Origin of the sequence: Mesosutterella faecium (assembly GCF_022809315.2) — a bacterium.
Taxonomy (GTDB): Bacteria; Pseudomonadota; Gammaproteobacteria; order Burkholderiales; family Burkholderiaceae_F; genus Mesosutterella; species Mesosutterella faecium.
The window spans coordinates 904779-1020121 of sequence record NZ_JAKZJU020000001.1; the positions used below are offsets into that span (position 1 = coordinate 904779).

A 115343-nucleotide genomic window follows, 5' to 3' on the forward strand; every position below is an offset into this window, starting at 1 on the left:
GCATGGTGATGACCGAGGAAGAAAGGCGCAACACGGCGTACCATGAATCCGGCCATGCCGTGGTCGCCCGCAGCCTGCCCAACGCGGATCCGGTTCACAAGGTCACCATTATTCCCCGCGGCCGCGCGCTGGGCCTGACCATGCAGCTGCCCACCGAGGACCGCTACTCCTATGACGACAAGTACATCCTCACGCAGATCGCCATCCTGTTCGGCGGGCGCATTGCTGAGGAAGTGTTCATGCATCACGCCACCACGGGCGCTTCCAACGACTTCGAACGAGCGACGTCTCTTGCCCGCGACATGGTGACGCGCTATGGCATGAGCCCCGATCTGGGGCCAATGGTGTACGCCGAAAAGGAGGGCGAAGTTTTCCTTGGCCGCTCCGTCACCAAGACCCAGCATATTTCTGAGGCGACCATGCAGCGGGTCGACAATGAGATCCGCCGCATTCTGGACCAGCAGTATGCGCTCGCCCGGAAGATCATCGAGAGCAACCGCGACAAGATGGAGGCCATGGCCGCCGCCCTTCTGGAGTGGGAGACCATCGACAGCGACCAGATCGATGACATTATGGCCGGACGTACGGTTCGTCCTCCTCACAAGGTGGAATCCGGCGAGCAGCCCAGGGTGGACGCGGAAAGGGCGGCCCACAGCGCTCCGGCCGCCACGGATGGCGGAGCGGAGGCGGCTAAGCCGGAGGCTCCGGCCTCCCGCCCGTCCGACTCCCCGGACCGCAGTGAGAGCCAGAACGGGGGCGAGGGCCGCTGAGGCCTGCCGGCGGTGTTGAAAAACCGGCGTGATCTGCCCCCCGTACTGGCAGACCGCAAGAAGGCCTGAGCGGCCGGTTTAAAACCGGCGCCGGGCCTTTTCCTTTAAGCGAGAGCCGGGAGGTTTGGGCCGGCATCCGCAGTTCCCGGAGCTGCGGCCTGGTGGAAGAAAATCGTTTTTGCAGCAAGGAGCACTCTTATGCCTATTGTTCGTCACTGGCAGTGCGGAGGCCGGAATTTCTCCCTGGACCGGCCTCTGGTGATGGGAATACTCAACGTCACGCCCGATTCGTTCTCGGACGGCGGTGAGCACAACTCTTTCCGGAGCGCTGTCGCCTGGGGCCGCATGATGGTGGCGCAGGGCGCGGATATCGTCGACGTCGGAGGCGAGTCCACGCGTCCCAACGCCGTGCCTGTGTCAGAGCAGGAGGAGCTCGACCGGGTGATTCCCGTGGTGGAGGCGCTGGCGGGGCAGGGCTGCGCGGTTTCCGTGGATACGAGCCGTGCCTCGGTGATGCTCGCGAGCGTGAAGGCCGGAGCCTGCATCCTGAACGACGTGATGGCCTTTACGGAGCCTGGAGCGCTGGATGCGGCGGCTTCGACAGATGCGGGGCTGATCATCATGCACGGCTGGAAGGCGGCCGAGGAGGACCGGCGCCAGGCCGGCGAGGGTTCGCTCATAGAATCCATCATCGGGTATTTGAAAGCCCGGCAAACGCTTTTAGAATCCAAGGGGGTTGACCCGGCGCGCATCTGCTGGGATCCTGGATTCGGTTTTGGCAAGACGGTGCAGCAGAATTTTGAAATACTGGCAGCAACGTCTCGCTTCGTGAAAGAGGGACAGCCCTTTTTGATGGCCCTGTCGCGTAAAAGCAGTCTGGGAGCCGTCACGGGAGTCGATGTGCCTGCCCGGAGGGTGGCCGCTTCGGTTGCAGGAGCTTTGATCGCGATCGAGCGGGGGGCGCATCTGGTGCGCGTGCATGATGTTGCGGAAACCCTCCAGGCGATCAGGGTGCTGCAGGCCGTTCGTTCTTCGTCTGACAACAAACAATAGGAAGCTGGATTATGGCCCGTCGTTATTTCGGTACGGATGGTGTAAGAGGGAGAGTGGGATCGTTTCCCATTGTTCCGGACTTCGTGGTCCGTCTTGGCCATGCAGCCGGCCTGGTTCTCGCGCGGCACAGCAAGGACGCCCATCCGACGGTGCTGATCGGAAAAGACACCCGTATCTCTGGCTATATGCTGGAAGCCTGCCTGCAGGCAGGCTTTTCAAGCGCCGGAGTCGACATCGTGCTCTGCGGCCCCATTCCCACCCCGGCAGTGGCTTATCTGACGCAGGCCCTGCGGCTCACGGCAGGAGTTGTCATCAGCGCCTCGCACAACCCCTATACGGACAACGGCATCAAATTCTTCTCCGCCGAGGGGCTGAAGCTGCCCGATGAGATCGAGCAGGAGATCGAGTCTGAGCTTGACCGGGGCATGCAGAGCATCGACAGCGACCGGCTGGGCAAGGCCGTGAGGCTGGACGACGCCCAGGGGCGCTACATCGAGTTCTGCAAATCGACAATCTCGGGGAAAGTGCACTTCAAAGGCATGAAGCTCTACCTCGATACGGCCAATGGAGCGGCATACAAGGTCGCCCCCGCGGTGTTCCACGAGCTCGGCGCCATCGTGACGGTTGAAAACAACCAACCGAACGGCCTCAACATCAACCTCAACTGCGGAGCCACGCATACGGAGACTTTGTCGGACCGGGTGCGCAAGGCCGGCTGCGATGTGGGGCTTTCGTTTGACGGCGATGCGGACCGTCTGATCATGGCGGACGCCGAGGGCAGGGTCTACAACGGCGACCAGCTGCTTTACATCATCGTCTGCGACCGGCTGCGCAAGCACCCGGTGAAGGGCGTGGCGGGAACCCTGATGTCCAACTACGGGCTGGAGAAAAGGTTGCGCGAGCTCTCCATTCCTTTCGAGCGCACCAAGGTTGGGGATCGCTACGTTGTGGAAAAGCTTTTGGAAAAAGGCTGGCTGTACGGCGGAGAGAGCTCCGGGCATGTGCTGTGCCTCGACCGGCAGACCACGGGCGACGGCATAGTCACGGCCATGCAGGTCCTCTCTGCCATGCGCAGGACCGGCCAGAGCCTGGCTGAGCTGACAGCGGATCTGCATATGCTCCCTCAGGTTCTCATCAACTGCAGGCTCGAGCCAGGATTTGACTGGATGCAGCAAAAGCCGCTGCTCGAGGCAAAGGCGAAGGTGGACAGCCTTTTGGAGGGCAGGGGGCGCGTCCTGATCCGCCCCTCGGGCACGGAACCGGTGCTGCGGATCATGGTCGAGGCTCCGGAGGAAGCTGAGGCGAGGAAGCTGGCCGAGGAAATTGCCTCGACGCTCAGGCAGCGGAAAAATTAAGCAAATGGAAAAAATTCTCATAGTTGAAGATGAACGCGCGATCAGCGAGCTGGTTGCGTTCTCGTGCAAGACAGCCGGCTTCAGCGCCGTTCAGACCGGCAGTGCGGAAGAGGCGGACCAGCAGCTGAGGAGCTCCGTGCCCGACCTCATCATCCTGGACTGGATGCTGCCGGGCTGCTCCGGCCTCGAATGGCTTGTGAGGCTTCGTTCTTCAGAGAACTATTCCAATGTGCCGGTCATTCTGCTGACGGCGCGCGGCAGCGAGTCCGACCGCGTGAGCGGCCTTGAGGCCGGCGCCGACGATTACGTCGTCAAGCCTTTTTCCCCCAGGGAGCTTGTGGCTAGGATCCGGGCGGTACTGCGCCGCCGTTCCTCCTCTGAGGGCGGGAAGTCCGCCGGCAAGGAGGTCTCGATCGGCCCGCTCGCAATGAATGAGGAAAGGTTCGAAGCCCTGGTGGACGGCACGCAGATCCGGCTGGGCGTAATTGAGTTCAAAATCCTCTTTCTCATGGCTTCCCACCCCGGCCGCGTTTTCAGCCGCGGGCAGTTGCTTTCGCTGATCTGGGATTCGGCCGACGAAATTGATGAGAGAACGGTGGACGTCCATATCCTGAGGCTTCGCAAGCAGCTCGCAAAAACCTCGGCCTGCAGCATGGTGGAAACCGTGAGAGGCCTGGGCTATCGAGTCGTGAATCCGCACTGACCGGCCAAAGGAAGAGCTGCGGCTATGAATGTGAGAGAGACTCTGTCGGAGATGCTTATCTTTCTCGGCATCGTATCCGCGATTTTCCTGACCGGACTCGTGTTCGCCCTGAGCTTCGATCTCATTTACGGTCTGGCCGCGGCCCTGGCCTGCGCACTGCTTTTTCTTTTCATCGATTTCCGCCGCATAGATTGGATCACGCGCTGGCTGGAAAAACCCTCGCTGGCCGAAATCCCCGAGGTGAGCCAGTACAACAGCTGGTACAGAGTTCTGGACCGCCTCCGCCAGAACAGGATCCAGTTTGAGAAAAACACGAAAAAAATGAAATCCCGCGAAACACGCTACCGCCGGACGCTTTCGACGCTTCCCGACGGAGTGGTGCTGATTAAGACGGGATGGCTTCTGGACTGGTGCAATGAGGCTGCGGAAAAGCAGCTTGGGATCGACCCTGAAACCGACCACGGGCGTTCAGCTCTTGATATTTTCAAGGACACCCCGCTCGCTTCTTATCTGGAGAAGGGGGATTTTTCCAAGGCCCTCATGCTGACATTTGCCGACCGTGCGGTATCGCTCGAGATCCGTGTGACAGTTCTGGGAAGGAAAAACATTGTGCTTTTGTCCCATGACGTCACGGAGCGGGAGCGGCTCGACTCGGTGAGGAAGGACTTCGTCGCAAATGTGAGCCATGAACTGCGGACGCCGCTCACTGTGATCAATGGGTTCCTGGAGCTTGCCGGGGCCGGTGCGGCGGACGGAAAAGTCTGCATGGACCGGGAGCATTTTGCCCTTATGCAGGATCAGGCTCACAGGATGAGCAACCTGGTGTCGGATCTTCTCACGCTCTCACGGCTCGAGCAGGGCATTGAGGAGCCCGCGGATGACGAGATTGATATGGACAGCCTGCTCAGGCAGGCCGTGGAAGAAGGCCGGGCTGTGTCAGGCGGGCACCATGAGATCACTTGGAGCGCGCAGCCCTGCCGGCTGAAGGGCAATGAGGCGGAGGTTCGCAGCGCCCTGGCCAACCTGGTGTCCAACGCGGTTCGCTACACGCCGCACAACGGGCACATTCATGTGGACTGGAAGGATGCCGGGGCGGGCAGAGGGCTTGTTCTTTCAGTGTCCGATGACGGCATAGGCATCGACCCGAAGGACATACCGAGGATTACCGAGAGGTTCTATCGGGTCGACAAGAGCCGCTCGAGGGACACCGGCGGCACGGGGCTCGGGCTGGCGATTGTGAAGCACATCATGATCAGGCACGGGGGGCGCCTGGAAATCAAGTCCACGCCGGGGAAGGGATCTGTTTTCTCCATGGTCTTTCCGGAGGACAGAAAAGTTTCTTAAAGTTGATTTTCGGTTGGTTTTATGTATAATTCAATTCTCTCGGGGTGTGGCGCAGTCTGGTAGCGCGCCTGCTTTGGGAGCAGGATGTCGGGAGTTCGAATCTCTTCACCCCGACCAGACCGAAGGTCTGCTGGTTGCGATCGATCCGCCCGTAGCTCAGCTGGATAGAGCATCTGCCTTCTAAGCAGAGGGTCGCTGGTTCGAATCCTGCCGGGCGGACCAGCAAATTTTATGGTGGGTGTAGCTCAGTTGGTAGAGTCCCGGATTGTGATTCCGGTTGTCGTCGGTTCGAGTCCGACCTCCCACCCCATATTTTAAAAGTCCGTGTCGGTTCAACCCGAGCGGACTTTTTTCGTTGCTGAGACAGATTCACCATGGCTGAAGAACAGGATGAGGATGAAGTAAGCCTTCCAGGGCTGCCTGCCCATGCGCCTAACTACATGACCCCTGAGTGCTACAGGCGCATGCTCGATGAAAGGGAAAACTTGGTGCGCGTCGAGCGTCCGTCCGTGGTGAACATTGTTTCCTGGGCTGCGTCCAACGGCGACAGATCGGAAAACGGGGACTATCAGTACGGGAAAAAACGCCTTCGCGAGATAGACCGGCGGATCCGCTTTTTAAACAAGCGCATTGAGTCGGCGCAGGTGGTTGATGTCCGGAACCGTCCCCCGACTGATCAGGTGTATTTCGGAGCAACGGTGACTTATGAGGAGAGCTCGACCGGGACGGAGCGCACGGTGCGCATTGTGGGAATCGATGAGATGGATCCGGACAAAGGCGACGTGTCCTGGATCAGTCCGATAGCCCGGGTGCTGCTGCGGGCGCACGAGGGAGACGAGGTCCGGCTGCCGACCCCCAGGGGCGTCGAGACCATCGAGATCCTCGAGGTCAAATACACCGGCGAGTCCCCCCGGAAATAATCGCCGGGGCCTCCGCGTCCTGCATTCCACGGCGTCAGTTGTTGCCGAAAATGTCCCGGGTGTAGACCTTGGAGCGGACGTCCTCCAGCTCGTCGTTCCAGCGGTTGGCGATGATGAGGCCGCACTCCTGCTTGAGCTTCTCCAGGCTGCGGGTGGCCGGGATTCCTTCGAACTGATCCGCCTTCAGCGCAGGCTCGTAGATGAGCAGTTCTGCGCCCTTGGCCTTGAGCCTTCGGATGACGCCCTGGATGCTCGATTCGCGGAAATTGTCTGATCCGGATTTCATGATGAGCCTGTAGACGCCGATTCTGCCGGCCTTCTTCTTCAGTATTTCATCGGCAATGAAGTCCTTGCGGATACTGTTGGTCTCCACGATGCTCCGGACGAGGCGCTCAGGAACCGCGTCGTCGGTATAGTTTGCGAGCAGCTGCTTGGTATCCTTCGGCAGACAGTATCCGCCGAAACCGAAAGAGGGGTTGCAGTAAAAATGGCCGATGCGGGGATCCAGGGTCACCCCGTCGATGATCTCCCGAGTGTTGAGTCCTTTGCGCACGGCGAAGGAGTCCAGTTCGTTGAAATATCCGACCCGCATGGCGAGATAGGTGTTCGAGAAAAGCTTGACAGCCTCGGCTTCAGTCGAGCCGGTGAAAAGAACGGGCGTGTCCTTCCTCCTGCCGCCCTCCAGCAGCAGCCTGGCGAACTCGTGCGCCTTGGGCGTCGAATCGCCGATGATGATTCTCGAAGGATACAGGTTGTCATAGAGCGCCTTGCCTTCGCGAAGGAACTCGGGCACGAAGATGATGTTGCTCACCCCAAGCCGCTCCTTGAGCGCTTTCGTGTATCCGATCGGAATGGTGGATTTGATAATAATGGTGGCCCTGGGGTTGATCCTGAGGACATCGCCGATCACGGATTCCACGGAGCGCGTGTTGAAATGGTTGGTCTCAGGGTCGTAATTGGTTGGCGTTGCGACAATGACGTAGGACGCCCCCTCATAAGCCGTGCGGGGATCCGTCGTAGCCGTGAGATTCAGGTCGGCCTGGGCCAGAAACCTGTCGATTTCCGGGTCGACGATGGGGCTTTTCCTTGCGTTAATGAGCTCCGCTTTCTCCGGGACCACGTCCAGGGCCACAACTTCGTTGTGCTGGGCCAGCAGCACTGCGTTGGAAAGGCCCACATAGCCGATGCCGGCGACTGCTATTTTCATAATCGACTCTTATCTGACTGAAGAACCTGTAACTGACTCATTATAGGGGGCCGCAGGGTGCGGCTCCTGCCCGATCAAAAACCTGCTGCCTCCATCTCTGGAAAATGCTCGGAGATTTCCTCCAGGAGCCGGCGCCAGTGCCGGCGTGCCCTGAGGGCGGCGCAGCAGTGGAAATAATAGGCTAGGGGGATGAGCCCGGGGCTGCCGATGTTGTCGATGATGCGCACGGAGGTGCGATCAGGGCTGACGCGCTGGACCAGGAAATTCACCGGTTCAACGTTGGAGGTCACGATGCATTCACTGAAATACTGCCGCTTGAAAAGCCTGAGCGTCTCCCTGACGGAGGGCCGCTTCTTCGGGTCTTTCTCCGCCTCTTCCAGCAGTTCCTGCAGAGTTCGGCTGATCCGCCCGTCATAATCCCGGATCAGCTCGAAAACGTACCCTGTGCCCAGGCTGGTGCGGCAGGTGCCGAAATACTGCGGAAGCATGGACGCGCTTCGATTGCCTTTGGCAGAGCGCAGCAGCGGGCATTCCCTGTACGCGAGCTCGCGCTCGATGTCTGTGTCGGGCAGAGAGAAGGGAACCTTGATGCAGCGCCCTGGGTTCCGGGGATCCTGGAAGACTTTTTTGTGCGCGCCCTTGCCGATGAAGGGCGCGTCGCTCAGATCGATGATCTCTGCAGGCATTGATGTGTCTAAATCGAACAGGCGGCATGAAGCAAAGGAAAATCTTAGCCCAGATCCTGGCTGCGCGCTCCGGGGACTGATCCCCGCGGACCTCAGTCCTCGAGCTCGAAGTACCTGCGCATCACCAGCAGGGCGGTCAGCAGCTCCCGGTCCGGATCGAGAAACTGCTGCACCCATTCATTGGCGTGGTGCGCGATCGCCTTCGCTTCCTGCGGGTGCGCAATGTAGTAGCGGAGCTTTTCCTCCAGGTCGCTGAAGTCGTCCCGGATTTCGATGTAATGGTAGTTCGGGATCAGCCGGCCTTCCATGAACCACGTCTCGTAATGCGGGCGGGGCATGACCGCCACCGAGTTCGAGGACATGGTCCATTTCAGGTTCGTGGCCACGTCGTTGCCCTCGATGCACAGGATGAACTTGTATTTCAGGTGGTCATAAAGCGTGATCAGGGGCTTGTGCCATTCGGGGTTCTCCGTCACCTTGTCTCTGCGGCGGGTGTCTCCGCAGTCGATGAACGGACGCCCGAAGTACATTTCCATAAAGCGCTTTCTCTGCGGCTGGAAGCACGCACCGCGGAAAATGGCGAGGTCGGACTTTTGCTCGAACGGAATATGGTCTTTTAGAAATACGAAATGCCGGATTTTGTTCAGGTTCAGCAGGACGCAGTTGGCGTTGTCGCCGGCAATGGGACGGGATTTGCAGATGGAAGGAACACCGGGCACGCGGGTGTTGTCGCCGAAGGCGGTGGCGATTTTTTCTTCAGGACTGAAGAAGCGCAGGATTTCGTAAGCATCCCGGTCGTAGTTGCTGCCTCCGTTTTTGATGCTGCCTGCCGCTGCGGCCTGCGCCGGCAGGCGGAAGTGTGAGCAAAGCTTGTTGTAGTAAGCGGCGCGCTCGAGGATTTCCCTGCGGTCGGGCCGGGTGGCGAGCGACTTGAAGAGCCGGTCTTTTTTTATTCTGAGAAGGAAGCGCGGGGTGAGGCTGCGAAGCGCGCAGCGCACGTAATAAAAAAGCTTGATGTGCTTGCCCCTCGGCTTGAGGATATAGCTCGGGCGTATTTTGTATAAATTGAAGTCTTTTCTCAGCATGGATTACTGCCCGGACCTGTCCGCGTAGAGATCCTCGGAGTTCAGCTGGGAGGTCAGGCTGGATTTCTGCCCCTCGGCTGCTTCTGCAGCCGGTCCCTTGAAATGCTCGGAGGTGCGGCGGCGAACCTCCTGGATGTCCTTGACGTGGGAGAGCCGTCTGATGACCCGAGCCAGGTGCAGCCGGTCGTGGACCATGACCATCAGGTGCAGATAGCAGGTGCTGCCGCTTCCCTGGTCGACGGTCAGCCCGACGATGGAGGAATTCTCCTCGGCGGCGGCGGTGATGCAGGCCGCCACTGTGGCGCGCTCGTTGACGGCGGTGATGTCCACCGGGACGCGGAATCGGGCGGAAGCCGGCACTGCGGCCCATTTGGCGGTCATCCAGCGCCCGGGGTCGGAGGCCTTCCCCTTCACGGTGTGGCTGCATTCCGTGCGATGGATCGAAAGCCCTTTGCCCGGCCTCATGAAGCCCCAGATTTCGTCGCCGGGAATGGGGTGGCAGCAGGAGGCGAGTGTGACGGCCATGCCTTCGTTGCCCGTCACTTCCACGGTCTTCTGCAGCACCGTGCTCTGCCCTTCCTCGAGGGATTCGCGGGTGTTCATGAGAACGGCAAGCCGGTTGACGACTGCTTCGGCCACGTATTTGCCCAGCCCCAGGTCGGCAAGGAATTCATCCCGGCTGGAGGCCCCCATTTCCTTTTGGATGGACTCCCAGATCGCGGGAGGAATCTGTTCAATATCCAGGGAAATGTCTTCTCCGGCTTTTTTGAGAAGATCAAAGCCGAGCTTCGCGGAATCCGCGAATTTCATGGTTCGCAGAAACTGGCGGATTTCCGCCCGGGCTTTGCCGCTGCCCACCGCCTTGACCCATTCGGGCCGCGGTGTAGCGGACGGATCGGTTGTGATTTCGACCATGTCCCCGTTGTGCAGCTCCTGAGTGAGCTCCGATTCGACGCCGTTGATCCGGCAGGCCGCAGCGTGGTTTCCCACATCGGTGTGAATCTGATAGGCGAAGTCGATCGGCGTCGAGCGCTTGGGCAGGGAAATAATCTTTGATTTCGGGGTGAAGACGTAGATGCGGTCGGGGAACAGGTCGATTTTGATGTTTTCGATGAACTCGGACGAATCCGTGCTCTGGCGCTGGATCTCGAGCAGGGACTGCAGCCAGGCGGTGGTCCTTGCCTGAATTTCGTTCGCGCTGGCCCCGTCGTCGTTGAACAGCCAGTGGGTGAGGATGCCGTACTCGGCGATCCGGTGCATTTCCTCGGTGCGGATCTGGTATTCGATCGGGGTGCCGTTCGGTCCGATCACTGTGGTGTGGATGCTCTGGTACCCGTTGGTTTTCGGAATGGCGATGAAGTCCTTGAACCGTCCGGGCACAGGCTTGTAGAGCGCGTGCAGGACGCCGAGCGTCAGGTAGCACTCCTCCCGGGTCTTCACGATGACCCTGAAACCGTAGATGTCCAGGGCTTCCCTGAACCCGATGTGCTTGTCGCGCATCGTGTTGTAGATCCCGTAAAGGGTTTTGTCGCGGCCGAGCACTCTGGCCCGGATCCCTGCCTTGGGGAGCGCCCTGCGGGTTTCCTGCAGTATCCGCTCCAGGATCTCCTTGCGCTTTTCTCTTGTTTTGAGGACGGCGTCGTGCAGCACGCGGTAGCGCACGGGGTGCATGTTGAGGAAGGCCAGTTCCTGCAGTTCCCTGAAGACGTGGTTCATGCCCAGGCGGTGGGCGATGGGGACGTAGATGTCAAGCGTCTCGCGCGAAATGCGGCACCGCTTCTCGAACCTCATGATTCCCAGCGTGCGCATGTTGTGCACGCGGTCAGCCAGCTTGACCAGAATGACCCTCACGTCCTTGGCCATGGCGAGCAGGAGCTTGCGGAAGGATTCCGCCGCAGCGGTTTGAACGCTCCGGAACTTGAGCTTGTCGAGTTTCGAGACTCCGTCGACGACGTTGGCCACTTCGATGCCGAAGAGTTCCGCCATCTCCTTTTTGGAAACGCCGGTGTCTTCCAGCACGTCGTGCATGAGGCCCGCCTGAATGGTCACACAGTCCATGTGCCAGCTCGCCAGGATGGAGGCGACGGCCAGAGGATGGGTGATGTAAGGCTCGCCGGATTTCCTGAACTGCCCGAGATGATGCTCGTCGGCGTATCGGTAGGCCCGCAGGATGGTCTGGCAGTCAGTTTCGGACAGATAAAGGCGGCAGCGGTTCAGAAGGTCATTTGCGGAAACGATCTTGACTTCAGCCGGCCTCATGTACAGGGGCAGGTCGTCCTGCTCCGGCTCCTGTTCTGTTTCCATGCTTCGGGAGCGGATGTCCGCCGCTTTTTGTTCTGTCAAAAAAAGGCTCCCTTGAAAAAATAAGGTCCTGAGCTATATCTTCGCACAGGACCTTTTTATTGTCAGGACGGACAAACGCTCAGCGGGGAACCTTGTCAAGCATTTCCTTGCCGGTGAGCCCGTCGGCGATTTCGCGCAGCGCAACCACCGTCGGTTTGTCCTTCGCATCGATCTTAGGGGCGTAGCCCTGAGCGATCTGCCTGGCGCGGTAGGAAGCGCAGAGCACTAGCTCAAAGCGGTTCGGAATCTTTTCCAGACAGTCTTCAACGGTAACACGAGCCATTATTCACAATCTCTAAAATAAAAAAACGCCGACCCCGATCAGCCGGGGACGCCGAGGCGGGAGAAAAGCTCCCGATTCCGCATCTTCTGCTGGGAGAAGCGCAGCCTTGCTGCCGCAACAATGGACTGCAGCTCACGGGCTGCCTGATCGAAATCGCGGTTTATTATAACGTAGTCGAACTGCGGGGCGTGAACTATTTCGGCCCCTGCTCCGCTGAGTCTTTTGGCAATGACTTCCGGAGCGTCCGTGCCCCGGCCGACCAGGCGCTGTTTCAGCGTCTCGATGGAGGGCGGGAGGATGAAGGTGGAGATCACGCCGGGGAATATTTTCTTCACCTGGAAGGCCCCCTGCCAGTCGATTTCGAGCATCACGTCGTGGCCCGCGGACAGTTCCTTTTCGATCCAGAGCTTGTTCGTCCCGTAGTAATTGCCGTGAACGAAGGCCCATTCCAGAAATTCGCCGCGCTGCTTGCGCTGCTCGAACTCCTCGAGGGAAATGAAGTTGTAGTCGCGGCCGTCGGCTTCTCCCGGGCGGATGCCGCGCGTCGTGAAGGAAATGGAAAGATGAACCCGGGGATCGCTTTCGATCAGCGCATGCACAAGGGAAGATTTGCCCGCTCCGGACGGAGCGGAAACAAGAAACAGAAGGCCAGTGTTTTGGGCGGTAGCCATGCCGTATCGGTCCAGTAAAGAATGACTGAGCCGCGCCAGGCGACAGCGGCTCAGCAATGGATGAATGACGGCATTTTACGCTGGCAAAAGCGCAGGGTAAACCGCGTCTTACTCAAGGTTCTGGATCTGCTCGCGCATTTTCTCGATGGTGGTCTTCAGGTCGAGCGACGCATTCGTCATTTCGATGGCGACCGCCTTGGAGCCCAGTGTGTTGGCCTCGCGGTTAAGCTCCTGCATCAGAAAATCCAGTCTCCTGCCGACAGGACCGCCCGCCGACAGCACCCGGCGAACCTCGTTGGTGTGCGTAATCAGCCTGTTGATCTCTTCGGCCACGTCCATCCGGAGCGCGTAAAGCGTCAGTTCGCTTTTGATGCGCTCGTTCACTTCCTCCTTGGTGAGGCTTGAGGCTTCGCTCAGGGACCGCCCGAGGGCTTCCTGCATCCGCTCCTCGAGCTTGTCGTTCATGTTTTTGAGGATGTCGGGCACCCGGGCCGCAATGCTGCGGGTGATTTTCTCCACTGTGTCGCAGTAGCCGAGCAGAACTTTGGCCAGGGCTGCTCCCTCGCGGACCCTTGAAGCGGTGAAGGACTCGAGCGCAGAGCCGACCGCGGAAAGGACATCCTGCGAAAGCTGCTCGGCGTTGATTTCCGGCACAGCGAGAACGCCCGGGTAATTGAGAATTTGGGAAACGGAGAGCTTCTCGGCCTCGGGAAATGATTCCAGGACGGAGTCCTGAAGCGCACGAAGCCTGGCCGCGGCAATGGAGTTCAGCCGGACGCTGTCCGCCGCCTCGCTGTTTTTCAAGGAAATGCGGCACTCCATTTTCCCGCGGTGCACGCGGGCGCCTATCGCCTCGCGGATCGGCCCCTCCAGCTGCCGGAGCTCATCGGGGAGCTTCAGCGCGAGGTCCAGAAAGCGAAAGTTGACGGACCGCAGCTCTATGGTGAGGAGGCCTGCGGGGGAAGGGGCCTGCACGGTGGCATAGCCCGTCATGCTCGAAACAGCGGCCATGGTAGTGTCCTTTTGATGGAAAATAGCCTCTGCCTGTCAGCAGGGAAGTGTTCAGCAGGCGGAAGGATGAACAGCATTGTATTCTGTTTGCCAGGCGCTTCCCCCCGAGGGGAAAATCACTCATCGTTTCGACAAAGGACGCAAGGGGTCATGGAAAACGCAAAAAGGCATGACGGACGCACGTTTGATGAAAAGAGGCAGACTCGCTTTACCAGGCACTTTACCTGCTATGCCGAGGGATCCGTTCTCATTGAGCAGGGCGGTACGCGGGTCTGCTGCACGGCTTCGGTGCTGCCGGGCGTTCCGGCCTGGCTGAAGGGCCAGGGCCGCGGCTGGGTCACCGCCGAGTACGGCCTTCTGCCCCGGGCGACGGGGACCCGCACAGAAAGGGAGGCCGCCAAGGGCCGCCAGAGCGGCAGGACGCAGGAGATTCAGCGGCTGATCGGCAGAAGCCTGAGGGCTGTTGTCGATCTTCAGAAGCTGGGAGAAAACACGATCAAAATCGACTGCGACGTTCTGCAGGCCGACGGCGGCACACGCTGCGCCTCCATTTCGGGAGCTTATGTCGCGCTGGTCGATGCGCTGCGGTGGATGCAGCAGCGGGGGATGGTGAGCGATAGCCCCCTGAAAGGCGCAGTTTCGGCGATTTCCGTCGGCATGAGCGAGGGCTGCCCCGTGCTGGATCTGGACTATGTCGAGGACTCGGGTAGCGACACCGACATGAACGTGGTGATGACGGAAACAGGCCGTTTTGTTGAAATTCAGGGAACGGCCGAGGGGGAGCCCTTTTCCCGCGAGGATTTGAACCGGCTGCTCGACCTGGCGCAGAAGGGAAACCGTGAAATACAGCAGGAACAGCAGAAAGCGCTCGCCCAGCCTTAAAGCTTTGTCACTCATTTGCAGGACAGACCCATGAATAAAATAGTTCTTGCCTCTGACAATCCCGGGAAAATCAGGGAATTCAATGAACTTCTGGCTCCGCGCGGCATTCAGGTCGTCGCCCAGGGCTCGCTTGGAGTTTCTCCTGCGGACGAGCCCTTCGGCACGTTTCTGGAGAACTGCCTGGCCAAGGCGAGAAATGCCGCCCGGCAGACCGGCCTGCCGGCCCTGGCCGATGACAGCGGAATCTGCGTTGACGCTTTGGACGGGGCGCCGGGAGTTCACTCCGCCAGGTTCGCGGGGGAGCCAAAAAGCGACAGGCGCAACAATGAGCTGCTGATCTCCAGGCTGGAGGGCCGCGGGAACCGCTCTGCTCACTACGTCTGCGTGCTGGTCGCGCTTAAAAAACCCGATGATCCGGATCCGCTGGTCGCCTCCGGATGCTGGGCGGGCGAAATCGTCGATGAGCCGCGCGGCAGCAACGGCTTTGGCTATGATCCTTACTTTTTCTTAAAGTCCGAGGGAAAAACCGCTGCTGAGCTGAGCGATGAAGAAAAAAATGCGCGAAGCCACCGCGGTCAGGCTATGCGGATGATGTCCGCCCTGATGAAAGAGCGCTGGGGATGGTAGAAAAGTCCTCGAGATTTCTGGACAGGCCGGTCCCCGTTCCGGAGCCGGAGTCGGTGCCTCTCTCGCTTTACGTCCACTGGCCCTGGTGCGTGCACAAATGCCCTTACTGCGACTTTAACTCCAGGGCCTGCCCCGGCGGGCTTCCCGAGCAGGACTACATTGACTGCCTGCTCAAGGATCTGGACGGAGAGCTGCAGTGGGTTCAGGGCCGCGAGGTCCGCACGGTTTATCTGGGAGGGGGAACACCCTCGCTGATGAAGCCGGAGTCAGTCTCGAGGCTCCTCTCGGGGATCAGAAGCAGGCTGCCCCTTGCGCCCGGCTGCGAGATTTCCATGGAGGCCAATCCGGGAGCCGTGGCCAGCGGCAGGCTCGGCGCCTTTGCGGAGGCCGGCATCAGCCGTCTTTCGGTGGGCGTCCAGAGTTTTCAGGATCCGCAGCTGCGCCTTCTTGGCAGAATCCATACCGCCGGTCAGGCCGAGGAGACCCTCGGGGAGGTCCGCAGGTGCTTTTCCAACTGGAATCTCGACCTGATGTTCGGGCTCCCGGGCGAGGATCTGGGACTGCTGAAAGAGGATTTGTCGCGGGCCGTGGGCGCCGGGAGCACGCACTTGTCGGTTTATCAGCTTACGATTGAACAGGGCACGGCTTTTGCCCGAAGGCCGCCCACGGGGCTGCCGGATCCTGACGAGCTCTGCGACATGGCCGACGCCGTGGTTTCCATCCTCGGCAGGGCAGGCTTCAGGCGCTATGAGGTCTCGGGTTACGCGCTGGAGGGCCGGCAGTGCCGGCATAATCTGAATTACTGGCAGTATGGCGACTACCTGGCCATTGGAGCGGGAGCCCATGGGAAGGTTTCGACCAAGAAAGGAGTCCTGCGCTTCGCCAAGCATTCATCGCCCGCCAGGTACATGGACGGCGTTCGCCGCGGCCAGGGTACGGCGCACTCCAGGTGGGTCGCCGACAGGCAGCTCCCGTTTGAGTTTATGCTCGATGCGCTGCGGCTCACAGACGGTGTGCCCCGAATCTATTTTGAGAGCAGGACGGGGCTTCGGGAGGAGGCTATCAGGCCCGAGCTCGACGAGGCGAGGCGCCGGGGGCTGCTGGCCGATGCGGGCGGCAGATTCCGGGCGACGGAAAAAGGAATGGACTTTCTTTCTGACCTGCAGGAGATTTTTTTAATTTGACCGCGCCTGGATGACTGGAGAAAAAAGTGCTGATCAGCGTCATCGTCACAACCTACAATCGGCCCAAAGCACTGGATCGGGTCCTTTCGGCCTTAAGCGAGCAGGAAGACAGGGACTTCGAGGTCATCGTCGGCGATGACGGAAGCCGCGAGGAGACGGGCCTGCTTGTCAGGCAGTGGGCCGGAAGGTTTCCAGTCGCGCTGAAGCATGCGTGGCAGGAAGACCGGGGGTTCAGGGCGGCGCGCGTCAGAAACCTGGCCGCCTCGGAAGCCTCGGGGGAGTATTTTCTGTTTCTGGACGGCGACTGCGTTCCGCAGAGACACTGGATTTCAAGGCACAGGGGCCTCGCCGAGCCCGGCTGGATGGTGGCCGGCAACCGGGTGCTGCTTTCCAAGTGCTTCACGGCCCGGGTTGAAGACGAAAAAATCAGCCTGCCGGATCTGGGAGCGCTGGAAATCGGCCGGCTGGTTATGAGAAAGGATCTCAACAGGCTGCTGCCGCTCGTAAGCATTCCAACCAGCCTCTGCCGCAAAATAGGAGCGGGGCGGTGGCAGAAAGTCCGCACCTGCAACCTCGGGGTCTGGCGAGAGGACTTTGAGCGGATCAACGGGTTTGACCAGGTTTTCTCCGGCTGGGGCTATGAGGACACGGATCTGGCCGTCCGGCTGCTCAATTCAGGCGTTCGGCATAAGAGCGGGGCCTTCGCGACCTGCGTTTTCCATCTCTACCACCCTGAGAACGACCGCTCGAACCGCGATGCGAATTTCATCCGCGTCATGGACCGCCTGAAAAGCGGGGTCACCCAGGCTGAGATCGGATTCAGGGAACTGAAGAAATGAAAAGCATCACGCGGGTGCATTTCACCGTTTAAATGCACTATTATGGGGCATGCAGGTTTGAATTGATGCCCCGAAAAGAGGCGCTGCGGCATCCTTCTTGTGCAGAAGCCCCGTCTTTCCGCGGTTTTAATTCTGGCACGCTTTGTGCTTATATCCAAGTAAATCCACTTTTCAGGCTGCGGCCTGTATCTGCAGATTCTTTAGGAGAAAGCGATGACGACGGCAAATGACGTCCTCCAGATGATAAAAGACAACGACGTAAAGTACGTTGGTCTCCGTTTCACTGACACTCGCGGCAAGGAGCAGAACCTGTCCATTCCGGCCGAAGAGCTCAATGAAGACACGTTTGACGTCGGCCAGCCTTTTGACGGATCTTCCATTGCGGGCTGGAAGGGCATTGAAGCCTCCGACATGCTTCTGCTTCCCGATCCTGAAACCGCGCGCATGGATCCTTTCCGCGAGCAGAACACGCTGCTGCTCACCTGCGACGTCCTCGAGCCGGACACCGGCAAGGGCTATGACCGCGATCCGAGGTCGCTCGCCAAGCGCGCGGAGGCTTACCTGAAGACAACGGGCATCGGCGATGCGGTTTACTTCGGACCGGAGCCTGAATTCTTCATTTTCGACAGCATCCGCTACGGTACGGATCCCTCGGGCAGCTTCTTCAAGATCGGCAGCGAAGAGGCTCCGTGGTCGAGCTCTCTCAAGTTCGAAGGCGGCAACCTGGGCCATCGCGCGCAGCCGAAGGGCGGCTATTTCCCGGTTCCCCCGATCGACACCCTGATGGACATCCGCGCCGAGATGTGCACGCTGCTCACCCAGCAGGGCGTTCCGGTTGAAATCCACCACCACGAAGTGGGCGCGGCCGGCCAGTGCGAGATCGGCACCCGGTTCAGCACTCTGGTGCAGAGGGCCGACTGGACGCAGATCCTGAAGTACACCGTCTGGAACGTGGCGGCCTCCTATGGCAAAACGGCCACCTTCATGCCGAAGCCCTATGCGTTCGACAACGGCTCGGGCATGCACGTCCACCAGTCCGTCTGGAAGGACGGCAAGAATCTGTTCGCGGGCAACGGCTACGCCGGCCTGTCCGAACTCGCGCTCTACTACATCGGCGGCATTATCAAGCACGCCCGTGCCCTGAATGCGATCACGAACCCGACGACCAACTCTTACAAGCGTCTGGTGCCGGGATTCGAGGCCCCGGTGAAGCTCGCCTATTCGGCCCGCAACCGCTCCGCCTCCATCCGCATTCCGAAGGTGTTCAGCGAAAAGGCCCGCCGCATCGAGGTGCGCTTCCCCGACCCGATGGCCAACTCCTACTTCGCCTTCTCCGCTCTGATGATGGCCGGTCTCGACGGCATCCAGAACAAGATCAACCCGGGTGATCCTGCCGACAAGAACCTTTACGATCTCCCTCCGGAGGAAAACGCCAAGATCCCGACGGTCTGCTGCGAGCTCGCCCAGGCTCTGGAGTATCTCGACAAGGACCGCGAGTTCCTCACCCGCGGCGGCGTGTTCAGCAACAGCATGATCGACGCCTACATCGCCCTGAAGGAACAGGAGGTTCAGTCCTACCGGGCGGCGGTTCATCCGATTGAGTACGACATGTACTACTCCGGCTGATATCCGGGGCGGATGACAGCAAGGGGGGCGCAAGCCCCCTTTTTTTCAACCATCGGAGGCTCAGGGCCATGGATTCCAGACATTCCTCGGCGGCCAAGGGCATTTTGGATCTTGATTCGATCACGACGGCGGTTTTCCTGACGGACAGCCGGGGGGCCGTTCTGTACGCGAACGCCTCAGCCGAAATCCTGACCGGGCTGTCAAAAAATACGATCTGCGGCCAGGATGCCTCGCTTTTTTTCCGCGGCCTTCCTCAGTGGCTGAAGAGATTCTGCCCTGGAGGAGCTGAACCGGAGCGGCAGGGCCAGGACTCGATCTCTGAAATTGTGAATCTTTATGTGCCGCAGTATTCAGAGGCCGGTCATCCCGTCCGGGCGGCGGTGAGCGCAGGGCCTCTGCTCCGCGGTCAGCCGACGCTGCTCATCGAGTTCACTGATTATGAGATGACGCTGCTGGCCGCGCGCCAGGAGCACCAGTTCGGGTTCTCTGAAGCCAACCGCCAGGTGCTCCGCAACCTGGCCCATGAGATCAAAAACCCTCTGGGGGGCATACGCGGCGCGGCCCAGCTGCTCGACAGCGAGCTCACCAACCCGGAGCTGAGGGAATACACCTCCGTCATCATCGGGGAGGCCGACCGCCTGCAGGGCCTTGTGGACAAACTGCTTGAGCCCTACCGCGCCAAGCGTCAGGTCACGTCCGTGAACATCCATGAGGTGCTTGAAAGAGTCCGGCAGCTTCTTCTGGCGGAATTTCCTCAGGGCCTCACTTTTGAGCGCGACTATGACGTTTCGGTTCCCGATGTCAGCGCGGATCGCGAACAGCTTATACAGGTGTTTCTGAATCTTGCCCGAAACGCAGCCGAAGCCCTGGAGGAAAAAATAAAAGACGGAACCGCACGGATCCGGCTCACGACCCGTGTCGTGCAGCAGGCCGTCATAGGGATGCGCAGGTACCGCCTGGCGCTTTCCGTGCACGTGATAGACAACGGGCCGGGCGTGCCTCCGGACATCAAGGACCGGATTTTCTTTCCTCTTGTGACGGGAAAGCCGCAGGGCAGCGGCCTGGGGCTGTCCCTCGCACAGAATTTCATCCAGCAGCAGGGCGGAACGATCGACGTGGACAGCGTGCCGGGGCGGACGGATTTTTCTGTCCTCATCCCTATTTCTGAGCCGTCGAAGTGATTTTGAACCCAGTTGAGGAGACCCGAAAAATGAGAGAGGTTTGGATTGTAGACGATGACAAATCCATCCGATGGGTTTTGGAAAAAGCCTTGACCAAAGCGGGCTTCGACTGCCGGACTTTTCAGGACGGCAGCATGGCTCTGGCCGCTCTGAAAACGGATCTTCCCGGGGTGCTTGTGTCAGATATCCGGATGCCGGGCATCAATGGCATTGACCTTCTGGGGAAAATCAAAAGCGAGTATCCGAAGCTGCCGGTCATCATCACGACGGCTTTCTCGGATCTGGACAGCGCGGTTTACGCGTTTCAGGGGGGAGCCTTTGAATACCTTCCCAAGCCTTTTGACATCAACAAGGCCGTTGAGCTTGTCAGGCGCGCCATGGACGAGTCGGAGGACCAGGAGCGGGGCGTCCCCGAGCCTGCCGCCGATCGGGCGGCTCCGGAGCCTGCGGGCATCCTGATAGGACAGGCGCCGGCCATGCAGGAGGTGTTTCGGGCCATCGGCCGGCTGTCTCAGTCAAGCATCACGGTCCTCATTACCGGACAGTCGGGCGCAGGCAAGGAAATTGTGGCCCGGGCGCTGCACAGGAGCAGTCCGAGAAGCCATGCCCCCTTCATAGCCCTCAACATGGCCGCCATCCCCCGTGAGCTGATGGAGTCGGAGCTCTTCGGGCATGAGAAAGGCGCCTTCACGGGAGCCACCTCCACGAGGCCGGGGCGCTTTGAGCAGGCCGACGGCGGCACGCTGTTTCTGGATGAAATCGGCGACATGCCCATGGATCTGCAGACCCGGCTTCTCAGAGTACTCTCAGACGGCTATTTCTACCGGGTCGGAGGGCACCAGCCCCTGCACGCCGATGTGCGCATCATTGCCGCGACCAACCAGAACCTGGAGAAGCGGGTTGCGGAAGGGCTGTTCCGCGAGGACTTGTATCACAGGCTCAACGTCATCCGGATTCGTCTGCCTGCTCTGAAGGACCGCGCGGAGGACATTCCGCTGCTGACGCGGCATTTTCTCGCCAAAACGGCCCGGGAGCTGAACACCGATGTCAAGCGCCTGACGCCTCAGGCGCAGGATGCGCTCAACCGCTTTCCTTTTCCCGGCAACGTGAGGCAGCTGGAAAATCTATGCAGGTGGATCACCGTGATGGCGCCGGCCCAGCTGGTCAAGGTCGAGGATCTTCCCGAGGAGATCACGAAGGGAATCAACGTGATTGCCGATCAGGCGGTCTCCGGAGCCGAGCCGGTTGCAGAAAAAGCCGAGTCCTGGGAAAAGGCGCTGGGGGACGAGGTGTCGCACTGCCTGGATGTCAATCAGCCGAACATCATGGATACGCTGCGGGTGCGCTTTGAGAGAGTAGTCATTCGCTGCGCTTTGGACAAAACCGGAGGGAGGCGGGTCGACGCAGCTGAGCGGCTGGGGCTCGGGCGCAACACGATTACCCGGAAAATTCGGGAGCTGAACCTGGATAAATAACGGGATACACTTGCCGTATCCTTCTCAGCCGGTACAGTGCACGTGCAGCAGAAAATCCCTTCGTTTGCCGATCTTGCAGAAATAAGCGCGTGGCTTCGGGAGCGCAGCGCCAAGCCTCAGCATGAAAGGCTTGTCTACAGGGCGTGGCTGCGCCGTGCGGCCTGGCCCGATCCCGGAGCCGGAAAGCTGCCGCGGACGCTGTGCGCCGGCCTGCCTTTCTTGCGCGAAGAGCTGGCCGCGCTGGCTGTTCCCGGTCTGCGGCGCGAAGGCGGGGACGGCGTTTCCAGCAAAATGCTTCTTCGTCTGTCCGACGGACGCACGGTGGAAAGCGTCGTGCTCCCTAAAAACGCTGTCTGCGTCTCCACTCAGGTTGGCTGCGCCGTGGGATGCGCATTCTGCATGACGGGCAGGGGAGGGCTGATCCGCCAGCTGGGCAGCGCAGAAATTGTGGCTCAGGTCGCGGCGGCCAGGGAGATCAATCCGGCAATTCGGAAAGTAGACTTTATGGGCATGGGCGAGCCGGCGCATAACCTGCGGGCCGTGATGGAAGCCGTCCAGTTTCTGGGAACTTACGGGGATTTCGGCCACAAGAGCCTGATGATCTCCAGCTCGGGCAGCCGCAGGCTTTTCCAGCATCTGATGGCTCTGTCGCGCCAGGCCGTCAAGCCCGCCCTGGCCTTATCCCTGCACTCGACCCGGGACGAGCTCAGGAGCGCCCTGATGCCGCATGCCGACAAAATGACGGTGCAGGATCTGGTGGCTGCGGCAGAGGCCTATTCCCGCATGGCCCGCACGCCCGTCCAGTACGAGTGGGTTCTGCTCCAGGGCGTCAACGACGGGGCGCTGGAGGCCGACGGGCTCATCGCGCTGCTGGCTGGACGCAACGCGATGGTCAACGTGATCCCTGTCAATGAGGTGAGCGGTTCGCCCTTCAAAAGGCCGCCGAAAGAAGCCTGCCTAGGTTTTGTGCGGAGGCTGCGGGAGGCGGGGATAGTCGCCACGATCAGGCAGAGTGCGGCGCAGGACGTTCTGGGCGGCTGCGGCCAGCTCCGCTCGAGGTTTATTGAGGGCGCTGCTGGTTCTGCAGCTCGTAGAGCTTCAGATACTTCAGCATGACGTAAAAGAAATGCGTGCAGCACACGTACGAGCCTATGGCACCGTCCAGAAAGCCCGCTCTTAGGCAGAACATCTTGAAGAAGCCGGCCATGCTGTGACCCAGAATTCCGCCCAGCGAGGTTCTGACCCCGTTTTTGTACGCTTCCTGGGCCCACAGCGTCGTGTAAAGGCCGAGCTTTCTTTCCCAGTCGTCCCAATTGGAATAGGTGTAATGCTCCATGAAGCCCCGGAGAGTCTGAACGGGCAGGGGGCAGCGCGGGTGCTCATGGACCTTGCGTTCCCATTTGACCGAGAGACGGGGGAAAAGCCGCATGACATGGTCGGGTTTGAGCACGCCGTGGCGGAAGACAATTCCGAAGGCGACGCTGCGCCTTTCGATCCTGCACTGGCAGGAGGCACCGGAGCGAATGACTTCGAGCACGGCGGAGGCGAGCTCGGGCGTGATCCGCTCATCGGCGTCGAGATAAAAGACCCAGTCGGCCTGCGTCTGCTGCAGAGCGAAGTTCCTTTGGGCGGAGAAGTCATCGTCCCAGGCCCGGAAAGCAGTGCGCGCGCCGTGCTCCCTGGCAATCCGGACGGTTGCGTCCGTGCTTCCGCTGTCAATCACGACGATTTCGTCGGTGATGAGCTTTGCGCTGTCGACTGCGGCCGCAATGTTTTTTTCTTCGTTCTTGGTGAGGATAAGGACGGCCAGGGAATTCATTTTGTTCTCTTTTGAACGGAGCTCTGAAGCATTATAGGGGCAGGGACAGCTCGCCCTCCTGCAGCGTGCAGATGACCGGCGCATGGTCGGAGGGTTGAGGCAGGGCCCTGAATGACCTGTCGATCACGACCTGCGACACCTCAGGAACCAGCGGCTGCGACACGAGTATGTGGTCTATCCTCAGCCCCTGGTTCTTGAGAAAGGCGCTGTGGCGGTAATCCCACCAGCTCCAGGATCCTTCTGGCTGCTGCGCCAGCCTGAAGGCATCCTTCAGACCCGTCGCAAGCAGGGAGGCGAAAGCGTCCCTTTCGCCCTCGGAGACGAGGATGTGGCCCTTCCAGCCCTCAGGGTCCCAGACGTCCCGGTCCTCTGGCGCGATGTTCATGTCGCCCGCAAGAACCAGGCGCGGATGGGACTTGAGCTCATCGGCGAGAAAATTCTGCAGGGCGGCGAGCCACTCTATCTTGTACAGGTATTTTTTGCTTCCGGGGGCCGTCCCGTTGGGAAAATAGGCGCTGAAGAACCTCACCGGCCCGCAGCCTTCCTTTGAAAGAGTGACGCCGATGAGGCGCTTTTGCTCGTCGGGGTATCCGGGAATCCCGCGCACCGGATCGCTGGCGCGGGTCGTGTCTCGGCGAACAAGGACAGCCACGCCGTTGTAGGTTTTCTGCCCTGAGAAAAAGCAGCCGTAGCCGGCCTTCTCAAAGGCCTCCTCGGGGAAAAAATCGTCCTGCAGCTTGGTCTCCTGCAGGCCGAGCGCGTCGCATTTCGTCTTCTCCAGGAAGGCGAGCACCTGTTCAAGGCGGACCTTGAGGGAGTTGACGTTCCAGGTCGCGATTTTCATTTGTCTGCCATCCCGCTTAAGCGCAGGAGCGCGTCGGGAGTCGGACGGCGGCCCCTGAAAGCGATGAAGCTTTCCATCGCGGGGCGCGAGCCTCCTCTTGAAAGGACCTCGTCAAGCCATCTGCGGCCGATCTCGGGCGAGACCACGCCATGCTCTTCAAACATGGAGAAGGCGTCGGCGGACAGAACCTCTGCCCACTTGTAGCTGTAGTAGCCGGCGGCATACCCGCCCGCGAAAATATGCGAGAAGCTCATCGGGAACCGGTTCTCGGGAATGACCGGAATCACGCACACCTCCCGGCGCACCTTCTCCAGCAGCTGCATGAAGTCGTCTTTCTCCGGGTCGAACTCGGAATGAAGCAGCATGTCAAACAGCGCGAACTCCAGCTGGCGCACCATCGCCATGCCCGATTCAAAATTCTTGGCGGCGATCATTTTGTCGAACAGCGCACGCGGCAGAGGCTGCCCGGTGACGTCATGCCGGGAAATGGACTGTATGACGGACCAGTCCCAGCAGAAGTTTTCCATGAACTGAGAGGGCATTTCCACCGCGTCCCACTCGACGCCGGAAATTCCGGAGACCGCCGCTTCGTCGACCCTCGTGAGCATGTGGTGCAGGCCGTGGCCGAATTCATGAAACAGCGTCTGGACTTCATCGTGAGTCATGGTGGCGGGGCGCCCTGCAGCGGGTTTGGTGAAGTTGCAGACCTGATAGGCGATCGGCGTTTCAAGTCTGCCCTTGTACAGGCGCCGGGTACGATCCCCGTCCATCCATGCGCCGCCGCGCTTTGAGGCGCGCGCATACAGATCGAAGTAAAACTGCGCGAGCAGCTGCCCCCTGGAGTCCTCGATTCGGAAGAAGCGGACGTCAGGATCCCAGACGCTCGCCTTGTCTTCCCGGATGTGTATCCCGTACAGCTTCTCGACCATCTTGAAGAGACCGGAGAAGACAGCGTCCTGCGTGAAGTAATGCTTCACTTCCTCGTCGGAGTAATCGTATTTGGCCTGGCGCAGCTTCTCCGAAGCATAGGCGATGTCCCAGGGCTCCAGATTCGCGATGCCGAGGCTTTCTTTTGCAAAGCTTCTCAGCTCTTCAATATCCCTCAGTGCGTAGGGGCGGCTCTTTTCATTCAGATCCCGCAGGAAGCGGATGACCTGCTGGGGAGTGTCGGCCATCTTTGTGGCGAGCGAGAGCTCGGCATAGTTGCCGAACCCGAGCAGCCCGGCTTCTTTCTTCCTCAGCTTCAGGATCTCGCGGATCACCGGAGTGTTGTCGAACTGCACAGGCCCCAGCTCTGAAGCGCGCGTCGTGAAGGCCCGGTAGACTTCCTCGCGCAGCCGGCGGTCCCTTGCGTACTGCATCAGGGGAAGGTAGGAGGGAAACTGCAGCGTGATCCGGTAGCCCGTCTTGCCCTTCTGGGCAGCTGAGGCCTGGTAAAGGGCGAGCGTATCGGAGGGAATGCCCTCCAGGCGGGTGGCGTCCGGGAGGACTTTTTCCCAGGCGTTGGTGGCGTCCAGGAGGTTTTCGGAAAACTTCTGGGACAGCGTGGACAGGCGCTCCTCGAGCGCTTTCACCTCGAGCCTTTTGCCGGGCGGCAGGGCAGCGCCGGCGAGCCGGAAGTCCCGCAGCTCGTCGTTCACGATTTTCCGGCGGACCGGGGGCATGGAGGCAAAGGCCTCGCTGTCCCTGATGGCCTTGAACTTCTCGAAAAGTTTTTCATTCTGGGAAAGGGAAACCCAGAAATTCGTGACAACGGGCAGCATCTCGTTGAAGACTTTTCTGAGGGCTTCGCTGTCGTTGACGGACATCAGGTGCCCCACGGCGCCCCACGCGCGCGACAGCCGCAGTGTGGAAGTGAGCAGCGTCTCTTCCACCGCGTCGAAGTCGGCGGGCGTGTCTTCGGAGGTGACCTGCGCCAGGGTGCCTTCGGCTTCATGAAGGAGCTGCGTGATCGCCGGTTTCACATGCTCGGGCGTAATGGCTTTCCAGTCGAGAAGTCCGTCGAGCTGAAGAAGGGGATTTTTTTCCATTGTTGTTCCTGTTTTTGAAATGCGGCTGCTGCGGCTGTAAATAAAAAAGGCTTCCAGCGGCGCTAGGCGGCGCATGGAAGCCTTTTGAGAGTAACCGCGCAAGGTGCTTTTATTTTAGCCGCGCGGCGAATCGGGCTGAGGCCGCCTCAACCGTATTCGCCAGAAGCATGGCGATCGTCATGGGGCCGACGCCTCCGGGGACCGGGGTGATGTAAGAGGCTTTATCAGCAGCCGATGCCGTGTCCACGTCGCCGCAGAGCCGGCCGTTCTCGTCGCGGTTCATGCCGACGTCGATCACGACGGCTCCCTCCTTGACATAGGAAGCATCGATTATTTTTGCCCGCCCGACCGCCGCGACCAGAATGTCAGCCTCCCGGCAGAGAGCCCTCAGATCAGCCGTGTGGCTGTGGGCGATGGAGACTGTGGCGTTTTTTTCCAAAAGCATCAGCGCCATCGGTTTGCCGACGATGTTGCTGCGGCCCACCACGACAGCCCGTTTTCCCTCGCAGGAAACGCCGCTTGCCTCAAGCATTTTCATAATGCCGAAGGGGGTGCAGGGGCGAAGGCCGGGGCGGCCCACAAGCAGCCGGCCGGCGTTAACCACATGGAAGCCGTCGACGTCCTTGTCGGCCGAGATGGCGTCTATCACTTTGAGGCTGGAAATATGCCGCGGCAGCGGCAGCTGCACGAGGATGCCGTCGACGTCCGGATCCTTGTTCAGGGCGTCGATGATGCCGAGCAGCTCCGCTTCGCTGGTGTTCTCCGGTAGCCTCTTCTCTATGGACCGGATGCCGGTATCTGCGCAGGCCCGCACCTTGTTTCTCACATAGACCTGGCTGGCCTGGTTGCTGCCCACGAGCACTACGGCCAGGCTGGGTTCATGCCCCTGTTGCTTTAAAGCTTCCACCCGGGGCTTGAGCTGGCTGCGGATTCGGGCGGCAATGGCCTTTCCATCGATAATTTGCGCTGTCATAGGAAGACGGGAATTCAATGCGAAAAATTATTTCTGTGTGCCGTCGAGAAACTTGGCAGGCTGAGAGGTATCCATGACCACCCGCATCAGATCGGCCACGGTTCCAGAGTTCGTTTTGTCCATGATGCTTGCGCGATGGGCTTCCACTGTTTTGATGGAGATGCCCAGATCATCGGCAATCTGCTTGTTGAGCCTGCCGGCCACGATGCGTTCGAGGACCTGCTGTTCGCGCGGCGTGAGCTTTGCCAGCAGGGCCTCGTTGAGGCTCTGGCGCTCGTTTTTCATGCGGCGCTCCCGTGCTTCGGCAAGCATGTGCTCCACCTGAGCCTTCAGCGCCGCCTGCTGGAAAGGCTTCTCAATGAAGTCCACGGCCCCTTTTTTCAGAGCCCGCACAGCCATGGGCACGTCGCCATGTCCGGTGATGAAGATGATGGGGAGATCGGCTTTCCGCGCCAGCAGATGCTCCTGGACTTCCAGGCCGCTCATGCCGGGCATCCGCACATCGAGCACCAGCACGGCGATGGCATTGGGATCGTATTTGGCGATGAACGATTCCCCGCTGTCGTAGAGCTCGACCTTGTAGTCATTCGCTTCCAGCAGCCAGCGAAGCGAGTCGCGGATCGCATCGTCATCATCCACGACATAAACGGTGCCTTTCGTGTCCTGGGTAGATGCGCTCGAAAAAACTGTCATCTTGCTGTCCTCAATGCTTCAGGCGAGGGGCCTGAAATTTATTCTTCAGTTTCTTCCGGGGTTGAGCCGGAAGAATTCAAATGCCTTTCCCCCGGTGCGGTGCGTAAGCCGCGCCCGTCCGGTGTGCTCCCCTGGACCGGCCGGTTTCCGATCGTCGGGCTGAAACGGCACATGGAAAATACTACTACAAGAAACCTCGTTTCACCTTTTGCCGGGAAGGGCTTGCCGCGCCAGGGGTGCGGCCGGTGCGCCTTCTGCAGGTTTATGAGCCGGAGTCGTTTTCAGGCTTCGTCGGAAGCGTGAACTTAAAGACTGCACCTCCGCCGGGATTGTCCTCTACCTTCAGGGTTCCCCCGTGCATTTCAGCGATTGAGCGGCAGATGTTCAGGCCGATCCCCATGCCTTCGGATTTGGTCGAGAAGAAGGGTTCGAAAAGCTTTTCCTTCGTCTCGGGCGAAATGCCGGGTCCGTGATCCGCTACTTCGAAAAGCACCTGCTGGGGCGAGGCCCTTGAAATGCGGAGCGTGATCGTATGGTCTTTGCAGGGTTCTGCGGCTTCCATGCCGTTTTTCAGAAGATTGAGCAGCACCTGCTCCACCATTACGGAGTCGCAGACGACGTCAGGAAGATGTTCCTCAATGTCCGTCCGGATGGTGGCGTGGCGCTTCTTCGCCTGAATCAGGGCAAGTTCCATGGTCTCCTCAACCAGCCTGGACACAGAGACGGCCTGCATTTCAGGCGCTGTCCGCTTGGCAAATGAGCGGATGCGCTTGATGATGGACGCGGCGCGCTCCGCCTGCCGGGAAATTTTGGCGAAAGCCTCGGTGCAGTTTTCCACGGTGAGTTTATTCATCTGCACCAGAGTGAGCGCAGCAGAGGCGTAGTTTGTGATCGCGCCCAGAGGCTGGTTCAGCTCATGGGCCAGGGAGCTCGCCATTTCTCCCATGGTCATCAGGCGAGAAGAAAGCTCAGCTTTCTTTTCCTGCTGGGCCATCAGCTCTTCGTTTTTCTTTTTCTCAGTGATGTCAGTCGCGATCTGGAGTTTGGCGGATTCGCCGTCCGTCCACAGGAGCTCCCTTTCCCTCACCTCGAACCACTGGCCGGTAGAGTCAAGCAGCACGGTTCCAAAGCGGGTTTCTCCCGGAGAAGACTGCGGCGGCAGGGCCTGAAGCAAAGCAAGATGCGGGCCGGGGTTCGTGCCCCAGAGCGCGCTGTAAGTCGGATTGGCGTAGAGAAGCTGGTCGGTGCCTGAGCGGTTCCCGAGCACGCTGACGGCAGAGTCGATGGAGTCGAGCACTTTGGTGATCCGCTCGCGGTTGCGCGCCAACTCATCGGCTATTTTTTTCGCCTCTGTGATGTCCGACACCATTTCTAGCCAGCCGATCTGCTGTCCCTTCTCGTCGATGAGAGAGGTGATGGTGATGGACGCGTCAAACTTCGTGCCGTCGCTTCTGCGCGCCGTCGTGTTGAAATGGAAACCGCTGGGGCTGTCGGCTTTCCCCGAGCCTAGTTTGAGCTTCAGCCATTCAGGCGCCTCGGGGCTCGTGCCGATTAAGTCTTTTTCAGGTGTCCTGAACAGCTGCGTATAGGCCTTGTTGACATAAAAGACCCTTCCCTCCCTGTCGGTCACCTTCAGGCCCGAGGCGATGCTCTCTGAAATGGCGCTTCGGATGGCGGACTCGGTAATCAGCCGGCGGGACGTGCGGCGCTGTCTCAGCTGAAAGGTGATCAGGCCGAGAAATGCCACCAGGAGCGCGGCGCCCAGTCCCAGGATGGCTACGGTCGAGGCGTCCCGCGTAAAGAGCAGGGGCCTGTTGTAAGGCGCAACCGACAGGGTGACGGCGGGCGGCAGAGGCGGCAGGTGCAGCGAAAAGGGCGCCGTCGTCCCCTGTTTTTCAGGAGCGGAGGCGAGGATGCTCTTGCCGTTCAAGTCGAGCGAGAGATAGGCGCTGTTTGCAAGTGAGCTTGGGACGAGCTGGTGCATCAGGGCCGGCAGTGAGATTCTCGCAATGATGATGTTTGACTTGACGGCGGCCGGGACCACAAGGTCGATATAGGAGGTCTTGCCGTTTTCTATGAAGTACGGCGTGGAAAAAAGCGCCGTTCCGCTGGCTCTGGCTTTTGCGAGGGTGTCAAGCGTGTCGGGATTGGAAAGCGTGAGCCCCGGCGGAAGGCTGAGAGCCTCGAAAGCGTAATTGGAGGCAAAGGACATCACGGAAAGCCCCTGGCCGTTCAGGATGCTCAGCTCAACGATTTCCGGCCTGGAGTTCAGCAGCCGCTTGGCGATGGCGGGGGTGTTGCTTGAATTGATCCAGTCCGATCTGTGCTGGAAGCCAAAAGAAAATCGGGATACGGCTTCCCGGGTTGTGGACAGGCGCGCGTCAACGGTCTCTGCCAGCAGCTCGGCGGACTGGACAACGGCGCGCCGCTCCGTCGTCTTGTACATCTGGGACACATACATGGCCGAGACGATAAAAACGGCCAGTATGATGCCGAGGGCGAGCCATGTGGCATAAAAGCTGAAGTTATTGGTTGAGATTTCACCGGGCTTGGACAGCCCTGTGTAAGTTTTTTTTCTGAAAGCCTGAAAAATTCTGAAGCTGCTTTTTTCCATTTTCGGGGGTAGTCCAAACAAGCCGGGCAGGGAAAGTGTAAGTCGAAAAAATGCCGGCATGGGGAAAGATAAATAAAATGAAGCTCGCCGGCAGCGCAAGGCCGGTCCGTTGCTTTTTTCGACGGAAGACCCACGTTAACAGCAGGGACAAATCCCATGAACCAGAATGAACAGAAAAAAGCGGCGGCGGAAAGAGCCGTCGCCTACGTAGAGGAAGGCCAGGTACTCGGGGTGGGTACGGGTTCGACGGTTGATTTCTTCATTGATGCCCTGGCCGGGGCGGGACTCCGGATACCAGCCTGCGTTTCCAGCTCCGAGCGTTCCTCGAAGCGTCTTCAGGAACGCGGGTTCCGGATCCTGGATCCCAATGAAATTGACGGCATAGGGGTCTATGTCGACGGCGCCGATGAGATTGATCCCGGCTTCAACATGATCAAAGGCGGCGGCGGAGCGCTCACCCGGGAGAAGATTCTCGCGTCCATGGCGAAAAAGTATGTCTGCATTGCCGACGGCAGCAAGGCGGTGCGGATCCTGGGGCACTTCCCCTTGCCGGTCGAAGTGATTCCGATGGCGGTGCATGCGGTGGCCCGCCGGCTTGAGGCAATGGGCGGCAGACCCGTTCTGAGGGACTTTACAACGGACAACGGCTGCAAAATTCTGGACGTGCACGGCCTGTTCATTCAGGATCCGGCAGGCCTCGAAAGGGAAATGAACCAGATCCCGGGCGTTGTCACGGTGGGTCTTTTCGCGCAAAGGAAAGCGGACGTTCTCCTGCTCGGGACGGATGAAGGAGTGGTGGAAAGCACCCGGGCTTCGGCCTGAGGAGAGGCCGCGGACAGCGCAGAAAAAACGGCCGGGCGGCGCGCGCTTTTTTATCCTCTGGCCTTTTGCACGGGCTGCGGCCGAGGAAGACGCCGTCCGGGCGGCCTGTTTATTTATCCTCTGTTTTGGGGACGTAGTTGGGAACTTCCGAGGGATCAATCCCATCCCCGAAAAAATACTTGTCGCACTGGTTCAGCAGGTGCTTCCTTACATTGGGATCGGCGAGATTCAGCTGATATTCGTTGACCATCATGGTCTGCAGCTGCTGCCAGTTCTTCCAGGCTTCCTTCGAAACGTTCAGCCAGATCTTTTTCCCCAGTTCGCCGGGGATCGGGGGGTAGTCCAGTCCTTCGGCCTCTTTTCCCAGCTTGATGCATTTCACCATATGGGTCATGACGAATTCCTCTCTGTGAGATGGCTGAAGCTCTCAGCCGTTTATGGTCAATCTAGCATTTATACCTTTTTTGTGAGCCGGCGGTGAGAAGACGAGCCTGAAGGGGCCGAGGCGGAAATCATTTTTTATAATGGCCGCAGCCAAAGTAACGTCACTCCCTCCCCTCTTTCTATGTCTTTGAAAAATTCAAGCAGCAGCCTTTCCGATCTGGGCAGGCTGCTCGGCAGCCTTCAGCAGGGAAAAAATACGGCTGGTTCCGGAGCTTCAGCGAATCAGCCCGTCGATCCCCTGCATCCGTTTACCGCCAGAAAAAAGCGCAGGGCGGCGCCAGCCGTCCCTTCGCAGGATTTTCAGGCGTTGCCGCGAAAGTCCCTGCAGGAGCCTGCCGCCCGAAAGACTGAAAAAAGCGGTTCCCGGCGTTTTGCGGTGCTTCCGGGAAGGGCCGTGCCTGCGGCAGCTAAAAAAACGCCGGAGCCGCGGCCTTCTGCCCGCGCAGTCCGCCAAACAGAAAGGAGCAAAAAAGACAGCGGCGGCCCCGCCGCGGCGGAGAGAAGACAGCCCGCGGAGGGCGGTGAGAAGCAAAGTGAGCAGCGCTCAGGCGAGCTCCTGGATTTGGCGCCGTCCCTGGCTCTTTTGAGCAGGGGAAAGCGGCAGGAAACCGGGAAAAGCGCGCCAGGAAAGGGAAAACGCCCCCCGGCTTCGGGCAGGCGTCCCGCTGCACCTGAAAAGAAGGACAGCCCTGGCGCCGAGATGGCCAGGACGCCGGTCGGCCCGGTAGAGCTGGCCCCGGGGCTGCCGGTTTCTCAGCGGGGAGAGGAAATCGTCCGCGCCATAAAGGAGAATCAGGTTCTTATTGTTGCGGGCGAAACCGGGTCGGGGAAAACAACCCAGCTGCCCAAGCTGTGCCTGATGGCCGGACGCGGGCGGACCGGCTTGATCGGCCATACCCAGCCCCGGCGTATCGCGGCCAGTTCCGTTGCCCGGCGAATTGCTGAGGAGCTTCACACAGAGCTTGGCACGGTCGTGGGCTACAAGGTCCGCTTTACGGATCACACCAGCCCCGGGGCCACGATCAAGCTGATGACGGACGGCATTCTTCTTGCTGAGACGCAGTCCGATCCCCTCCTGCGCCGCTATGACACTCTCATTATTGACGAGGCGCACGAGCGCTCCATCAACATTGACTTCCTTCTGGGGTATTTGAAGAGAATTCTGCCCAGGCGCCCGGACCTCAAGCTCATTATTACGTCGGCCACCATTGATACGGAAAGATTTGCGCGTCATTTCGGTGTGGATGACGAGCATCCTGCTCCTGTTATTCATGTTTCGGGCCGGACCTATCCGGTGGAGATCCGCTATCGCCCCATTGAAGAAGATGACAGCGGCGATGACCATAATCTGATGACGGCCATTTCCTCTGCTGCCGATGAACTCGAGATGACGGGCAGGGGCGATATTTTGGTTTTTCTGCCGGGAGAGCGGGAAATCAGGGAGGCGGCCGACGAGCTGAGAAAGTCGCATCCGGCCGGGAAGCTGGAAATTCTTCCCCTTTACGCCAGGCTGCCGGCCGAAGACCAGGAAAAAATTTTCAAATCCGGAAAAGGACTCAGGAGGGTGGTGCTCGCGACCAACGTGGCGGAAACTTCCATCACGGTACCCGGCATCCGGTTCGTCATCGACTCCGGGCTCGCAAGGGTCAAGCGCTATTCCTATCGAAACAAGGTCGAGCAGCTGCTGATCGAGCCGGTTTCAAAGGCCTCGGCCAACCAGCGCAGCGGCCGCTGCGGGCGCGTGGCAGACGGTGTTTGCATCCGCCTGTACAGCGAGGAGGACTTTAACCGGAGGCCTGCCTACACCGATCCGGAAATCATGCGCAGCAACCTCGCGGCGGTCATCCTGCGGATGAAATCCCTGGGGCTCGGGGATGTCAGGGAGTTCCCTTTTGTCCAGTCTCCCACAGCGAAGGCTATCGCAGACGGCTATGCCATTTTGAACGAATTGAACTGTGTGGACGAGCAGGGCGACCTGACCCGAATCGGGCGCATGCTGGCGAAGCTGCCCGTGGATCCGAAGCTCTCCAGAATTCTTTTCGCGGCTTCGGAATCCGGCGCCCTGGCCGAGGTGCTGATCATCGCGGCCGGCCTTTCGGTGCAGGACCCCCGCGAGAGGCCTCCGGAGCATGCCGCTGCGGCCGACGAGGCCCATAAAAAATTGTCGGATCCCCGCAGCGACTTCCTGTCCTACCTGAAGTTATGGAATTTTGTGAGCCAGGCCTTCAGAAACAAGGAATCGAACCGGAAGTTCGAGGACTTAATGAAAAGAAACTTCCTGTCGCCGCGGAAACTGCGGGAATGGAAGGATGTCATCCGCCAGCTGCTTGAGATGGTCAGAGAGATTGGCTGGAGGCTTAACACGGCGCCCGCCACGTTTGAAGAGATTCATCGGTCGCTTCTATCAGGTCTGCTCGGCTCGATTGGGATGAGAAGAGTTGATTCAGACTTCAGGGCTCCTCCCTACGCCGGAGCCCGGGGGATCAGGTTCTGGATCTGGCCAGGCTCTCCGAGGGCAAAGAAGTGCGGTGAGTGGATCGTCGCATCGGAGATTGTCGAGACATCAAAGCTCTATGCGCGCTGCGTGGCGGATGTGAATCCCCTGTGGATTGAACAGGCCGCGGCTCACATTCTGAAGAAAAGCTGGGCGGAGCCGCACTGGGAAAAGAAAAGAGGGGAGGTTGTCGCCCTGGAGCGCGGAACCGTGTACGGGCTTCCTGTCTATTCGGGCAGGAAGGTTTCCTTTGCCAGACATGATCCGGCGGCGGCAAGGGAAATTTTCATAAGAGAAGCCCTGGTGGCCGGCGATTTCGATTCTCAGGCTCCTTTCTACAGGCACAACGCGGCCCTCATAAAGGAAATTCAGGACATTGAGCAGAAAAGCCGCCGTCCTGACATACTCGTGGACGACGAGGACATTTATTCTTTCTATGACGAGAAGCTGGGGCCGGAGGTGTGCAGCGCGGCCACGCTCGAGAAGTGGCGGAAGGAAAAGGAACCGGAGAATCCCAAAATCCTGTGGCTTTCCCGCGACGAGCTGATGCAGAGAACCGAGCACGGCGTCACCCTCGATCTCTATCCCAAGACCATTGAAATGTCCGGGATTGTCATGTCGCTCAATTATTACTTTGATCCCGGCAGCCCTCGCGACGGCGTGACGCTCACGGTTCCTCTTTATGCGTTGAACCAGGTCGACGAGGTCAGGTGCGAGTGGCTCGTCCCGGGAATGCTGAAGGAAAAAATTCACTGCCTGGTCAAAAGCCTTCCGCCGAGAATGAGGCGCAGCTGCGTCCCGATAGCGGACTACGCGGACAGCTTTTTTAAGAGGCATTCGGACAGCGGCAGCCAGAACGCCCATCTTCTGGATGTCCTGATCAGCGATCTGAGGAAGGAAAAAAGCGTTCTGGCCGAAAGGTCCGACTTCAAGATGGAACAAATTCCTCCTCATCTGAGGATGAATTTCAAAGTCGTCGATGAGCATGGCCGGCAGCTGGGGATGAGCCGCAGTCTTGCGGAACTGCGGGCTGAGCTCGGGGTGCAGGCGAGGAAAGACTTCCAGCATATCGCGGATAAGGACGCAGATGCCGTCAGTGAGCTCGAGGATTCTCTGACAACCTGGTCTTTCGATGAGCTGCCGGAACTGATGGAGATTCACCGCAAAGGCCAGACTCTTATCGGGATCCCCGCTCTGGTGGATCACGGCGATAACGTTTCAATCGAGGTATTTGACGATCCAGTCCAGGCGGCCAGAACGCATCGTGCGGGGCTGAGGAAGCTGTTTAGGCTGCAGCTGAAGGAGCAGATCCGCTTCATCGACAAAAGCCTGCGGGGGCTGCAGAACGTCATGCTCCAGGCGGCCTCCGTCCCGCCGATAGGCAGGAATTTTGAAAGCTTCGATGATTTGAAAACACAGCTGATCGACGGCGCGCTGGAGCGTACGGCCCTGTCCGAGCCTCTGCCTAAGAATCGCGGAGAATTCTTCCGCAGGCTTGAAGATACCCGCGGAAGGCTTTCGCTTATTGCGCAGGATCTGGCTCGAACGATAGCGGACATCGTGGGCAAGGGAGCACAGATCACAAAGAAGCTGAATGCCTATAAAAATCAAAAGCAGCTTTTGGAAGACGTTAACAATCAGTTGACTCGTCTGTTCCCCAAGAACTTCATTGTCAATATCCCCTCAAAGTCCTTCTCAAATTATCCGAGGTATCTGGAAGCAATTTCTTGGAGGCTTGAAAAATATAGAGATTCTCCAGAGGCTGATATGGAGAAAATGAGGAATATCCAAAAACTGGAGGTTCCGTTTTTAAGGAAGCTAGCCGAATTAAAAGGACAGAAAGATCCCCGCATGGAGGAATTCAGATGGCTGCTGGAGGAACTGCGCGTTTCACTGTTTGCGCAGAAGCTGCGCACGCCGATGCCGGTGTCGATTAAACGGTTACAAAAAATATGGGAAACGATCAAGTATTAAGCTGGTGCAATCAATAACATATTGAAATATATGAAATTGAAGTTGTAGATTCTGACGATTGAAAATAATGGATCCGCGGTTTTTGAGTCAGCTGCAAATTGCAGACATACCTTGAAGAAGGTATTATCGATTCATACTGAGTTAGTTTCGCTGGATTCAGCTGGTAACCGGCGTTTTTTGATTGAAAAAACGGCCAGAGACGTTAAGAGGCAAAGATTTTCATGCCCTGCTCGTTGAAAAAAGTATTTCTGGGGGTTCTTCTGAGTTGCTTCGCCTTAACGGCAACTCAGTCGGCCAGCGCTCGAGCCGAGCGCGGGCAGCGCGTGGAATCGGCAGGTCAGAAGGCCAAGGCCCCTAAGAGAGTCGCAGTTCAGAAAAAGAAGGCGAAGGCCCCGTCGGCTTCACAGAGACGACGCGGGGCGGCGGAAGCGGCGCCTAAAATAAAAGCGCCCAAGGGAGCCAAAAAGTCCCGAAAAACCCGCAGTGCAGCTTCTTCCGGCGTTGTCAAAACCTCCCTTAACCGTGCGCCTGAATCGACCGCGAGCCAGATACCTGCAGATCAGTTTGTCGCCCAGAATCTTCGCTCCAAGCCTTCCTCTTCCGGAAAGCTGATGCTCGACGCAGCCTGTGCCTTCATGCTGAATCAGGACAACGGCAGGATCCTGTTTGAGAAAAACGCAGACTCCCAGCTTCCCGTGGCCTCTCTGACGAAGCTGATGTCGGCGCTTGTGATCATGAGATCCAACCTGTCCATGAGCGAGCCGGAGACTGTCCAGAAGGAAGATTACTATCTCCCTTCATCATCTTTCTCGCGGCTCCGCATCGGCATGACCCTGTCGCGGTCAGATCTGCTGCATGTGGCATTAACCGGTTCGGACAACAGGGCGATTCACACTCTTGCTCGCACGTTTCCCGGCGGGATGAACGCCTTTGTTCAGAAAATGAACGACACGGCCAGGGAACTCGGTCTGAAGAACACCTCCTTTGAAGAACCTACAGGCCTGTCGGTCCATAACCGCTCTACAGCGAGGGAAATCGCCCGGATAGCAGCGGAAGCCTACCGTTATCCCACCATCAGGGAATATTCGACAACCCCGAATATTGAACTTCCGACCCAGGCGGGCATTATTCACGTCAGATCCACCAACCGCCTGATCCGAGAAGGCAGGGATTGGAATATCGGGCTGCAGAAAACCGGCTATACCGGCGCCGCCGGGCATTGCATGGTGCTGCAGTCTCAGGTGGATGGCAATCGCGTGCTGATGGTTGTCCTCAACTCAACCAGCAACAACGCCCGCATCAATGATGTGAAAAAGCTTAGAAGCTGGTATGAGCAGCAGCTGGGCGTCAAGATGGGGGCCGCCAGGCTGCCCTACAATCTGATGTAGGCCTAAAAATATCAAGTCAGACAAAGGCGCACTGCTCTAAAAAGCGATGCGCCTTTTTTTGCGTGCGTGAGGCGCTTTTTCTTCCTGACTTTTACCTAAAAAGCCGTCCTCAACAAGGATAAATATCAATACAAACATAAATTTGTGAGGCGTTGATGTTTATCAAGCTTTGTCGTAATTATGTAGTTAGATTAGTGTTAATCATGATATGATGTAAATGTCTGACAGGAGCTTTCCCATGGCCATCTCCGTTTCAATCAAGAAGTTCAAGGGTGTGGAATACGTTTACATTTGCGAAAGCTTCCGAGACCCGCTTACCCGCAAACCCACCAGCCGTGTGCTGGCCAGCTACGGGAACAAAAAGAAGCTGCTTGAAAAAGACCCGGACGCCATGGAGAAGATCCAGAAACACGCCGAGCAGCTCAGGGCGGATTCTTCGCTGTACAGCCAGACGATCCAGGAAACAGTATTGTCGCGGGTCGCTGCGCCAAGCGCGGCAGACCGGCGGCCCGACTGCAGGACCTGTACGCCGGCACCCTACAGGCTTCTGTGGGAGCAGCTGGGAATTTCAAATTATTTTCAGAACTATCGTCACAACTACCGGATCGGCTGGGACGTGGACAAGACGATTTTCTTTTCTGTCGTTTCACGGCTGATCGCCCCTTCCTCGAAGCGCTCCTCCTGGCTCAACAAGGAAAGATTCGTCTTCGACTTCAGCGACCTGCGCCTCGATCAGATTTACGACAGCCTGGACATTTTGGCCGACCGCAAGGAAGCTATCATCAAAAAGCTCAATGACGGCATTGGGCGGCTCTACAAGCGCGACCTGACAATTGCGCTTTATGACGTGACCACACTGTATTTCGAGAGTTTTATTGAAGACGGCCTGCGCCGCCGGGGGATGAGCAAGGAGCATCGGACCCAGGAGACCCAGGTGGTGCTGGGGCTTCTGGTGGATGCAGACGGCATTCCGTTCAATTACGAAATCTTCCCCGGAAACACAGCCGAAGTTCACACCCTGATGGAGGTCGTGAAGAAATTCAGCCGGGATTACGGAGTCCAGAATGTCACGGTGGTTGCTGACAGCGGGCTGAACCAGTACATCAATCTCGAGGCGCTGCAGGAATCCAATTTCAACTTCATTGTGGGCTTCCCTCCCTACATCAAGCTGTCTGTGTCGGACCAGCAGAAATTACTGGACTGCGACGGCTGGCACTGGAGTTCCAGTCCGGATGACCCTCGGTGGGGAATCAAGGAAATGCCTTTGTCCATTGAGCGCACGGTCGTGGACAAAAGCACCGGCCAGCGAAGACCGGTCAGCCTCAAGGCCACCTGCATAGCCACCTATTCCGCCAAACGCTTTGAACACGACAGCCAGGAGCTTGAACTCAAGTGGCAGCGTGCTTCCGACCTTGTGGCAAGAGGCCCCGCCGCTGTGAAAGCGGCGGGGCGAAGCGGCTACAAAGCTTTTATCAAGCCGGGGACCACTAAAGTTGAGCTGAACTCAGCCCTTTACGACAAACGCCGCAAGTGGTGTGGATACATGGCGCTGCTCACCAATCTTGATTTGCAGAAGCACAAGCCCGCCGAAATCTACGGCCTTCTGCGGCAGCTCTGGCGCATTGAGAACAACTTTCGGATGCTCAAGACCGATCTTAGGGCCAGACCTGTGTTCGTTTGGACAGACCAGCATATCCGTGGGCATTTCGTCCTCAACTACATCGGCCTGGTTCTCCAGCGGCTTTTAATGAAGAAGCTGCGCGAGTCCGGTCTTGATGTTTCAGGCGCGGAACTCATTCGGGCGCTGGAATCAATGAAGATCAGCAGGCTGAAGGGGCTGAAGAAGGCTCAGTCTTTCCTCTACTGCTGCAGCAATGAGAACGCGGAGTCGCTCAGCGTCAGGAATGAAAAAGGAGATCTTCTCTCTTTACAGGAACTTTGCGACAAGATCCTTAACGCCTGCGGGATCGAGCCTCTGAAAGACCTTGAGACGGCTGAAAGCATCCGCAGGAAATTCCATTCTCGCCTGCCTATGGCTTAAAAATTTACCTACATCGCTGGATAGTTTTAAAAACAGCCGAAAGCCTTGAGTACCAGGCTTCCGCACAAGGTTTGATAAAGAAATCACGGAAAAGTCAGGACAACGCCCGCATCAATGATGTGAAAAAGCTTAGAAGCTGGTATGAGCAGCAGCTGGGCGTCAAGATGGGGGCCGCCAGGCTGCCCTACAATCTGATGTAGGCCTAAAAATATCAAGTCAGACAAAGGCGCACTGCTCTAAAAAGCGATGCGCCTTTTTTTGCGTGCGTGAGGCGCTTTTTCTTCGCGGCTGCACGAACTGGTTCCAAGGTCCGGCGAGCTTCCTCAGGCGGACTCGCCGGACCCGCTTTGGGTCAGCGGCTCTTTTTATCCAGAGCTTCTGCGACGATTTCAGCAATATCCTTGATCACTGTTCCTTCGTCCTTCCTCTGCGATTTGGCAGTGCCCAGCATCGACATACAGAAAGGACAGGCCGTGGCGATGCGTGCCGCCTTCGTGGCTTTCAGCTCATCGAAGCGAATGACATTTATTCTCTGAGTTCTGCTCCCGTCGAACCAGAACTGTCCGCCGCCTGCGCCGCAGCACAGCGAAGAAAGCCCCATGTTTTCAGGCTCGCGCAGATCTGGTACAAAAGTCCGAAGCGCCGAGCGCGGGGACTGAGCAATCCCATTGTAGCGGGCCAAGTAACAAGGATCGTGATAAACGGTTGAAACCTCATCAGGGGACAGAGCCGGGAGCAGCTTTTTGGAAATTAACTCCAAAATAAAATCCGCATGGCTGATGACCTGGAACTTGCCGCCGTCGAACTGTGGATACTCATGGGCCAGCGTATTGAAGCAATGCGGGCAGGCGCAGAGTATGCGGTCAAAGCTGTAGCGCTTGAAATTTTCGATGTTTTCCGCGGCTGCGGTCTGAAACAGATACTCTTCCCCCAGACGCCTTGCAAAATCGGCATGGCATCTTTCCTCCGGCATGACGCCGAAGGAGACGCCGGCAGCCTTTAGGATTTTGACCATGGCCCGAGCAATTTTCTGGGCTCTTCTGTCATAAGAGGCGGCGCAGCCGACCCAATACAACACATCGACGTGCCTGCCTTCTTCCAGCAGGGGAACATCCAGGCCGGAAGCCCAGTCCAGCCTGGAGCCGGGATCAAGACCCCAGGGATTTCCCACCGTGGCGACATTCTGCAGGGTTTTTGCAACCCCCGGAGGGAATTTCCCTTCCTCAAGTGCGTAGTGGGTCCGCATCTGGACGACGAGATCCGGAATGTCAATGCGGGAAGGACAGGCGTTCAGGCAGGCCCCGCAGGTGCTGCAGGACCAAAGCTCCTGTTCAGAGATTACGCCGGAAAGGTCCTGTGTTTCCTTCTGCCTGCCGGCGCGCTGCAGCTTCAGCACGAACTCTTTGGGATTCAAAGGAGTTTCCATTTTGACCGCGGGGCACACCGCAGTGCATCTTGCGCATTCAGTGCAGGCTTCGAAGTCCAGCCGGTTTTTCCAGGACATTTGGTCGAACTTAGAAATGCCAAAGGATTCCTGCTCCTCGATCTTTTCAATATTGGGAACGGCTCCAAGAGGCTCCAGCTTCTGTTCAAAAATGTTCCACGGCGCCTTAAAGATGTGGGAGTAAAAGGTGGCGGGAATTGCTGCGATGAACACGAGGGCGCTCAAGCCGTGGATCCACCACAGCAGCGCGTGCGCTGTTGTAAGGCTCGGGGCGGAAAGGCTGGAAAATAATCCGGCCAGCAGACAGCCTACGGGGGACCAGCCTGCCCATTCCGGTTTCTGCGCAGCCAGGCGAAGCGCCTCAATAAAAAAGCCGGTGATGATGATGAAGGCAAGGGATCCGATCAACGCGGCAAAGCGTGGCGAAGCCTCCAGCGACGGGCCTTTTTTTATCCATCGGCTGTAAGCTGCGTAACCGAGGCCGATAAGTGCAGCCACGCCGGCGCAGTCGAGGATGAGTTTATAGAAAAGATAAAAATCACCTTTTAGGAAGCGGACGCCAAAGAGAGTTCTTGTCACATCCCAGTCCAGCGTAGCCGCAGCAGTCCCAAAAAATAGGAAAATGAACCCCCAGAAAATCGCGAAATGCGCTTTCCCCGAAGCCGTTCTCATAATGCGTGTCTGTAGAAAACATTCGTTCCACAAACGACGGAGCCTTTCGCGAGGGTCCTCTTTGAGTGCCTTGGGCTTGCCGGAAAGAATGGCTCTGACTGATTTGACCGTTCCCCATGCGCAAAAGAGTACGGCGAGGATCCCGAGGATATAGATCAGGATCTGGCCTTCTACGGGGATGTTCCAGAATGTCGGGCGAAATGGAGTGGGGTTCATACGAAAATTTTTGAAAAGACTTATTCCGATTTAATGCGAAGGTAATTTCTGCGGCCTCTTCCGTCGGGAATGGACAGAACAAGGCAGGGAGCGCCGTAATCCCAGACTATCGGCTTGAATTTGATCACAGGAGCCGGCAACCGCCAGTTTCTGGCAAGCGTCACGTGGGCCCTGAAAGGGGTTTTATCATAACCAATGCGGATATTGGCGAGTTCTTTGCGCACCTGGCCGGCCAGGGCGCTCAGGGATGAATCGGTCTCACCCAGCCAAAGGATTCCGGATTTTGGAAAGACGCCCATGCGGTCCAGCACGAAGCGGGAGCCTGGAAATGAACCTGTCCTGAGCATCAGCAGAATTTTCCTGCGGTCTTCCTGACTGATGTTGCCCAGAAAGGCAAGCGTCATATGAAGCTTGTTTGCCGGGGTGAGCCTGAATTTTCCGTTTGGCTGCAGACACTCGATTTGTTTTGATACTTTATAGATTTTTCTCCGGGTCTCTTCTTCTGGACAAAGGGCAATAAAAGCCCTCAGCGGTTCTTCTATTGCCAATATTTCGCTCCAGGACACGGCTGATTGATCTAATGATCGCAGCGCTGCCGACGCCAATCGGCGATTGCATTTGCCGCATCGCATATCAGTTGCGGGCCGGAATAAATGAAACCTGTGTAAAGCTGGACCAGACTGGCTCCGGCCTCCATTTTTGCTACGGCGTCTTCGGCGCTCATGACGCCCCCGGAGGCGATGATGGGCAGTGCTCCCTTAAGATGCTCCGATAGAATTCTGACGACTTCCGTCGAGCGTTCAAACAGGGGCTTTCCGGACAGCCCGCCGACCATGGTGCTGTTAGGCAGCCCTTCGATGCCCCTTCTTGAGATGGTCGTATTGGTTGCTGTGACGGCGTCCATTCCGTACTTCACGAACTGGTCGGCGGCCCGGCGGATGGAGTCAGTGTCCAGGTCTGGGCTGATTTTCACAGTAATGGGAACTTTCCTTCCCTGTTGATCCGCCAGCTCCTTTCTTTTCTCAGAGATTCCTTTCAGCAGGGGATCCAGCTCGTTTTCATCCTGGAGCTTTGTCAGGCCGGGCGTATTAGGGCAGGAAATGTCTATGGCCAGGTAATCTGCTTTTGGATACATTTTTTCCATGCATTCCTGATAATCACCCAGAGCGCCTTCCAAAGGAGTGGAATTTTGTTTCCCGATATTGATGCCGAGAATGCCGCCTCTTAACTTGAACGCATCAGCACTTTTTAAATTCTTCAAAGCTTCAAGTGCGCCGCAGTTATTGAACCCCATGTGGTTGATGATTCCCTTGGCGGGTATCACTCTCCAGCAACGGGGTTTTTCATTTCCCGGCTGCGGCCTCGGCGTGATGGTGCCAATTTCGATATGACCGAAGCCGAGTCCTCCCAGCGCTTGAACGTGCGAGCCCGTTTTGTCCATCCCTGCGGCAAGGCCTATGGAATTCGGGAATCTCAGCCCCATGACCGTGACAGGCGAGTCATTTGGCAGTTTTGCCACCAAGCGGGTTAGCCCGAAGGCAACAGCCCAATCAATGTTGTGCATTATTACAGCGTGAGCTGTTTCAGGAGACATGCGGAAAAGCACGGATCGAGCGATGTCGTAGAGCATGGTTTTTCTGTTTTGAATTGGAAGGAATGCTGTTATTTTAAAGAGTTCGGAACCGCAGTTTTAAATAGCCGGTCGGCCCTGTCTGCAGCGTCGGAAATAGCCTCCCGGCATTCATCAAGGGGCTGCCATTTGTCCTCCCAGTAGACTTCAAAGGGACGAAACTGGCTTTTATAGCTCATGCCGGGATTCCTGACCTGCCACGCTCCAAGATAAAGTCTCGCTTCTGCGCCGAGCTTTTTGGTGAACTCTATTTCATTCAGTATTGAAAAAGTTCCCAGGCTCCTGTGGGCTTCTTCGGGTGAATAAAAGGTATAAACGGCGGAAATACCGCGTGGGAGGACATCCATAAGGGAGACAAGAACCAGACGGCCTTTCATGCGGTACTCAACCGCAAAGGTGTCCACGTTTGAGAACAAAAGCGCTTCTTCAAATTCCTTTTCCCCGAACCGAACCATCGGGGAACCCGGGTGGCGGATGGCTTCGTAGTGCGTATAAAGCCTATAGGTTTCTTCCGACATGGCGCTGGCGGCAGGAATGACGCTTCGGGTCAGATCCTGGTTTCGGTTCCATAATTTCTGCTGGGTTCTGCTGCGGCGGAAGCGATGGACATCCACCCTGCCCTGGACGCAGCTGAGGCAGTAGCGACAGCGGGTTTGGTACAGCAGGCTGCCCTGGCGGCGGTATCCGTGCCGGATCATCTCGTCGTAAAAAAGAACCGGGTCGTGCTGGATATTCTGTGCGAATGCGAAAGTGGCGAGCCTTCTGTCATGGAAGTAGTCGCACGCGAATTCCAAAGAAGAAAATTCGCGGAATTTAAAAACGCGAGGCTTCAGATTTGGGCCGCAAGGGGGTGAATTGTTTGTTTCCATAAAGCCAGTCAACCTTTGCGGGATAAAAAGAGCTCGTCCGGGACCGTCTTCTCGCTGGACAGATGGTCATTGTCCAGGAAAATGATGTGGTGCGTGCCAAGGCTGCCTTTTCTGCGGTCTTCAAAAAAAATCCGAAGCGTTTCCCTGATTGTGCCGAAGGCAAGATCAGCCCAGGGGATTCCCTTTTCAGTGAACAGCCGGCATTCCATGGTTTCCTCTCCTGGGCAGAATTCCGGGGATGCCATGCTGGCCAAATAAAAAAAATGGATTTGATTTGCAAAAGGGACGTCCATGACGGTGCAGAGCTTTCCGAGCCTAACCCGGATGCCGGCTTCTTCCAGGGTTTCTCTAAGCGCTCCCTGGGCGGTTGATTCGCCTATCTCCTGATACCCGCCAGGCAGCGTCCAGTAGCCTCGGCGCGGGCTGATGTTGCGGCGGCACAGCAAAACTCTGTCTTCCCAGACGGGAAGGGTCCCGCAAACCGGCAGGGGATTGGAGTAGCTGATGAAGCCGCAGCGCGGGCAGACCTGACGAACCCTGACATCGCCGGCGGGGACCTTGCTGGCCATAAGATGACCGCAGCGGCTGCAGTATTGTGGTGTGAAGTCTGGGTTGCTCATATTTTTTTTCACTCGTTCTTGACAAACAGAATTTTATTCGTACAATAGTGACCCGTCAGATGTTTGGTTACCGCGGGGTGGAGCAGCCCGGTAGCTCGTCGGGCTCATAACCCGAAGGTCGTAGGTTCAAATCCTACCCCCGCAACCATTTGATCTGGAGGCCGCCATAGAAGTTGGGCGGTTTTATTTTTCCCTGCGTTTGAGGGGGAGAAATAAAAAAAGTTCGAATTGCTTGACAAAAAGAAATTAAGTCTGTAATATTCGAACTCCGCCGTTTTGAACGGCAGTGATCTTTAAAAACTGAACAACGAACCGATAAGCGTGGGCATCTGGTTTTTGAGAGCCTCAGGGATTCCTTCGGGAGTTCCGCTCAAAAGAAATCAGGTGCTCGAAGAAACGAATGGAAGATAGGAAGCTTCGAAAGAAGCTTTCGCATCACCAGTCGATGATTTTGAGCGCGACGCCCTGGAAACAGGGCAGCAGTAACAGCAGTGATTGAACTCAAGAGTTTGATCCTGGCTCAGATTGAACGCTGGCGGCATGCCTTACACATGCAAGTCGAACGGCAGCGGGGGAGCTTGCTCCTGCCGGCGAGTGGCGAACGGGTGAGTAATGTATCGGAACGTGTCCTGTTGTGGGGGATAACTGGTCGAAAGATCAGCTAATACCGCATAAGACCCGAGGGTGAAAGTGGGGGACCGCAAGGCCTCACGCGACAGGAGCGGCTGATATCTGATTAGCTGGTTGGTGGGGTAAAAGCTTACCAAGGCGACGATCAGTAGCTGGTCTGAGAGGACGACCAGCCACATTGGGACTGAGACACGGCCCAGACTCCTACGGGAGGCAGCAGTGGGGAATTTTGGACAATGGGGGCAACCCTGATCCAGCAATGCCGCGTGCGGGATGAAGGTCTTCGGATTGTAAACCGCTTTTGTCAGGGACGAAAAGGGACCGGTGAACAACCGGTTTTGATGACGGTACCTGAAGAATAAGCACCGGCTAACTACGTGCCAGCAGCCGCGGTAATACGCAGGGTGCAAGCGTTAATCGGAATTACTGGGCGTAAAGGGTGCGCAGGCGGCTGTGCAAGACAGATGTGAAATCCCCGGGCTTAACCTGGGAACTGCATTTGTGACTGCACGGCTGGAGTCTGTCAGAGGAGGGTGGAATTCCGCGTGTAGCAGTGAAATGCGTAGATATGCGGAAGAACACCGATGGCGAAGGCAGCCCTCTGGGACATGACTGACGCTCATGCACGAAAGCGTGGGGAGCAAACAGGATTAGATACCCTGGTAGTCCACGCCCTAAACGATGTCAGCTGATTGTTCGGAAAGCAATTTCTGGGTAACCAAGCCAACGCGTGAAGCTGACCGCCTGGGAAGTACGGTCGCAAGATTAAAACTCAAAGGAATTGACGGGGACCCGCACAAGCGGTGGATGATGTGGATTAATCCGACGCAACGCGTAAAACCTTACCTAGCCTTGACATGTCAGGAACCCGGATGAAAGTCCGGGGTGCCCGCAAGGGAGCCTGAACACAGGTGCTGCATGGCTGTCGTCAGCTCGTGTCGTGAGATGTTGGGTCAAGTCCCGCAACGAGCGCAACCCTTGTCATCAGTTGCTACGCAAGAGCACTCTGATGAGACCGCCGGTGACAAACCGGAGGAGGATGGGGATGACGTCAAGTCGTCATGGCCCTTACGGCTAGGGCCTCACACGTCATACAATGGTCGGAACAGAGGGCAGCTAAGCCAGGAGGCGGAGCAAATCCCAGAAAACCGATCGTAGTCCGGACTGCAGTCTGCAACTCGACTGCACGAAGTCGGAATCGCTAGTAATCGCGGATCAGCATGCCGCGGTGAATACGTTCCCGGGTCTTGTACACACCGCCCGTCACACCATGGGAGTGGGGTTCGCCAGAAGGCGTTTGTCCAACCGCAAGGAGGACGACGACCACGGTGGGTTCCATGACTGGGGTGAAGTCGTAACAAGGTAGCAGTACCGGAAGGTGCGGCTGGATCACCTCCTTTTAAGAGAGCAAGGCTTTCAGGAGTCAGAGCCCACGCTTATCGTTCGTTGTACAAAAACAGAACGCGAGAAGGACAGGCCGGGTCTGTAGCTCAGCTGGTTAGAGCATCGTCTTGATAAGGCGAGGGTCGATGGTTCGAATCCATCCAGACCCACCAAGGGCCGCCGGGGGCATAGCTCAGTTGGGAGAGCGCCTGGTTTGCAACCAGGAGGTCAACGGTTCGATCCCGTTTGTCTCCACCAGTTTTCCCCATCGGAAGGCAATGACCGCGGGATGATGTCTGAAAGGACGCTGCTGAAAAGAAGCGTTTTTTCAAACAAGATCCCTGCGAAGGGGTTCTGTTCAGTTCTTTAACAATTAGGAAGGAATGAGAAGTTTCAAACAGCTGGAGATTGATGAGGTTTCCAGCGGCAGTTTGGAACATGGGTTGTGATTGCATTCACGAATTGCAAGTTTCTCCAAGTAGAAACCGAAGCAGATTCAAGAGAACAGCGACACGTTACAGGTCACTTGAAGCCCGTGCCGGCAAAAGGCGGCAGGGTTATAGGATCAAGCGACTAAGTGCATGTGGTGGATGCCTTGGCGATCACAGGCGATGAAGGACGCGGCAGTCTGCGAAAAGCTCAGGGGAGCTGACAACGAGCATTGATCCTGAGATGTCCGAATGAGGGAACTCCAGGCTTTAGCCTGATCCGGGGGTGAATACATAGCCCTCGGAGGCGAACGAGGCGAACTGAAACATCTCAGTAGCTTCAGGAAAAGAAATCAACCGAGATTGTGCCAGTAGCGGCGAGCGAAAGCGCAGCAGCCTGAATTCGATATTGAAGACGACACCGGAAGGACCTGGAAAGGTCCGCCGCAGAGGGTGACAGCCCCGTACGGGAACCGTCGACAAGGTACTAAGGATTCGAAAAGTAGGCCGGGGCACGTGAAACCCTGGCTGAAGACGGGGGGACCATCCTCCAAGGCTAAATACTAGTGATCGACCGATAGCGAACAAGTACTGTGAAGGAAAGGCGAAAAGAACCCCGGGAGGGGAGTGAAACAGATTCTGAAACCGCATGCATACAAACAGTAGGAGCTCCGCAAGGAGTGACTGCGTACCTTTTGCATAATGGGTCAGCGACTTATGTTGTGTGGCAAGCTTAACCGGATAGGGAAGGCGCAGCGAAAGCGAGTCCGAACAGGGCGAATGAGTCGCACGGCATAGACCCGAAACCAGATGAGCTAACCATGGCCAGGCTGAAGGTGTGGTAACACACACTGGAGGGCCGAACCTACTGGTGTTGCAAAACCAGAGGATGAGCTGTGGTTAGGGGTGAAAGGCTTAACAAATCTGGAGATAGCTGGTTCTCCCCGAAAACTATTGAGGTAGTGCCTCGTGCACGAGCTCGCGGGGGTAGAGCACTGTTATAGCTAGGGGGACATGGCGTCTTACCAAACTATGGCAAACTCCGAATACCGCGAAGCTTCGCACGGGAGACAGAGCACCGGGTGCTAACGTCCGGACTCAAAAGGGAATCAACCCAGACCGCCAGCTAAGGTCCCTAATACCGGCTAAGTGGAAAACGAAGTGGAAAGGCTAAAACAGTCAGGAAGTTGGCTTAGAAGCAGCCATCCTTCAAAGAAAGCGTAATAGCTCACTGATCGAGTCCTTCCGCGCGGAAGATGTAACGGGGCTAAGCCGATAACCGAAGCTGCGGATTTCGCGCGTTAAGCGCGGAGTGGTAGGGGAGCGTTCTGTAAGCCCGCGAAGGTGGTCCGCAAGGACTGCTGGAGGTATCAGAAGTGCGAATGCTGACATGAGTAACGATAAAGCGGGTGAAAAGCCCGCTCGCCGCAAACCCAAGGTTTCCTGCTCTACGTTCATCGGAGCAGGGTGAGTCGGTCCCTAAGGCCAGGCTGAGAAGCGTAGCTGATGGGAATCAGGTCAATATTCCTGAACCGGCGTTGAATGCGATGGGGTGACGGAGCAGCCAGAGTGGACCGGGTGTTGGATGTCCCGGCTTTCGAGCGATGGATGGCAGCAGGCAAATCCGCTGTCGAATATCCAGGACGAAGAATCGGGCCTTCTTTATGAAGGCGAAGCCACTTGAAGCGCTTCCAGGAAAACCCTCTAAGCTTCAGTTCAACGCCGACCGTACCGTAAACCGACACAGGTGGGTGAGCTGAATATGCTCAGGCGCTTGAGAGAACTCGGGAGAAGGAACTCGGCAAATTGACACCGTAACTTCGGAATAAGGTGTGCCCTGGTAGCTTGAAGGGAGAGAAACCCTGAGGGCGAAGGGGCCTCAGAGAATCGGTGGCTGCAACTGTTTACTAAAAACACAGCGCTCTGCAAAGATGAAAGTCGACGTATAGGGCGTGATGCCTGCCCGGTGCTGGAAGATTAATTGATGAGGTGCAAGCCTCTGATCGAAGTCCCAGTAAACGGCGGCCGTAACTATAACGGTCCTAAGGTAGCGAAATTCCTTGTCGGGCAAGTTCCGACCTGCACGAATGGCATAATGATGGCCACACTGTCTCCTCCCGAGACTCAGTGAAATTGAAATGTTTGTGATGATGCAATCTCCCCGCGGCTAGACGGAAAGACCCCATGAACCTTAACTGCAGCTTTGCATTGGACTTTGAACCGATCTGTGTAGGATAGGCGGGAGGCTGTGAAAAGCGGATGCTAGTCCGCTTGGAGCCGACGTTGAAATACCGCCCTGATTTGTTTGAGGTTCTAACCTAAGCCAGTGAACCTGGCCGGGGACCGTGCATGGTGGGCAGTTTGACTGGGGCGGTCTCCTCCTAAAGGGTAACGGAGGAGTGCGAAGGTACGCTAAGCACGGTCGGAAATCGTGCGGATACTGCAATGGGAGAAGCGTGCCTGACTGCGAGACCTACAAGTCGAGCAGATGCGAAAGCAGGTCATAGTGATCCGGTGGCACTGAATGGAAGGGCCATCGCTCAACGGATAAAAGGTACTCTGGGGATAACAGGCTGATACCGCCCAAGAGTTCATATCGACGGCGGTGTTTGGCACCTCGATGTCGGCTCATCTCATCCTGGGGCTGTAGCCGGTCCCAAGGGTATGGCTGTTCGCCATTTAAAGAGGTACGTGAGCTGGGTTTAAAACGTCGTGAGACAGTTTGGTCCCTATCTACCGCGGGCGCTGGAAGATTGACAGGGGCTGCTCCTAGTACGAGAGGACCGGAGTGGACGCACCTCTGGTGTACCGGTTGTGACGCCAGTCGCATTGCCGGGTAGCTACGTGCGGAAGAGATAACCGCTGAAAGCATCTAAGCGGGAAACTTGCCTGAAGATGAGTCTTCCCTGAGGCTTGACCTCACTGAAGGGTCGTTCTAGACCAGGACGTTGATAGGCTGGGTGTGGAAGCGCCGCGAGGCGTGGAGCTAACCAGTACTAATTGCCCGTGCGGCTTGATCCTATAACCGTGCTGCTTGAAGAGAAAGAAGCTGCAGAGGTTTTGAAAAGGGAAAAGCAAGGCGTGAAAAAAAGCGATCGCGCCCTTGAAAGTCTCATTCCTTCCGAAAGCCATTCGGTTCGTGCCTCGGAAAAATTTCCGCAGACAGGAGCCAAAGCCTTTGCCTGACGGCCATAGCAGGGCGGCCCCACTCCTTCCCATTCCGAACAGGACAGTGAAACGCCTTCGCGCCGATGATAGTCAGTTGTATTTCTGGTGAAAGTAGGTCACCGTCAGGCTCCTCCATCAAGCCCCTCCGGACGTTCGTCCGGAGGGGCTTTTCCTTACCCGGGTCCGCACAGGGGGCAGCTCCCGCACCTGAAAGTCCATTCAGGCGGTTCTTATTTCAGATTTACCCTTTCCCGGCAGCTTTCCGCTTCCTCGCACGTCAAAACAGCTAACATAAATCAATGCGCCTGCGCAACAGTCCTTACGGTCAGGTTTCTTTGTATGTCAAAAGATTTGTTTGGTGAAATTGAACCACAGGTAAAAGCCGGCTCCGGGCATTCAAGTTCGTCCGCACATTCGTCCGCGCAGTCCCCTCTGGCGGAAAGAATGAGACCGGATTCTGTGGACGAAATAGTAGGTCAGAAGCACCTGCTCGGGCCCGGGATGCCTCTACGCGTTGCGTTGGAAAGCGGGCATCCCCATTCCATGATCCTGTGGGGGCCTCCCGGTGTCGGAAAGACCACTATCGCAAGGCTCATGGCCAAGGCCTTCAACCTGCCTTTCATCGCGATTTCAGCCGTTTTATCCGGTGTCAAGGAAATAAGGGTGACAGTTGAAGCTGCACGAGCCCACCAGTCGATGACGGGAGAGCCCACGGTGGTCTTCGTCGATGAAGTTCATCGTTTCAATAAGGCCCAGCAGGATGCCTTCCTGCCTCATGTGGAGTCGGGCCTGTTCATCTTCATCGGCGCAACAACCGAGAATCCTTCCTTTGAGGTCAACAGCGCTCTGCTGTCGCGATCGACCGTCTATACGCTCGAGGCTCTTCGTCCCGAAGATTGTCTGGAGCTGCTGGAGCGGGCCCGCGCAAGGTTTTATCAGGATTTAACCATTACTCAAGAGGCTCGTGAGCTTTATGTGGATCTTGCCGACGGAGACGCCCGCCGGCTCCTGAACGCTCTTGAAGTCTCCGCCGAAATGGCACAGACCCGCCATTTGAAGGAAATAGACCGTTCGTTCCTCCAGAAGTCCGTTCCGGCGGCCCAGCGCCGTTTCGACAAGGGAGGTGAGGCTTTCTACGATCAGATCAGCGCGCTGCACAAATCAGTTCGCGGCTCAGATCCCGATGCCGCCCTTTACTGGCTTTGCCGCATGCTCGACGGGGGCTGCGACCCGCGCTATATAGCCCGCCGCGTCATGCGCATGGCCGTTGAAGATGTGGGTCTGGCGGATCCCCGGGGAACTCAGCTTGCCCTTGAAGCTGCTGAAATCTATGAACGGCTCGGTTCTCCGGAGGGAGAACTCGCGATCGCGCAGGCCGTTATCTATCTCGCAGCCGCACCGAAAAGCAATTCGGTCGAGGTTGCTTACAACGCAGTCCGTGCTTTAATCAAAAAAGACAGAAGCCGCCCCGTTCCGCTTTATTTGAGGAATGCGCCGACAAAATTGATGGCTGAACTCGGCTACAGCGACGGTTATCGCTATGCCCATGATGAGCCTGGCGCTTTCGCCGCCGGAGAAATTTATCTGCCCGAAGGGCTTGAAGGCAGGCGCTGGTATAAACCGAACCCGAGAGGGCTGGAGATTAAGATCGCCGAGAAACTTGCAAGGCTCGATGCGCTTAACAAACAGGCCTGGGAGCAGGGCAAGGGGCGAAAACGCTGAACTTGATCATTGAGTTATCCTGTTGCAAAATTAACTATCTGCGCAGCGGCAGACGTCATCGGGGGCTTCTCTGCATTCAGCCATCAGCTGGAGCGAAGCGGTGGCGGCAGGGATCCTGCTGCGGCAGCAGGTTCGCTTTTTATTTGTTTCTCTAAAGGATTTTTTGTAATGCTCGACATCAATCTTCTGCGCAAGCAGTTGCCTGAAGTCATTGCACGCCTGAAGACGCGTAATTTTGATTTCCCTGAAAAAGAATTTCTGGCTTTGGAAGCTGACCGCAAGCAGGTTCAGTCCGAAACGGAGGAGCTGCAGAGCCGTCGGAATTCTTTGTCAAAAAAAATCGGCATTGCTAAGAAATCCGGTGCTCCCTGCGAGGACCTGATGGCTGAGGCCGCTTCGATTCCTAAAAAGCTGGCTGAGCTGGAGGGACGCCTTTCAGACATTCGCAAGAAACTCGAAGCCCTGATGCTTCGCGTCCCCAACCTTCCGAATGAGGCATGCCCTATCGGCCCCGACGACAGATCCAATGTGGAGCAGTGGCGGTGGGGGACTCCAAGAACTTTTGATTTCCCCATCAAAGACCACGTTGATGTGGCGGCCCCTCTTGGGATGGATTTCGACACGGCGGCCAAGCTCTCCGGTTCCCGCTTCTGCTTCATGCGCGGGGAAATCGCTCATCTGCACAGAGCTCTCGCCCAATTCATGCTGGATCTCCACACCCGCAAGCACGGCTATACGGAGTGCTACACCCCGTATATCGTCAACGCTTCTACCATGCAGGGCACCGGCCAGCTTCCCAAGTTCGCGGAAGACCTCTACTCGGCCCGGATCGGAGGTTATGAGGAAGAAGGCGAGCATGAGCTCCAGTACCTGATTCCGACGGCGGAAGTCCCGCTCACGAATTCTGTTGCCGGGAAGGTTCTGAAGGAATCCGATCTTCCGATCAAGATTACGGCCCTTACCCCCTGCTTCCGTTCCGAAGCGGGCTCTTACGGCCGCGATACGCGCGGCATGATCCGCCAGCATCAGTTTGCAAAGGTTGAGATGGTCCGCATTGTCCCGGCCGAGCATTCGTACGACCACCTTCACGAGATGGTCAAAAATGCCGAGGAAGTGCTGCAGCTCCTGGGCCTTCCGTACCGTGTCATCATGCTTTCTACGGGCGACATGGGCTTTTCTTCGGCTCAGACCTTTGACTTGGAAGTCTGGCTGCCGGCGCAGAACACCTACCGTGAAATTTCCTCCTGCTCCAACTGCCTTGACTTCCAGGCCCGCAGAATGGGCGCTCGGTACAAGGGAAAGGACGGAAAGGTGCGTTACGTTCACACGCTCAATGGTTCGGGAGTCGCCGTGGGCCGCGCTCTGGTGGCAGTGATTGAAAACTATCAGAATGCTGATGGTTCGATTACGGTTCCCGAAGTCCTGCGTCCGTATATGGGCGGAGTAGAAAAGATCGGCCCCGCGGCTTGATGGCCCGGGGAATTAAGGCCTGAAGGATCTGAACGGCCCCCGAAAAGCTTGTCGCTTTCCGGGGGCTGTTTTTTTCGTGCTTAACGTGCCGTGCATAGACCATGCTTCTGCGTGCCGGCGCGCCGCAGGCGTAGAAGCAAAAGAACAGGCGGCGGGGCAATCGCCCGCCGCCTGTTCCCTAGGCTTTTTCCGGCTGCGCCGGAACTATATCAGTCAGGCCTTGGCCGCTTTCTTTGAAGCAGGCTTTTTAGGCGCAGCTTTCTTTGCGGGAGCGGCTTTCTTTGCCGGGACCGCTTTCTTTACGGCTGCTTTTGGAGCCGCAGCCTTCTCTGCCGTCTTGGGGGCGGCGGCTTTCTTCACTGCAGCCGGCACTTTTTTCACGGCAGTCTTTTTAGAGGCGGGGGCATTCTGAGCAACTGTTTTTTTCGCAGTTTTCGCAGCTGCCGGCTTGGAGGCCGGGGCTGCTTTGGCGGCTGCCGCGGCTTTCTTCGGGGCGGAGGCCTTCTTTACGGCAGTTTTGGCGGCTGCGGCTTTTGGCGCTGCAGCCGAAGCCGCGGGGGCAGGCTTGGCTGCCGCTTTCTTTGCCGGGGCTTTTTTAGCAGGCTCGGCGCTCGTGGGGGCCGGAGCCTTCACGGCAGCCTGTTTGGCAGAAGCCTTTTTTTCGGCCTGAAGCCTGGCGGATGCATCGTCGATTTTCTTTGCAGCCTTTCCGGCCATCTCTCCGGTCTTGGAAACAAACTCCTTGGCAACAGAAAGGAGTTCGTCCAGGGCATTTTGCCGCAGGACCTTCCAGCCTTTCTTGTTACGGATTTCAATTGCTTCGATTGCTGATTTGAACTTGTCGTGAAAATACTGAGTATCTTTTTTTTCTGAAGCCATATTGATCTCTCCCAAAGATGGCTGAGCCTATGAAATAAGGTTTCAAAGGGCGTTATACGCGGGCGGCGTAAATTTCGTTTAGTTTAACTGAGTCATAAAGGATAGGCTAGTGCAGTGGCAGGATTTCATAAATTTTGCTAACATTCGCCTCTGCTGTCTTTTTACGGAAGGGTGGCAGAGTGGTCGAATGCACCGGATTCGAAATCCGGCATACGGCTATACCGTATCGAGGGTTCGAATCCCTCCCCTTCCGCCATATTCGATCCCGGGCTCCTGTTCAGGCTTCAGCCCGGGATTTTTTTATCTTCAGGATGTGCCGGGACAGCTGCGGGCCTGGCCGAAGGGCGCGGCACTGCGCCCCGTCATTTAAAATGGATCCGCTTTTACGGAGTTTACAGCCCAGCGCCGGGTGGTAGCCCGCGCTGTTGGGAAGACGATCCCTTGAGATCGACCGACCTCAGTGAAAAGGAGGAAAGCCCTGCATCCGTCAGAAAGGCGGCCGGGCGCCTGACCATGAAAAAACTAACGATTGCTGCAACGTTGGAAGCCCGCAAGGCATTTGTATCTGAACGAACAATTGTGGATTTGAAATCCTCTGACTTGACGGAGTCCTCGGCGATCGTGATGACGGTTGCGGAAGCCGCCCGGGGGCTGATTTCACGGGTCAAGTCCTATTGCTTTGAAATTCCCGTCGTTCTCGTCAAGGACGACAATACGGAGTTTCCTCCCGATTTGCTGGGACAGGTCTCACAGGTCATTGACAACAATCCGACCAACCAGATCTACAACGGCCGGCAGATTGACGCTGCGGCACAGCGCTATGAGGATTCGCTTCTGCCGCCCTTCTTCTCTGCGCTGGAGACTTATGTGGAGGAGGGCAAGAGCCAGTTCGACTGCCCGGGGCACCAGGGCGGTGCTTTCTTCCGACGGCATCCGGCCGGACGGGAGTTCTATAACTTTTTCGGTGAGCACCTTTTCCGGGCCGACCTCTGCAATGCGGACGTCGCCATGGGCGATCTGCTCATTCATGAAGGAGCGCCGTTCGAGGCCCAGAGGCATGCGGCCAGGGTCTTTAATGCGGACAGCACTTATTTTGTCCTTGGCGGGACCTCGGCTTCCAACCAGATTGTGCTCACGGCGCTTCTTGCTCCGGGGGATCTGGTGCTCTATGACAGCAACAACCATAAATCCGTCCAGCACGGAGCCTTGATCCAGGCCGGCGCTACGGCTGTTTATCTGGAAACGGCCCGCAACGCCTACGGCTTTATCGGCGGCATTGACAATCACTGCTTCGACGAGGCTTACATACGCAGAATCGCCGCCGAAGCCGATCCGGTCAAGGCGAAGCAGCCCCGGCCTTTCAGGCTTGCGGTGATACAGCTGGGCACGTATGACGGCACGATCGGCAACGCCCGGCAGATCGTGAGCCGCCTGGGGCATTTGTGCGACTACATTCTTTTCGATTCGGCCTGGGTGGGCTACGAGCAGTTCATTCCCATGATGAAGGACTGCTCCCCGCTGCTGCTTCATCTGGGGCCCGATGATCCTGGCATTTTTGTGACGCAGTCCGTCCACAAGCAGCTGGCCGGATTTTCCCAGACGTCCCAGATCCACAAGAAGGACGACCACATCCGTGGTCAGAAGCGCTACGTCTCGCACAAGCGGCTCAATTCCGCTTACATGATGCATGCGTCAACAAGCCCCTTTTATCCTCTTTACGCAGGGCTGGACGTGAACGCGAAAATGCATGAGGGTGAATCGGGGCGTCTGCTTTGGGCCGATTGTGTCAAGGTCGGCATCGATGCGAGGAAATACCTTCTGGCGACCTGCAAGTACATCAGGCCTTTTATCCCTCCGGAGGTGGACGGCCGCCCCTGGCAGTCTTATCCCACGGAGCTCATCGCCCGCGAGCTGCGGTTCTTCAAGTATGAGCCCGGAGCCAAGTGGCATGGCTTCGAGGACTACGGCAAAGACCAGTACTTCGTGGATCCCTGCAAATTCCTGCTCACTACCCCCGGCATCAATATAGAGAAGGGAACTTACGAGGAGTTCGGCGTCCCGGCAGGGATTCTTGCAGAATATCTGCGAGAAAACGGCATTATTCCCGAAAAGGCGGATCTCAATTCCATTCTCTTTCTGATGACTCCTGCCGAAGATCTGGCGAAGATGGAGAACCTTGTCAACAGAATTGCTCATTTCGAACGGTTGCTCGACCAGGACGCTCCCCTTTCCCGGGTGCTTCCCAGCCTGTATGCACGGTACAAAGAGCGCTACAGCGGCTATACGATCAGGAAACTGTGCCAGGAGCTGCACGACTTCTACAGAGAATATGACCTGAAGCAGCTGCAGAAAGCGATGTTCAGAAAAGATGAGCTTCCCAGACGGGCCATGCTTCCTCAGGCGGCCAACTACGAGCTGGTGAGGGGAAACGGCGAGCTTATCGCTCTGTCCAAGGCCACGGGACGGATCGCGCTGGAAGGCGCGCTGCCTTATCCTCCCGGAGTGATCACCTGCGTGCCCGGAGAGGTCTGGGAGGGTGTTGTGCTCGATTATTTCCTCGCCTTGGAAGAGCTTGTCAACCGCATGCCCGGTTTTACTCCGGAGCTCCAGGGCGTGTACATTGAGCCGGGCGAGGGAGGACGCCGGCAGATTTTCGGCTATGTCCTTTCTGAGGACAGGGCGAAGGCGCTGGGACTGAAGATGGGCTGGGGGCGGGGCTCCCGGGACTGAGGATGAAGCGGGGCGCCGGTCTAGAAACCCTGAGCGCCCTATAATGCCGCGGCAAAAGCCTTTGGAAGGGAAATCCGAAGGCTTTTGCCTTCCCTGCTTTGAAAGTTAAACGGAAACTCCCGCTATCCTAGCTCCAGAAGGGGTTGACACAGGACAAACTTAGGCCAAATTAACTTCAAATGTCCCGGAAATTCAATGATTTGAATTTGCCGGGATATTTATTTTATGGTAACATAGTCTATAATTAATAAAAACATGCTATCGCCATGGATTCTTCTGAAAACGCCTCCGGCAAAATGAACTTTTCCACTTACACGGACAAACAGGGAAGGACCTATGTCTACACCTACCGCAACAAGTGGGATCCAAAGAAGCATCAGTCGCGCATTGCGGAGCGGCATCATGTCGGCAGGCTGGATCCGCAGACCCGCCAGGTCCGTGTGGGAAAAGCCTTTCTTGCCCTTCATCCGGAATACGCCGGCAGGGACTGGTACTGGGCTGGAAACTCACTGGTCAGCGCACAGGACGTCGGAGAAGCGGAGCCGCAGGAACCGGCTTCCGATGAAGGCTGGGAGCAGAACGAGACCGTTTCCATGGGCTGCACCTGGGCGGCCCGGGAATACTGCATTCTCCACGGCATCAGGGATGACCTGAAGTCCGTGTTTGGCGCGGATCTTGCTGAAAAGCTCATGGATCTGGCCATCTTCCAGTTTGACGCCGGCCAGGCCATGATGCTCTACAGCGACTGGCTCTCAGGGGTTTATCTGCCGGGGGCCCGGCCTTTGTCCAGCCAGAGAATTTCCGAAGTTCTGGAACAGGTGGACCGCGACAAGCTCAAGGCCTATTTCAAGCTCCGCTTCAAACGCTCTGCCGAGGAAGCCCGGCAGCGCAGCGCCCTGATCAAAGCCTCGCTCAAGCCCGGCAGCTATGTCCCGCCGCAAATGCTGGCGCTGGACAGCACGAGCATCTCCACCTACTCCGAGACGATCAGAGACGCCGCCTACGGTCATGCCAAACAGAACCCGGAACTCAGGCAGGTCAACCTCGCCTTCGTCTGCGACTACGTCACCGGAGAGGCAGTCTTCGCCCACATTTACGAGGGGTCCATCAATGACGCGGCCTCTTTCCGTGAAATCCTTTTTCAGATGCGGGACGAAGGCATTGAACTGGACAAGATGCTTCTTGTCACGGACCGCGGCTACAGCAGCATCATGAACACCCAGAAATCCCTGGAGATGAACCTGCGGTTCGTCCAGGGCGTGCGGGTCGTCGAGGACTCGGTCAAACGAAAGTTCGACAAACACAGGAAGGATTTTGAAAAACCTGCCTGCCAGTCAGGCCTGCTGGAGGTTGCCGCCGTCACCGCGCCTGACGCCGAATGGCGCTCCAACCGCCAGGACGTCAAGGTTGCCCTCCATCTCTACAGAAACAACATCCGGGCAGCAAAGGAATCTTTTGACCTGCTCAAGGCCATCGAGAAAGCCTTGAAAAAGAAGAATGAAGGGCGTTCTGTCGACAGCCAGGCCTGGCAGGACGTTAAAAATTTTCTGACCTGCACAAAGGATGACTCAGGACGTCCGGTATGGAAGCCTGACTACGAAGCAATCGAAAAGGAAACGCGCTATTACGGCTGCTTTGTCATCCGCACCAATGAGATTGCGGATCCTTTCGCCGCTTTGGAAATTTATCGGGAAAGGAATGTGGTCGAGCAGTCCTTTGACCAGTTTAAAAACGAAATCCACGGCGACAGGATCCGCTCGACGGACAGCACCTACATCGGCCGGCTGTTCATTTACATCCTCGCGCAGACCCTCAGGACCAGGATGTCCTTCAGTGCGAGGGCTCAGACTCAAAGCAATTCTGATCTGAAGCTCCCGGGCAATTCCCTGACCCTCGCACTGGCCAAACTCAGGAACGTCCAGGCCACGAAGTTGAAGACTCACAACAAATGGGTCAGCCAGCAGTTAGCAAAAAAGCATCGTGATTTGTTCACGATGCTTGGTCTGCCCGTTCCTCCCAGGGTTCTTAAAGACTAGAAACCCCGGGAGTTCAGGGTTAAAGAATGAAATGGGCAAAAAAGAAAGCCGGAACATCAAGTGCTCCGGCTTTCAAAATCTGGCTCCCCGAGTTGGGCTCGAACCAACGACCCACGGATTAACAGTCCGTTGCTCTACCGACTGAGCTATCGGGGAATGACGAGAAGTAACTTTACACAGTTAATCGAATTCTGTCAAGATTTTTTTACTGCATAACACATATGCGGGGCAAAGGAAGGATAAATTCCTTCCTTTGCCGGGATGCATCACTTCTGGACGGCGGTAAAGGCCTTGGCCACGTACTCAATATTCTTGTGATTGAGCCCTGCGATGCAGATTCTGCCGTTGGCAACCGCGTAGATGCCGTAGTCCTTCTTCAGCCTCTCGATCTGTTCGGGAGTAAAGCCTGTGAAGGAGAACATGCCGTCCTGTTTGGTGACAAAGCTGAAGTCGCGGGGAGAACCGGCTTTTTTCATCGCCTCGGCAAGCAGCTCCCTCATTTCGCGGATGCGGTTGCGCATGGCGGCAAGCTCCTGCTCCCATTCCGCGCGCAGCTTGGGATCTCCTAGAACAGTGGCAACAAGGGCGGCGCCGTAAAGCGGGGGATTGGAATAATTGGCTCTGGCCATCTGCTTGACCTGAGAAAGAACCCGCGCGGCTTCATCTGCATTCTGGGTGACGACGGTCAGGCCACCGATTCTTTCGCCGTACAGGCTGAAAGACTTGGAGAAGGAGGAAGAGACCAGGAAGCTGATGCCGGCTTTGGCGAAGAGGCGGATGGAAGAGGCGTCCTCGTCCAGTCCCTTGTCAAAGCCCTGATAGGCGATGTCCAGCAGCGGCGTGAGTCCCCGCTCGACGATCACGTCAAGCAGCGTCTTCCACTGTTCTTCCGAGAAATCGAGTCCCGTCGGGTTGTGGCAGCAGGCGTGGAGCACGACGACGGTTCCAGACTCCAGAGCCCTGATGTCTCCGATGAGATGGTCGAAATCGATCGTGCCGGCTTCCTTGTTGTAGTAGCGGTAATGGCTGACCTCGTAACCCGCCTGCTTGAAGATCGTGTTGTGGTTGCCCCAGGTCGGAGCTGAAGTGGCTGCTTTGTTCTTGCCCAGCACGACATGAAGGAGGTCTGCGGCAAGCTTGATGGCGCCGGTGCCGCCGAGGGACTGGACAGTGCAGGCCCGCTTGCTTGTGATGACCTCGGAGTCCTTGCCGAACAGCAGCTCCTGAATATAGTGATCGACGTCCGGATTTCCGGAAATCGGGCCGTAGCCATGGGGCTTGTTTGCCTTGTAGAGGCGGGTTTCAGCCTCACGCACGACATTCAGAACAGGGATTTTCCCTTCTTCCGTCTGGTACACGCCGACGCTCAGGTTCACTTTCTCTGCGCGGGGGTCGGCCTTGAACTGCTGGCCGACTCCAAGAATCGGGTCTTCAGGAGCGGCAGGGATCTTTTCAAAAAGCTTGTCTGTCATTTCTATTCCAGTTAGAGAGGAGTTGTTTTATATGTATATATTTGCTTTCCCGACAGCCCCGGTCAGGAGCAGGGGGCAGAGAAAACAGAATATCCACTATTATGTCTCCAAAAGAAAACAATGTTGGCCCGGATCATGAGGCTGCGGAGAGAGATCTCATTGAAATTTGAGGTCCGCTCCATCCTTTTAGGCTTATTCCTGTGGACAAAATTCTCACTTTCGAAGGCTCGCCGTTTGAACTGCACGCTCCTTACGACCCGAGCGGAGATCAGCCTGAGGCTATTGAAAAACTGACAGAGGGCCTTGAAAACGGGCTGATGGGGCAGACGCTGCTTGGCGTGACCGGATCCGGAAAAACCTTCACGATGGCCAATGTGATCGCAAGGATCGGAGTCCCGACTCTGGTCATGGCGCCCAACAAGACTTTAGCTGCGCAGCTTTACTCCGAATTCAGGGATTTCTTCCCGCGCAACGCGGTCGAATACTTCGTGTCGTACTATGACTACTATCAGCCCGAGGCTTATGTGCCCTCCCGGGACCTGTTCATAGAAAAAGATTCCGCGATCAATGACCATATTGAGCAAATGAGGCTGGCGGCCACGAAGTCCATTCTGGAAAGGCGCGACACGATCATTGTGGCGACGGTATCCGCCATCTACGGCATTGGGAAGCCGGAAAGCTACACCGAGATGCGGCTTATCCTCAGGCAGGGGGATACGAAGAGCCGCAGCGATTTCATCCGCCAGCTGGTCGTGATGCAGTACAAGCGCAGCGACCTTGAGTTCAAGCGCGGCACTTTCCGAGTCCGGGGCGACACCATCGATGTTTTTCCGGCCGAGCATGCGGAATTGGCGGTCCGCATTGAGCTGTTTGACGATGAAGTCGACGCTGTGCTGCTCTTTGATCCTTTGACAGGGGAGATCCGTCAGAAGGTCCCGCGCTTTGTCGTTTATCCCGCTTCCAACTATGTCACGCCGAGGGAAGACCTGCTTCGGGCGATTGACACGATCAAGCAGGAGCTGAAGGAACGGCTCGAGTATTTCCACCGCGAGGGCAAGGAGGTTGAGGCGCAGCGGCTGGAGCAAAGGACGATGTTTGACCTGGAAATGCTCCAGGAAGTGGGGTTCTGCAAGGGCATTGAAAATTATTCCCGCCATCTTTCTGGCCTGAAGCCGGGCGAGCCTCCTGCCTGCCTGATTGATTACCTCCCCGCCGACGCCATCATGTTTTTCGATGAGAGCCACGTTACCATGGGGCAGCTCGGAGGCATGTACCGCGGAGACCATTCAAGAAAGGAGACCCTGGTTCAGTACGGATTCCGCCTGCCTTCGGCCATGGACAACAGGCCCCTCAAATTTGAGGAGTTCGAGCGGAAGATGCGGAGGTCGGTATTCGTTTCGGCCACGCCTGCCGCCTGGGAGCTTGAGCATTCGGCCCAGGTGGTCGAGCAGGTGGTGCGTCCGACCGGACTGCTGGATCCTGAAGTGGAAGTGCGGCCGGCCCAGACCCAGGTCGACGATGTCCTCGATGAGATCTACGCCAGGACGCGCCGCGGAGAAAGGGTGCTCATCACGACTCTGACGAAAAAGATGGCGGAAGACCTGACGGATTTTCTGGCCGAGAACAAGGTCAAGGTCCGTTACCTTCATTCGGACATCGACACCGTTGAGCGGGTTGAGATCATCCGCGATCTGAGGGCCGGGGTTTTTGACGTGCTTGTGGGCATCAACCTGCTCAGGGAAGGACTCGATATCCCGGAAGTTTCACTGGTGGCGATCCTCGATGCCGACAAGGAGGGGTTCCTCAGAAGCGAGCGAAGCCTGATTCAGACTATCGGCAGGGCCGCCCGCAATCTTCATGGCAAGGCGATCCTCTACGCCGACCAGATGACGGACTCCATGAAGGCGGCTATCACGGAAACGAACCGGCGCCGTGCCAAGCAGCTTCAGTTCAACAGCGACCACCACATCACTCCCCGCGGCATTGTGAAGGAAGTGAGGGACATCATCGACGGCGTCTATCGGCCGGATGCGGTTCAGAACGAAGCGGCCGCGGCGGAGCCGGCCGGGGCGCCGCTCAGCGAGGAGGCCGCCTCCCAGCAGATACGCCGTCTGGAAAAGCAGATGAACGACTATGCACGGGATCTGGAGTTTGAAAAGGCAGCCCGGGTGCGCGACCAGCTCGAGCAACTCCGCCAAAGACTCTTCGGGGCGTCGGTGCCGGACCAGTGCTGAGCAAGAGGCGGCGCCTTGCGCTGCAACAAACCGTATCAATGATTGCCTGTGCTTGAAACGACAAAAGAGTTAGGATTGAAGCTACCATATCGTTTTTTGTCTAAACGGATCATTTTTTGCGTTTATTTACCCAAATATGATTAAGGTCTTATTCGTCTGCATGGGCAATATCTGCCGCTCCCCAACGGCAGAGGCTGTATTTCGCAAAATGGTGGAGGAGGCGGGGATCAGTTCGGAGGTGAGCGTCGATTCCGCCGGCACGCATGCCTATCACGTGGGCGAGGCGCCTGACGTCCGCTCGCAGCTGGCCGGCCGTAAGCGCGGCTATGATCTGTCCGGGCACAGGGCGCGGCAGATTACTATGGATGATTACCGCACCTGCGATTTCATTCTCGCCATGGATTGGGAGAATCTGACGGAACTTCAGCGGCAGTGTCCCCCGATGTACCGGCACAAGCTGCATCTGCTGATGCGTTATGCCAGCGAATATGACGCCGCAGTCATTCCGGATCCGTATTACGGCGGCGCCAATGGATTCAGCCTGGTGCTGGATTACTGCGAGGATGCCTGCCAGGGGCTGCTTGAGATTGTCAAGAGACGGGTGTCCATGTACGCTCCTTCACTGATAAAAGACAGCGGGGCCTCTTAAGGCCTGCAGAGTACTGCGGCCGCAGCACTCCCGGGGGACAGCTCGATCAGGGGCTGTCCTCTTTTTTTGCGCGTCCGGCGCAGCGATGCCCGCAGGAGAGGCTGCTAGGAAGGGCCCCGGCGGCGCAGGAAGGCTGCATTCGGTCCGGGTGGCTGCCGGACGGCTGATTTTTCCCCTTCATGTTCGGGCGGGCGTACGCCTGGCCAATTCTTGAGTTAAATTGTCGGGTATTGGTGTATCATGCGCATTTGTCAAAGGGAATAACAGAGGAGCTGCTCGAAAAATGAGGCTGACTACGAAAGGGCGCTTTGCCGTCACAGCTCTCGTGGATATGGCCATGTACGGCGGAAAAAAGCCCGTCTCCCTCAATGAGATTGCGGAAAGGGAGTCCATTTCCGTCGCCTATCTTGAGCAGCTCTTTGGCAAACTGCGCCGTGCCGGCCTGGTGGTGAGTATCCGCGGCCCCGGCGGGGGATACCTTCTGGCCAGGTCGCCCGATGAGATTTCGGCCGGAGACATCGTCGATGTCGTGGAGGACAACCTGGACGCCACGCAGTGCGGCGGGACCAGCGACTGCCATCACAGCGGCATCGAATGTCTGACCCACGAACTGTGGGCTTCCCTTAACCAGACGCTGGAGACTGTTCTGAGGAATGCCACGCTGTCGCGCCTGGTGGCGCAGTGCGAGGAGCGCAGGAAAAATGCAGCCGAAGGCATCACTTTTGTCAAAGTGGACCCGGAGGCCATGCGCCGAGGCCGGCGGGACGATCCCCGCTTGAAAAAAACGATTGAATCGAAAAATTGATTGAGGAGAAAGCTTTAAATGCTCAAACTGTCTGTTTATCTGGATTATTCCGCCACAACGCCGGTGGATCCCCGGGTTCTGAAGAAAATGCTGCCGTATTTCACCGAGAAGTTCGGGAATCCGGCAAGCCGCAGCCATGCGTATGGCTGGGAGGCTGAAAAAGCGGTTGAGGCCGCCCGCAAGCAGGTTGCCGATCTGATCGGGGCCGATCCGCGCGAAATCGTGTGGACGTCCGGCGCGACCGAGGCTGACAATCTCGCCATCAAGGGCGCGGCTCATTTTCACAAGGACAAGGGCCGTCACCTGATCACCCAGAAGACCGAGCACAAGGCTGTCCTCGATTCGATGCGCCACCTTGAGTCCGAGGGCTACGAGGTGACCTACCTCGATGTCGACGAAGGCGGGCTTGTGGACGTGAAGGAGCTCGAAGCGGCCATCCGTCCCGACACGACGCTTGTGTCCATCATGGCGGTCAACAACGAGATCGGCACCATCCAGCCCATCTTTGAGATCGGCGAAATCTGCCGCCGGCACGGCGTCCTTTTTCACGTTGACGCGACGCAGGCCATCGGGAAAATCCATTTCAACATGGCTGAGCAGCCCATTGACCTGCTGAGCATGAGCAGTCACAAGGTCTACGGCCCGAAGGGCATCGGCGCGCTTTACGTCCGCCGCAAGCCCCGCGTCCGCATCGAGTGCCAGATGCACGGCGGCGGCCATGAGCGCGGCATGCGCTCCGGCACCCTGGCCACCCAGCAGATCGTCGGCATGGGCGAGGCCTACCAGATGATGGGCGAGGTAATGGACGAGGAGAACGCGAGGATTGAAAAGCTGCGCGACCGCCTCTGGGCCGGCATTCAGAAGAACATTCCGTGCGTTGTGCTCAACGGCACCATGGAGCACCGCGTGGGGTTCAACCTGAATGTGTCCTTCGAGTACATCGAGGGCGAGTCCCTGATGATGGCCTGCAAGAACCTCGCCGTTTCCTCCGGCTCGGCCTGCACTTCGGCTTCCCTTGAACCCTCTTACGTGCTCAAGGCCCTCGGGCGTCCCGACGAGCTCGCCCATAGCTCCATCAGGTTCACGCTCGGGCGCTACACCACTGAAGAGGAAATCGATTTCACCATTAAGGAACTCACGGAGGCCGTGAAGAGGCTGCGCGATCTCTCGCCGCTTTGGGAAATGCACCTGAAGGGCGTGGACACCGCCAAGGTCCAGTGGAGCAAAATGTGAGCCCCTTCGGGCTCACTGCGCCGCGATACGGCCGGCCTGCCGCGGGCGGACGGCTCTCCTGATGGCCGCGGCAGGAACTTTATTTTTTGAAGGAGGACACCAAAGTGCCCTATAGCAAGAAGCTTCTTGATCATTATGAACACCCGAGGAACGTCGGGACGCTGGATGCCGAGCGCAAGGACGTGGGAACCGGCATGGTGGGAGCGCCTGCCTGCGGCGACGTGATGCGTCTGCAGATTCAGGTCAACGACAAAACCGGCGTCATCGAAGATGCCAAATTCAAGACCTACGGCTGCGGCTCGGCCATCGCGTCAAGTTCTCTGGTGACCGAGTGGGTGAAGGGCAAGACGCTCTCGGAGGCCGAGGCGCTTAAAAACTCCCAGATCGCCGAGGAGCTCGCGCTGCCGCCGGTGAAAATCCACTGCTCGATTCTGGCCGAGGACGCGGTGAAGGCGGCCATCGCCGATTACCGCAGCAAGCAGTCTTCGAAAAACGCCAAGGCCTAAAGCAGAAAACACAGGACACAGAAAATGGCAGTGACTCTTACCGAAGCGGCAGCCAAGCATGTCGCACAGTATCTTGCCAAGCGGGGCCGGGGAATCGGGCTGCGCGTCGGCGTCAAGACATCGGGCTGCTCCGGCATGTCCTACAAGCTCGAGTTTGCGGACAAGAAGGAAGACGACGACCAGGAGTTCGACTCTTTCGGCATCCGCGTTCTGGTGGATCCGAAGAGCCTTGTGTACATCGACGGCACGCAGCTTGATTACCGCCGCGAAGGCCTGCAGGAAGGGTTCAAATTCCAGAACCCCAATGAGAAGGAACACTGCGGCTGCGGCAAATCCTTCAGCGTTTGAGGCGGGCCATGGCTTTGACGGAGGATTACTTCGAGCTTTTCGGCCTTCCGGCCCGCTTCAGGATAGACGGCAAGGCGCTTGAGGAGGCTTTCCGCCGCATCGAGCTGGAAGTCCACCCGGACCGGTTCGCCGGGGCGTCTCCTGCGATGAAGAGGGTCGCCGAGCAGTGGTCCGTCCGGGCCAACGAGGCTCACGCCGTGCTGTCGAATCCGCTCAGCCGGGCGGTGTATCTCTGCGGCCGCATGGGGGTTCCCGTCGACGCGGAAAACAGCGCCCGGATGCCTGTCGATTTTCTGATGCAGCAGATGGACTGGCGGGAGCGTTTCGAGGCCGCAAAGGAAAAAAACGACGCGAAGGCCATGCAAAGCCTTGCTGCCGCCGTCGCCGCTGAGGATGAGCGGCTCACAGGCGAGATAGCCTCGGCGCTTGACGACCAGAAAGATCCGAAGAAAGCGGCCGAGCTTGTCCGGCGTCTGATGTTCGTTGACAAGATGGCCCGCGAGCTCGACAGCCCGGCCGCCTGTTCTAACAAGATATAAAAGGATTACGCAGCATGCCTTTGTTGCAGATTGCAGAGCCGGGGATGTCTGAGACCCCGCACAGCGTCCACCTCGCCGTCGGCATCGACCTGGGCACGACCAACTCTCTGGTTGCGACCGTCGAGGACGGCAAGCCCCGGGTGCTTGTCGACGAACAGGGGAAGGCTCTGCTGCCCTCGGTCGTCCGCTATTTTCCGGACGGCAGCGTTGAGGTGGGCGAAAAAGCCCTCGAGAGCGCAGCGCAGGATCCCGCCAATACGATTTCAAGCGCAAAGCGGCTGATCGGCCACACGCTCTCAGAAATTTCCAACCGGGGGTCGCTCCCGTTCAAACTGCTCGACGAGCCCGGCATTGTGAAGATCTCCACCGCGGCCGGGGTGAAGACGCCGGAGGAAGTCTCCTCGGAGGTTCTGAAGGTGCTGAAGCAGCGGGCGGAAAAAGAGCTGGGCGGCGAACTGGTCGGCGCTGTGATCACCTGCCCGGCGTATTTCGACGACGCTCAGCGCCAGGCCACGAAAGACGCGGGAAGGCTCGCCGGCCTCAACGTCCTGCGGCTTCTCAACGAGCCCACGGCGGCGGCGCTCGCCTACGGGCTGGACGAGGAGAAGAACGAAGGGGTCTACATGGTCTACGACCTGGGCGGAGGCACCTTTGATGTTTCGATCCTGAAGCTCGACCGGGGCGTTTTCCAGGTGCTGGCGACGGGCGGCGACTCGGCCCTGGGAGGCGATGATTTCGACCACAGGGTCTTCGACTGGGCCCTGCGCGCGTGCGCTGTGGCGCCCGGGTCTCTCACGGCCGCTGACAAGCGGCGGCTTCTGGCCGAAAGCCGTGCGGTCAAGGAGGCGCTCAGCAGCGAGCGGGAGGCCCGCTTTAACGTGGAGCTTGAGGACGGCCGCAGGCTTAACTGCCGCCTGTCCCGGGACGACCTTGAAGGCATGACCCGGGATCTCGCCGAGAGAACTATCGCGGCGGTCCGCGCGACGCTGGCCGATGCGCACCTTTCCGCCTCTGAAATCCAGGGCATCGTGCTGGTCGGAGGGGCCACCCGCATGCCGATGATCCGGCGCTGCATCAGCGAAGAGCTCGGCCGCAGCCCCCTCACGGGCATTGACCCCGACAAGGTCGTGGCCATCGGAGCGGCCATTCAGGCGAACAAGCTCGCCGGCAACGACGTGGACGAGGACTTTCTGCTTCTTGACGTGACGCCTCTCTCCCTCGGGCTTGAAACGATGGGCGGCCTGGCCGAGAAGGTGATTCCGCGCAACACGCCCATTCCGGTAGCAAGAGCCCAGGATTTCACCACATTCCGCGACGGCCAGACGGCCATGATGATCCACGTCGTCCAGGGTGAGCGGGAGCTGGTCGAGAACTGCCGCTCCCTCGCGCGCTTTGAGCTCCGGGGAATCCCGCCGATGCTGGCCGGGGCCGCGAGGATACGCGTGACCTTTCAGGTGGACGCCGACGGCCTTCTTTCCGTGTCGGCCCGCGAAATGACCACCGGCGTTGAAAGCTCCGTGACGGTCAAGCCCTCCTACGGGCTGTCGGATGAGGAGATTGTCCGGATGCTGCGCGACGGGAATCAGTCGGCCGCCCAGGACAAGGCCGCCCGAGATCTGCGCGAAGCCCAGGTCGAGGCGAAGCGGATTGTCGAGTCGACGGCGAGCGCGCTCAAGGAAGACTCGGATCTGCTCGGCGCGCAGGAGCAGGAGGAGATCAGGAAGCTTGCCGCCGAAACCCTCCGCCTCTCCGACGGCTCCGACACGCAGGCCATCAAGGCCGCCATGGATGCGCTCGCCCGCGCCACGGAGCATTTTGCCGAGCTGCGCATGGACCGGAGCATCCGCAAGGCTCTGGCCGGCCACAGCGTGAACGAACTATAGGAGAAGGAAATCATGCCGAAAATCACAGTTCTTCCCCATCCCAAGGCCTGCCCTCAGGGCGTGCAGTTTGAGATGAAGGAAGGGGAGACGCTGATCCGCGGGCTTCTGGACCACGGGGTGAAGATCGAGCACGCCTGCGAGATGAGCTGCGCGTGCGCCACCTGCCATGTCATCGTGTCCAAGGGGCTGCAGTCTCTGGAGGAGCCTTCGGACAGGGAGTACGACTGCCTGGACCGCGCCTGGGGGGCGGGGCCCAACTCCCGGCTCTCCTGCCAGGTCAAGGTCGGCGCCGAGGATCTGACCATTGAGATCCCGAAGTACAGCCGCAATCAGGTGTCGGAGGAGGACTGAGGCATGGCGCTGACTTGGAAGGACGCGCAGGCCGTGGCCGAAGAGCTTTGCGATCGCAATCCCGGGCTGGATCCCACGACGCTGCGCTTTACCGAACTCCACGACATGGTCATGAAGCTGCCGGATTTCAGGGACGACCCGGAAAAAAGCAGCGAGCGCATTCTGGAGGCCATCCTGCAGGCCTGGTTGGACGAGCGGGACTGAGAGAGGGACAAAAAGCCCGGGGCTGGGGCCCCGCGCTCTTGACCCGCAGCTTTTCCTTCAGGAGAAAACCGCGCCTGCGCGCGGTTTTCTATTTGCAGGGCGGGTTGAAAAATCTTTAAACTCGACACATTAAGCGAAGGGTCCGCGCATCGCGCTCAGTTCCGCGGCCCGTGTCGAAATCAAAAGGACAATTCCATGCCGTTTAATCTCAGAAACCGCAGCCTGCTCAGCCTCTGCCACCATACGCCTGAAGAAATCCGCTTCCTTGTGGATCTTGCCGAAGATCTGAAGAAAGCAAAGAGGGCGGGGACCGAGACGCAGAGGCTGCGCGGCCGCAATATTGCGCTTATTTTTGAGAAGACCTCCACGCGCACCCGCAGCGCCTTTGAGGTGGCCGCCGCCGACCAGGGGGCACACACAACGTTTTTTGACCCGTCTTCCTCCCAGTTCGGGCACAAGGAGAGCGTCAAGGATTCCGCACGCGTCCTGGGGCAGATTTTCGATGCCATCGAGTATCGGGGCTTCGCCCAGTCCACGGTCGAAGAGCTCGCCCGCTACGCCGGCGTGCCGGTCTTCAACGGGCTCACCGACCAATGGCATCCGACGCAGATGCTCTGCGACCTTCTGACGATGCGCGAGGCCTCCGCGGGCCGCCCCTTCCATGCGATCAGCTTTGCCTACATGGGGGATGCCCGCTTCAATACCGGCAATTCCCTGCTGATGATCGGCGCGAAAATGGGGATGGACGTCCGCATCGGCGCCCCGAAGGCTTACTGGCCGGCAGAAAACATCATTGAAATGTGCAGGGGCTTCGCGAAGGAGTCGGGGGCGAGGATCACTCTCACGGAAGATCCTGAGGAGGCCGTCCGCGGCGTCGATTTCATCCACACCGACATCTGGGTGTCCATGGGAGAGCCTGCGGAGGCCTGGGACAGGAGGATCCATGACCTCAGGCCCTACCAGGTGAACGCCGCTTTGATGGCGGCCTCGGGCAACCCGCAGGTGAAGTTCATGCACTGCCTGCCCGCGTACCACAACGCGGAGACGAAGGTCGGGCAGGCGGTCATCAAGTCCCATCCGGATCTGGCCGGGGGGATTGAGGTGACGGACGAGGTGTTCGAGTCGCCCGCCTCCATTGTGTTCCAGCAGGCCGGCAACCGTCTCCACACCATCAAGGCGGCCCTGGTGGCTGCTCTGGCCTGAAGCGGCCGGCCGGAGGGCTGAAAAGGAAAGCGCCTCCAGAAGGGGATTCCTCTGGAGGCGCTTGTCTTCCGGGCCGTGCTTTTCCGAGCGCTTTCGTTCAGACAAGAGGCCTGTAGAAGCCTTCCGGCAGCTTTTTCCCTGTCTTCGCAGCCAGCCAGAAAAGGGCCGTGAGCGCGGCCTCCTGAGTGACCAGGCCGCGGGCGATAAGCTCGGCCATGGCGTCTGCCGTGAGAAGTTCGCTTGAATCGACCTCGCCGTCCAGGTTATGGGGGAGCGCCTCCGGGGAAAGCTCCGCGAGATAGCAGTAGGAGGCTTCCCGCAGCCAGCCGTTTTCCGTGGGCCTGGAGCTGAAGAAGCGGAAAGAGGGGGTCAGCCGGAAGTCTTTTCCCTCCTCGAGTCCGGCCTCCTCGTGCGCTTCGCGCCGCATGGCCTGCAGCGGCTGCTCGCCTGCGGCGACCATGCCTGCGGCGAGGTTGTCCCAGCGGCCGGGATTGATCGCCTTGTCCAGCGCCCTCCGGGAGGTCCATATGCGCCCGTCGGGGGTGACGCCGTTCATATGGACGGCAAGCGTCGTGAGCCCCAGAAGCCTGAAGGCGCTGCGCTCGAGGACGGCAAGGCGCGGGCTGCCCTCGCAGGCGCGGACTTCCAGCAGCTCCCCGCGCCAGGCTCTGATGCGGCCCTGGTCCCGCAGAAGGACGGCGGCCGAGGCAAGCGCCTCCGTCCGCGCATTCTCATCCATCCCCTCGTCGTGCAGCACCAGGCCTGCGCCGTCGTCAAGGGAAAAGCCTTCGGCGTGCTCTGCGATCAGCCGCGCGTCTTCGGGAGAGGCCGATCCGCAGCGGATTCCGCCGATCAGGAAAGGCGTCCGCGAGGGGTCGAGCGGCGTGCGCGCGATCTTCGAGTACTTGCTGAAGGACTTTCCGATCCGCCATTTGGTATCGGTCATGATCCGGACCTCACCGGCCGATCCCAAGCCCCGTTTCAGGGCGCATCTGCGGGAACAGGAGCACGTCGCGGATGCTCGGGGCGTCGGTCAGCAGCATGACTAGGCGGTCGATGCCCACGCCGCAGCCGGAAGTGGGGGCAAGCCCGTATTCAAGCGCTCGAATGTAGTCCGCGTCGTAGTACATGGCCTCATCGTCCCCCTTCGATTTGGCTTCGGCCTGGGCCTTGAACCTCGCGGCCTGGTCGTCCGGGTCGTTGAGCTCGGAGAATCCGTTGGCGTGCTCGCGGCCGACGATATAAAGCTCGAAGCGCTCGCAGATCGAGGGGTCTTTGTCGGAGGCGCGGGCGAGAGGCGAGACCTCCGTCGGGAAGTCGATGAGGAAGGTCGGCTGGATCAGCTTTTCCTCGGCCACCAGGTCGAACATCGCCATCAGCAGGGTCCCGCGCCCGGCGAAGTCAGGCTGCGGATTGCCGCGGCGCGCGAGTTCGGCGCGCATGAACTTCTCGTCGTCGAGCTGCGCCTCGGTGTAATCCGAATACTTCATGATCGCCTGCTTCGGAGTCAGGCGGTCAAAGGGCTTGGAGAGATCCACTGTGGCGCCCTGGTACTGGACGACGGCCGAGCCGGTCGCCTGGATGGCGGCATAGCGCAGCAGCTCTTCGGTAAAATCCATCTGGATACGGTAGTCCCAGTAGGTCGCGTACCACTCAATGGTGGTGAACTCGGGATTGTGGCGGACGTCCATGCCCTCGTTGCGGAAGCAGCGGTTCATGTCGTAAACGCGCTCGAAGCCGCCCACTACAAGCCGTTTCAGGTAGAGCTCGGGTGCGATGCGCATGTACAGGTCGATGTCAAGCGCGTTGTGGTGCGTGATGAAGGGCTTTGCGTTGGCGCCGCCCGGAATCGGGTGCAGCATGGGCGTCTCGACTTCCATGAAGCGGTTTTTCGCCATGAAGTCGCGGATGGCCGCGATGATCTTGGAGCGGGTGATGAAGCGCCGGCGGGAGACTTCGTTGGTCATGAGGTCGACGTAGCGCTGGCGGTAGATCAGCTCCGGATCGGTGATTCCCTTGTGCTTGTCGGGCAGCGGCCGGATGGACTTGGTCAGCAGGCGCAGCGTTTCAACATGGATCGAGAGCTCCCCGGTTTTGGTCTTGAAGAGATAGCCCGTCGTTCCGACGATGTCGCCCGCGTCCCAGGTCTTGAAATTCTTGTAGGCTTCCTCCCCGAGGGCGTCGCGGGTCACGAAGAACTGCATGTCGCCGGTCATGTCGTGGACCGTGAGGAACGAGACCTTGCCCATGACGCGCTTGAGCATGATGCGCCCGGCGGCCTGAACTTCGATTCTGTCGCCGGCCTCAAACTCCTCGCGGGTCCTGGAGCCGTACTTTTCGCGCAGGTCGCCGAAATAGTCCTTGCGGCGGAAGTCGTTGGGATAGGCGACGCCCGCGTCCCGGAGGGCCTGCAGCTTCGCGCGCCGTTCGGCGATGATGTGATTTTCCTCAGCGGCGGCGTCAGGCGCCGGCTGAGAGTTTTTTCCCTGTTTGTTTTCTGTCATTTGCTTTCCAGTCCGGGCGCGCGGCTGGCGCGCGCCCTTGAAAAAGTCATACGCCCTGCTTGAGGCTCGCCTCGATGAAGCCGTCAAGGTCGCCGTTGAGCACGGCCGTGGTGTTGGTGTTCTCGACTCCGGTCCTCAGGTCCTTCACCCGGCTCTGGTCGAGCACGTAGGAGCGGATCTGGTGGCCCCAGCCGATGTCGTCCTTCGCGTCCTCGAGCTTCTGCTGCTCGGCGCGGCGCTTCTGCATCTCGTACTCGTAGAGCTTGGCGCGCAGCTGCTGCATGGCCCGGTCCTTGTTCTGGTGCTGCGAGCGCTCGTCCTGGCACTCGGTCACGATGCCGGTCGGCAGGTGCGTGATGCGGACGGCCGACTCGGTCTTCTGAATGTGCTGCCCGCCGGCGCCCGAGGAGCGGTAGACGTCGATGCGCAGGTCCGCCGGGTTGATTTCGATCTCGATGGAATCGTCCACCTCGGGGTAGACATACACGGAAGCAAAGGAAGTGTGCCGCCTCGCGTTGGAATCAAAGGGGCTTTTGCGCACGAGGCGGTGGATGCCGGTCTCCGTGCGAAGCGTTCCGTAAGCCCAGTCGCCCTGCACGTAGATGGAGCAGTTCTTGATGCCAGCCACGTCGCCTTCGGTCTCGCTGTTGAGCTTGACGGTGAAGCCCTTGGACTCGGTGTACTTCAGGTACATGCGCTCCAGCATCGAGGACCAGTCCTGAGCCTCGGTTCCGCCCGCACCCGCCTGAATTTCCAGATAGCAGTTGGCGGAGTCCATCGGCTGGTTGAACATGCGCTTGAACTCGAGCTTTTCGACCTGGGAGCGGATCCTGTCCACGTCCTGACCGATGCTTTCAACCGCCGGCCAGTCTTCCTCGGCGGTCGACATTTCAAAAAGCTCCCGGGAATCGCGGATGCCGGTTTCAAGCTTGTTGAAGGTGAGGACCGTGTCCTCGAGAAGCTTTTTTTCGCGGGTGATCTTTTCCGCGTGCTTGGGATCGTCCCAGAGGTTGGGATTTTCGATTTCCCGGTTCAGTTCCTCGAGACGCCGGGTTTTCCGGTCGATGTCAAAGATACCCCCTGAGACCTTTCAGGCGGTCTCCAAGATCGGCAATTCCATGCTCGATCTGATTGAGCTGTTCGGCTTCCATGTATGGCTCCAGCTGGGAAAAAAGAGAAAACCTACATTATAAAGGAGAAGGCGCGATGGAGCGGCCCGCCCGGAAACGGGCGGGAAGAAGGCCGCTGCGGCTTCACGCTTCCATGTTTTCAATCAGCAGCTGCAGGGTGCGCCTTCCCTGCCACTCGTTGACATCGGGGCGGAAGGCGAGCCTCGCGGTTTCCGGCAGAAGCTCTCCGTGCCGGAAGAACACGGCCTCGAGGGTCTGCCCCCCGGTCTCCACGAGGGCCCGGAGATGTTCGCCGCCGCGCAGGAGCTGCTGATGGACGACATGGAAAGTGTTGGCGAAAAGCGGCGCCTCGAAGTTCTGCCCCCACACGATCGAGTCGATCTCGTGGATCAGCCGGAAGGTGAATTCCTCGGGCGAAAGCGCGCCGTCGACGAGGATCTCCTGCGTGAAGGTGTCCGGGCCGGCCGCCGCCCTCACGGTTTCCTCGAAGGCCTCGGAAAAGTCTTCGAGCGCCTCCTTCCGGATGGTGAGCCCGGCCGCGAGCGCATGGCCGCCGAATTTGAGGAGCATGCCCGGCCGGGCCGAGTTCACGCTCTCAAGGGCGTCCCGCAGCTGCAGGCCCGGCACGGAGCGCCCGGAGCCGCGCAGCAGCCCTTCGCCCACGTCCGCGAAGGCGATCACGGGGCGGTTGACCTGCTCCTTGATGCGGCTGGAGATCAGCCCGACCAGGCCCTGGTGCCAGTTTTTGTGGTAGAGCACCAGGGACTTTCTGGAGCCGAGGGCCATGTGCTCGAGCAGCTCCTGGGCCTCGGCCTGCATCCCCTGCTCGATGTCCTTGCGCTGCTGGTTGATGGCCTCGAGCCGCTGGGCGTGCCCCATGGCGGAGTCCGGTCCGGAGAGCAGGCATTCGATGCCGATGTCCATGCTCGAGATGCGCCCGGCCGCGTTGATCCGGGGCGCGAGCGCGAATCCCAGGTCCTTCACCGACAGGGTTGACAGCGGCCGCCGGCTCTGGGTGGCGAGGGAGAAAAGCGCGCCGAGGCCCGCGCTGCCCCGGCCCGCCCGGAGCCTGCGGATGCCCTGCGCGACGAGAATCCTGTTGTTGCGGTCGAGGGGAACCACGTCGGCCACGGTTCCGAGGGCGACCAGATCAAGCAGCGAGGCGAGGTTGGGCTCCGGACGGCCGCTGAAGAACCCCCGGCTGCGCAGTTCGCTGCGAAGCGCGATCAGGACGTAGAAGAACACGCCCACGCCCGCCAGGTTTCTCAGGAGCGGGCAGCCGAGGCTGCCCGGGGCGCTGGGGTTCACGAAGCAGTCCGCCTCCGGCAGCTCCCGGCCCGTCAGATGGTGGTCGGTGATGATCACGCGGATTCCGAGCTCGCGGCAGCGCGCGACGCCTTCAAAGCTCGTGGTGCCGTTGTCGACCGTGACGATGAGGTCGGGTCTGCCGTTTTCCTCGCAGAGGGTGTCGACCACCACGGGCGACAGGCCGTAGCCCATGTCAAGGCGCCTCGGGACGAAGTAGCAGAGGCGGCTGGGGCTGAAGCCCATCATGGTGAGCCCCCGCAGGGCCACCGTACAGGCGGTGGCACCGTCGCAGTCGTAGTCTCCGACGACGGCCACCCGGTCGCCCCTCGTGAGCGCGTCGGCGAGGAGCTGGGCGGCGCGCCCGGCGCCCGGCAGGCTTTTGGGCGAGACAAGCGCGGAGAAGGCCGTGTCCATGTCGCTTCTGCTGATCACGTTGCGGCCGGCCAGGGCCTGGGCGACGGGGCGGGAGTAGCCCTCGGCGACCAGGCGGGTGGAAACCGCGGGGTCGTAGGGCCGGGTGATGAAGCGCGTCTTCGTCATGGGGCGGCTCCGTCGGGCGAGGCAGCGGGTTCCGCGATCCAGGCCAGACCGGGGCCGCGGCGGGTGGAAAAGCGTCCGAGCAGCCTGCTGTGCAGGGTTTTCCGCTCCGGGGCGAGGGTGACCGCGCAGCCCCGGCCGCAGGCGACGAAGACTGCCGTTTCGCTGCCTCTGCTGCGGGCGAGGCTGCGAAGCGTCCGGACCTTGTCAAGCGCCCCGGGAAGCGCCCGGCGCCAGGCCTGCCAGTCGGATTGAAGCCACGGCTGCCAGAGATCGCTCACCACGGCGATGACGTCGCCCGGGGGCGCGTCCGCGGGCCAGGCGAGAGCGCTGGCCGGGGCCGTGTATTCCTTCAGGATCCCGGCCTCGCGCGCCCAGCTCAGCAGCACCGGCTCGTCGGAAAGGACGGCGCGAACTTTCGTGGGCGGATAAAAGCGGACCGCTCTCCCGCCGCCTGAGATCCAGGCGAAATCCGGGGCGGGCAGGCCGGCTGCCCGGCGGCGCTGCGAGACCTGCGTGCCGGCGAGCGCTTCACCGCAGGCCTTCATCAGGGCGAGAGCCTCCCCGCGGTCGCCCGCGAGGGCCTCCTCGTCATCGGCCGCAAAGCCTTCCTGACAGCGCCAGGGCCTGGCGACCACCGCCCAGTCCTGCTTTCTCGTTGCGTACCACTCGGCGTCCCAGAGCTGAAGCACAAAGCCTGATTTTTCAAGCACGGCCCGCAGGGCGGGAGAGCACTGCTCCACCTCCCGGGGGGTGAGGGGCGAGCCGCCGAGGCCCGCGGTGCGTCCGTCCTGCAGCCTGCAGGGCGTGACGGACCAGACCTCGCCCGCAAGGGCGGGGCCGTTCTCCGCGAGCCATTCGTAGCCCGCGTGGGCCGGCGTGGTCCGGGCGCGCGTCACCGCCGCCCAGAACCAGAGGTGATGGGTGCATCGGGCAAAGGGCAGCAGCAGCCCCTGGGCGAGCCGCTGCGGCGCCGACGCCCGGCAGTCCCCGAGGAGCTCCTCCAGGCTCTGCCGAGCCCCGGCGTCGAGCGCCTCCGGGACCGCCTCCGGGGGCAGCAGGCCGCCGGGAATGAGAAAGTAAGCATTAGACATGTTGGGCCACATTGTAAAACGGAGTTTCAAATTTTCAGCGCCCGGAGGCCGGGCGATGCTGCGGCCCGCTTACAATCACAGGCGGCACTTATTTCTGGCGCCTGACGGCAGGGCGGCTTGCCCCGCTGCGTCCGGCGCCGCTTCCGGCATGAAAATCTCTCTTCCCTTCGAACTTTTCATCGGTCTGCGCTACACGCGCTCCGGCCGCCGCTCTGGCCGCCGCGACCGCTTCGTCTCATTTATATCGGCCACTTCGATGGCTTCCATCGCCCTGGGCGTGATGGCGCTGATCGTGGTGCTTTCGGTCATGAACGGCTTCCAGACGCAGGTGCGCGACCGGATGCTGTCCGTCATTCCGCACATCCAGATCACCCGCGTCGGCGGCCCGGTCGAGGACTGGAGGGCGCTCGCCGCCGCCGCGATGAAGAATCCCGGGGTGACGGGGGCGGCCCCCTACGTGAACGGCCAGGGCCTCGTCTCCAACGGGGGCGTCGTCACGGGCGTGATGATTCAGGGCATAGACCCGGCGCAGGAGCCGCGGGCGAGCGAGGTCGCCTCGACGATGCCGGCCTCCACCCTCGCAAGCCTCTCGCCCGGCAGCTTCCACGTGGTGCTGGGGTCGGTGCTTGCCGCCCGGCTCGGGGTCTATCCCGGAGACCGCATCGCGCTGGTGGTCCCCGAGGGAACGATGACGCCCGCGGGCCTGATTCCGAGGGCCCGCACGATGACCGTGTCCGGGGTTTTCTCCGCCGGCCACTACGAGTACGACTCCTCGATGGTGTTCCTCAACATCGAGGACGCCGCGGCGCTGCTGCGCACCGGCGGCCCCATGGGCGTGCGGGTCCAGACCCGGGACATGAACCGGGCCCCGCAGATCGCCCGGGAGCTCATCGAGTCGCTGCCGCCGGGCTACGCGGCCCGGGACTGGTCGGTGGAGAACAAGACCTGGTTTGCGGCCGTGCAGGTTGAAAAGCGGATGATGTCCATCATTCTTTTCCTCATTGTCCTCGTGGGCGCCTTCGGACTTGTCTCCACGCTGGTGATGACCGTGACCGAGAAGCAGTCCGACATTGCCATTTTGCGCACCCAGGGCGCCTCCCCGGGCTCCATCATGGCCATTTTCATGGTGCAGGGCGCTGTGATCGGCGTCATCGGCGTGGCCGCCGGCGTGGCGCTCGGCCTGCTTGTCGCCTGCAACCTCTCCTCCATCGTGTCGGCGATCGAGGCCATTTTCCATGTGGAGTTTCTTCCGCAGTCGATCTATCTGATCAATACCATGCCCTCGGAGCCCCGGGCAGGGGACATCGTCCCCATCGCCCTGTGCTCCCTCGCGCTGTCCCTGGCCGCCACGGTTTACCCCAGCTGGCGCGCCTCGAAGCTCAACCCGGCGGAGGCCCTGCGCTATGAATGACGAAGTGACGATGAGGCGGGACGGCGCCGCCATCGAGGTTTCGGGACTGCAGAAGTCGTACCGAGAGGGCGCGCGGACGACCCCGGTGCTGCGCGGCGTGACCTTCCGGGTCGAGCGGGGCGAGACGGTGGCGGTCGTGGGCGCATCGGGCGCCGGGAAGTCGACGCTGCTGCACTGCCTGGGCGGGCTCGATGAGGCCGACGCGGGCAGGATTCTCATCGACGGGGTGGACATCCTCCACATGTCGGAGAAAAAGCGCGGGGAGCTGCGCAACCGCAGGCTGGGCTTCGTGTATCAGTTCCACCACCTCCTGCCGGAATTCACGGCGCTTGAAAATGCGGCGATGCCGCTGCTTATCCGGCGCGAGAGCCGCGAGCTGGCCGAAAAGGCCGCCGCGGAGGTGCTCGCGGAGGTGGGGCTGGCCGGGCGCGCGGAGCATTTCCCCTCGGAGCTCTCGGGCGGGGAGCGCCAGCGGGTCGCCATCGCGCGGGCGATCGTGACGCGGCCGGCCTGCGTGCTGGCCGACGAGCCGACCGGCAACCTCGACCAGGAGACGGCCCGCCAGATCTGGGATCTTTTCCTGAAGCTCGCCCGCGAGAGGGAGGCGGCCATCGTGATCGTGACCCATGACCTGGAGCTTGCCGCGCGCTGCGACCGGGTGCTCGCGCTGGAGGACGGCCGGCTGAGGCAGCGGAGCCCCGCGTCATGAGGCTGATCGACACGCACTGCCACCTGCAGTCGGAGCGCTTCGACGGGGACCGCGCCAGCCTGGTCTCGGAGGCCCGCCGCAGGGGGGTGGTCTCGGGGCTCATCGCGGGCGGCGGCCCTTCCGACTGGGCCGACTGCGCGAGGCTCGCCCGCTGCTTCGGCTGGGCGGCGGGCTTCGGAGTGCACCCGCTTGCCGTTCCGGAAACGCCCGAGGAAGCCCTCGCGGAGCTCCGCGCCGCGCTCGGGCGCGAGAGGGCCGATCCCGACTCGCCCGTGATCGCGGTGGCCGAAATCGGGCTCGACCTCTACGGGGAGCGCGCCCATTTCGATCGGGACGAGTACTTCTTCGCCGAGCAGCTGCGGATCGCCCGCGACTTCGCGCTGCCGGTGTCGGTGCACGCGCGGCGCGCCGCCGACCAGGTGGCGAAGTGGCTGCGGCGCATTGAGGTGCCCGGCGGCGTGATCCACGCCTTCAACGGCTCGAAGGAGCAGGCTGAAGCCTTTCTCAGGCTTGGCTTCCGGCTGGGATTCGGAGGCGCCATGACCTACGCGGGCAGCCGGCGGATACGGCGCCTCGCCGCCAGCCTGCCGCTTTCTTCGATCGTCCTTGAAACGGACTGCCCGGACATGCCTTCCTCGGCCAGGCGCGACGCGGGCTGCCTGAGGACGGAGCCCGCCGATCTCGCCGGCTACCTGGAGGTCCTTGCGGAGCTGCGGGGCATCCCCGCGCAGGAGCTGGCCGGGCCGCTTTTCGAGAACGCGCTTGACAGCTTCCCGGGCCTGCGCTCCATTTTGGAGCGGCAGGGGCGGACCGCCGGCCAGCCCCCCGGCCGTTTGGAGTTACACTGCTGAAAATTCTTTTTTCCGGGCGAGGGCCCGGTTCCGTGCTATGACTGAATACACCAAGGAAAACAGCGCGCTTGTTGCTGTGATCGGGCTCGACCAGCCCGGCATCGTCGCCTCTGTGTCCTCCGCGCTGACGCGGCTCAACTGCAACATCGAGGAGATGACGCAGTCGACGCTCCATGACCAGTTTTCAGGCATTTACCTGGTCAACAAGCCCGACGGGCTCACCAACGAACAGATGAAGCAGGAAATCGAAAAGGGGCTGGAGCGCAGGCACTTCAGGCTCTCGCTGGTGATCCGGGACTACGAGCAGCTGCCCCGCGAGAGCGTTCCCGAGTCCGACCCGTTCGTTGTCACGATCTGGGGCAAGGACGGCAACGACATCGTTTCCACGTTCTCGCGGATGATGAGCGAGCAGCGGATCAACATCCACGACCTGCGCGCGAAGCCCCTTGGCAACGGCGAGTCAGTGCAGATCTTCGAGGTGGCGGTGCCCAAGAGCGTCGACGTGAGGGTGCTGCACCGCGTGATGTCCGATCGGGCGGCCGCCATGGGGCTCACCCTCACGATGCAGCACCGCCGGATCTTCGACGCGATGCATCACGTGGACATCTGCTGAGCGCAGCCCCGCCGGGCTCTTCCTTTTTCTAAGAAGGGAACACGAATGATTTCAGAAAGCGAAATTCTCTCGACCATCAACATGACCCGCACGGAGCACCTCGACGTGCGCACCGTGACGCTGGGCATCAGCCTGTTTGACTGCGCGAGCACGGACCTTGACACCTTCTCCTACCGGCTCCGCTCGAAGATCTCCCGCTACGCGAAGCGCCTTGTCGAGACCTGCAACATGGTGGGCGACCGCTACGGCATCCCGGTGGTGAACAAGCGCATCTCCGTGTCTCCGATCGGCACGGTCTGCTCGTCCTTCACGCGCGACCAGATGGCGGCGGTCTGCCGCGAGCTTGACGCGGCCGCCAAGGAGGTGGGGGTGGATTTCGTCGGAGGCTTCGGCGCCCTGGTCGAAAAGGGCATCACCCCCGGCGAGCGCAACCTGATTGACGCGCTGCCCGAGGCGCTTGCGACCTCCGACCGGGTCTGCTCGTCGATCAACGTGGGCTCGACCAAGGCGGGCATCAACATGGATGCCGTCGCCCTCATGGGGCAGCGCGTGATCGACGTCGCGCAGGCCACCGCGGACCGCGACGGGCTTGGCGCGGCCAAGCTCGTCGTCTTCTGCAACATCCCCCAGGACGTGCCCTTCATGGCCGGCGCCTATCTGGGCGTGGGCGAGCCCGACGTCGTGATCGACGTCGGCGTGTCCGGGCCCGGAGTGGTGAAGAAGGCGCTCGACCGGCTGATGCAGGACAAGGCCGCGGGCCGCCGCGTCACCGTCGACGATGTGGCCGAAACGATCAAGTACACGGCCTTCAAGGTGACCCGCGTGGGCGAGATCATCGGCCGCGACGTGGCTGCGGCGCTGAACATCCCGTTCGGCGTGGCCGACCTTTCGCTCGCCCCGACGCCCGCCGTGGGCGACTCCGTGGGCGAGATCTTCCAGGCCCTCGGGCTGTCTTCCATCGGCGCGCCCGGCACCACGGCGATCCTTGCGATGCTCAACGACGCGGTGAAGAAGGGCGGCGTCTTCGCCTCCTCGCATGTCGGCGGCTTGTCCGGCGCCTTCATCCCCGTTTCGGAGGACGCCTCCATCGAGGCGGCGGCCCGCTCCGGCGCCCTGTCCTTTGAGAAGCTCGAGGCGATGACCTCCGTGTGCTCGGTGGGGCTCGACATGATCGCGATCCCGGGCGACACGACGGCGGCCACGGTGGCCGGCATCATCGCCGACGAGGCCGCGATCGGCATGATCAACAACAAGGCCACGGCGGTGCGCGTCATTCCGGTGCCGGGAAAGACCGTGGGCGACAAGGCTGTGTTCGGAGGCCTGCTGGGCGAGGCCGCCGTGATCCGCGTGCCGGGCGGCGAGTCCTCGAAGTTCATGGCCCTGGGCGGCCGGATTCCCGCCCCGATCCACAGCCTGAAGAACTAAAGGCGCGGGCCCTCCTGCGCGAAGCCGCGGGGCGCCGCCGCGCGGCTTCGGGAAGGGCGCCCCCTTAAGGCTTTGGGGGAGGGTAAACTAGGCCCCTGAGATTGAGTCTTTTGTCTTAATGCTTTGATCCTATACTGGGCAGGTGCAGCTGCGCTATGACGAATGAAAACGACCAGCCTCTGGTGCGCATCATCGATGACGATCCCGGAGTGCGGCAGTCCACCGCGTTTCTTCTCGAGGCCGCAGGCTTCCAGACCGCCTGCTTCGCGGGGGCCGAGGAATTCCTGGGCCAGGGCGACGCCTCCAGGCCCGGCTGCCTGCTTCTGGATGCGCGGATGCCGGGCATGACGGGGCTCGAGCTGCAGGATGCTCTTCAGGAGCGCGGCATCGCGCTGCCGGTGATCTTCATCACCGGCCACGGCGACGTGGACATGGCCGTGCACGTGCTCAAGCAGGGCGCCGTCGACTTCCTGCAGAAGCCCGTCGACGCGGCCCGGCTGATCTCCGTCACCCGCGCGGCCGTCGAGCGCTCGGTCGCGGCCCGGCAGCAGGAGCGCCGGGTGAGCGCGGAGCGCGAAGCCTACGGCACGCTCACCGACCGTGAAAAAGAGGTGGTGAGGCTCGTCGCCCAGGGGCTGCAGAACAAGGAGATCGCGCAGCGGCTCGCGATCGCAGAGAAAACCGTGAAGGTGCACCGCGGCTCGGCCTGCCGGAAGCTCTCGGTGCGCAACGGCGTCGACATCGCCGCGCTGCTCGCCCGCATCGGCGTGAGCTGAAAAGCCGCCGCGCCGGGTCCCTCCTGCGGAATTGTCTATACTGCACTGAAGGCCTTCTGACTGCGCGCGCCTGCCCGGCCCGGGCCCCGCGCTTTCTTCAGAAGCGCCTGCTTTTTTTCAGCGGTTCGGTGAACACAGATGGAAGCTTCAGAGACAAAGGAAACGGCCAGGCCCGTGAACTGGCAGCTCGCCCGCTCGATGGTGGAGCCGATCTACGAGGGCCAGGTTCTTGAGACCGGCGAGCCGAGGCTCGCCCATGCCGACGGCATGGCGGCCATCCTGCGGGGAATCCGCGACGACGACGAGCTGCTTGCGGCGGCCTATCTCTATTCGGTGCAGGTCTTTCTCAAGAACTCCGACGAGTGGATAGAGAAGTCCTTCGGGACGCGGGTGCTCGGGCTGTGCCGCCAGCTGCAGGGCCTGATCCGGCTTTCCGTGCAGGCGCGCTCGAAGAACAAGGAGGCGAACGCCGCCTCCCAGCCCGAGAAGCTGCGCCGGATGCTGCTGGCGATGTGCGGGGACCTGCGCGTGGTGCTGCTGCGGCTGGCCAGCCGCCTGCAGACGCTGCGCTGGTTCGCCATGCACCCGAACCCCGAGGCCGAGATCTACGGCGCGGAGACGCTGCAGCTGTACTCGCCGCTCGCAAACCGCCTGGGCATCTGGCAGCTGAAGTGGGAGCTCGAGGACCTGTCGCTGCGCTTCACGAGGCCGGAGGTCTACGAGAGCATCGTGAAGAAGCTGGACGCGACGCGCAGCCAGCGCATCGCCTTCGTCCAGGACTGCGTGCGCAAGATCCGCGCGCTGCTTGAGAAAAGGGGGATCCGCGCGGAGGTGTCGGGCCGCTCCAAGCACATCTACTCGATCTGGCTCAAGATGGAGCGCAAGCACCTGCCCTTCGAGCGGCTCTTCGACCTGAGGGCGCTGCGCATCATCGTCGACACCGTCGCGCAGTGCTACGAGGTGCTGTCGATCATCAACGAGTCCTTCAGCGCCATCTCCTCCGAGTACGACGACTACATCGCCCACCCGAAGCCGAACGGCTACCGCTCGCTGCACACCGTCGTGCGGGCGAGCAACGGGCTGCCCGTCGAGATCCAGATCAGGACCCGGGAGATGCACGAGTTCGCGGAGCTCGGCTTTGCGGCGCACTGGCGCTACAAGGAGGCGGGCAACTCCCTCGGGGTGAACAGCGCCGAGGAGCAGAAGGTGGTGTGGCTGCGGCAGCTGCTCGCCTGGCACTCCGACGTGGAGCCTCCGAAGGCTCCGGGCGTCGAGGACGAGCACGTCTATGCGCTCACGCCGATGGGCAGGGTCGTGGAGCTTGACGCCGGCAGCACGCCGGTCGACTTCGCCTACATGGTCCACACGCAGCTCGGGCACCGCTGCCGGGGCGCGAAGGTGAACGGCGCGATGGTGCCGCTCACGCACAGGATCCGCACGGGCGACACGGTGGAGATCATTGCGGCGAAGTCCGGCGGCCCCTCGCGCGACTGGATGAACCCGGAGCTCGGGTTCGCGGCGATGCCGCGCACGCGCGGCAAGGTGAGGGCCTGGTTCAACGCGCAGCAGCTCCAGGAGCAGATCGAGCGCGGCCGCGACAAGCTCGACCGGGAGCTCGCGCGGCTCGGCCGCAGCACGTTCAAGCTCGAGCTGCTCGCGAAAACGCTCGGCTTCGAGTCCGTGGAGGATCTCTGCACGACCTTCGACAAGGGCGAGATCTCGACCCGGGCGATCGAAGCGGCGGTGGCGCCGCCCTCCGAGAAGAAGGCCGAGGAGGCGCCCGAGCCGCCCCTGCGCTCCCTGCAGGCGAAGCCCCGCGGGCGCGGCTCGGGCGGCGTGCTCGTGGTGGGGGTGGACTCGCTGCTCACGCAGCTGGCCCGCTGCTGCCACCCGGTGCCTCCCGACGAGATCGTGGGCTTTGTGAGCCGCGGCCGCGGCGTCGTGGTGCACCGGGCCGACTGCCCGAACCTCAAGAACCTGATGGAGCACTCGCGCGAGAGGCTGATCGACGTCTCCTGGGGAAAGCCCCCCGAGGATGCGGTCTATCCCCTCGAGATCCTGGTGCTCGCGCGCGACAGGATCGGGCTCATCAAGGACGTGACCGACATCTTCATCCGCCTCAAGATCAACATCACGCACGTCAACACCCAGACGGTGAAGAACGTCGCCCGGCTGCGCTTCGGGCTCGAGGTGCCGGGCACGGCGCTGCTGCACCAGGCCCTCAAGGAGATTCTCGGGGTGAAGGGCGTGATATCGGCCAGGCGCTGCTGAGCGGAGGAGAAAGGTTAGTGATATCCCTTAAAAAGACGTTTTTTGATGCCCGGACTTGCTTTTTTCTTCCGAATCCGTACAATTAAAAACCTCTCAGGCACGTAGCTCAGCTGGTTAGAGCATCACCTTGACATGGTGGGGGTCGTTGGTTCGAGTCCAATCGTGCCTACCAATATTTATTCTGGGAGCTGCTGCGGTGTTCGACTGCATTGTATTTGGTCAAACTACCCTGACTCGTTTCTAACGGGGCGAGTCACACAGCAGTTCCTTAGCTTAAAAAAGTGCGGCTCAGCCCGCACTTTTTTTTTACCGATAAGGCTCGCCGGCAACACTGGTGGGGAATGGGGAGTTCCAGATGATCGAAATTACACTGCCTGACGGATCCAAACGCCAGTACGAGGGAGCGCAGACGGTCGCCCAGATCGCTGCGTCGATTGGCGCGGGACTGGCCCGCGCGGCGATTGCGGGACGAGTGGACGGACAGCTCGTCGATCTGTCCACGCCGGTCGACCACAGCGCCGCGGTTTCCATCGTGACCGCGTCCGACGAAGACGGGCTGCAGATTATCCGGCATTCGACGGCGCACCTGATGGCTCAGGCCGTCAAGCAGCTCTATCCCTCCGTGCAGGTGACGATCGGGCCGGCGATTGAAAACGGCTTTTACTACGACTTCTCCTCGAAGAAGCCCTTCACGCAGGAGGATCTCGCGGCGATCGAGCAGCGCATGGACGAGATCGTCAGGCAGGATCTGCCGATCACCCGCCGCGAGGTGAGCCGCGAGGAGGCCGTGAAGTTCTTCGAGTCCGAGGGCGAGCACTACAAGGTCGAGCTCGTGCGGGCCATTCCCGAGGGCGAGAAGATCACGCTCTACACGCAGGGCGACTTCACCGACCTGTGCCGCGGCCCCCACGTCCCGAGCACGGGCTGCCTCAAGGTGCACAAGCTGATGAAGGTGGCCGGCGCGTACTGGCGCGGCGACTCGAAAAACGAGATGCTGCAGCGCATTTACGGCACGGCCTTTGCGACCCGCGAGCAGCTTAAGAACTACCTGCACATGCTCGAGGAGGCCGGCCGCCGCGACCACCGCAAGCTCGGCAAGACGATGGATCTCTTCCACCTCCAGGAAGAGGCCCCGGGCATGATCTTCTGGCACGCCCGCGGCTGGGCCCTCTGGCAGGTGATCGAGCAGTACATGCGCGGCGTCTACCGCGACAACGGCTACCAGGAGGTGAAGGCCCCGCAGCTGCTCGACCGTTCCCTCTGGGAGCGCTCCGGGCACTGGGCGAAGTACCGCTCCAACATGTTCACCACCGAGAGCGAGAACCGCATCTACGCCCTGAAGCCCATGAACTGCCCGGGCCACATCCAGATCTTCAAGAACGCCGTGCGCTCCTACCGCGACCTGCCGATCCGCTACGGCGAGTTCGGCCAGTGCCACCGCAACGAGCCCTCGGGCTCCCTGCACGGGCTGATGCGCGTGCGCGGCTTCACGCAGGACGACGGCCACATTTTCTGCACGGAAGACCAGATTCTTTCGGAGTGCGTGCACTTCACCTCCCTCGTGCAGAAGGTCTACAAGGACTTCGGCTTCAGCGACATCGAATACTTCATCGCGACGCGCCCTGAGATGAGAATCGGCGAGGACGCGGTCTGGGACAAGGCCGAAAAGGCGCTGATGGAAGCGCTCGACAGCGCGGGCGTGGCCTACAAGATCCTGCCCGGCGAGGGCGCGTTCTACGGCCCGAAGGTTGAGTACCACCTGAAGGACTGCCTCGGCCGCTCCTGGCAGTGCGGCACGGTGCAGGTCGACTTCCAGATGCCCGGAAGGCTGGGCGCCGAGTACGTGGACTCCGACGACTCGAGGAAGGTGCCCGTGATGCTGCACCGCGCGATCCTGGGCTCGCTCGAGCGCTGGATCGGCATGCTACTCGAGCACTACGCGGGCGCGCTGCCCACGTGGCTTGCGCCGGTTCAGGCGGCCGTCGCCTCGATCACCGACGCGCAGGCCTCCTACGCGCATGAAGTCTACGAAAAACTCTTCGCTGCGGGTTATCGAGTAGAAGAGGATTTGCGCAGCGAGAAGATAAACTATAAAATCCGTGAGCTTAGCCAGGTGAAGATTCCTTACATCCTCGTGGTCGGGGACAAGGAGCGCCAGGCGGGTACGGTTTCCGTCCGCGAAAGGGGCGGCAAGAACCTGGGCGCTATGAGCCTCGAGCAGTTCCTGAAGATGCTGGAGTCGCAGGTCGCCGCAAAGTCGAACATTGAGGTCGCCAAGTGATACTGAATAGGGCAACAATCCCTGCAAAAGATAAAGAGCCGCGCGGGCACCGCGTGAACCGCGAGATCCGCATTCCGGAAGTCCGCGTGACGCTGCCCGACGGATCGAGCCAGATTATGGCGACGGCCGAGGCGCTGCGCATGGCCGAGGACATGGGAGTCGACCTGGTCGAGGTCGCTCCCAAGGCCCGTCCCCCGGTCTGCCGTCTGATCGATTACGGGAAGTTCAAGTATCAGGAGCAGAAGCGCGCCCAGGAGGCGAAGGCGAAGCAGAAGGTCACTCAGGTCAAGGAAGTGAAGTTCCGCCCCGCCACCGACGAGAACGACTACCAGACCAAGCTGCGCTCGGTGCGCCGTTTCCTTGAAAACGGCGACAAGGCGAAGATCACGCTGCGCTACCGCGGCCGCGAGATGGCCCACCAGGAGTTCGGCGCGGAGCTGCTCGACCGCGTGACCGCGGACCTTGCCGATGTCGCGCAGGTCGAGAGCCGTCCGAAGCTCGAAGGCCGGCAGATGATCATGGTCCTCGGGCCGAAGAGAAAGAAGTGACCCGCCGGGGCGGGTCCCGCAGCGCGGGGCCGCCCCCTGGCCGGCAAAGCAATTCAGCAGTACCTCCGGGACCTGGCCGGCAATGGGCCGGGCGCGGAGTTTTTAAAAGAAGTGACTCGGGGCCGTCAAGCCTTTCCCGCCCTTTAAGGGAAAGCGCCCTTGAGCCATGCAAAAAAGAGGTAACGGCAAATGCCGAAGATGAAAACCAAGCGGGCCGCCGCGAAGCGCTTCAAGCTTCGCTCCGGCGGTTCCATCAAGTTTGGACACTCGACCAAGCGTCATATCCTGTCTCACCGCACGACGAAGAACAAGCGTCATCTGCGCGGCATGGTGACTGTTGCGAAGTGCAATGAGCTCAACGTCAAGCGCATGCTTGCGATCGCTTCCTGATCTGGATAGGAGAAAAAAAGATGCCTCGAGTCAAGCGTGGTGTAACTGCCCGTGCCCGTCATAAGAAGCTGCTTGCCCTCTCCAAGGGCTACAGCCTCCGCGCGAATAACGTTTTCCGCGTCGCGAAGGAAGCCGTCATGCGCGGCGCCCAGTACGCCTACCGCGACCGCCGTGCGAAGAAGCGCGTCTTCCGCCGCCTGTGGATCGCCCGCATCAATGCGGCCACCCGTGCGAACGGACTGACCTACAGCTGCTTCATCAACGGCCTCCACAAGGCCAATATCTGCCTGGACCGCAAGGTGCTCGCCGACATGGCCGTGTTCGACAAGGAAGCCTTCGCCGCCCTGGTTGAAAAAGCTAAAGCAGCTCGCGCCGCCTGATCGGGCTTTTCGGAGCCCGCGTCAGAGCGTCGCGGCGGGGAGTGCGGAGCGGCCGGCTTTTGCGTGCCGCGTCCCGCAGCTTCCCCGGCTTTAAAAAGGGCGGCCCCGGTTTTCTGAGGCCGCCCTTTTTTTCATCAATGCCCTGAAGAGGGCCGCGTCAACCCATTTCGGAAAAAATGCGGGCCGCGCAAGGCGGGCGCGGCGTCAGGCGCTTTTTTCCCGAAGCGGGCCGCAGCAGGCCCCGCAGAGTTTTTTTCCGTCCTGGAATGGAAGAAAAATGCAAGATTTATCCAAACTGATAGAACAGGCCAGGCAGGCCTTCGAAGAGGCGACGCAGTCGGCCGCCCTCGAAGACGCCAAGGCGAAGTTCCTCGGCAAGACCGGCGAACTCACTGTGATGATGAAGGGCCTCCGCGAGCTCGCGGCCGACGAGCGCCGGCAGGCGGGCGCGAAGATCAACGAGGCGAAGAAGGCCGTGGAGGCGGCGCTCAACGAGCGCCGCGAGGCCCTCGCCCGGGCGGCCCTCGAGCAGAAGCTGTCTGCCGAGGCGATTGACGTGACGCTGCCGGGCCGGGTCTCGGCCGCGGGCGGCATCCACCCGGTGATCAGGACGTGGATCAGGATCGAGGAGATCTTCCGCTCCATCGGATTTGACGTGGCCTCGGGCCCGGAAATCGAAAACGACTGGTACACGTTCACCGCCCTCAACAACCCGCCGAATCATCCGGCCCGCTCCATGCAGGATACCTTCTACGTGGACCTGAAGGACGAGAACGGACTGCCGCTGCCGCTGCGGCCCCACACCTCCCCCATGCAGGTGCGCTATTCGCGCACGCACCGTCCTCCCATCAAGGTGATTGCCCCGGGCCGCACCTACAGGGTCGACTCCGACGCGACGCACTCGCCGATGTTCCATCAGGTCGAGGGCCTGTGGGTGGGCGACAGCGTGAGCTTCGCCGACCTGAAGGGCGTCTACTCGATGTTCCTGCGCCGGTTCTTTGAAACCGACGACCTCGTCGTGCGCTTCCGCCCGAGCTACTTCCCGTTCACTGAGCCCTCGGTCGAGGTGGACATGATGTTCACGACCGGAGCGCGCCGCGGCAAGTGGCTCGAGATCTCCGGCGCGGGCGAGGTTCACCCGAACGTGATCCGCAACTACGGCCTCGACCCTGAGAAATACTGCGGCTTTGCCTTCGGCTCGGGCCTGGAGCGGCTCACGATGCTGCGCTACGGCATCGACGACCTGCGCCTGTTCTTCGAAGGCGACCTGCGGTTCCTGAGGCAGTTCAACGAGTAAGGGGAGAGGAAGGGAAAATGCTGTTTTCTGAAAATTGGCTGCGTACCTACGTCAATCCCGCGATCAGCACCGCGGAGCTTCTCGACGCGCTCACGATGCACGGGCTGGAGGTCGAGGAGTCCCGGCCCGCGGCGCCCGCCTTCTCGGGCGTCGTGGTCGCGAAGGTGCTGGAGTGCGTCCCGCACGAGAATTCCGACCACCTGCACGTCTGCCAGGTGGACGCCGGCACGGGCGAGCCCCTGCAGATCGTCTGCGGAGCCCCCAACGTCAAGGCCGGAGTGAAGGTTCCCTGCGCCCTGGTGGGCGCCGTCCTGCCCGGCGATTTCAGGATCAAGAAGGCGAAGCTGCGCGGCGTGGCCTCGAACGGCATGCTCTGCTCGGCCCGCGAGCTCGGGGTCTCCGAGGACCACACCGGGCTGTGGATCCTGCCCGACGACGCCCCGGTGGGAAAGGACATCCGCGCCTACGCGCATCTCGACGACACCGTGGTGGACCTCAACGTGACGCCCAACCGCGGCGATGCGCTCTCCCTGATCGGCATCGCCCGCGAGGTTCACGCCATCACCGGCGCGCCGCTGTCGCTGCCGGCCTTCACGCCGGTCGAGCCGAACTGCGGCGAGCAGTTCCCGATTCACATCGAGGCCAAGGACCTCTGCGCCCGCTATGCGGGCCGGGTGATCCGCGGCCTCAACCCGAACGCGCGCACGCCCGACTGGATGCGCGAGCGCCTCGAGCGGCTCGGCCAGCGCTGCATCTCGCCGCTGGTCGACATCAGCAACTACGTCATGTTCGAGCTCGGGCGCCCGACGCACTTCTTCGACCTCGACCGGCTCTCGGGCGGGATCACGGTGCGCTGGGGCCGCGAGGGCGAGAGCCTCGAGCTGCTCAACGACCGCACGGTGGCCCTGTCACCTTATTTCGGCGTGATCGCCGATGACCGCGGCCCGCAGGCGCTGGCCGGCATCATGGGCGGCAAGGCCGGATCGATCGGGCCGGAGACGACCTCGCTGTTCATCGAGAGCGCCTTCTTCCGCCGCAGCGCGATCCAGGGCCGCGCGCGCAGGCTCAATTTCTCGACCGACGCCTCCTTCCGCTTCGAGCGCGGCGTCGACTACGGCTCCGTGGCCGAGCACCTCGAATACATCACGAAGCTCGTGCTCGACATCTGCGGCACCTCCGAAACGAAGGTGGGCCCGGTCCTCGACGTGCAGCAGGACATGCCCCGCCCGCCGGTGGTGAAGATGAGGGCGCAGCGCTGCAGGAAGCTGGTCGGGGTGGACATTCCGACCGACTTCATGGAGCAGGCCTTCCGGCGCCTGGGCTTCGAGTACAGCCGCGACGGGGAGCTCTTCAGCGTCGTCTCCCCGACCTACCGCTTCGACATTGAGATCGAGGAAGACCTCGTCGAGGAGGTGGCGCGGCTCTGGGGCTACGGGCGCCTGCCGGAGAATCCCCCGCTCGAGCGCGCCGTGATGCTGCCCGAGCGCGAGGAGCGCCGCAGCGGCCACGACCTGCGCCGCGGCCTTGCGGCCCGCGGCTACCAGGAGCTCGTGAACTTCTCCTTCGTGGAGGAGCGCTGGGAGCGCGACTTCGCCGGCAACAGCAGTCCGATCCGCCTTCTCAACCCGATCGCCTCGCAGCTGTCGGTGATGCGCACCCAGCTGCTGGGCGGCCTGGTGTCCGTGCTGGGCTACAACCTCAACCGCAAGGCCGACCGGGTCAGGGTCTTCGAGCTCGGGCGCGTGTTTTTCCGCGACCCGTCGGTCGAGCCCTCCGACACTTCGGTCAAGGGCGTGCGCCAGCCCGAGCACCTCGCGGCGCTCGCCTATGGGGACGCGGCCTCCCTGCAGTGGGGCGAAAAGGCCCGCAGGGTCGATTTCTTCGACCTCAAGGGCGACCTTGAGGCGATCGCCTTCCCGCTTAAGCTCAGCTTTGTGCCCGAGGCCTTCCCCGCGCTGCACCCCGGGCGCAGCGCCGGAGTCTATCTCGACGGCCGCCGCATCGGCATGATCGGCGAGCTGCACCCGAAGCTGCAGCAGGCCTACGACCTGCCGCTCGCCCCGGTCGTTTTCGAGGTGGAGGCCGAGCCGCTGCTTGCGGTGCCGGTGCCGCAGTACAGGCCGGTGTCGAAGTTCCAGCCGCAGCTGCGCGACATTTCGGTGCTCGTGCCCCGGGCGGTGACTCTGAGCCAGATCTACGGCACGGTCGAGGCCGCGCGCGCCTGCGACCCCTGCCTGGCGGGCCTGGCCGACTTCAGGCTCTTCGATGTGTACCGTCCGAAGGACGCGCCTCAGGCCGACAAGTCGATGGCCTTCCGCATTGTGCTGGAGTCCTTCGGCGAGAATCCGCTCTCGGAGTCCGAGACGGAGAAGGCGGTGCAGGCCATTGTCTCGAGCCTTGCTAAACTGAACATCAAACTGCGCGAGTAAAAGGTAGCAGAGAAATGAGCATTAAAGACAACAAGCCTGAAGCCCAGGTCGGCGCCACCATGACCAAGGCGGATCTCGTGGACGTCCTGTTTGACCGCATGGGCCTCTCCAAGCGCGAGGCGAAGCTTCTCGTCGACGTGTTTTTCGACGAGATCCGCACCCGTCTTGAGATGGGAAGCGCCGTGAAGCTGTCGGGCTTCGGCAACTTCCAGCTCCGCGACAAGTCCCAGCGGCCCGGCCGCAATCCAAAGACCGGCCAGGACATCGCCATCACCGCCCGCCGCGTCGTGACCTTCCACGCCTCGGCGAAGCTGCGCGAAGCGGTGCTCGCCGGCTGCCCGGCCAGATCGGGCGACTGATCCAGGCCGCCGCGCCCGTAAAATCAGGCAGAGCCTGCGCTTTGGCGGGGCCCTGCCTTTTCTTTTTTTGCGATTACAATCACCAATCAACAGGAGAAGGACCAAGGAATGGCTGAGAGAAAAACTGAAGATCTTCCGCCGATTCCCGACAAACGCTTCTTTACGATTGGGGAGGCGGCGGAGCTTGTCGGCGTCGCGACTTCCGTGCTCCGCTTCTGGGAGGAAGAGTTCAAGCAGCTCTCCCCGGGCCGCCACGGCTCGCGCCGCCGCTATGAGCGCAAGGACATCCTGAAGGCCCGGGAGATCCGCGAGCTGCTCTACGACAAGGGCTTCACGCTTGCGGGTGCGAAGAAATGCCTCAAGCGCAAAAAAACGGATCAGAAGGCCAAGGCGGCCGCGGGAAAGGGAGTTCTGGAGGAACTGGAGGACATCCGGGATTCCATCCGGGACTTTCTTTTATAAAAGTTTTGTGCTATAGTTAGAAGTCGCGGGGTGTGGCGCAGCCTGGTAGCGCACTTGCATGGGGTGCAAGGGGTCGTGAGTTCGAATCCCACCACCCCGACCAAATCCAGGAAAGGAGGCGACGTGAGTTGCCTCCTTTTTCTTTGTCTGCATGCCGGGCCGATGTCCGCCGGCAGGAGAGGCCTGCGAAACGCGCGTGAACAGCCGCCGCCTGCCGCGGGCCCGCGCGGCCTCATTGAATCCCAAATGCCCGCGAACGGATCCCGGACGCATCGGCGCCAGGGCCCGGGGCGGCTTTTTTCGCACTTCCTCGCGTCTTTAGCGAAGCCGGGCTGGCTCCGTTTTTCTGTCCGGCAGGCCGCCGGCCCCAAAAATATCCGACTCAATTACTCAAGTATTTAAAAAAAAGAGTAAGCTTCCCCGAAGCGGTGCGCCGCTCCGGCGGGCATCATTCGGCGGCTTCGGCGGCGCCCCGCACCCGGTTTGCTTTTCACGCAGGACACCCAACATGCAGGAAGAAAATAAAGACAAGACTCCGGCTGCCGGCCAGGACCGGCCGGCCTCCCTGGGCAGATCCCAGACCCGGACCATCATTCTGTGGTTCGCGGCGCTGATTGCCGGCGGCTTTCTCGGCTGGCTTCAGATCGACTGGCTCAATGAGCTGTTCGGCTTCATCGCCACGGTCTTCACGCGGCTGTTCAAGTTCATCGCCGTGCCGGTGATCGCGCTGGCCGTCATCACCACGCTCTCGCAGCTCGGGGCGAAGAAGGAGACGCGGGCGATTTTCGGGCACGCGGTCTTCTACACGCTCGCCACGACCTTTGCGGCCGCCTTCGTCGCGCTGGGGCTCTACATTGCCATCGCCCCGGGCAACATCCCGGCCTCGATCGCCTCGGCCGGGGCCTCTCAGGTGCCGCAGAACCTTGAGAAGCTCTCCTACTACGATCATTTCCTGTCCGTGATCCCGGACAACATTCTGCATCCCTTCCTCGCGGGCAACGTCCTGTCGGTCCTGTTCATTGCCGTGGCCGTCGGCCTGGCTCTCGCCTTCATGCCGAAGACCGAGCCCCGCGCGGCCCTGCTCAAGGTGATCTTCGGGCTGCAGGAGCTTTTGTTCACGCTGATCCGGGCGCTGCTTGCCGTGCTGCCCCTGGGCATCCTTGCGTTCGCGGCCCAGCTTTCGGCCCAGATCGAGGCGGGCGTGATCGTGGGGGCCCTCGGCAAGTACGTGGCCGTGGTGCTGGGCGGCAACCTCCTGCAGTACTTTGTGGTGCTGCCGGCGTTCCTGCTGCTGCGCGGCCTCAGCCCGGTCCGCGTTTACCGCGGCATGGCCCCCGCCATGGCCGTGGCCCTCTTTTCCAAGAGCTCCGCGGGCACGCTGCCCGTGACGCTCGCCTCGGCGGAAAACAACCTGCACCTTGACAAACGCGTGACCCGCTTCGTGCTGCCGATCTGCACAACGATCAACATGAACGGCTGCGCGGCCTTCATTCTCGTCACTTCGCTCTTTCTCATGCAGAACGCCGGGATTCCGATCACGGGCGGCACGATGCTGGTCTGGACGGTGATCGCCGTGATTGCGGCCGTTGGAAACGCCGGGGTGCCGATGGGCTGCTACTTCCTCACCCTCTCGCTCATGGCCTCGCTCAACGTCCCGATTGACCTGATGGGCGTGATCCTGCCGATCTACGCGATCATCGACATGATTGAAACCACCGTGAACGTCACGAGCGACTCGTGCGTCGCGGCCATGACGGACCACGATCTGAAGGGGCGCCTTCCCGCGGAGGGCGGCGCGGCCTGAGAGCCGGGCGCGCTCCCGCGCTTCCCCCAGGAAAGCGAAAACCCCGGCTCCGCTGATGCGGAGCCGGGGTTTGCTGAATTCAGGCCGGCCGCGGGGGCGGGAAAGCCCTCCGCGCCCGCTGCGGGCAGGCGTCCTTTTTCAGCGCTCCTGCGGCTCCTTTTCGAGCATCGAGAGGATGTCCCGGGCGCGCTGGGCCGCTCCGCTGCGGCCGAGAACCCGGGCGCTGTAGAGCTCGATCAGCTCCTGCAGCAGCTTTTTTTCATCCTCCGAGGAGAAGGCGTCCTCGAGCGCGATCACTCTTCTGCCCTCGGCCTGAAGCGCGGCGTCCAGATAGCAGAACCCGGAGGGGAGCACCCGGTCTGGGGTCTCCACGATGATGGTTCTCACCTGCTTGTTTTTCAGCAGCTTCAGCAGCCCCCGGCGGCGGTCGTTGGTCACGCTCGCGATCTCGCTCGCCTTGTCGATCACGCTCCAGCCCATGCTCGCCGCATAGACCTCGAGGCGCCTCATCTGGCGCTCGAGCCGGTCTTTTTCGGCCACGGTGGAAACGCGCGCGTAAAGGCCGACCCCGCCGGCGGCCGGAACGTCATCGACCACAATGGTTCCCGAGGGCAGCTGGCAGGCGGGCACGGGCAGTTTCCCGTTTTTCCACAGCCTCCATGCCGTCTGATAGCAGATGCCTCTTTGGCGGGCCCAAACCGATAGCTTCATGTCTTGAGGAGTGAACGATCCTGTGCCAGCACAGGACGGTTGGTAAGAACATCACAGTGGCGAAGTATATACTTTCCCGCCTGTTTCGTGAGGCCGGCGCCCTGATTTCCGGCCTCTTCCCGGCCCGGCCGCAGGCCGCCGGCCCCTGAAGCCGCTATCATTAGCGGCATTGATCCGGGGCCGCGGGCCCCGCCCCGGGCGGCGCCTGAGCTGCGCCGCCCGGCATAGACGGAAAACGCCCATGCATATACTTATTTCCAATGACGACGGATACTCCGCGCGGGGCATCCAGGCGCTCGCTGCGGCGATGAGCGCCTTCGGCGAAGTGACGGTCTGCGCTCCGGAGCACAACCAGTCGGGCGCGAGCAACTCGCTCACGCTGCAGATGCCCCTGCGGGCGACCGAGGTTGCGCAGAACGTCTTCGCCGTGAGCGGCACGCCCTCGGACTGCGTCCACCTCGCCTTCACCGGACTGCTGCGCTCGAAGCCCGACCTCGTGGTCTCGGGCATCAACTCAGGGGCCAACATGGGAGACGACACCATGTACTCCGGCACCGTGGCGGCGGCCATCGAAGGCTTTCAGTTCGGAGTCGACGCGATCGCCTTCTCCCAGATCGACCGCGGATGGATGGAGCTCGAGTCGGCCGCCCGGGTGGCCTCCGACATCGTCAGGCAGTTCCTCGAGAGGAAAAGCTCCGCGGAACCGGTGCTGCTGAACGTGAACATCCCCAATATGCCCTACGGCGTGCTCTCCGGAGTGCAGGTGACGAGGCTGGGCCGCCGCCACAGCGCGGGCGGCGTCTTCGAGGAAATCGACCCCCGGGGCGAGAAGGTATACTGGCTCGGCCGCGCGGGAGATCCGAAGGATCAGGGGCCGGGAACGGATTTTTATGCAACCGCGCATGGATTTGTATCCGTGTCGCCTTTGCAAATAGACTTAACGCAGTACAGCCAGCTCTCGCCCGCGGCGACCTGGTTTGACGAGGCCCTTCCCGGCAGGGAAGGCGCCTGAAGGGATTCAATGAGGAGTCAGCAGCATGTCTCATGCATCAAAGCTTTTAATCGCGTCTTCGGTCTGCGCGGCGCTTCTCTCGGCCTGCTCGTCGGTGAGCCTCGCGCCGGTGGATGAAAAGAGCAGCACTTCTTCCACGCCCCCGGCCCGGACCGCTCCGGTTCCCGCGGCGCCGGCCGCCCCGGCCGAACCGGTGGCGCAGGCCGTGCCCCTGGGCGGCTCCCCGGCCGCAGCGCCGGTCCGGCCCGCCGCGAAGCCGGCGGCCGGAACCTACGTCGTCCAGCGCGGCGACACGCTCTACCGCATCGCGAAGAACCACGGCGTGAGCGTCCACGCCCTGATGAGCGAGAACGGCATCACCGACCCGACCAAGCTCGAGACGGGCCGCACTCTCAAGATCCCGGGCGGCGCCTCCGCGGCCCGCAGCGCGGCAGCTCCGGCCGCCGCAGCCGCGGCTCCCGCGCCCAAGACTGCTCAGAGCGCGCCGGCCGCCTCCGCTGAAGCCCAGACGGCCGTGAAGACCGTCCCGGGGACCGGCGAGACCCTGCAGTGGCCGGTGAAGGGCGAGGTGACGAAGGGATTCAGCGCCGCCACCCGCGGCATCGACATCAAGGCCGCCCGCGGAACCCCCGTGAAGGCGGCCGCCGGCGGCGAGGTGCTGCTGATTTCCAACGCCTTCAAGGGCTACGGGACCATCGTGATCCTGCGGCACGGGGACGGGAATTTCGTGACCACCTACGGGCAGCTCCAGAGCGTTGCCGTGAAGAAGGGCGAACGCGTGAAGGCGGGGCAGAAGATCGCCACGGTGGGCGGTCTGAACGCCTCCAGCCCGGTGCTGCATTTCGAGGTGCGCATCGCCGGCAAGCCGGTCGATCCCCACGAATATCTGCGCTGAGAGCAGGGCGGCCGGATTCGCGCCGCCGCGCAGGACTGCGCCCGGGGCCGCGAGGGTTCCCGGGCTTTCATCTTTAAAAAGAAAAGAAGCCGCGCCTCGTCGGCGGCCGGCTCCGGAGGTGACCCGCCATGGGCCGTTCCTATCACAGCAGAAAAAAGCAGAAGACCCCTGACAGGTTTGAAATAGAAATCGAGAGCCTCGACCAGAACGGCCGCGGCGTCGGGCACCGCGAGGGCAAGGCCGTGTTCGTCGAGGGCGCGCTGCCCCGCGAGCGGGTGATCTACGAGCGGGTCCGCAACAAGGCTTCTTTCGAAGACGGGCGGATCGTGAAGCTGCTGCGCGAGGGGCCGCTGCGGGTGAAGCCGAGGTGCCCGCACTTCGGCCTTGAGCCGGGCTGCTGCGGGGGCTGCGCCATGCAGCACCTCGATCCGGCCGCGCAGGTGGCGATGAAGCAGCGGGTGCTGATTGACGCGCTCTGGCACATCGGAAAGCTGCGCCCGGAGCTCGTCCTGCCGCCGATCTACGGGCCCTACTGGGGCTACCGCCACCGGGCGCGGCTTTCGGTGCGGGACGTGGCGAAAAAAGGGGGCGTTCTGGTGGGCTTTCACGAGCGCTCGTCGAGCTTCGTGGCGCAGATGCACTGCTGCCCGATCCTGCCGCGGCATGTCTCGGACATGATCGACCCGCTGCGCGGCCTCGTCGAGTCCCTGAAGATCCGGCAGCGGCTGCCCCAGATCGAGGTCGCCGTGGACGGCAGGGGCCGCACGGCGCTGGTTTTCCGGCATCTCGTTCCGATTGAAAAGGACGATCTCGACCAGCTGCTCGCCTTCGGGCGGGAGCACGGGGCCGACATCTGGCTGCAGCCCGCGGGCCCGGATTCCGCCGCTCCGGTGGACCCGGCGCTGCGCGACGCGCTGCGGCTCACGCTGCCGGAGTTCGGGGTGGAAATCCCTTTCCGCCCGACCGACTTCACGCAGGTGAACCACGACCTCAACCGGGTGATGGTGAGCCGGGCGGTGAGGATGCTCGAGCTCGAGCCCGGGATGCACGCGGTGGACTTCTTCTGCGGGCTCGGGAACTTTACGCTGCCGCTTGCGCGCAGGTGCGCCCGCGTGACGGGGCTCGAGGGCAGCGAGGGGCTGGTCGCCCGCGCCCGGGCCGGGGCGGCCGCCAACGGCCTGTCGGACAAGACCGATTTTGTCGCGCGCAACCTCTTCACCTGGTCGCAGAAGGACTGGGACGCGCTCTGGGAGCGCTCCTCGGGGATCGACCGGGTGCTGCTCGATCCGCCGCGCGAGGGCGCGCAGGCCGTGGCCCAGGTCCTTGCGGCCAGCGCCCGCCGGCCCGGCCGCGTCGTGTACGTTTCCTGCAACCCGGCCACGCTCGCCCGGGACTGCGCGATCCTGATGCACCAGGGCGGCTGGCGGCTTGCCGCCGCGGGCGTCATGAACATGTTCCCGCACACGGGGCACGTCGAGTCGATCGCGCTGCTCCTGCCGGGGCCGAAGCCGGCGCAGGGCGAAGGTGAAAAGAAGAGTGAAAAGGGCGGTGCCGGTCCCGCGGCATGTTAAAATAAATCCCTTTAGATTTAGGGCCGTCCGGGGCTGCACGCCCGGGGCGGCGTCAGAGGCTGCGGCGAGGCGGCTTCCGGCCCCCCGCGGGGCCGGCGTCCCCGCCCTGCCTGTTTTTTCTTTTTTACTGGAAACAAAATGGCTATTCAGCGTACCCTTTCCATCGTCAAGCCCGATGCTGTCCGCAAGAACGTGATCGGCAAGATCTACACCCGTTTCGAAGACGCCGGCCTCAAGATTGTCGCCGCCCAGATGCGCCAGCTCTCCAAGGCCGAAGCCGAGGGCTTCTACGAAGTGCACAAGGATCGTCCCTTCTTCAAGGACCTCGTGGCCTTCATGACCTCCGGCCCCGTCATGATCCAGGTGCTCGAGGGCGAGAACGCCATTCTGAAGAACCGTGAGCTCATGGGCGCCACCGATCCGAAGAAGGCCGCCCCCGGCACGATCCGCCACGACTTCGCCGAGTCGATCGACGCGAACGCCGTGCACGGCTCCGACGCCCCCGAAACGGCCGCCCGCGAGATCGCGTACTTCTTCCCGACGCTCGCGATTCACTCCCGTTAATTTCTGAAGCGTTCCCGCCGGCGGCGGGGCCCGGAATCCTTTTGGAGGAGAAGGGCCTTCCCGCCGGCGCGTTTCTCTTTTTCTGGAGGCCGACTGCCAATGGCTGCCGAGCGAATCAACCTTCTCGACTTCGACCGCGAGGGGCTCACCAGATGGTGCGACGGGCTGGGCGAGAAGCCCTTCCGGGCCGTGCAGCTCACAAGATGGATCCACCGCAATCTGGAGAGCGACTTCAGCCGGATGACGAATCTTGCGAAGAGCTTCCGCGCAAAGCTCGAGGAGCTCGCGGAGGTGCGCCCTCCGGAGCCGATTCGCGAGCAGATCTCCTCGGACGGCACCCGCAAGTGGGCCTTTGACGTGGGCAGCGGCAACGCCGTCGAGGCGGTCTACATTCCCGAGGACGACCGCGGGACGCTCTGCATCTCGACGCAGGCGGGCTGCGCGATGGGCTGCCTGTTCTGCTCGACGGGCAAGCAGGGCTTCGCCCGCAACCTGAAGACCTCCGAAATCGTGGGCCAGCTCTTCTGGGCCGAGCGCGAGCTGCGCCGCGAGGCGGGCACCGACAATCCCAACGACCGCATGATCAGCAACGTGGTGCTGATGGGGATGGGCGAGCCGCTGCAGAACCTCGAGGCCGTGGTGCCCGCGGTGCGCCTGTTCATGGACGACCACGCCTACGGCATCTCGAGGCGCCGCGTGACGATTTCCACCTGCGGGCTCGTCAACCAGATGGACAAGCTCGCGCAGCTCGCCCCGGTGGCCCTGGCCGTGTCGCTGCACGCGCCGACCAACGAACTGCGCGACAAGCTGATGCCGATCAACCGCAAGCATCCGCTCGAGGACCTGATGGCCGCCTGCAGGCGCTACCTGAAGTACGCTCCCCGCGACTACGTGACGTTCGAGTATCTGATGCTCAGCGGCGTGAACGACTCGCTCGAGCAGGCCGACCAGCTCGTGAGCCTCGTGCGGCGCGTGCCCTGCAAGGTGAACCTGATACCGTTCAATCCCTTCCCGGGCTCGGGGCTGGCGAAGACCGACCGGGAGCGGGTGCTCGCCTTCGAGCGCAGGATGAACGACGCGGGCATCGTGACGACGATCCGCAAAACCCGCGGCGACGACATCGACGCCGCCTGCGGGCAGCTCGCGGGTCAGGTGAAGGACCGGACCAACCGGGCGGTGCGGCTGATCCGGCAGAGAAAGGAAGCCGCGTCGATTCTGAATGCGGCCGGAAAGGAAAATGACTGAGAACAACGCCCAGGTGGCAGTGAAGGATGAAGCCCCGGCTGCGGGCTTCGGGAAAATGCTGCGGCAGATCCGCGAAAACGCGGGCCTGTCGCTTGACGACTTGGTGAGCCGCACGAAGATCAGCCGCAACCAGCTCGAGGCGCTTGAGGCCGAGACCATGCGCCTGCTGCCCGAGCCGGTCTACGTGCGCGCTTTCATCAGGGACATCTGCCGGGTGACCGAGACCGATCCGAAGCCGGTGATCGAGGCCTACATGAAGGCCTACGCCCCGGCCTCCTCCTCGGGGACGCCGGCGGACCTCGTGCACAGCAGCCCGGTGCCCGAGCACGGGCTGCGCAAGGACGTGGAGTTCCATGCGAGCGCGCGCAAGCGCGGACTGAGGGTCCTGATCGCCTTCGCGGTGGTCGTGGTGCTCGCGCTGCTCGCCTGGGCGGGCTGGGGGCACGACCTGGTCGAGAAGTTCGGCGGCAGCGACATCGAGGCGGTGAAGGTGACGCAAAACGAGGGCTCCAACATTGCGGCCCTGCAGCGCCCGAGGTCTCCCTCGAACGCACTTCCGGCCTCGGCCCCCGCCTCCGCGCTGGCCGATCAGGCCGCGGAGGCGGCCAGGGAAAGCCAGGGCGCGGCCTCTGACTCCGCCCAGTCTCCCGCCGCCCAGGCTCCCGCCGCGGGTGAAAAAGCCGCAGCCGCAGCCCAGAGCGGCGCCGCTCCGGGCCAGGGCGTGGTGCAGATCCGCACGATCGGCGCGAGCTGGGTGAAGCTGGTCGACGCCGACGGCCGCGTGCTGGTGCAGGCGGAGATGAAGGCGGGCGAGGAGCGCAGCTTCACCGGCCGGCTCCCGATCCGCGCGACGGTGGGCAACACCGGCAGCTGCGCGGTGTCGCTCAACGGCGAGCCGGTGGACCTCTCGGCCTACTCGAAGGGCAGCGTCGCCCGCTTCGTGATGAACTGACGGATCCGCTCAAGATGACCGCTGAAGCGATTGTGAAGCCTCCCCGCAGGCACACCCCCCGGGTTCACGTGAGGTGGCAGGACGCCGATGTCGTGATGGGCGGAGGCGCCCCGGTGGTGGTGCAGTCGATGACCAACACCCCGACCGACGACGTCGAGGCGACCGCGGCTCAGGCCGCGGAGCTCGCCCGCGCGGGCTCCGAGCTCGTGCGCATCACGGTGAACACGCCGCAGGCCGCTCGCGCGGTGCCCGAGATCCGCGACAGGCTCGACAGGCAGGGCCTGCACACGCCCCTCGTGGGAGACTTCCACTACAACGGCCACAAGCTGCTCGCCGACTATCCGGAGTGCGCCCGCGCCCTGTCGAAGTACCGCATCAATCCGGGCAATGTGGGCCGCGGCGCCTCGCGCGACCTGCATTTCTGCCGCATGGTTGAAATCGCCTGCCGGGAGGACCGCCCGGTCCGCATCGGCGTGAACTGGGGCTCGCTCGACCAGGAGCTGCTCGCCCGGATGATGGACGAGAACGCCTCGAAGGGCTCCCCGCTCGGTCCCGGGGCGGTGCTGCGCCGGGCGCTGATTGAAAGCGCCCTGGAGTCGGCCCGCAGGGCCCGGGAAGTGGGGCTGGGGGCCGACCGCATCGTGCTGTCGGTGAAGGTCTCGGGCGTGCCCGACCTGGTGGCGATCTACCGCGAGCTCGCGGCGCGCTGCAGCTACTGCCTGCACCTGGGGCTTACGGAAGCGGGCATGGGCGTGAAAGGGATCGTCTCCTCGAGCGCCGCGCTTGCGATCCTGCTCGAGCGCGGCATCGGCGACACCATCCGGGTCTCGCTCACCCCGCGTCCCGGCGAGCCGAGGACCGAGGAAGTGCTGGTCGCCCAGCAGATCCTCCAGTCGCTTGAGCTTCGCTCGTTCATGCCCGAGGTCACTTCGTGCCCGGGCTGCGGGCGCACCTCGAGCGACCTTTTCCAGCGGCTGGCCAAAAGCGCCGGCGAATACATCCGCGAGCGCATGCCGGAGTGGCGCGCGGGCTGCCCCGGCGTCGAGCGCATGAGGGTGGCCGTGATGGGCTGCGTGGTCAACGGCCCGGGCGAGTCCGCCCACGCGGACGTGGGGCTGTCGCTGCCCGGCGCGGGCGAGGCGCCGGTCGCGCCCGTCTTCATCAACGGCGAGCGCAGGACCTCGCTCAAGGGCGAGGACCTCGCCGGCCAGTTCAACCGGATTCTGGAAGAATACGTGCAGCGCACTTTCGGCGCCGCAGCGCAGCAGCCGAAGCAGGGAAACAATCAAAAGGAAAACTGAGACCATGGCGTCCAAAGCAAAAATCAAGGCTGTCACGGGCATGAACGACATGCTGCCGGGCGACAGCGCGATCTGGACTTTCTTCGAGGACACGGTCCGCGACGTGGCGACATCCTACGGATACCGCCCGATGCGCACGCCGGTGCTCGAGCCGACAGCGCTTTTCACGCACGGCATCGGCGAGGCGACCGACGTGGTGGAAAAGGAGATGTACTCGTTCGAGGACTCGCTCAACGGCGAGAAGCTCTCGCTGCGCCCCGAGAACACGGCCGGCATCGTGAGGGCCGCGATCGAGCACAACCTCCTCTACGACGCCCCGCGCCGCGTCTGGTACTTCGGCCCGATGTTCCGCCACGAGCGCCCGCAGCGCGGCCGCTACCGCCAGTTCTACCAGTTCGGCTGCGAGGCGCTCGGCTTCGCCGGGCCTGACGTTGACGCCGAGCTCATCCTCATGACCTCGAGGCTGTGGAAAGAGCTCGGAATCCGCGAGGTGAAGCTCGAGCTCAACACGCTGGGCGAGCCCGCCGAGCGGGCCGCGCACCGCGAGGCGCTCATCAAGTACTTCGAGGCGCATCTCGACGCCCTCAACGAGACTGCGCGCCACCGCCTCTATCTCAATCCGCTGCGCATCCTCGACACGAAGGATCCCGACATGCAGCAGCTCGTGGAGGCCGCGCCCCGGCTGATAGACTATCTGGGCGAGGGCTCCCGGGCGTTCCTCGCCTCGCTCGAGCGGCAGCTCGAGCGCGCCGGCGTGGACTACGTGATCAATCCGCGTCTTGTGCGCGGGCTTGACTACTACAGCCACACGGTGTTCGAGTGGACCACCGACCGGCTGGGCTCCCAGGCGACGATCTGCGGAGGCGGGCGCTATGACGGGCTCATGGAAATCCTGGGCGGCAAGCCCGCGCCCTGCGTCGGCTTCGCGATGGGCGCCGAGCGCGTGCTCGAGCTGATGAAGGAGTTCGGCGTGCATCCGTCCGAGCCCGACTGCACGGTCTACGTCGTGCACTGCGGCGAGGGCACGCTCGACCCGGCGGTCGAAGTCGCCGAGGAGCTGCGCGACCTGGGCGTCGCCACGATCGTGCACGGCGGCGAGGCGAGCATGAAGAGCCAGATGAAGAAGGCCGACGCCTCGGGGGCGCAGTTTGCGCTGATCGTGGGCGAGAGCGAGGCCGCCGCGGGCGAGGTTTCCATCAAGCCGCTGCGCGAGATGCCCGAAAAGAGCGCGTTCTCCGGCCAGAGGACCGTGCCGGCCGATGAGGCGGCCCGTATGATTTTTGACGAGATTCTCGTCATCGACACCAAGGATCTTTGATATGGCTTATAACCTTGAGGAACAGGAGTCCATCGACAACCTGAAGGGCTGGTGGGAAAAGTGGGGCACCCCGGTGATGGTGGTCGTCATCGTCGTGTGCCTTGGATTCGCCGGCTTCAACGGCTGGCGGTGGTACAAGCACCGCCAGACGGCGAAGGCCTCGGCCGCCTACTCGCAGCTCCAGCAGGCGATCCTCACGCACAACGACAAGAACATTAAGTCGCTCTCCGAGGGCCTGATGGACCAGTACGGCTCGACCGTGTTCGGCCCGCTCGCCGCCTTTGCGGCGGCGCGCTCCGCGATGGACTCCGGCGACGAGAAGACGGCCGAGGAGAAGCTGCGCTGGGTGGTCGAAAAGTCCGGCCGCGAGGAGTTCGAGGCCGTGGCCCGGGTGAGGCTCGCGGGGCTGCTGCTCGACGAAAAGAAGGCCGACGAGGCGCTCAAGCTCCTGCAGGCCTTCAAGCCGAAGTCCGATGCCGAGAAATCGATCGTGAACGACCGGCTGGGAGACGTCTACCAGGCGCTTGGCCGCACGGATGACGCGAAGAAGGCCTGGACGGAGGCGCTTGCCGCCACCCAGAAGGGAGAGCCCTTCGAGCAGTTCCTGCAGATGAAGCTCGAGTCGCTGCCCGGCGCGGATGAAGCCGTGCCGGCCGCCGCTGCCTCTGCGGCGGCCTCCTCTGCGGCGGCCTCCTCTGCGGCGGCTTCCTCTGCGGCCTCGTCGCCCGCCGCTGCGGCCGCGAAGTGACGGCCGCGCGCTCCCGTCCCCGCCGCCTTCGGGCGGCGGACCCGTCGGGCGCCGGAAAGAACAACAGTTATCTGGAAAGGGATGATGCCGATGAATAAGAAAATCGCCTCCGCGCTTGCCGCTGCGCTGGCCTCGGCGCTGCTGCTGGGCGGCTGCTCCTCGCTCTTCAGGTCGGGGACTCCGCACGAGCCGGCCGATCTCGTGAGACTCAAGGGCTCGGCTCAGACCGCAGCGGCATGGAGCGTGCGGGTCGGAAAGTCCGAAAACAGCTTCCTCACGCCTGCGGTCACCTCCAACGCCATCTATGCGGCCGGCTCCGACAGCCTCAGCCGCATCGATCCGTCCAACGGCAGCCTCGTCTGGAGCGCGCGGGTGAAGTCGGAAGTCACCTCCGGGGTGGGCTCGGACGGCTACTACGCAGCCCTCGGGACGGCCGACGGCCAGGTCGTGGTCTTTTCGGCCGAGGGGCGGGAGCTGTGGCGCAAGACGCTTTCAGCGGAAATGGACATGCCGCCGCTGGTCGGCCGCGACCTTGTGATCGTGCACACCTCGGACACGCGCATCACGGCTTTCCGGGCCAAAACCGGCGAGCAGGTCTGGCGCTACCAGGGGCAGGTCCCGATCCTGTCGGTGCGGGCTCCCCGCCAGATGATCTTCTTTGCCGACGGGCTGCTGGTGGGCAATGCCGGCGGCAAGCTGATCGGCGTGTCGATGGCGGGCAAGCCCGCGCTTGAGGCGGCCATCTCCCAGCCCTCGGGCATCACCGAGGTCGAGAGGCTCAACGACGTCGTGGGCGCCCCGCTGGTCACAGGCGGGCTGCTGTGCGCCGCCACCTATCAGGGGCGGCTCACCTGCATGAGCAGCCGCAACGGCGAGACGCGCTGGTCGGCCAAGGTCGACGCCGTGACCGGCCCCACGGCCGACTCCCGCGCGGTCTATGTGGTGGACTCGAAGGGCGTCATCCACGCCTATTCGAAGGACAGCGGCGCCGAGCTCTGGAAGAACGCGACGATGACCTACCGCGCCAACAGCTCGCCCGTGCCGCTCGGCCGCTACCTCGCCTGCGGGGATTTTGAAGGCTACGTGCATCTGCTCGACCCCCTCACCGGCTCGGAGCAGGGCCGCGGCCGGCTCTCCGGGGCCGTGGTCACCAACCCGGTGGCCGTGGGCGACGGGGCCGTCTTCCAGACCAACAAGGGCGAGGTGGCGCTCGTCAGGGCCCGCTGACCCCGCAACGATCACTGACTTTTTAGGAGCCGCACGCTTATGCTGCCGGTCATTGCTCTCGTCGGGCGCCCGAACGTGGGGAAAAGCACGCTCTACAACCGCCTGACACGAACCCGTGACGCGATCGTCGCTGATTTCGCCGGCCTCACCCGCGACCGCCACTACGGCACCGGGAAGGTGGGGCCCGTGCCTTACCTGGTGGTGGACACCGGCGGCTTCGAGCCGGTGAGGCCCGAGGGCATCGTCAAGCACATGGCCTCGCAGGCCGAGCTCGCGATCGAGGAGGCCGACGCGGTCATTTTCGTGACCGACGCGCGCACGGGCCTCGCGCCCCAGGATCACCGGATCGCGCAGACGCTGCGCGAGTCGGGCCGCCGGGTCTACCTCGCGGTGAACAAGGCCGAGGGGCTGCCCGCGTCAGCGGCGGCCGAGTTCTACGAGCTGGGTATCGGCGAGCCCTACCTCATCTCCGCCGCCCACGGCCAGGGCATCGGCTCGCTCATGGACGACGTGCTCGCCCGGTTTGCGCCGCAGCCCGGGCAGGAGCCGGAAAGCGCCGGGCAGCCCGGGCCGCAGGACGGCCCCAGGCGCGTGCGGGTCGCCATCGCGGGGCGCCCGAACGTCGGCAAGTCCACGCTGGTGAACGCGCTGCTGGGCGAGGAGCGCGTCGTCGCCTATGACATGCCCGGCACCACGCGCGACGCGATCGACGTCGACTTCGACTACGACGGCCGCGCCTACACGCTCGTCGACACGGCAGGCCTTCGCAAGAAGGGCCGGGTCTTCGAGGCGATCGAGAAGTTTTCGGTCGTGAAGACGCTGCAGGCCATCGCCGACTCGAACGTCGTCGTGCTCGTGATCGACGCCCAGGCGGGCGTGGCCGAGCACGATGCGCACATCGCCGCCTACGCGCTCGAATCGGGCCGCGCCCTCGTGGTCGCGATCAACAAGTGGGACGGGCTCGACCGCTACCAGCGCGAGCAGCTCGACCTGCAGCTCGAGCTCAAGCTGAAGTTCCTGCACTGGGCCCGCTTCGTGCACATCTCGGCGCTCAAGCGCAACGGGCTCAATCACCTGATGCAGGCCGTGCACGAGGCCTGGGAGGCCTCCCAGGCGAAGCTCTCGACGCCGAAGCTCACCCGCAGCCTCATCGAGGCGGTGGCGAGGCAGCAGCCCCCGCGCGCCGGGCGCGTCAGGCCGAAGATGCGCTACGCGCACCAGGGCGGCTCCAATCCCCCGGTGATCGTGATCCACGGCAACTCCCTGCAGGCGGTGGGCGACAGCTACAGGCGCTATCTTGAAAGCTGGTTCCGGGATCAGTTCGGTCTGGCGGGCACGCCCCTGCGGATCGAGTTCCGCGTGAACCGCAATCCTTATGTTCAGGGCGACGGCGGCTCCGGCCGCAGGAAGGGCTGAGGCCGCGGCCGCTCCCCGGGGGAGAAAACAACCATGCAGAAGAGCAGATCGGTGATTGCCTGGGCCGCGATGGCCGTGGTTTTTGTGATTTCCTTCCTGCTGGTGCACTGGCTGGGCGCGCCCAAGGGCAACCCGGACCACACGCTGCTTTACGCGGTGGCGGTGGTTTTCGCGGCCTCCGCGGCGCTGCTCACCCGGGAGCTGGTCGCGCCGCGCCGCTTCCCGGGCGATGCGACCGGGCTCGGGGCCTTCAGGCTGCCGCTCGGCGTGGCCGTGATGACCGTGGCGATCGCGGGCCTGGGGGTCGCCTTCGTCGTGCTGCGGCACCCCGTGGTCGCCGGGTTCCTTTCGGGCGCGGCCTTCGCCGCGGTGCTCCTGCATCCGGTGATCACGCTGCTGCTCGCGAAGATCTGCTGGGGCGTGCCCATCGCGGACCGGCCCAGCGCCACCACCATCTGGCGCGCGCGCGTGGCGCAGCTCGTCTCGGCCGAGAAAAACGAGGTGGTGCTCGACCGGCTGCAGGAGCTGCAGAGGCTTTGCGCGAGGCAGCCCGAGGATCCCCGCAGCCCCGAGGATTTCGAGGGGCTGCGCGAGACCAACCTCGAAATCGAGGACTGCCTGGCGGGGCTGCGCGGGCTCGTGCTCGGCAGCAACGATCTCGAGCGCATCTCCTCGATGATCACGGAGCTTGAAAAATATCTGGACCGGCGCCTCAGCATTCTCTCCGGGGGCAGTATCATAGAGGGCAAGGCGGCTCGCCGCTGAGCGGCCTTTCTCCGCCCCGCTTCCGGGGCGGCGGGCGGCCACAGACACGAAGAACAAGCGCGATACAAGTGCTGGGATAAGAACAAAATGACGAATAACAACAAAGGTCAGCTTCTTCAGGATCCGTTCCTCAACGCCCTGCGCAAGGAGCACATTCCGGTCAACATTTATCTGATCAACGGCATCAAGCTGCAGGGCCAGGTCGAGTCTTTCGACCAGTATGTGGTGCTGCTGCGCAACACCGTGACGCAGATGGTCTACAAGCACGCCATCAGCACGGTGGTTCCCACCCGTCCGGTGAACATCACCGTAACCGCTCCGGAGTCCTAAGCTGACCGTTTTCCAAATTGATCAGGAGCGGGACAGCCGTCCCGCCCAGGCCTGGCTCGTCTGCATACGCACGGGGCGCGACAGCCGCCCCGATGCCGCGGGCGAGCTTTCTCTTCTTGTGTCTTCCGACGGGATGGAGGCGGCGGGCCTCACCGAGGCGCACCGCGACCGTCCCGACCCGGCCACTTATCTGGGCAGCGGCAAGATCTCCGAGATCGCCTCTCTCGCACGCGGGGCGGGCGCCGAGGTCCTTGTGTTCGACACGGCCCTGTCGGCCGCGCAGGAGCGCAACATCGAGCGGGCCTCGGGGCTGCCCGTGCTCGACCGCACGGAGCTGATCCTTGAGATTTTTCAGCGCCGCGCCAAAAGCCGCGAGGGGCGGCTGCAGGTGGAGCTCGCGAAGCTCGAGCACCTCTCGACGCGGCTCGTGCGCGGCTGGACCCACCTCGAGCGCCAGCGCGGGGGGCTTTCGAAGACCGGCGGCCCGGGCGAGAAGCAGATCGAGCTCGACCGGCGCATGATCGCAGAGCGGGTCAAGATCCTGCGCGGGCAGCTGCGCAGGCTCTCGCGCCAGCGCGACACGCAGCGCCGCTCCCGCCAGCGCGGCGAGCAGATGACCGTTTCCCTCGTGGGCTACACCAATGCGGGCAAGAGCACGCTCTTTAACCGCCTCACCCGCTCCGGCGCTTATGTCGCCAACCAGCTTTTCGCCACGCTCGACACGACGGCGCGGCGCTGCTGGGTGGGCGGCGGCGAGATGGTCGTGCTCTCCGACACGGTCGGGTTCATCCGCGACCTGCCCACGCAGCTGATCGAGGCCTTCAAGTCGACGCTCGACGAGACCGTGCACGCGAATCTGCTGCTGCACGTGGTCGACGCCTCGAGCGTGGTGCGCGAGGAGCAGATCGACTCCGTGAACCAGGTGCTCAAGGAAGTGGGCGCCGCGGACGTGCCCTCGATCATCGTGTACAACAAGGCCGATCTCGCGCCCGCCGTGCTCGGAACCGTGCGCGGCGAGGGCGGGAGGATCGTCTCGGTGGGGGTGAGCGCCTTGACCGGCGAAGGCATCGAGGAGCTTCGGGCCGCCCTTTTCGAGGCGGCGCAGAGCTGGCGGCGCGACAACGGCGTGCAGCCCCGGGAGCTCGAGCCCTGGGAGCGGGCGAAGCTCGAGGCCGAGCAGCGCCGGGCGCTCGCCTCCGGGAAGACGGGCGAGCCCCCGGCGGACAGCCCGTGAGCGGGCGCCTTCCGGTGCTAGACTTCCGCAGACAGGGCGGGCCCCGCGGGCCCGCAGGAAACAAGACAAGACCTTCTTATGCCACTAGACGACAACCGCTGGGGACGCCGCCTCGAGCCTGAAGACAAGGACGGAGCGGCTTCTCCTCACGAAAACAAGCGCGACGAGACAGGCGAGGATTCCCGTGAACCCTCGCCGCGCTCCCCGTCGGACTCGTCTGGGGAAGGCTCCCGCGCGCCCGCGCCCCGGGGCGCCCGGGACGCAGGCCCGGGCGCGGAAGGCTCCGGCAGCGAGGACTCCCGGCGCAGCGCCCGCGACCTCGAGGCGGAATGGCAGGCGTTTAACGAGCTGCTGCGCGGCCTGAACACGGGGCGCGGGCGGCGGCCCGGCGAGAAACGCCCGCAGCAGCGCCCTTCCGCGCCGCGCGGCGGGGCCCCGGGCAGGGGCCGCACCATTTTGCCTGCGCTCATCGGGCTCGCCGTTTTTTTCGGACTGTCCGCCTATCTCGGCGCGGGCTTTTACACCGTGCCCGCCGGCGAAACCGCCGCCCTTTACACGACCGGGAGCTTCCGCGAGCTCGTGGGGCCCGGCACGCACTGGCATCTGCCCTGGCCTTTTGAGAAGGTGCGCATGGTGGACACCCGTCTCATGCGCAAAAGCGAGGTGAGCTTCTCCGGCTCGGGCTCCGAGGGCTACCTGCTCACGGCAGACGGCGCTCTCGTGCGCGCCAGGGGCGCCGTGCAGTGGAAGGTCGCGCCCGAGGGCGTGCGCAGCTACCTCGAGCACGTTTCAAACCCGTCTCAGGCGATCAGCTCCGCGCTCAGGCGGGCGATGCGCCAGAGCTTCGGCGACATGACCGTGAGCGACGCGATGGAGGGCCGCGCGGCGCTTCTTTCCGCGGACTTCGCCCGCGAGGTTCAGGCTGAGGCCGACGCCCTGGGGCTCGGCGTGAAGATCGAGTCGGTCACCATCAGCGACGTGAGGCTGCCGGTGAAGGTGGAGAGCGCCGCCGACAGCGCCCAGAAGGCCGAGGGCGCCGACGAGGGGGCTTTCCGCGCCGCCCAGCGCTGGGCGGGCCTCGCCGAGACGCTCTCGACGGGCACGGCGCGCCGCATCCTGGAAAGCGCGGAGTCTTACCAGCAGCGCGTGACGCATGTCGCGCAGGCGGACTCGGAGTTCCTCGACTACCTCTACAGCCGGCCGTTTCCGGAGGCTGACCGGCAGGCCGCGCTCGAGCGGGCCTGGAACGCCGCGATGGCGGCCTCGCTGCCCAATCCTGGCGAGCTCTCAGAGGCCGGCGCGGCCGACATCATGGCCGTGATCCGCTCGAAGAAGCCCGACGCCCAGGGGCCGGCCGACGCAAAGGAGGGGCCGCCCGCGGTGACGGCCGCCGAGGTTGCGGCGGCGAAGAAGGCAGCGGCCTCAGCCGCAGCCTCTGCCCCCGCGCGCGGCGCGGCCGCAGCCGCGCCTTCGTCCCCGGCGGGGAAGGCGGCCGCGGCCTCGTCCCCGGCGGCCGAAGACCGCGACACGACTGAGGACCGCAGCGCTTACCTGAGAAACGGAGGCCGGTGAAGATGAAGAAGGCGATCGTCCTGCTCCTTGCAGCGCTTGTGCTGGGGCTGCTCGCAAGACTCTCGTTCTTTACGGTCGAGGAGGGGCGCAGCGCCCTTGTGATCGGCTGGCAGCAGCAGCTCAGGGCCGTGCGCGCGAGCCCGGGCATCCACGCCAAGCTGCCCGATCCGGTCGAGCGCGTCGTCATGGTCGACATGCGCGGCCAGCAGCTTTCGGTTTCCTCGGACGAGCCCGAGGGCGGGGCGGAGCTGCCCGCGCTCGGCTACGACGTCGTCTGGCGCGTGTCGGATCCCGCGCTGTGGTGGAAGAGCTTCGGGGGCAGCGATTCGGAAACCGCCCGGGGCATTTCCAAGAAGGTGAGCGAGAGCTCGCGCAGCGTTCTGAGCGGGCTCGGAGACGCCGATCTGGTGCGCCGCGGCGACGGGCTGATTGCGGCGCGGGTGCTCGCCGAGGCGCAGAAAAGCCTCCTCGGCCAGGGCGTGTCGCTCGACTCCGTGCGGGTGTCGGGCATCCGCATGAGCCAGAGCGGCCTTGAAAAGGCGATGGCCGGCACCTCGAAGATATGGAGCGGGGAGATCAGCGCCTCGGGCCGTCTCGAGCGCGAGAGCGCCCAGGCGCTGCGCGCCCAGGCCGACGCGAAGGCCCAGCAGACCCTTGAGAGCGCGCTCAGGCAGGCCGGAGATCTCAGGGCCGCGGCCGATGCCGCCGCCGACAGGCTTTACGGGCGGCTCGACAGCCGCCCCGGTCTCTCGGGGTTCTCCGCAAGGCTCGCGGCGGCGAGGGCTGAAACCCGGCGCAGCGGGCGCCCCGAGCCCATGCAGACCGCCGGAGCAGAGGCCGGGCGGCAGGGAGGGCGTCCCGATGGGAGTCAATGAGCTGTTCTGCGCGCTGGGCTTCGCAGTGATTTTTGAGTGCTTCATGCCGATGGTGGCGCCTGCGCGCTGGAAAAGCGCGCTCGAGAGGCTGCAGCAGGTGCCGGAGTCCACGCTCAGGTGGATCGGCGCCCTGGGGGTCGCCAGCGGGCTTGCGCTGGTGTGGCTGTTGCAGACCGGGACGCTTTCCTTGGGCTGAGGGCAAGTAGGGGACTTTTCGATGACAAACTGGCTTTTACCGGACCATATTTCTGACATGCTGCCGCGCCAGGCCCGGGAGCTCGAGCGGCTCAGGGCTCTGACGCTCGGGATCATGCGCAGCCACGGCTTCGAGGTGATCAGGCCGCCGATGTTCGAGTTTCTCGACTCGCTGCTCACGGGCTCCGGCAACCGGCTCGAGCGCTCCACGATCAAGTTCGTGGACGAAAGCAGCGGCCGCCTTGCGGGCTTCCGCGCCGACATCACGCCGCAGGTCGCCCGCATCGACGCGCACATCCTGAACCGGCCGGGGATCACGAGGCTGTGCTACGCGGGCTCGGTCCTGCACGCCAAGCCCCGGCATCCGCTTGCCACCCGGCAGCCTTATGTCGTGGGCGCGGAGATGTTCGGCGCGACCGGACGGGAGAGCGACCTCGAGATGGTGAAGCTCGCCTCGGAGGTGCTGCGCAGGATCGGCGTGCCGCGCGTGCACCTCGTGCTCGGGCACACCGGGATTGTGCGGGCGGTCCTCAAGTCCGACCCCGCCCTCAGCGCCGAGGCGCAGCGCCAGATCGTCTCCGCGCTGGGCGACAAGGATCCTTCGGAGCTCGCCTCGGCCTCGGAGGGGCTCGCGGAGAGCACCCGCCGCGCGCTCGCGTCGCTTTGCCTCATCTACGGCGGCACCGAGTCCCTCGCCGAGATCGAATCGGTCTGCGCGGGCTTTCCCGAGGCGCTCGAGGCCGTGCGGGAGCTGCGCTGGCTCACCGAGCGCTGCGGGGCCGACGAGGTGACGGTCGACGGCAGCTCGGTCACGGGCTTTGACTACTACACGGGGGTGTCCTTTGCGGGCATCCTCGAGGACCTGCCCGAGCCCATCCTGAGGGGCGGGCGCTACGACGGCATCGGGCTCGCCTTCGGGCGCTACCGCCCGGCCGTTGGGTTTACCATTTACATGCGTGAGTACGCCGCGCTGCATGACGCGGAGCTGCCCGAGGCGACGACGGCCCCGGCCTCCGAAGACCCGGCGCTCGGCAGCCTCATTGAAAGAATCCGGGAGCAGGGGGGAATTGTCGTCCAGCTGCTGCCCGGCGAGCAGCCGCAGGGGCTCTCGGAGAGCTTCCGGCTCACTCACCGGATTGTTTTTGAGGATGGCCGCTGGACGGTGAAGGGCACCGCGGCGGGCACAGACTAGGGAGAAGAAGAGATGGCTAGAAACGTAGTCGTAGTCGGAGCTCAGTGGGGCGACGAGGGCAAGGGAAAGATCGTCGACTGGCTGACCTCCAGGGTGTATGGCGTCGTGCGCTTCAACGGCGGAAACAACGCCGGCCACACCATTGTCGTGAACGGGAACAAGACCGTGCTGCGTCTGATCCCGTCGGGCGTGATGCACCCGGACGTGCAGTGCTTCCTGGGCAACGGCGTCGTGCTGTCGCCCTCGGCCTTCTTCTCCGAGCTCGACGAGCTCAAAAAGCACGGCCTTGACGCCGAGGACCGCATGCATGTCTCGGGCAACAGCGCGCTGCTCATGCCCTATCACGTCGCGCTCGACCACGCCCGCGAGCTCAACCTCGGGGCGAAGAAAATCGGCACCACGGGCCGCGGCATCGGACCGGCCTACGAGGACAAGGTGGCCCGCCGCACGGTGCGCGTGGCCGACCTCTACAACGAGCCGTTTTTCGAGGAGCGCGTGCGCGGGGCGCTCGACTATCACAACTTCGTGCTGAAGAACTATCTGCACGCCGAGCCGCTCGATCCCCAGAAGGTGATCGACGAGACGCTCGCCTTCGCCCCCCGGCTCAAGCCCATGGTGACCGACGTCTCCCACACCCTCAACCGCCTGATGGCCGAAGGCCGGCAGTTCCTGTTCGAGGGGGCGCAGGGCTCGATGCTCGACATCGACCACGGCACCTACCCGTTCGTCACGTCCTCGAATACCGTTGCGGGCTCGGCCACCTCGGGCGCGGGCGTCGGACCCCACCTCATCAACTATGTGCTGGGGATCACGAAGGCCTACTGCACGCGCGTTGGCGCCGGCCCCTTCCCCACGGAGCTCACCGGCGAGGAGGGCGAAAAGATCCGCCAGCGCGGCAATGAGTTCGGGGCGGTCACCGGAAGGCCGCGCCGCTGC

96 protein-coding genes, 10 tRNA genes and 3 rRNA genes (2 of these 109 cut by a window edge) are annotated in these 115343 nt (G+C 61.4%); 82 read left to right on the forward strand and 27 right to left on the reverse strand.

From position 1 onward, the window contains the following. The 9 genes from ftsH to greB all read left to right on the forward strand — a co-directional run. A protein-coding gene (ftsH, locus tag MUN46_RS04225; protein ID WP_281069868.1) for an ATP-dependent zinc metalloprotease FtsH crosses the window boundary here: on the forward strand, nt 1-770 show its end. It extends 1210 nt beyond the left edge of the window; only the last 770 of its 1980 coding nucleotides appear in the window; its start codon lies beyond the left edge, outside the window; its stop codon occupies nt 768-770. Nucleotides 771-968: 198 nt separating this feature from the next. After that, nucleotides 969-1823 (forward strand): dihydropteroate synthase, encoded by an 855-nt coding sequence (folP, locus tag MUN46_RS04230; RefSeq protein ID WP_243376779.1) that lies wholly within the window; start codon nt 969-971, stop codon nt 1821-1823. Between the two features lie 11 nt (nt 1824-1834). After that, the gene (gene glmM, locus MUN46_RS04235; protein ID WP_243376778.1) at nt 1835-3178 is read left to right on the forward strand and encodes a phosphoglucosamine mutase; all 1344 of its coding nucleotides are present in this window, start codon (nt 1835-1837) and stop codon (nt 3176-3178) included. A gap of 4 nt (nt 3179-3182) precedes the next feature. Further along, the gene (locus tag MUN46_RS04240) at nt 3183-3881 is read left to right on the forward strand and encodes a response regulator (protein WP_243376777.1); all 699 of its coding nucleotides are present in this window, start codon (nt 3183-3185) and stop codon (nt 3879-3881) included. A 51-nt stretch (nt 3882-3932) separates the two neighbouring features. Then, nucleotides 3933-5225 (forward strand): phosphate regulon sensor histidine kinase PhoR, encoded by a 1293-nt coding sequence (gene phoR / locus MUN46_RS04245; RefSeq protein ID WP_243376776.1) that lies wholly within the window; start codon nt 3933-3935, stop codon nt 5223-5225. Nucleotides 5226-5265: 40 nt separating this feature from the next. Continuing rightward, nucleotides 5266-5342 (forward strand) — tRNA-Pro (locus MUN46_RS04250). A gap of 28 nt (nt 5343-5370) precedes the next feature. Further along, nucleotides 5371-5447: transfer RNA gene (locus tag MUN46_RS04255), tRNA-Arg, on the forward strand. A gap of 12 nt (nt 5448-5459) precedes the next feature. Next, nucleotides 5460-5535: transfer RNA gene (locus MUN46_RS04260), tRNA-His, on the forward strand. A gap of 64 nt (nt 5536-5599) precedes the next feature. After that, nucleotides 5600-6145, forward strand: coding sequence for a transcription elongation factor GreB (gene greB / locus MUN46_RS04265; protein ID WP_237979668.1), 546 nt, complete (start codon nt 5600-5602; stop codon nt 6143-6145). Between the two features lie 34 nt (nt 6146-6179). Here the strand turns inward: greB and MUN46_RS04270 are convergent, their stop codons facing one another. From MUN46_RS04270 to MUN46_RS04300, 7 genes are all read right to left on the reverse strand, one after another. Continuing rightward, nucleotides 6180-7352 (reverse strand): nucleotide sugar dehydrogenase, encoded by a 1173-nt coding sequence (locus MUN46_RS04270; protein WP_243376775.1) that lies wholly within the window; start codon nt 7350-7352, stop codon nt 6180-6182. Nucleotides 7353-7426: 74 nt separating this feature from the next. After that, nucleotides 7427-8038, reverse strand: coding sequence for a YrbL family protein (locus tag MUN46_RS04275; protein ID WP_243376774.1), 612 nt, complete (start codon nt 8036-8038; stop codon nt 7427-7429). Nucleotides 8039-8130: 92 nt separating this feature from the next. Then, the gene (locus MUN46_RS04280; protein ID WP_243376773.1) at nt 8131-9123 is read right to left on the reverse strand and encodes a glycosyl transferase family 90; all 993 of its coding nucleotides are present in this window, start codon (nt 9121-9123) and stop codon (nt 8131-8133) included. A 3-nt stretch (nt 9124-9126) separates the two neighbouring features. Then, a complete protein-coding gene (locus MUN46_RS04285; RefSeq protein WP_285230560.1) occupies nt 9127-11466 on the reverse strand; it encodes a RelA/SpoT family protein in 2340 nt (779 codons plus the stop codon). A 79-nt stretch (nt 11467-11545) separates the two neighbouring features. Then, nucleotides 11546-11749 (reverse strand): DNA-directed RNA polymerase subunit omega, encoded by a 204-nt coding sequence (rpoZ, locus tag MUN46_RS04290; RefSeq protein ID WP_243376771.1) that lies wholly within the window; start codon nt 11747-11749, stop codon nt 11546-11548. Nucleotides 11750-11787: 38 nt separating this feature from the next. Further along, nucleotides 11788-12420 (reverse strand): guanylate kinase, encoded by a 633-nt coding sequence (gene gmk / locus MUN46_RS04295; protein WP_237979619.1) that lies wholly within the window; start codon nt 12418-12420, stop codon nt 11788-11790. Between the two features lie 108 nt (nt 12421-12528). Beyond that, a complete protein-coding gene (locus tag MUN46_RS04300) occupies nt 12529-13431 on the reverse strand; it encodes a YicC/YloC family endoribonuclease (RefSeq protein ID WP_243376770.1) in 903 nt (300 codons plus the stop codon). Nucleotides 13432-13581: 150 nt separating this feature from the next. Here MUN46_RS04300 and rph point away from each other — a divergent pair, with 150 nt between their 5' ends. The 8 genes from rph (at nt 13582) to MUN46_RS04340 (ending at nt 22361) form a co-directional block, all read left to right on the forward strand. Continuing rightward, a complete protein-coding gene (rph, locus tag MUN46_RS04305) occupies nt 13582-14313 on the forward strand; it encodes a ribonuclease PH (RefSeq protein WP_243376769.1) in 732 nt (243 codons plus the stop codon). Nucleotides 14314-14343: 30 nt separating this feature from the next. Then, nucleotides 14344-14940 (forward strand): RdgB/HAM1 family non-canonical purine NTP pyrophosphatase, encoded by a 597-nt coding sequence (gene rdgB, locus MUN46_RS04310; protein ID WP_243376768.1) that lies wholly within the window; start codon nt 14344-14346, stop codon nt 14938-14940. Further along, entirely contained in the window at nt 14934-16124 is a 1191-nt protein-coding gene (hemW, locus tag MUN46_RS04315) for a radical SAM family heme chaperone HemW (protein WP_243376767.1), read from the forward strand. Before rdgB ends, hemW begins: the two co-directional genes overlap by 7 nt. Before the next feature lie 26 nt (nt 16125-16150). Further along, nucleotides 16151-16963 (forward strand): glycosyltransferase family 2 protein, encoded by an 813-nt coding sequence (locus MUN46_RS04320; RefSeq protein ID WP_243376766.1) that lies wholly within the window; start codon nt 16151-16153, stop codon nt 16961-16963. A gap of 213 nt (nt 16964-17176) precedes the next feature. Continuing rightward, nucleotides 17177-18589: a type I glutamate--ammonia ligase gene (glnA, locus tag MUN46_RS04325; RefSeq protein WP_243376765.1), complete on the forward strand. Its 1413-nt coding sequence runs from the start codon at nt 17177-17179 to the stop codon at nt 18587-18589. Nucleotides 18590-18657: 68 nt separating this feature from the next. After that, entirely contained in the window at nt 18658-19770 is a 1113-nt protein-coding gene (glnL, locus tag MUN46_RS04330) for a nitrogen regulation protein NR(II) (RefSeq protein ID WP_243376764.1), read from the forward strand. Nucleotides 19771-19799: 29 nt separating this feature from the next. Continuing rightward, entirely contained in the window at nt 19800-21245 is a 1446-nt protein-coding gene (gene ntrC, locus MUN46_RS04335) for a nitrogen regulation protein NR(I) (RefSeq protein WP_243376763.1), read from the forward strand. A gap of 42 nt (nt 21246-21287) precedes the next feature. Next, a complete protein-coding gene (locus MUN46_RS04340) occupies nt 21288-22361 on the forward strand; it encodes a radical SAM protein (RefSeq protein ID WP_243376762.1) in 1074 nt (357 codons plus the stop codon). Here the strand turns inward: MUN46_RS04340 and MUN46_RS04345 are convergent. From MUN46_RS04345 to MUN46_RS04370, 6 genes are all read right to left on the reverse strand, one after another. Continuing rightward, nucleotides 22306-23064: a glycosyltransferase family 2 protein gene (locus MUN46_RS04345; protein WP_243376761.1), complete on the reverse strand. Its 759-nt coding sequence runs from the start codon at nt 23062-23064 to the stop codon at nt 22306-22308. The genes MUN46_RS04340 and MUN46_RS04345 overlap by 56 nt on opposite strands. A 31-nt stretch (nt 23065-23095) precedes the next feature. Beyond that, nucleotides 23096-23908, reverse strand: a complete 813-nt coding sequence (gene xth / locus MUN46_RS04350) for an exodeoxyribonuclease III (RefSeq protein ID WP_243376760.1) — start codon at nt 23906-23908, stop codon at nt 23096-23098. Continuing rightward, nucleotides 23905-25938: a M3 family metallopeptidase gene (locus MUN46_RS04355; RefSeq protein ID WP_243376759.1), complete on the reverse strand. Its 2034-nt coding sequence runs from the start codon at nt 25936-25938 to the stop codon at nt 23905-23907. Before MUN46_RS04355 ends, xth begins: the two co-directional genes overlap by 4 nt. 109 nt (nt 25939-26047) lie before the next feature. After that, complete coding sequence (gene folD / locus MUN46_RS04360) at nt 26048-26911, reverse strand: bifunctional methylenetetrahydrofolate dehydrogenase/methenyltetrahydrofolate cyclohydrolase FolD (protein WP_243376758.1); 864 nt, start codon at nt 26909-26911, stop codon at nt 26048-26050. 27 nt (nt 26912-26938) lie between these two features. Beyond that, nucleotides 26939-27604: a response regulator transcription factor gene (locus MUN46_RS04365; protein WP_243376757.1), complete on the reverse strand. Its 666-nt coding sequence runs from the start codon at nt 27602-27604 to the stop codon at nt 26939-26941. 262 nt (nt 27605-27866) lie between these two features. Next, nucleotides 27867-30218, reverse strand: coding sequence for a PAS domain-containing sensor histidine kinase (locus MUN46_RS04370; protein ID WP_243376756.1), 2352 nt, complete (start codon nt 30216-30218; stop codon nt 27867-27869). A gap of 156 nt (nt 30219-30374) precedes the next feature. On the opposite strand from MUN46_RS04370, the gene rpiA reads away from it, so the two are divergent. Further along, nucleotides 30375-31040, forward strand: coding sequence for a ribose-5-phosphate isomerase RpiA (gene rpiA, locus MUN46_RS04375; protein ID WP_243376755.1), 666 nt, complete (start codon nt 30375-30377; stop codon nt 31038-31040). Between the two features lie 109 nt (nt 31041-31149). On the opposite strand, the gene MUN46_RS04380 is transcribed toward rpiA, so the two are convergent. Beyond that, nucleotides 31150-31434: an oxidative damage protection protein gene (locus MUN46_RS04380; protein ID WP_237979523.1), complete on the reverse strand. Its 285-nt coding sequence runs from the start codon at nt 31432-31434 to the stop codon at nt 31150-31152. Nucleotides 31435-32184: 750 nt separating this feature from the next. Here MUN46_RS04380 and hrpA point away from each other — a divergent pair. From hrpA to MUN46_RS04395, 3 genes are all read left to right on the forward strand, one after another. After that, nucleotides 32185-35952 (forward strand): ATP-dependent RNA helicase HrpA, encoded by a 3768-nt coding sequence (gene hrpA / locus MUN46_RS04385; protein ID WP_243376754.1) that lies wholly within the window; start codon nt 32185-32187, stop codon nt 35950-35952. Nucleotides 35953-36173: 221 nt separating this feature from the next. Further along, the gene (locus tag MUN46_RS04390; protein ID WP_243376753.1) at nt 36174-37340 is read left to right on the forward strand and encodes a D-alanyl-D-alanine carboxypeptidase family protein; all 1167 of its coding nucleotides are present in this window, start codon (nt 36174-36176) and stop codon (nt 37338-37340) included. A gap of 238 nt (nt 37341-37578) precedes the next feature. Next, nucleotides 37579-39381: an IS1634 family transposase gene (locus MUN46_RS04395; RefSeq protein ID WP_285230561.1), complete on the forward strand. Its 1803-nt coding sequence runs from the start codon at nt 37579-37581 to the stop codon at nt 39379-39381. A gap of 352 nt (nt 39382-39733) precedes the next feature. Here the strand turns inward: MUN46_RS04395 and MUN46_RS04400 are convergent, their stop codons facing one another. From MUN46_RS04400 to MUN46_RS04420, 5 genes are read right to left on the reverse strand one after another with little or no spacing between them, the layout of a single operon-like run. Continuing rightward, nucleotides 39734-41713 (reverse strand): (Fe-S)-binding protein, encoded by a 1980-nt coding sequence (locus tag MUN46_RS04400; RefSeq protein ID WP_243377751.1) that lies wholly within the window; start codon nt 41711-41713, stop codon nt 39734-39736. A 20-nt stretch (nt 41714-41733) separates the two neighbouring features. Beyond that, nucleotides 41734-42261, reverse strand: coding sequence for an RNA 2',3'-cyclic phosphodiesterase (gene thpR, locus MUN46_RS04405; protein ID WP_243377752.1), 528 nt, complete (start codon nt 42259-42261; stop codon nt 41734-41736). A gap of 29 nt (nt 42262-42290) precedes the next feature. Next, nucleotides 42291-43343 carry a quinone-dependent dihydroorotate dehydrogenase gene (locus MUN46_RS04410; RefSeq protein WP_243377753.1) on the reverse strand — a complete coding sequence of 351 codons (1053 nt, stop codon included), beginning with the start codon at nt 43341-43343 and terminating at the stop codon, nt 42291-42293. Between the two features lie 32 nt (nt 43344-43375). Further along, nucleotides 43376-44212: an arginyltransferase gene (locus MUN46_RS04415; protein ID WP_243377754.1), complete on the reverse strand. Its 837-nt coding sequence runs from the start codon at nt 44210-44212 to the stop codon at nt 43376-43378. Between the two features lie 8 nt (nt 44213-44220). Next, on the reverse strand, nt 44221-44832 hold the full coding sequence (locus MUN46_RS04420) for an NUDIX hydrolase (protein WP_281069906.1): 612 nt from the start codon (nt 44830-44832) through the stop codon (nt 44221-44223). A gap of 71 nt (nt 44833-44903) precedes the next feature. Here MUN46_RS04420 and MUN46_RS04425 point away from each other — a divergent pair. The 13 genes from MUN46_RS04425 (at nt 44904) to MUN46_RS04485 (ending at nt 59278) form a co-directional block, all read left to right on the forward strand. Continuing rightward, nucleotides 44904-44980: transfer RNA gene (locus tag MUN46_RS04425), tRNA-Met, on the forward strand. A gap of 349 nt (nt 44981-45329) precedes the next feature. Next, nucleotides 45330-46862, forward strand: a 16S ribosomal RNA gene (locus MUN46_RS04430). A 79-nt stretch (nt 46863-46941) separates the two neighbouring features. Then, a tRNA-Ile gene (locus MUN46_RS04435) sits at nt 46942-47018 on the forward strand. A 9-nt stretch (nt 47019-47027) separates the two neighbouring features. Then, nucleotides 47028-47103: transfer RNA gene (locus MUN46_RS04440), tRNA-Ala, on the forward strand. A 305-nt stretch (nt 47104-47408) separates the two neighbouring features. Continuing rightward, nucleotides 47409-50294, forward strand: a 23S ribosomal RNA gene (locus MUN46_RS04445). Nucleotides 50295-50300: 6 nt separating this feature from the next. Then, nucleotides 50301-50459 carry a hypothetical protein gene (locus MUN46_RS04450; protein ID WP_285230524.1) on the forward strand — a complete coding sequence of 53 codons (159 nt, stop codon included), beginning with the start codon at nt 50301-50303 and terminating at the stop codon, nt 50457-50459. Beyond that, a 5S ribosomal RNA gene (gene rrf / locus MUN46_RS04455) occupies nt 50455-50569 on the forward strand. Before MUN46_RS04450 ends, rrf begins: the two co-directional genes overlap by 5 nt. The 16S, 23S and 5S rRNA genes sit together here with 3 tRNA genes alongside, the layout of an rRNA operon. Before the next feature lie 316 nt (nt 50570-50885). Further along, nucleotides 50886-52163, forward strand: coding sequence for a replication-associated recombination protein A (locus MUN46_RS04460; protein WP_243377740.1), 1278 nt, complete (start codon nt 50886-50888; stop codon nt 52161-52163). Nucleotides 52164-52331: 168 nt separating this feature from the next. Continuing rightward, nucleotides 52332-53633, forward strand: coding sequence for a serine--tRNA ligase (gene serS / locus MUN46_RS04465; protein ID WP_243377741.1), 1302 nt, complete (start codon nt 52332-52334; stop codon nt 53631-53633). Between the two features lie 76 nt (nt 53634-53709). Beyond that, on the forward strand, nt 53710-54045 hold the full coding sequence (locus MUN46_RS04470) for a hypothetical protein (protein WP_243377738.1): 336 nt from the start codon (nt 53710-53712) through the stop codon (nt 54043-54045). Nucleotides 54046-54677: 632 nt separating this feature from the next. Further along, nucleotides 54678-54768: transfer RNA gene (locus tag MUN46_RS04475), tRNA-Ser, on the forward strand. Between the two features lie 257 nt (nt 54769-55025). Further along, the gene (locus tag MUN46_RS04480; RefSeq protein WP_243377739.1) at nt 55026-57242 is read left to right on the forward strand and encodes an ornithine decarboxylase; all 2217 of its coding nucleotides are present in this window, start codon (nt 55026-55028) and stop codon (nt 57240-57242) included. Nucleotides 57243-57508: 266 nt separating this feature from the next. Then, complete coding sequence (locus MUN46_RS04485; protein WP_285230523.1) at nt 57509-59278, forward strand: IS1634 family transposase; 1770 nt, start codon at nt 57509-57511, stop codon at nt 59276-59278. 80 nt (nt 59279-59358) lie between these two features. Here the strand turns inward: MUN46_RS04485 and MUN46_RS04490 are convergent. Further along, nucleotides 59359-59434: transfer RNA gene (locus MUN46_RS04490), tRNA-Asn, on the reverse strand. 110 nt (nt 59435-59544) lie between these two features. Continuing rightward, a complete protein-coding gene (locus tag MUN46_RS04495; RefSeq protein WP_243376103.1) occupies nt 59545-60750 on the reverse strand; it encodes an amino acid aminotransferase in 1206 nt (401 codons plus the stop codon). Nucleotides 60751-60950: 200 nt separating this feature from the next. On the opposite strand from MUN46_RS04495, the gene uvrB reads away from it, so the two are divergent. The 11 genes from uvrB to MUN46_RS04550 all read left to right on the forward strand — a co-directional run bounded on the left by uvrB (nt 60951) and on the right by MUN46_RS04550 (nt 70705). Continuing rightward, nucleotides 60951-62984 carry an excinuclease ABC subunit UvrB gene (uvrB, locus tag MUN46_RS04500; protein WP_243376104.1) on the forward strand — a complete coding sequence of 678 codons (2034 nt, stop codon included), beginning with the start codon at nt 60951-60953 and terminating at the stop codon, nt 62982-62984. A 136-nt stretch (nt 62985-63120) separates the two neighbouring features. After that, complete coding sequence (locus tag MUN46_RS04505; protein WP_243376105.1) at nt 63121-63633, forward strand: low molecular weight protein-tyrosine-phosphatase; 513 nt, start codon at nt 63121-63123, stop codon at nt 63631-63633. A gap of 283 nt (nt 63634-63916) precedes the next feature. After that, nucleotides 63917-64438 (forward strand): Rrf2 family transcriptional regulator, encoded by a 522-nt coding sequence (locus MUN46_RS04510; RefSeq protein ID WP_243376106.1) that lies wholly within the window; start codon nt 63917-63919, stop codon nt 64436-64438. Between the two features lie 18 nt (nt 64439-64456). Continuing rightward, nucleotides 64457-65671 carry an IscS subfamily cysteine desulfurase gene (locus MUN46_RS04515; protein WP_243376107.1) on the forward strand — a complete coding sequence of 405 codons (1215 nt, stop codon included), beginning with the start codon at nt 64457-64459 and terminating at the stop codon, nt 65669-65671. Nucleotides 65672-65775: 104 nt separating this feature from the next. Further along, nucleotides 65776-66177 carry a Fe-S cluster assembly scaffold IscU gene (gene iscU / locus MUN46_RS04520; protein WP_237980210.1) on the forward strand — a complete coding sequence of 134 codons (402 nt, stop codon included), beginning with the start codon at nt 65776-65778 and terminating at the stop codon, nt 66175-66177. A gap of 24 nt (nt 66178-66201) precedes the next feature. Beyond that, nucleotides 66202-66525: an iron-sulfur cluster assembly protein IscA gene (gene iscA / locus MUN46_RS04525; protein ID WP_237980208.1), complete on the forward strand. Its 324-nt coding sequence runs from the start codon at nt 66202-66204 to the stop codon at nt 66523-66525. Between the two features lie 8 nt (nt 66526-66533). After that, the gene (gene hscB / locus MUN46_RS04530; RefSeq protein WP_243376108.1) at nt 66534-67064 is read left to right on the forward strand and encodes a Fe-S protein assembly co-chaperone HscB; all 531 of its coding nucleotides are present in this window, start codon (nt 66534-66536) and stop codon (nt 67062-67064) included. Between the two features lie 14 nt (nt 67065-67078). Continuing rightward, nucleotides 67079-68947 carry a Fe-S protein assembly chaperone HscA gene (gene hscA / locus MUN46_RS04535; RefSeq protein WP_243376109.1) on the forward strand — a complete coding sequence of 623 codons (1869 nt, stop codon included), beginning with the start codon at nt 67079-67081 and terminating at the stop codon, nt 68945-68947. Between the two features lie 12 nt (nt 68948-68959). After that, on the forward strand, nt 68960-69298 hold the full coding sequence (fdx, locus tag MUN46_RS04540; RefSeq protein ID WP_243376110.1) for an ISC system 2Fe-2S type ferredoxin: 339 nt from the start codon (nt 68960-68962) through the stop codon (nt 69296-69298). Nucleotides 69299-69301: 3 nt separating this feature from the next. Next, nucleotides 69302-69502, forward strand: coding sequence for a Fe-S cluster assembly protein IscX (iscX, locus tag MUN46_RS04545; protein WP_243376111.1), 201 nt, complete (start codon nt 69302-69304; stop codon nt 69500-69502). Nucleotides 69503-69697: 195 nt separating this feature from the next. Continuing rightward, nucleotides 69698-70705, forward strand: coding sequence for an ornithine carbamoyltransferase (locus tag MUN46_RS04550; protein WP_243376112.1), 1008 nt, complete (start codon nt 69698-69700; stop codon nt 70703-70705). A 97-nt stretch (nt 70706-70802) separates the two neighbouring features. Here MUN46_RS04550 and MUN46_RS04555 read toward each other — a convergent pair whose 3' ends face one another. The 5 genes from MUN46_RS04555 to MUN46_RS04575 all read right to left on the reverse strand — a co-directional run bounded on the left by MUN46_RS04555 (nt 70803) and on the right by MUN46_RS04575 (nt 77278). Next, a complete protein-coding gene (locus tag MUN46_RS04555) occupies nt 70803-71651 on the reverse strand; it encodes an NUDIX hydrolase (protein ID WP_243376113.1) in 849 nt (282 codons plus the stop codon). Nucleotides 71652-71661: 10 nt separating this feature from the next. Then, nucleotides 71662-73209 carry a lysine--tRNA ligase gene (gene lysS / locus MUN46_RS04560; RefSeq protein ID WP_243376114.1) on the reverse strand — a complete coding sequence of 516 codons (1548 nt, stop codon included), beginning with the start codon at nt 73207-73209 and terminating at the stop codon, nt 71662-71664. Between the two features lie 46 nt (nt 73210-73255). Continuing rightward, nucleotides 73256-74360 (reverse strand): peptide chain release factor 2 gene (prfB, locus tag MUN46_RS04565; protein WP_243376115.1). Its coding sequence is split into 2 segments (ribosomal slippage): nt 73256-74278 and nt 74280-74360, totalling 1104 coding nucleotides; the frame shifts between segments, so codons are not numbered across the junction. Nucleotides 74361-74462: 102 nt separating this feature from the next. Next, complete coding sequence (gene recJ, locus MUN46_RS04570; protein WP_243376116.1) at nt 74463-76187, reverse strand: single-stranded-DNA-specific exonuclease RecJ; 1725 nt, start codon at nt 76185-76187, stop codon at nt 74463-74465. Continuing rightward, nucleotides 76184-77278, reverse strand: coding sequence for a hypothetical protein (locus MUN46_RS04575; protein WP_243376117.1), 1095 nt, complete (start codon nt 77276-77278; stop codon nt 76184-76186). Before MUN46_RS04575 ends, recJ begins: the two co-directional genes overlap by 4 nt. Before the next feature lie 154 nt (nt 77279-77432). Here MUN46_RS04575 and MUN46_RS04580 point away from each other — a divergent pair, with 154 nt between their 5' ends. From MUN46_RS04580 to MUN46_RS04665, 18 genes are all read left to right on the forward strand, one after another. Next, complete coding sequence (locus MUN46_RS04580; protein ID WP_243376199.1) at nt 77433-78689, forward strand: lipoprotein-releasing ABC transporter permease subunit; 1257 nt, start codon at nt 77433-77435, stop codon at nt 78687-78689. After that, nucleotides 78682-79398 carry an ABC transporter ATP-binding protein gene (locus tag MUN46_RS04585; RefSeq protein WP_243376118.1) on the forward strand — a complete coding sequence of 239 codons (717 nt, stop codon included), beginning with the start codon at nt 78682-78684 and terminating at the stop codon, nt 79396-79398. Before MUN46_RS04580 ends, MUN46_RS04585 begins: the two co-directional genes overlap by 8 nt. Beyond that, nucleotides 79395-80249, forward strand: coding sequence for a TatD family hydrolase (locus tag MUN46_RS04590; protein ID WP_243376119.1), 855 nt, complete (start codon nt 79395-79397; stop codon nt 80247-80249). Before MUN46_RS04585 ends, MUN46_RS04590 begins: the two co-directional genes overlap by 4 nt. 37 nt (nt 80250-80286) lie before the next feature. Beyond that, the gene (locus tag MUN46_RS04595) at nt 80287-80862 is read left to right on the forward strand and encodes an ACT domain-containing protein (protein ID WP_243376120.1); all 576 of its coding nucleotides are present in this window, start codon (nt 80287-80289) and stop codon (nt 80860-80862) included. 45 nt (nt 80863-80907) lie between these two features. Further along, nucleotides 80908-82287, forward strand: coding sequence for a PFL family protein (locus tag MUN46_RS04600; RefSeq protein ID WP_243376121.1), 1380 nt, complete (start codon nt 80908-80910; stop codon nt 82285-82287). 155 nt (nt 82288-82442) lie between these two features. Continuing rightward, nucleotides 82443-83063 (forward strand): response regulator transcription factor, encoded by a 621-nt coding sequence (locus MUN46_RS04605; RefSeq protein WP_243376122.1) that lies wholly within the window; start codon nt 82443-82445, stop codon nt 83061-83063. Nucleotides 83064-83201: 138 nt separating this feature from the next. Next, complete coding sequence (locus tag MUN46_RS04610; protein ID WP_243376124.1) at nt 83202-85334, forward strand: RelA/SpoT family protein; 2133 nt, start codon at nt 83202-83204, stop codon at nt 85332-85334. 95 nt (nt 85335-85429) lie between these two features. Next, a tRNA-Val gene (locus MUN46_RS04615) sits at nt 85430-85506 on the forward strand. A 183-nt stretch (nt 85507-85689) separates the two neighbouring features. Beyond that, nucleotides 85690-87615, forward strand: a complete 1926-nt coding sequence (gene thrS / locus MUN46_RS04620) for a threonine--tRNA ligase (RefSeq protein ID WP_243376125.1) — start codon at nt 85690-85692, stop codon at nt 87613-87615. After that, on the forward strand, nt 87615-88163 hold the full coding sequence (infC, locus tag MUN46_RS04625) for a translation initiation factor IF-3 (RefSeq protein ID WP_285230627.1): 549 nt from the start codon (nt 87615-87617) through the stop codon (nt 88161-88163). Before thrS ends, infC begins: the two co-directional genes overlap by 1 nt. Before the next feature lie 189 nt (nt 88164-88352). Then, on the forward strand, nt 88353-88553 hold the full coding sequence (rpmI, locus tag MUN46_RS04630) for a 50S ribosomal protein L35 (RefSeq protein WP_237980155.1): 201 nt from the start codon (nt 88353-88355) through the stop codon (nt 88551-88553). 20 nt (nt 88554-88573) lie between these two features. Beyond that, complete coding sequence (gene rplT, locus MUN46_RS04635) at nt 88574-88933, forward strand: 50S ribosomal protein L20 (protein ID WP_237980153.1); 360 nt, start codon at nt 88574-88576, stop codon at nt 88931-88933. 277 nt (nt 88934-89210) lie between these two features. Continuing rightward, nucleotides 89211-90230, forward strand: a complete 1020-nt coding sequence (gene pheS, locus MUN46_RS04640) for a phenylalanine--tRNA ligase subunit alpha (protein WP_243376127.1) — start codon at nt 89211-89213, stop codon at nt 90228-90230. A gap of 17 nt (nt 90231-90247) precedes the next feature. Beyond that, nucleotides 90248-92659, forward strand: a complete 2412-nt coding sequence (gene pheT, locus MUN46_RS04645; protein ID WP_243376129.1) for a phenylalanine--tRNA ligase subunit beta — start codon at nt 90248-90250, stop codon at nt 92657-92659. Between the two features lie 14 nt (nt 92660-92673). Next, nucleotides 92674-93018 (forward strand): integration host factor subunit alpha, encoded by a 345-nt coding sequence (locus MUN46_RS04650; protein ID WP_237980147.1) that lies wholly within the window; start codon nt 92674-92676, stop codon nt 93016-93018. 108 nt (nt 93019-93126) lie between these two features. Next, nucleotides 93127-93480: a MerR family transcriptional regulator gene (locus MUN46_RS04655; RefSeq protein ID WP_243376131.1), complete on the forward strand. Its 354-nt coding sequence runs from the start codon at nt 93127-93129 to the stop codon at nt 93478-93480. 26 nt (nt 93481-93506) lie between these two features. Next, nucleotides 93507-93583, forward strand: a tRNA-Pro gene (locus tag MUN46_RS04660). Nucleotides 93584-93988: 405 nt separating this feature from the next. After that, nucleotides 93989-95284, forward strand: a complete 1296-nt coding sequence (locus MUN46_RS04665; RefSeq protein WP_243376133.1) for a dicarboxylate/amino acid:cation symporter — start codon at nt 93989-93991, stop codon at nt 95282-95284. A 138-nt stretch (nt 95285-95422) separates the two neighbouring features. Here the strand turns inward: MUN46_RS04665 and MUN46_RS04670 are convergent, their stop codons facing one another. Then, nucleotides 95423-95995, reverse strand: a complete 573-nt coding sequence (locus MUN46_RS04670) for a recombinase family protein (protein ID WP_281069853.1) — start codon at nt 95993-95995, stop codon at nt 95423-95425. Between the two features lie 241 nt (nt 95996-96236). On the opposite strand from MUN46_RS04670, the gene surE reads away from it, so the two are divergent. The 19 genes from surE to MUN46_RS04765 all read left to right on the forward strand — a co-directional run. After that, nucleotides 96237-97007, forward strand: a complete 771-nt coding sequence (gene surE / locus MUN46_RS04675; RefSeq protein WP_243376137.1) for a 5'/3'-nucleotidase SurE — start codon at nt 96237-96239, stop codon at nt 97005-97007. A 25-nt stretch (nt 97008-97032) separates the two neighbouring features. Continuing rightward, entirely contained in the window at nt 97033-97902 is an 870-nt protein-coding gene (locus MUN46_RS04680; protein ID WP_243376139.1) for a M23 family metallopeptidase, read from the forward strand. Between the two features lie 128 nt (nt 97903-98030). Further along, complete coding sequence (rlmD, locus tag MUN46_RS04685) at nt 98031-99473, forward strand: 23S rRNA (uracil(1939)-C(5))-methyltransferase RlmD (protein WP_243376140.1); 1443 nt, start codon at nt 98031-98033, stop codon at nt 99471-99473. Nucleotides 99474-99611: 138 nt separating this feature from the next. Next, nucleotides 99612-100037 (forward strand): nucleoside-diphosphate kinase, encoded by a 426-nt coding sequence (gene ndk / locus MUN46_RS04690; protein WP_237980375.1) that lies wholly within the window; start codon nt 99612-99614, stop codon nt 100035-100037. A 99-nt stretch (nt 100038-100136) separates the two neighbouring features. Continuing rightward, nucleotides 100137-101282, forward strand: a complete 1146-nt coding sequence (gene rlmN / locus MUN46_RS04695) for a dual-specificity RNA methyltransferase RlmN (protein ID WP_243376142.1) — start codon at nt 100137-100139, stop codon at nt 101280-101282. Then, entirely contained in the window at nt 101275-102234 is a 960-nt protein-coding gene (locus MUN46_RS04700; RefSeq protein WP_243376143.1) for a helix-turn-helix domain-containing protein, read from the forward strand. The genes rlmN and MUN46_RS04700 overlap by 8 nt, the downstream gene beginning before the upstream one ends. A gap of 14 nt (nt 102235-102248) precedes the next feature. After that, nucleotides 102249-103535 carry a flavodoxin-dependent (E)-4-hydroxy-3-methylbut-2-enyl-diphosphate synthase gene (gene ispG / locus MUN46_RS04705; RefSeq protein ID WP_243376144.1) on the forward strand — a complete coding sequence of 429 codons (1287 nt, stop codon included), beginning with the start codon at nt 102249-102251 and terminating at the stop codon, nt 103533-103535. 4 nt (nt 103536-103539) lie between these two features. Next, nucleotides 103540-104853, forward strand: coding sequence for a histidine--tRNA ligase (gene hisS, locus MUN46_RS04710; protein ID WP_243376145.1), 1314 nt, complete (start codon nt 103540-103542; stop codon nt 104851-104853). Nucleotide 104854: 1 nt separating this feature from the next. Continuing rightward, nucleotides 104855-105601: a YfgM family protein gene (locus MUN46_RS04715; RefSeq protein ID WP_243376146.1), complete on the forward strand. Its 747-nt coding sequence runs from the start codon at nt 104855-104857 to the stop codon at nt 105599-105601. Nucleotides 105602-105691: 90 nt separating this feature from the next. Further along, nucleotides 105692-106828 (forward strand): outer membrane protein assembly factor BamB, encoded by a 1137-nt coding sequence (gene bamB, locus MUN46_RS04720; RefSeq protein WP_243376147.1) that lies wholly within the window; start codon nt 105692-105694, stop codon nt 106826-106828. A 39-nt stretch (nt 106829-106867) separates the two neighbouring features. Further along, the gene (der, locus tag MUN46_RS04725) at nt 106868-108244 is read left to right on the forward strand and encodes a ribosome biogenesis GTPase Der (RefSeq protein ID WP_243376148.1); all 1377 of its coding nucleotides are present in this window, start codon (nt 106868-106870) and stop codon (nt 108242-108244) included. 33 nt (nt 108245-108277) lie between these two features. Next, the gene (locus tag MUN46_RS04730; protein ID WP_243376149.1) at nt 108278-109009 is read left to right on the forward strand and encodes a hypothetical protein; all 732 of its coding nucleotides are present in this window, start codon (nt 108278-108280) and stop codon (nt 109007-109009) included. An 87-nt stretch (nt 109010-109096) separates the two neighbouring features. After that, the gene (hfq, locus tag MUN46_RS04735; protein ID WP_237980393.1) at nt 109097-109339 is read left to right on the forward strand and encodes an RNA chaperone Hfq; all 243 of its coding nucleotides are present in this window, start codon (nt 109097-109099) and stop codon (nt 109337-109339) included. Nucleotides 109340-109355: 16 nt separating this feature from the next. Further along, complete coding sequence (gene hflX, locus MUN46_RS04740) at nt 109356-110573, forward strand: GTPase HflX (protein ID WP_243376201.1); 1218 nt, start codon at nt 109356-109358, stop codon at nt 110571-110573. Nucleotides 110574-110651: 78 nt separating this feature from the next. Further along, nucleotides 110652-112145 carry a protease modulator HflK gene (gene hflK, locus MUN46_RS04745; RefSeq protein ID WP_243376150.1) on the forward strand — a complete coding sequence of 498 codons (1494 nt, stop codon included), beginning with the start codon at nt 110652-110654 and terminating at the stop codon, nt 112143-112145. A gap of 2 nt (nt 112146-112147) precedes the next feature. Next, complete coding sequence (locus MUN46_RS04750; RefSeq protein ID WP_243376151.1) at nt 112148-113020, forward strand: SPFH domain-containing protein; 873 nt, start codon at nt 112148-112150, stop codon at nt 113018-113020. Next, nucleotides 113007-113216, forward strand: a complete 210-nt coding sequence (locus tag MUN46_RS04755; protein ID WP_243376152.1) for a DUF2065 domain-containing protein — start codon at nt 113007-113009, stop codon at nt 113214-113216. Before MUN46_RS04750 ends, MUN46_RS04755 begins: the two co-directional genes overlap by 14 nt. A 21-nt stretch (nt 113217-113237) precedes the next feature. Continuing rightward, nucleotides 113238-114407 carry an ATP phosphoribosyltransferase regulatory subunit gene (locus MUN46_RS04760; protein WP_243376153.1) on the forward strand — a complete coding sequence of 390 codons (1170 nt, stop codon included), beginning with the start codon at nt 113238-113240 and terminating at the stop codon, nt 114405-114407. Between the two features lie 12 nt (nt 114408-114419). After that, a protein-coding gene (locus MUN46_RS04765; protein WP_243376154.1) for an adenylosuccinate synthase crosses the window boundary here: on the forward strand, nt 114420-115343 show its 5' portion. It continues 372 nt past the right edge of the window; 924 of the gene's 1296 nt are visible here — the first part of the coding sequence; it begins with the start codon at nt 114420-114422; its stop codon lies off the right edge, out of view.

Bases quoted from the DNA above. Each gene is read 5' to 3' on its own strand.
- gmk (WP_237979619.1), bottom strand. From the start codon at position 12,420: ATGGCTACCGCCCAAAACACTGGCCTTCTGTTTCTTGTTTCCGCTCCG.
- thrS (WP_243376125.1), top strand. From the start codon at position 85,690: ATGATCGAAATTACACTGCCTGACGGATCCAAACGCCAGTACGAGGGA.
- MUN46_RS04495 (WP_243376103.1), bottom strand. From the start codon at position 60,750: ATGACAGACAAGCTTTTTGAAAAGATCCCTGCCGCTCCTGAAGACCCG.
- MUN46_RS04355 (WP_243376759.1), bottom strand. From the start codon at position 25,938: ATGGAAAAAAATCCCCTTCTTCAGCTCGACGGACTTCTCGACTGGAAA.
- glmM (WP_243376778.1), top strand. From the start codon at position 1,835: ATGGCCCGTCGTTATTTCGGTACGGATGGTGTAAGAGGGAGAGTGGGA.
- MUN46_RS04515 (WP_243376107.1), top strand. From the start codon at position 64,457: ATGCTCAAACTGTCTGTTTATCTGGATTATTCCGCCACAACGCCGGTG.
- MUN46_RS04750 (WP_243376151.1), top strand. From the start codon at position 112,148: ATGAAGAAGGCGATCGTCCTGCTCCTTGCAGCGCTTGTGCTGGGGCTG.
- rpiA (WP_243376755.1), top strand. From the start codon at position 30,375: ATGAACCAGAATGAACAGAAAAAAGCGGCGGCGGAAAGAGCCGTCGCC.
- MUN46_RS04595 (WP_243376120.1), top strand. From the start codon at position 80,287: ATGACTGAATACACCAAGGAAAACAGCGCGCTTGTTGCTGTGATCGGG.
- bamB (WP_243376147.1), top strand. From the start codon at position 105,692: ATGAATAAGAAAATCGCCTCCGCGCTTGCCGCTGCGCTGGCCTCGGCG.
- MUN46_RS04270 (WP_243376775.1), bottom strand. From the start codon at position 7,352: ATGAAAATAGCAGTCGCCGGCATCGGCTATGTGGGCCTTTCCAACGCA.
- MUN46_RS04600 (WP_243376121.1), top strand. From the start codon at position 80,908: ATGATTTCAGAAAGCGAAATTCTCTCGACCATCAACATGACCCGCACG.
- MUN46_RS04665 (WP_243376133.1), top strand. From the start codon at position 93,989: ATGCAGGAAGAAAATAAAGACAAGACTCCGGCTGCCGGCCAGGACCGG.
- rpoZ (WP_243376771.1), bottom strand. From the start codon at position 11,749: ATGGCTCGTGTTACCGTTGAAGACTGTCTGGAAAAGATTCCGAACCGC.
- greB (WP_237979668.1), top strand. From the start codon at position 5,600: ATGGCTGAAGAACAGGATGAGGATGAAGTAAGCCTTCCAGGGCTGCCT.
- rlmN (WP_243376142.1), top strand. From the start codon at position 100,137: ATGGCTGCCGAGCGAATCAACCTTCTCGACTTCGACCGCGAGGGGCTC.
- hrpA (WP_243376754.1), top strand. From the start codon at position 32,185: ATGGCCAGGACGCCGGTCGGCCCGGTAGAGCTGGCCCCGGGGCTGCCG.
- hflK (WP_243376150.1), top strand. From the start codon at position 110,652: ATGCCACTAGACGACAACCGCTGGGGACGCCGCCTCGAGCCTGAAGAC.
- MUN46_RS04555 (WP_243376113.1), bottom strand. From the start codon at position 71,651: ATGACCGATACCAAATGGCGGATCGGAAAGTCCTTCAGCAAGTACTCG.
- MUN46_RS04280 (WP_243376773.1), bottom strand. From the start codon at position 9,123: ATGCTGAGAAAAGACTTCAATTTATACAAAATACGCCCGAGCTATATC.
- MUN46_RS04670 (WP_281069853.1), bottom strand. From the start codon at position 95,995: ATGAAGCTATCGGTTTGGGCCCGCCAAAGAGGCATCTGCTATCAGACG.
- MUN46_RS04650 (WP_237980147.1), top strand. From the start codon at position 92,674: ATGAGCATTAAAGACAACAAGCCTGAAGCCCAGGTCGGCGCCACCATG.
- ndk (WP_237980375.1), top strand. From the start codon at position 99,612: ATGGCTATTCAGCGTACCCTTTCCATCGTCAAGCCCGATGCTGTCCGC.
- ispG (WP_243376144.1), top strand. From the start codon at position 102,249: ATGACCGCTGAAGCGATTGTGAAGCCTCCCCGCAGGCACACCCCCCGG.
- der (WP_243376148.1), top strand. From the start codon at position 106,868: ATGCTGCCGGTCATTGCTCTCGTCGGGCGCCCGAACGTGGGGAAAAGC.
- MUN46_RS04420 (WP_281069906.1), bottom strand. From the start codon at position 44,832: ATGAGCAACCCAGACTTCACACCACAATACTGCAGCCGCTGCGGTCAT.
- glnA (WP_243376765.1), top strand. From the start codon at position 17,177: ATGACGACGGCAAATGACGTCCTCCAGATGATAAAAGACAACGACGTA.
- rlmD (WP_243376140.1), top strand. From the start codon at position 98,031: ATGGGCCGTTCCTATCACAGCAGAAAAAAGCAGAAGACCCCTGACAGG.
- MUN46_RS04585 (WP_243376118.1), top strand. From the start codon at position 78,682: ATGAATGACGAAGTGACGATGAGGCGGGACGGCGCCGCCATCGAGGTT.
- MUN46_RS04345 (WP_243376761.1), bottom strand. From the start codon at position 23,064: ATGAATTCCCTGGCCGTCCTTATCCTCACCAAGAACGAAGAAAAAAAC.
- MUN46_RS04240 (WP_243376777.1), top strand. From the start codon at position 3,183: ATGGAAAAAATTCTCATAGTTGAAGATGAACGCGCGATCAGCGAGCTG.
- MUN46_RS04510 (WP_243376106.1), top strand. From the start codon at position 63,917: ATGAGGCTGACTACGAAAGGGCGCTTTGCCGTCACAGCTCTCGTGGAT.
- rplT (WP_237980153.1), top strand. From the start codon at position 88,574: ATGCCTCGAGTCAAGCGTGGTGTAACTGCCCGTGCCCGTCATAAGAAG.
- rdgB (WP_243376768.1), top strand. From the start codon at position 14,344: ATGAATAAAATAGTTCTTGCCTCTGACAATCCCGGGAAAATCAGGGAA.
- MUN46_RS04505 (WP_243376105.1), top strand. From the start codon at position 63,121: ATGATTAAGGTCTTATTCGTCTGCATGGGCAATATCTGCCGCTCCCCA.
- MUN46_RS04460 (WP_243377740.1), top strand. From the start codon at position 50,886: ATGAGACCGGATTCTGTGGACGAAATAGTAGGTCAGAAGCACCTGCTC.
- MUN46_RS04730 (WP_243376149.1), top strand. From the start codon at position 108,278: ATGCAGAAGAGCAGATCGGTGATTGCCTGGGCCGCGATGGCCGTGGTT.
- MUN46_RS04700 (WP_243376143.1), top strand. From the start codon at position 101,275: ATGACTGAGAACAACGCCCAGGTGGCAGTGAAGGATGAAGCCCCGGCT.
- MUN46_RS04365 (WP_243376757.1), bottom strand. From the start codon at position 27,604: ATGACAGTTTTTTCGAGCGCATCTACCCAGGACACGAAAGGCACCGTT.
- pheS (WP_243376127.1), top strand. From the start codon at position 89,211: ATGCAAGATTTATCCAAACTGATAGAACAGGCCAGGCAGGCCTTCGAA.
- MUN46_RS04380 (WP_237979523.1), bottom strand. From the start codon at position 31,434: ATGACCCATATGGTGAAATGCATCAAGCTGGGAAAAGAGGCCGAAGGA.
- rph (WP_243376769.1), top strand. From the start codon at position 13,582: ATGGAAAACGCAAAAAGGCATGACGGACGCACGTTTGATGAAAAGAGG.
- MUN46_RS04610 (WP_243376124.1), top strand. From the start codon at position 83,202: ATGGAAGCTTCAGAGACAAAGGAAACGGCCAGGCCCGTGAACTGGCAG.
- MUN46_RS04410 (WP_243377753.1), bottom strand. From the start codon at position 43,343: ATGCTCTACGACATCGCTCGATCCGTGCTTTTCCGCATGTCTCCTGAA.
- MUN46_RS04605 (WP_243376122.1), top strand. From the start codon at position 82,443: ATGACGAATGAAAACGACCAGCCTCTGGTGCGCATCATCGATGACGAT.
- MUN46_RS04395 (WP_285230561.1), top strand. From the start codon at position 37,579: ATGGCCATCTCCGTTTCAATCAAGAAGTTCAAGGGTGTGGAATACGTT.
- MUN46_RS04480 (WP_243377739.1), top strand. From the start codon at position 55,026: ATGAAAAAACTAACGATTGCTGCAACGTTGGAAGCCCGCAAGGCATTT.
- MUN46_RS04390 (WP_243376753.1), top strand. From the start codon at position 36,174: ATGCCCTGCTCGTTGAAAAAAGTATTTCTGGGGGTTCTTCTGAGTTGC.
- MUN46_RS04415 (WP_243377754.1), bottom strand. From the start codon at position 44,212: ATGGAAACAAACAATTCACCCCCTTGCGGCCCAAATCTGAAGCCTCGC.
- MUN46_RS04590 (WP_243376119.1), top strand. From the start codon at position 79,395: ATGAGGCTGATCGACACGCACTGCCACCTGCAGTCGGAGCGCTTCGAC.
- folD (WP_243376758.1), bottom strand. From the start codon at position 26,911: ATGACAGCGCAAATTATCGATGGAAAGGCCATTGCCGCCCGAATCCGC.
- serS (WP_243377741.1), top strand. From the start codon at position 52,332: ATGCTCGACATCAATCTTCTGCGCAAGCAGTTGCCTGAAGTCATTGCA.
- MUN46_RS04400 (WP_243377751.1), bottom strand. From the start codon at position 41,713: ATGAACCCCACTCCATTTCGCCCGACATTCTGGAACATCCCCGTAGAA.
- hscA (WP_243376109.1), top strand. From the start codon at position 67,079: ATGCCTTTGTTGCAGATTGCAGAGCCGGGGATGTCTGAGACCCCGCAC.
- folP (WP_243376779.1), top strand. From the start codon at position 969: ATGCCTATTGTTCGTCACTGGCAGTGCGGAGGCCGGAATTTCTCCCTG.
- MUN46_RS04300 (WP_243376770.1), bottom strand. From the start codon at position 13,431: ATGGCCGCTGTTTCGAGCATGACGGGCTATGCCACCGTGCAGGCCCCT.
- MUN46_RS04550 (WP_243376112.1), top strand. From the start codon at position 69,698: ATGCCGTTTAATCTCAGAAACCGCAGCCTGCTCAGCCTCTGCCACCAT.
- MUN46_RS04755 (WP_243376152.1), top strand. From the start codon at position 113,007: ATGGGAGTCAATGAGCTGTTCTGCGCGCTGGGCTTCGCAGTGATTTTT.
- hemW (WP_243376767.1), top strand. From the start codon at position 14,934: ATGGTAGAAAAGTCCTCGAGATTTCTGGACAGGCCGGTCCCCGTTCCG.
- phoR (WP_243376776.1), top strand. From the start codon at position 3,933: ATGCTTATCTTTCTCGGCATCGTATCCGCGATTTTCCTGACCGGACTC.
- lysS (WP_243376114.1), bottom strand. From the start codon at position 73,209: ATGACAGAAAACAAACAGGGAAAAAACTCTCAGCCGGCGCCTGACGCC.
- pheT (WP_243376129.1), top strand. From the start codon at position 90,248: ATGCTGTTTTCTGAAAATTGGCTGCGTACCTACGTCAATCCCGCGATC.
- glnL (WP_243376764.1), top strand. From the start codon at position 18,658: ATGGATTCCAGACATTCCTCGGCGGCCAAGGGCATTTTGGATCTTGAT.
- MUN46_RS04715 (WP_243376146.1), top strand. From the start codon at position 104,855: ATGGCTTATAACCTTGAGGAACAGGAGTCCATCGACAACCTGAAGGGC.
- hscB (WP_243376108.1), top strand. From the start codon at position 66,534: ATGGCTTTGACGGAGGATTACTTCGAGCTTTTCGGCCTTCCGGCCCGC.
- surE (WP_243376137.1), top strand. From the start codon at position 96,237: ATGCATATACTTATTTCCAATGACGACGGATACTCCGCGCGGGGCATC.
- MUN46_RS04680 (WP_243376139.1), top strand. From the start codon at position 97,033: ATGTCTCATGCATCAAAGCTTTTAATCGCGTCTTCGGTCTGCGCGGCG.
- ntrC (WP_243376763.1), top strand. From the start codon at position 19,800: ATGAGAGAGGTTTGGATTGTAGACGATGACAAATCCATCCGATGGGTT.
- recJ (WP_243376116.1), bottom strand. From the start codon at position 76,187: ATGACGAAGACGCGCTTCATCACCCGGCCCTACGACCCCGCGGTTTCC.
- MUN46_RS04655 (WP_243376131.1), top strand. From the start codon at position 93,127: ATGGCTGAGAGAAAAACTGAAGATCTTCCGCCGATTCCCGACAAACGC.
- hfq (WP_237980393.1), top strand. From the start codon at position 109,097: ATGACGAATAACAACAAAGGTCAGCTTCTTCAGGATCCGTTCCTCAAC.
- MUN46_RS04760 (WP_243376153.1), top strand. From the start codon at position 113,238: ATGACAAACTGGCTTTTACCGGACCATATTTCTGACATGCTGCCGCGC.
- rpmI (WP_237980155.1), top strand. From the start codon at position 88,353: ATGCCGAAGATGAAAACCAAGCGGGCCGCCGCGAAGCGCTTCAAGCTT.
- xth (WP_243376760.1), bottom strand. From the start codon at position 23,908: ATGAAAATCGCGACCTGGAACGTCAACTCCCTCAAGGTCCGCCTTGAA.
- iscX (WP_243376111.1), top strand. From the start codon at position 69,302: ATGGCGCTGACTTGGAAGGACGCGCAGGCCGTGGCCGAAGAGCTTTGC.
- MUN46_RS04485 (WP_285230523.1), top strand. From the start codon at position 57,509: ATGGATTCTTCTGAAAACGCCTCCGGCAAAATGAACTTTTCCACTTAC.
- MUN46_RS04275 (WP_243376774.1), bottom strand. From the start codon at position 8,038: ATGCCTGCAGAGATCATCGATCTGAGCGACGCGCCCTTCATCGGCAAG.
- MUN46_RS04575 (WP_243376117.1), bottom strand. From the start codon at position 77,278: ATGTCTAATGCTTACTTTCTCATTCCCGGCGGCCTGCTGCCCCCGGAG.
- hisS (WP_243376145.1), top strand. From the start codon at position 103,540: ATGGCGTCCAAAGCAAAAATCAAGGCTGTCACGGGCATGAACGACATG.
- fdx (WP_243376110.1), top strand. From the start codon at position 68,960: ATGCCGAAAATCACAGTTCTTCCCCATCCCAAGGCCTGCCCTCAGGGC.
- MUN46_RS04370 (WP_243376756.1), bottom strand. From the start codon at position 30,218: ATGGAAAAAAGCAGCTTCAGAATTTTTCAGGCTTTCAGAAAAAAAACT.
- iscA (WP_237980208.1), top strand. From the start codon at position 66,202: ATGGCAGTGACTCTTACCGAAGCGGCAGCCAAGCATGTCGCACAGTAT.